Source organism: Ensifer sp. GW823-FHT05D09 (genome assembly GCF_058795755.1).
In genome coordinates, this window is sequence record NZ_JBXAIA010000002.1 from 783,799 (window position 1) to 891,901 (window position 108,103).

Genomic DNA, 108,103 nt, shown 5'->3' on the forward strand with positions numbered 1-108,103 from the left:
GCATGCTGGACAAGCGAAACGGTCAGGATATGCGCCTGGAAGCTGGACAAGTGATTTAACCGCCCCACCTGCACGACATGGTCTGAAGAAATCAGAGTTAGCGTCAGCCGCCGGCAAGCAGCCCCATTGCAATGACAAGTCCATAACACCCGGCCGCCGCCGCAAGACCACAGATCATGGAGAGGCAGGCAAATCCGCCGACGCCCGCAAGCAGATAGGATTTCGGATCGCGGTTCAGCACATCCTGCGACAGCGAGACGAGTTGCCGCTTTTCCCGCAGGGTCGTCGCAAGCTTGACCGCATGGCGCTTTGCTTCCTTCTGCACCTCGCCGAAATTGTTGCCAATTGCCCAGATGGTGAGGAACAGGCCGAGGGCGCTGACGGCGAGAGCGAATTTCCTGAGAATGTCGATCGCGTTGGGAAGCATGTCGCCGCCGAACACCGAGCGATCCACCAGCGCATCGAAACCCGCAATGCAGGCGACGATCACAGCCGCGTGGCCGGCACCAATTGCCAGCAGGCGCTTAAAGGCGTCCTCCAAGATCTGGCTGTTGGCGGCGTGAATGCTGTTAAGTCGTGAGATCTGCGCTTCCACTTCCTCGCGCGACAGCTGCGGGGGATAGTTGCTCACGGATACGACTGGGCTGCCTCTCATACGATGAACTCCAACGCCACGCCGTCCAGATCGGTATAAATTCGATAATATTATCTTTCCACGACAACTCCAATTTTAGTCATTTTGGAGATTTGCACCATCTTTGCGCGTTTGGAGCAAGATGCGGAAAACTGTCTGCGGTTTTTGACCGCATCACGCAAGGCGGCGCAATCCGGTCAATCAGAGGCTGAGTGCGGCCATGTGAAAATGTAGCTGATCGGGCAGATAGCGATAGTCCCGCCCAACGGGACAAGCATCACGCGAAAGACATCCGTGCACAAGACAGCCCTCCCTGCCCGCCTCGGTTCGCAGGTGGCCGCGACATCGACCGACATCGAACTGCACGCCTTCGAGCGCGCCGGCGGGACAGGCGGAAACGCACGGCTTTTCCACGCAGCTGTCGCAAGGATGCCCCGCGGACCAATCGCCGCCGGCGGGTAGAGACCTGTCGAAGGCCAATGCTCCGCGATAGCCGTGCCAGAGCCCGTAACGCGGGTGAATGAGAATGCCGAGCGGAGACGCCCTGAGGCCTTCCGCGCGCATCGCCCATTGCTGGAACGGTTGCCAGGGCGGATCCGACGGGAAATAGGCGGTCGCCCCGTAGAGCCCGGCGATCTCGCCGATCACCGTCTTCGACCAAGTGTCGAGCGGATCGGTCCCGCCACGATCAGGCGCCTCCGCGCGCCAGCGCACGAACGGCTGCCAGAGCGAACCGCCGATATTGCCGATCAGCGCCACGCTTGTGGCGGGCCGTCCATCCTTCAACAGCGGCGCTGTCTCGCCGGACGTAAAGTTCAGCGTGCCGCGCAAAAAAAGTCCGTGCGGCCGGAGAGCCGCACGGACGGTTTCAAGATGAGTGTCCGCGAATGCGGAAGGCGCCGTCATTTCGGTTTCGGCCCCTGTAGATCGTAATGCGGGCGCCAGACCTCCTTCTGGATCATGTCAGCCACCTGCGCCGCGCCGCCTTGCTCCCTGGCTCGCTCGGGACCCTTTCAGGTGAAAGCGTCGGGCATCGAATCCTTGCGCTGATCGATAAAGGCCTTGAGCGCATCGTCGATCGCGGGATCGAGGTACGGCGCCTCATAGTGTTCGAGCCAGCTGCGAGCCAGCGCATTGGCGCGCTGCTCGATGCGCTTTTCGCCTTCCACTTCCCACTGTTCGTAGGAGTTGTTGTCGGCAAGCGGCGACCGGTAGAAGGCCGTCTGGAAGTTGGCCTGGGTGTGGGCGCAGCCGAGATAGTGGCTGCCGGGGCCGACTTCGCGAATGGCGTCGAGCGCCTGGGCGTTTTCCGAGAGATCCACGCCTTCGGCCATCTTCTGCATCATGCCAAGCTGGTCCTGGTCGATCATGAACTTCTCGTAGGACGAGACCAGACCGCCTTCCAGCCAACCGGCCGCATGCAGCACGAAGTTGGTGCCGGCAAGCAGTGTCATGTTCAGCGTGTTGGCCGATTCGTGCGCTGCCTGAGCGTCCGGCACCTTGGAGCCGCAGAGCGAACCGCCGGTGCGGAAAGGCAGCTTCAGGCGACGGGCGAGCTGTGCCGCGCCATAGGAGACCAGCGACGGCTCCGGCGTGCCGAAGGTCGGCGCGCCCGACTGCATCGAGATCGAAGCGGCAAAGGTGCCAAACAGCACGGGCGCGCCCTTGCGGATCAGCTGGGTGAACGAGGCGCCGGCCAGAACTTCGGCCAGGATCTGCGTCAGCGTGCCGGCAACCGTGACCGGGCTCATGGCGCCCGACAGGATGAACGGCGAAAGCACGCAGGCCTGGTTGTGACGGGCGTAGACCTTGAGCGCCCCCACCATGGTCTCGTCAAAGACCATCGGCGAGTTGGCATTGATCAGGTTCAGGGTGACGCAATTGTTTTCGACGAACTCGTCGCCGAAGACGATTTTCGCCATGGCGATCGTGTCCTCGGCCCGCTCGGGCGCCGTCACCGAGCCCATGAACGGCTTGTCGGAATATTTGATGTGGCTGTAAACCATGTCGAGGTGACGCTTGTTCACCGGAATGTCGACCGGTTCGCAAACCGTGCCGCCAGACAAATGTATCGACGGCGCCATGTAGGCGAGCTTCACGAAATTGCGGAAGTCCTCGATGGTCGCGTAACGCCTGACGCCTTCGAGGTCGCGCACGAAGGGCGGGCCATAGACCGGCGCGAAGATCGTCGCCTTGCCGCCAACCTGGGCGCTGCGGGCCGGGTTGCGGGCGTGCCAGGTAAATTCCGACGGTGCCGTTTTCAGAAGCTCGCGGCAAAGTCCCTTCGGAAAGTGAACGCGCTGGCCGCGCACGTCGGCGCCCGCCTGCTTCCAAAGCTCGAGCGCCTCGGCGTCGTCACGGAACTCGATGCCGATTTCCTCGAGAATCGTATCGGCATTGCGCTCGATAAGCTGGAGGCCTTCCTCGTCCAGGACCTCGTATTCGCGAATCTTGCGCTGGATATATGGCAGCGACGGCCCTGCGCCGCCGCCGGTGCGCGAGGCACGCCGTGCCGCCGCTCCCCGCCCCTCGCCTCGCGAGCGGCGACCGCCACCCTCAACCGCGTCCTGATCTGTCACGTCGCTCATTTACTCATTCCTCTCCCGCGCATTTCGATATCTTGCGCCTTCAAGCACCGATTGGCCCTAATGCTACCAAGCCGCAGGGACTGTACGGGTCTCAATGCGCCAACGAGTGGCGCAACTCGAACACTGCGATCTGCGTCATGGCCGGCCAAAAACCGCATGGCGCGAATATATTGTTTTTGTTAAGAATATACAGGCCTCGAAAGAAGCTGCCCTGCCGTCGCTTTTTGTCATATGCGACGTCGCTTTCGAAAACAGATTTTTACACGTCGACCGCTATTGATTGATGAACGTGTCCGGATTTTAGCCCGGCCGTGCCAGGAACCGAGGAACCCTACTATGGCAGACGATGAAATCATTCTCGAGGACCTTTCCGACGAGGAACTTGTGCAGCAGATGCATGACGACCTCTATGACGGCCTCAAGGAGGAGATCGAGGACGCAACCAACATCCTGCTCAAGCGTGGTTGGACGCCCTACGACGTCCTGACGCAGGCACTGGTTGAAGGCATGCGCATCGTCGGCGTCGACTTCCGCGATGGCATTCTGTTCGTGCCGGAAGTTCTGCTGTCGGCCAATGCGATGAAAGCCGGCATGTTCATCCTGCGGCCACTTCTCGCCGAAACCGGCGCGCCGAAGCTCGGCAAGATGGTGATCGGCACCGTCAAGGGCGACATTCACGACATCGGCAAGAACCTCGTCGGCATGATGATGGAAGGCGCCGGCTTCGACGTCGTCGACCTGGGCATCAACAACCCGGTCGAAAACTACCTGGAAGCGATCGAGCGCGAGCAGCCCGACATCCTCGGCATGTCCGCGCTCCTGACCACGACCATGCCCTACATGAAGGTCGTGATCGATACGCTGAAGGAAAAGGGACTGCGTGACGACTACGTCGTTCTCGTCGGCGGCGCGCCGCTCAACGAAGAATTCGGCAAGGCTGTCGGCGCCGACGCCTATTGCCGCGACGCAGCCGTGGCGGTCGAGACCGCCAAGGACTTCATGAAGCGCAAGCACAACCTGCTCGCTGCCGGCTGAGGCCTCTTCACGAACACGAAAGCCGGCCGCAGCAGTGACGCTTGCGGCCGGCTTTTTCATTGACGGTCATGAAAACGGTAGGCCTTTGCGACGGGGGCATCCGCCGCGGGGCGACCGGCGCGATCTGAACATCGGCGGCCGTTCCACGTCAAAGAGGACGCGGAGCACCGGGAATCAATGCGCCGGCAAGATCGCCGCGCGGCAGGCTACGCACATCAGTTGGCGGCGTTGGCCACCTTCTTGCCGGCCGACTGTGTCGCGTTGACGGTGTTTGCGGTATCCTGACCGATGCCACGGATTGTGTTGCCGCAGGCGCTGAGCGTCGCCAGAGCAATCAGGATGACACTGACGGTCGCAACAGTTTGTTTTTTCATGACAAGCTTCCTTCATAACGGTGGGCAAGTGGAATCGAGATGGAAAAAGTATCGCGCACAATAGAACGCACACAACCGGAAAAAGTTCACGTCATCGGTTGCGGCGCAATCGCGCGCGAAATTCTCGCCATCTGTCAGGCAAACCAGCTCGACCATGTCGACCTCGCCTGTCTTCCCGCCATCTGGCACAACACACCCGACAAGATCACCCCGGGCGTCAGGGAGGCGATCGTCAAGGCGCGGCAGGAGGGCTTTCAGCGCATCTTCGTCGCCTATGCCGATTGCGGCACCGGCGGCCACCTCGACCGGCTCTGCGAGGAGGAAGGCGTCGAACGCATCCCCGGCCCGCACTGCTATTCCTTCTTTGCCGGCAACGATGACTTTGCCAGCCGCTGGGACGATGATCTGACGGCGTTCTTCCTCACCGACTTCCTCGCCCGCCAGTTCGAGGCCTTCGTCGTCGAGCCGCTCGGGCTCAAACGGCACCCGGAACTCAGGGACATGTATTTCGGCCACTACCGCAAGCTCGTCTACCTCTCGCAGCAGGAGGACGAAGCGCTGCAGGCAAAGGCGAAGGAGGCAGCCGACTATCTTGGTCTCGAATACGAATACCGCTTTACCGGCTATGGCGATCTGACGGCATCGCTCCGGAGCGCGTGATCCGGCAACCGACCAACGCCGCGATGTGGCCGAGACACAAACAGCTGGCGTCAGCTCGCGAGCAGGATCGAAGCCTGCACCGTGTCGTCCGCAGAGCCTGATCCGGTCGGCCCGCGCCACGTGCCATCGAAGATCGAGACGGTGTTGCGCCCATCCCGCTTGGCTTCATAGAGCGCGGCGTCCGCCGCGCGAAGCAGGTCTTCCAGAGAGGCTTCAATTGGTCTTCCCAAGGCGACCCCGAGGCTTGCGGTGACGACCTGCCCATCGGCAAGACCACGATTGCGGATCCCAAGCGCCTCGATCGCGGCCCTGATCCTCTCGGCCACGTCGCTTGCCTGCTCCCGTTCGACATCGGTCATCAGCACCAGGATCTCTTCGCCGCCAAAGCGGAAGGTTTCGCCCGCGCCAGCAACCTCGCGCAGGATGCAGCGGCAGACGGCACGCAGGCAATCGTCGCCTTCGATGTGGCCGTGAACATCGTTGAACAGCTTGAAGCGATCGATATCGAGCATGATGACCGCGACCGTGGCCGCAGCGTCTTCCCCGCTCCAGATCGTGTGGCGCAGGCGCGCCAGCGAATGGCGGTTGAAGAGACCGGTCAGCTCGTCGCGCTCGGATTTGCGCTCCAGCTCGGCGTGCAGCAGGCTGCCGCGCAGCTGGTGGAGGAAATTCAGCCTGTCCTTGTGCTCCATGAAGTAGGCGCTCATCGCCAGAAAGATCGTCAACGTCACATAGAAGGTGATGATGCCGGTATAGGTGACGTCGTCGAAGGAACCGTTCAACTTGGTGGTCGTAAATTGTACGGCGCACATGAGCACCAGACCGAGCACGATGGTGGCAAACCTCGGGCGCAGAGCAATGACGAAGAACAGGAATGCGGCGACATTGCCGTTCTGGTAGACGAACAGGTAGGGACTGCTGCTGAAGACCGCGACGGACATCGGCAGGGAAACCCCGAGCACGGCGACAGAGATGGACAGCAGATCGTAATTGCGCGCACTCGGCCAGCGCCTGAGCGCCAGTACGCTGATCAGGGCGAAGGGCGTGAAGATGCCAAACCGAACAAGCACGAGCTGCCAGAACACGTCCGGCATCATCGTCGCGTCGCCGAAATACACGCTGTCGTAGATCAATGTCCCGATAACCGCCCAGACAACGGCGAGCCTGACCCGGCTTGCGGCGTAGTCACGAAGGAAGGCCGCCTCGATAGCGGGCGCAAAACGCAGGAGTTTAAATCCGCGGCCGATCTGGCGGTCAACGTCTCCTAGCGTCACGACGCTCATCATCGGTTCTCCGGCCTTTTGAAACGGGCAACCGACTGGTGACACAAATAACTGAAGATGCCCTAAAGAGACGCCGCCCTGGTTGATACCTGCTCAAGCTCAAGCACGTTTCCCTCGGGGTCCCGTGCATAAGCGATCAGAAATGGCTTTTCCGGCGTCCCGAAGTCGGTGATTTCACCGATCTGCACTCCGCCGGCTTGGATGATGTCCGAGAGCACGGCGCTGATATCATCCATCTGAAATGACAGGTGCCCAAAACCAGGTTCGTTCACCCTTGGCTGATCCCGGTCATGCGTGACCTTGTGCTCGTGTATCTCCAGGAAAGGGCGTTCGAGTTCGGGGAATTTGAGCCATATCGCGTATATCTCGCAGTTCGAAAGGCCATTGCCTCGAGAGACTTTTTCACCTGACAGCATCCTGGGTTCACGCAGGGGTTCGCACTTCAGGACATCGATGTAGAATCCCGCGAGCGCGCCCGCATCTCGGGCGACCAGGTTGATGTGAGCAAGTCTCATGACGGTTGATATCCTCGGCTATGAGGCAACCATATCCATTGGTGAAGGATGGCGAAAGACGTCGGTTCGGCGAGGACTGCGGTCAACGGCGCCATTTCATCCCGCCGAAGAGAGGGCTCGAAAAGAGCTTGATCGCGACACGCCGATCGGAGATGCGCCAGTGGCGGGCCAACAGCATCGTGGCGACGTCGACCGCGAGGGAACTCGCCATCGCGGTCGAAGAATTGCGGACAGCATTGTGTTTACGGGCGGCTACCCCGCCTTCTTGACCGCCGGAATGACCCAGGAACCATCCAGGATGGATGGCGGACTGTCGTCGGGCCAGTAGAGCCGCATCATCAGGATGAATTTGTCCTTCGGCGCAGGCAGCCAGTTGGCTTCCTTGTCCGCACCGGGGGTTTCGTGCTGGATGTAGATATCCGTCGATCCATCCGGATTTGCCTTGGGGTTCTGCCGCGCGCTGATCGAGTAGCGGTTGATCGGGTTTTCCACGAAGAAATACTGATCGTTGTACATGGTAATCGACCAGAACCCTCGCACAGGCGGCAACTGCCCCTTGGGAAAGGTGACGACGTAGTTGTTCGACCCGTGATAGCTGCGAGCGATGAGGCCATCCTTCGACTTCAGCGAGGTCGGATAGACCGCGTCTTGCGGACGATTGGCGCCAAGGCCGATGGCGGTTATCAGCGCGCGCTGGAGATAGTTGGTCCCGTAAATGCCGGTCGCGGTCGTGTAGCCCCAACCGTTGATGTCCTTGATATCGCCATCGCTGAACTTGAAGTGCAGCATGATGCGGTGGAAAGCGAACTCGGGAATGCGCTTGACGAATGCCGCATCCAGCTTGTCCTTGTCGAAGGCTTGGCCCGGAACGATGCCGATCTGCGCGAACTTCGCGACCGTCCCGGCGTCCGCGGCTGTCGGCGGATTGGCCTTCATCAGTTCGCTCAGAAGGGTGAAATACTCGACCGCATCCATACCGTTGACCTGCTCGCGCACGGCGGTCTTCATGTCGATACCGGGGTCGACCTTGCCGGGCGGCGGCGTCCAGTCCTTGCCGTAAGCGCTGAGCGGCACGAGCTTGCACTGGTCCTGCAATGCGTGAACGGCCTTGTAGTCTTCCGGCGTACCGTCGCAATAGATGCGGCCGAGAATCCAGATCAGGTTCGTTGCCGACCTGTACTCGGTGACGCCGTCGGGCAGTTGACCCTGCCAGCCGGGGCCGGTGATGGCGTAGGATTGCGCGTCGCCGCCTGTCGTTCGTTTTCCCGGCACCTGGAACACCGTCGTCCATCCGTCGAGCATCGGAAACAGAAAGTAACGATCCTTCATGTCCGGGATCGAGAGAACCCACGGCTCCTCTTCGACATTGACGAACGCGGTCGTATAGAGCGTGTCGGCATTCGGCGCGGTGACGTCCTTGAAGGACGCGTTCGGATATTCGCGAAGCTTGATGATGTGGCCCATCGGGCCTTTGCTACCCTCGGGCTTTTCGACATTGGTGACGACGCGGCGTGTTATTTCCATCGTCACCAGGGGGTATCCATAGATGTAGGCTTCGACCGCGAGCCAGAATTCGTCGGCAGCTTCGATCGGATCGATAAGCGGTGATTCAAAGGCATTCGCTGGTGAAAATGAAGCGCTGGCAAGTAAACCCATTGCTCCCATCGCGACGGCGCGTCGTGTCAGATCCATGTTCGCCTCCTATTTGCCCTCATGGCGCCAGGACGTTAGCACATGCTAATCAATACCACTAGGCATTGTGCACCGCGAAATCACATCCTGAAAACGCAAGGGCCGAATTCGGCTTTGCACTGGCGGACATCATAGCAAGCGTGCCGGTGCATCCGATCACTGAAAGCCAAATGGTTCAACGCGCATACGACGCCGACGGTCTGGAGCCCACGACAGCAGACCACGACCGGAAACGGCGCAAAACACCGATGCCGAAAGAAAAGAGCGTCATGATAACGCGATGAATGAACATATTTTTATGTAATTTCGAACACCATCCCCCGAATGAACAATACGGCTAAAGATCATTCCCGATATTATGCAACGCTGAATATCAACTTCAGAACAAGATTTACGACAACATTCCCAAGACAATAAGAATTTTTGGAGAATTGAACTTCGCGTCCATGAGTTTCACCATTCGATATTTTTTGGGAACCAAGTTCTGCCCAGTCCGTTTAGAAAGGACATATACCTTTCTGACGCTTCCTCTGCCGCCTGACAAATGGCCGTCTTTGCGCCGAGATTCGACACGCGGGAGCGTTCAATGACCAGACATATCAAGTATGAAAAAGAGGCACTGCTGCGCGGCTGGGATGCCGTCTACGATCTGGAAGAGTTCATTCTGGCCTACAGCCTGGCGCCGCTCGCGGCGCGTGAAATCTTCGCGAAAGCCGGCCCCCGCAGGCTCGATCTCGCTAACGCTATGGACGCCCGAAAGCTGGTAACGGCACGACACTCGATGATAACGCGCTTATGATCCGCGCTTGACTTATGTCGGTTGCCTCCGTGCGATATTGCGCGCAGGGTATTTGGTCGACAGCGATTGAAGCGGGCGCTGTCGCGAACGGGTCTATGTGCCTGTGCCCCAACAAAAGGAGGACGTCATGTCTTCCAGCCATCCCAAATATTATCTTGATGCAGACGACCTCAACCTGTTGGTCGAGGTGCTCACGGCCGCCGGCTTCTATGGAACCACGGCCAAGGCAGATCCAAGCGGAAGGAACGCCGCGACGCGCTTCCTGATGGCAGCGCTCGAAAACGGCATCAATAGCCGCGAAATGCTCGCTGCAGCGCTTGTCGAGCGTGGCAGTGCGTCGAAAGGAGAGCATCAGACGCCGGCGCAGACGAAAGCCGAAGCGATCGATCGATGGGATGATGAAGGCGGCGCAGTCTCAATCGTCCCCGAGATCTCCCGCCGGACCGCCCCTTGAACGTCAACGGGGCGGCCATCAGCTTCTTTGTTCCAAACGGGAGAATGCGATGCACACACTACCCAGCCTGACGGGCCACCATCTCAGCCCCAGCGAACTTTCAGTGGTGCGGCGGGTTTTCGAAGCGACCTGTTTGAAGACACGACTCCAGGAACGCGGCATACAGGCCGATCGCTTGGCGAGGTTCATCATGGATGAACTCCGGTTCGGCAACACAGATGAATCGTCTCTTCTCGAATGTGCCCTTTGGCACGAGACGCGGCGCATTCCATCCGCAGCCAAGAGCCATTCGATCGTCGACATCCGTACAGCAAGAACCCGCGAGGGCCGCGATCCCGGCCAAACGGTAAAAACGGGTGCTCCTTATCATCGAGACACTCGCTAGCCGTCTAGCCCCACGCAGCTAGCGCCGTCCTCCAACCATCTGACCTCAAACTACCTGGCCGCCCCTCACGGGCAGCCAGCACGACCAGGCACGTCGCCTGGAGCATGGCAGAGAACCCTCTAACCACAGGAGCCATCATGGCCAAGGAAATCAAAACACTGGACGTGCTTTTTCACAACACATTGAAGGACGTCTACTTCGCCGAGAGCAAGATCATCGACACGCTGCCGAAGATGCGGGATGCCGCCAAGAGCAAGCCGCTCAAGGATGCATTCATCAAACATCTCACAGAGACCAAGGTTCACGTCGAGCGGCTGGAAGAGGTCTTCAAGATCATCGGCAAGAAGCCAGAAAAGAAGACATGTGACGCCATCATGGGCATCACCAAGGAAGGCGCCTCGGTCATGGACGAGTACGAAGGCTCGCCCGCGCTCGACGCCGGATTGCTTGCTGCCGCACAGGCTGTCGAGCATTACGAAATGTCACGCTATGGCACATTGCGCACCTGGGCGCTGGAACTGGGCATGAAAGATGCCGCCAAGCTTCTTCAGACGACGCTCGACGAAGAACAGGCAACGGACATTGCTCTGACCGCGATCGCCACCAAGGTCGTCAACCAGAATGCAGAAAAAGCGGCTTAGCCCAAAAAGCCGGCTTGACCCTATAGAGCCGGCCAAAGCCTGAATCTCAAGCAGGCATCAAGCAACGAAGGGCGGCCCTGTGGCCGCCCTTCGTCAATCGGGCTTTGAGTGTCGGCAATTTACTTGGCGCGGCGCCAGACACCGTTGACGCCGTCACCCTTGACGTCTCCGGCCTTCTTGTCTTCGGCATACGTATAAAGCGGCTTGCCGTCGTAGGCCCACATCTCCTTGCCGGCCGCGTCCTTGACCAGCGACCACTCGCCTTCAGCCTTCGATTTCGCGGCGGCATGGAACGCCGGCCACATCTTCAGGCAATCGGTGTCGCAGTTCGACTTGCCCTTGGTGTCCTTGTCGAACGTGTAGAGGGTCATGCCGTTTCCCGTGGTCATGACCTTGCCCACCTTCGTGTCGACCATCTTGGCCGGTTCGGCGGCATAAGCCGACCATGACGTAGCAGCGGCTACGCCCAATGCGATTAGAAGCGTTTTCATGATTTTTTCCCATCGGGGATGCCAGCGGAATGCCGGTAGTGCCCGAAGTCTAACGCACAGGAACGCGTAGCTTCAGTGGCGGTTCCATGACGGCACCAACTTGACGGGCTGAAAGCAAGCCCGCACCTATGCAGAGACGGGCAGAACCAGACGAGCCCGCAGGTCGGCAACGTTCTATGATGTTCACTGGGTCAGGCTGTCAGACTGCGTTGTCGGCGCGGCCCCTGTGAACATGATAGTCGCAGGCCTGAATGCCCAGACCAATAGGATAGTCATGGTGACGATGAGCAGAGAGAAAACGAGACGAGTTGACATGGCGCCTTCCTCCATATTCGGAGCGCTGTGAATGCAGGTTGCAGCATTCGTCGCCGTTGTCAGGTCGAACTTTTCTGGCAAGGAGACGCGCGGGCGCCTTCCTTATGGCCTCGCGGTCCGTGCGGTTCAGGAGCATTTTCAGGTATCCGGTCGCCGCATAGCAATGGAAGAAAGTGTACCACATTTCTTGCTTGCGAGGGGCGGCGGAATTACCGGGTCAAACGATCAATTGCACGATGTGGGAGAACGGCGTCATCGCCCACCGGCCGTTATCGTCCTTGGCTGTTCTGTAAATGATGAAATCACGGCCGATGGTGAATTTCCCATGCATGGTGATCTCGTTACCTGTTGAGAGCACGGCTCGAAGCTCGGTTGCTTGACGTTTCTCAATTTGGTCACTGATCAAATCGGCGAGGACCTGATCCACGATACCAGGCTTTGAATCAATCAATGGACCACCCCCGATTTTTTTGAGACACCGTGCGGATGCGACGACGTCGGCACGGCAAACGTGACCACCCGGAATTTGCCGCAACTCATGTTTGAGCTTAGAGCATCCTGCTTTCAAGTGGAATCACCGGCCGCGGCCAAGATGCTCCGGAATCAACTTGGCGGAATGTCCCCGGTTCTGAACCACCCTCGCCCTGGCCAGGTGGCCCCCACCGTTCGCTCGGGAGCTTCTGGTGGTTCATCATCGCCACGTCGATCCGCTTCGTCGCATTCCAGGCCACAGAGAACAGCTGATCCCTCGGCGGAGAAAGCTGCAACTCCAGAGGGATATCGATCAAGCCGGACGAATAGCAGAGCGCACTTCGGCCAGCATGCACGACCGCCTCAATTGAAACTCAATCGACGCGCTATGGTAGAACTAAGTTGATTTGGCCGAATGTGGCTTTCGCGGTATCAGAACGTCGAACCGCCCCAATCCCCTAAATTCTCGACAGACAGCAAGCTCGGTTTCAGTGCTTGCGGCAAGCGCTTCGTGACGAGGCAGATCTCTTTCGATCCGTTTGTTCGTCCGCTCCATTGCAACGAGCATCATTCATCCGTCGGCAGCCAGCGCGAAAGTGCGCGACGGCTGTTCCTGCCGGTTGCTCTTACGAACGCTTGAGGAGGATCGAGACTACTATGAATACGCTCTCTTTCACGAAACGCATCATCCGCGGCCCGGCCGACGCGCCGCCGATCCACCGTTTTCACGTTGGGCAGCTCGTGCGCTCCAAGGGGGCGTTGACGCGGGAATCGATGACCGGCGAAACCTACCGCATTACCGCGACCTTGCCGATCCGCGACAATGCGCTCCAGTATCGCGTGCAGAGCAGCCGCGAAATCCATGAGCGGGTGACGGATGAGGGCAATCTCGAAATGATCGTCGGCACCGGCAAGGATGGGCCAGCGCTCGCCGAACGGACGTTCAGGCGAACGCATATCCTGTAAGGACCAACGTGCAGGCCATGCGACGGGTTCAGCTACAGGAGGCGATCATGAAGTACCACATACCGGCTCAGATCTACCTCTTCGACTATCGTGGCCTGTTTGCCTGGATCGCCGTTGCGGTCGCCATCGCTGTCGTCATTGCGACGATCCTTTTTGGCCGGATCCTGTGACGGCACATCACGAAGCCGAAGACCTATCCGCACTCACCACCCGACCGACCGCTTGCCGCGGCGGTCTACAGCCTGAAAGGACCATCCCATGACGCTGAGCTTCCCAAACCAAAGCCGAAGTTTCGACGATACAAGAAAAGCCGTTCGCTTCCTCGGCCACGATGGCATGTTGGAAGTGCCCTTCTACGTCGAGGCGGAAGCACTCGCGCACGGCGCACCGACCCGAACGACCGAGGCGGCCTGCCTGAACGCGTTCGACGCCGCACGCACCAAGATCTACGACGTCGCAAAAGCAGCCTACGCCCACGGGCGCCGGACGATTTACGTCCTGACGGCCGCGGACTTCCGCTAGGATCAACACCACAGCACATCGCCGGCCTGCAGGCCAAAACCTGTATCGCCTCCGATGGGCCCGTCCTTAAGCCGCCGGTAACGGGGCAGCCGCCATACCTGTTGCGAGCAACGCATCAGGGACCGGCATGGCGGACGCACAACACGAAACGAACACAACCGGCAAGCAGTCGGGCCGCGTCGTTATCATGACGGCAGGCGGTGAAAATCCGTGGGTCATGATCAATGCGCTCGCCGCGCGTTTTGACGATATCGTCGTTCTCCAGGAACAGCCGGAATCCAAGGGACTATTCCTGCGCCGGCGGGCACGAAAGCTCGGCTGGCCGATGGCCCTCGGACAACTGGCGACCATGGTTGCCTCGCGTTTCGGCAAGCGCTTTACCCGGAAGCGGGCGCACGAAATCCTGCGGCTCTACGGCGCATCGGCAACACCCGACCCGCGTGTGCCAGTGCGGCAGATCCTTTCGATCAATGACAACGAGGCGGTCGCCCATATCCGGCAGCTCGCACCAAAGGTCGTCTTTCTCATCAGTTGCCGCATGCTGAAGCCGGCGGCCCTGGCGCAGATCCCCTGCCCTGTGATCAATTTCCATGCCGGCATCAATCCGCGCTATCGCGGCCTGATGGGCGGCTATTGGGCCCGCGTCAGTCACGACGTCGGCAATTTCGGCGCGACCGTGCATCTGGTGGACGAAGGCGTCGACACCGGCAGCATCCTCTACCAGTCGCGCCAGACGCCTGATCCCCGCGATACCATGCACACCTATCCGCTGCTGCAGACGGCCGCTTCGACCGACATCGCCATCGCCGCCCTCGACGACGCCCTCAAGGGCCGGTTGCGGCCACTCGATGTCGCAGGCCCGTCGCAACAATGGTATCATCCACCGATCTGGACCTGGCTATGGACCGGAATTCGGCGCGACATCTGGTAGGAAAAACACCCGCAATCGACCGCTGGTCGCTTGCCGCATCTGGCCGCCCGCTGGCCCTAAGACCCTGAAATTTCTGGTACTCCCCAGGCGATGGATATCCCGAAGCGCGGGCTTGTCCGCATCGCCGCAACGCGTAGAGTGCCAGGGGCTTGCGACGTTCTGCGCCGGCGTCGTTTTTGGACATATCCAACGTCGTGGCGAGATGAGCCACGACGCCCGGACATAAGCATTGTCGCAGGAAGAGGAGAACGACACCCGATGGCAGATCGCATAATCGTCTACTGGCGCGACATCCCGGCCCAGGTGATCATCAAGAAGGGCCGCACGACCGCCAAGCGCGAGCTTTCGCTGCGCTTCACCGAGGCGATCGACATGTGCGCCATGCGCACGGGTGCCGCCGAAACCGACGACTACCTTGCGGAATGGCGCAAGGCCGAGCCCGAGCCTGTCTCCGACGACCTGGAGGCGGAAGCCGATCGCGCCGCCGCCGAACTCGAAGCGGCCTTTGATCGCGAACGCCTGGTCGCTCTCGTCAAATCCGGGGGCCGCGACAATGGCTGAGCCGAAGATCGCAGGAGCGGCAGAGGCGAAGATCGTCAAGGGCAATGCAGCGGCCGCCGCCAAGGCTGCGACCGGCGCCTTTACGCCATCAGGCGTCTCGCCGAGCCGTCGCTCGCGCCACAAATACACGGTTCGCCTCTGGGCCGTGCGCAACTCGCGCTTCCTCGAATGGTTCTACAACCGCTTCGCCGACCTGTTCCTGCTTCTGCATCCGCTCTGGAACGCGATCGGCTACGGACGCGTCGAGCGGCCGGTGACCTTCGTCGAACGCCACGTCAAAGGTTTTCTGTTCGACTGTCGCATGTGCGGCCAGTGCGCATTGTCGTCGACCGGCATGTCCTGCCCGATGAACTGTCCGAAGCAGTTGCGCAACGGCCCCTGCGGCGGTGTGCGCGCCAACGGCAACTGCGAGGTCGAGCCGGACATGCCCTGCGTATGGGTGCAGGCGTGGAAAGGCTCGCAGAACATGACGAAGGGTGATGCGATCCTGAACGTGCAGAAGCCGGTCAACCAGTCGCTGCGCGAAACCTCCTCCTGGCTGCGGGTGACGGCCGAAGCGGCTGCCCGGCGTGAAGCACAGGCGAAAGAGAAGCAGGCATGAGCCCCGATTACAATCCACACGATCCAGGCGCCCCGCTCGACCCGCTGCCCGGCCATTCCTCTCGCGGGCGGCTCGAGCGCGTGCTGCGCCGCGGCGAGTTCGCCGTGACCGCCGAACTCAACCCGCCCGACAGCGCCAACCCGCAGGATGTCTACGAGCGCGCGGCGATCTTCGACGGCTGGGTCGACGGCATCAATGCGGTCGATGCCTCCGGCGCCAACTGCCACATGTCGTCCGTTGGCATCTGCGCACTGCTGACACGCATGGGCTACGCCCCGATCATGCAGATCGCCTGCCGCGACAAGAACCGCATTGCCATCCAGGGCGACGTGCTCGGTGCGTCCGCCATGGGCGTGCAGAATGTCATGTGCCTGACCGGAGACGGCGTGCAGGCCGGCGACCAGCCCGGCGCCAAGCCGGTCTTCGACCTCGATTGCATGTCGCTGCTCGAAACCGTGCGCATCATGCGCGACAATTCCAAGTTCCTGTCGGGCCGCAAGTTGACGACGCCGCCACAGGTGTTTCTCGGCGCCGCCATCAACCCCTTTGCCCCGCCCTACGACTTCCGCCCCTACCGTCTCGCCAAGAAGATCGAGGCCGGCGCGCAGTTCGTGCAGAGCCAGTACTGCTTCGACGTGCCGATGTTTCGCGAATACATGAAGAAGGTGCGCGACCTCGGCCTCGACGAAAAATGCTTCATCCTCGTCGGTGTCGGACCGATGGCGTCGGCCAAGACCGCTCGCTGGATCCGCTCCAACGTGCCGGGAATCCACATTCCCGACAGCATCATCGCGCGGCTCGAAGGCGCACAGGACCAGAAGAAGGAAGGCAAGCAGCTCTGCATCGACATCATCAACGAGGTCAAGGAGATCGAAGGCGTCTCCGGCGTCCACGTCATGGCCTATCGCCAGGAAGAATATGTCGCAGAGATCGTGCATGAATCAGGCGTATTGAAGGGTCGCCAGCCCTGGAAACGCGAAACGCTGCCGGCCGATGCGCTGGTGGCCGAACGGCTGGAGCACATTCGCGAAGGCAAGGAAGAAAACCAGCAGGAGATGGCAGGCGCTGCAGCCCACCACCCCCACTGAAACAATTGTAGACACACCGGCGCCGGCAGACCCGGCCGCTTTCATCGATCACGGGTGAGACAACGAAACCCGACGCCACAGGATCAAAGGATCTTACATGACCCGTACCATCGTCGCTTCCGCCACCCGCGAAATCATCATCGGCTTCGACCAGCCCTTCTGCGTCATCGGCGAGCGCATCAACCCGACCGGCCGCAAGAAGCTGGCCGCGGAGATGATCGAGGGCAATTTCGACACCGTCATCAAGGACGCGCTGGAACAGGTCGCCGCCGGCGCAACGATGCTCGACGTCAATGCCGGCGTCACCGCGGTCAACCCGAACGAGACCGAACCGCCGCTGCTGGTCAAGACGCTGGAGATCGTCCAGGGCCTCGTCGACGTGCCACTGTCGATCGACAGCTCCGTGTCGGCCGCGATCGAGGCGGCGTTGAAGGTGGCCAAGGGTCGGCCACTGGTCAATTCCGTCACCGGCGAAGAGGAAAAGCTCGAAGCGATCCTGCCGCTCTGCAAGAAATACGATGTGCCTGTCGTCGCGATCTCCAACGACGAGACCGGCATTTCGATGGATCCGGACGTGCGCTTCGCCGTTGCCAAGAAAATCGTCGAGCGCGCCATGGATTACGGCATCAAGCCGCACGACATCGTCGTCGATCCGCTGGTGATGCCGATCGGTGCGCTGGGCGACGCTGGCCGGCAGGTGTTTGCGCTTCTGCGCCGTCTGCGCGAGGAGCTGAAGGTCAACACCACCTGCGGCCTCTCCAACATCTCCTTCGGCCTGCCCCATCGCCACGGCATCAACGCCGGCTTCATCCCCATGGTCATCGGCGCCGGCATGACGTCCGCGATCATGAACCCCTGCCGCCCGCAGGAAATGGAAGCCGTTCGCGCCGCAAACGTTCTGAACGGCACCGACGCCAACTGCACCAACTGGATCAGGACCTATCGCGACCACAAGCCGGCAGAAGGCGGCCATGCCGTGGCGGCGACAGCGGCTCCGGCAGCCTCCGGCGGCCGTCGCGGCGGGCGCGCCGCGCGCACCGGTGGCGCTGCGGCAAGCGAATAGGTTTTCGCCCTGCGTCGAACTGCGAGCCAAGGAACAATCCGGTCACGAGAAGCGACCTGCGCCTCTTCGCCCTGATTGTTCCCTTGGTCCTCATCGCAAGATATGCGTTAGTTGAGGATGCGGCCGGGTTCGAAAGGTTCTACGCTGACCTCAGGATCCATGTTCTGGCGGTCCTGATTGTAAACCTCGCCGTGCTCGCCGTCATATTGATGGCAGCATTCACGAAGAGGATCGACTTCGGTTCCCAGGGGTGGGTCATAAAGATCTTTTCCTGGGCAAGCTCTATCTCACTGGCAGCCGCGCTTGCCTGGGCAATCGCGGCGGCAAATCTGACCACGGCATCATAGTCAGGCATCCGACCGCCGCTGTCGCGGCACAAGAGTAGGGATCAACGATGACAACGCGCCGACTTCACCTGGACACCTTTACGCTCTGGTTCGAAGCCCCCTTCGTGATCGCGCTTCGACTGCACGAAATGCAGATGGCGGCAATGACCGGCAAGAGCCAGGATTCGACCGAGATTACCCGCATGGTGTCGGAGAAGATCGCCGCCACCGCCGAGAGCGCGATTGCCGTGAACATGGCGCTCTGGCGCGCCGCCTTCGACAATACGATGCGGCTGATGACCGGCGGCAATGCATCCTTTGGCCTGGGTGGAACGGCGATTGCCTCTGCCGCGCTCAAGCCCTATGGCAAGCGGGTGCGCGGCAATGCAAGGCGGCTGTCGCGCAAGTCGTCGTGAACGGATACGGCCGCGACAGCGCGCCCCTGACGAAATGATGCTCGCAGATCTTTCCATGTCGGGATCTGACAACTATCAGGCTGCATTCCGGTGCAGTCTGAAGCCGTTTACCCGTGCTTCGCCTCACCAGTCGAAGCGGGCTTCAGGAAAGACAGAACAGAATGCGCATCGAAGGCACTTCCGAGATCGAGACCAACATGACCGAAGCCGCGCATAAGGATCCCCTCGTTCTCTTCATGCCCTCGGGCAAGCGTGGCCGCTTCCCGGTCGGCACGCCGGTGCTCGATGCCGCCCGCTCGCTCGGGGTCTATGTCGAAAGCGTGTGCGGTGGCCGCGCCACCTGCGGGCGCTGTCAGATCGAGGTGCAGGAAGGCAATTTCGCCAAGCACAAGATCGTCTCTTCCAACGACCATATTTCGCCTCTCGGCCCGAAGGAGCAGCGCTACGCCTCGGTGCGCGAACTGCCTGACGGGCGCCGCCTCTCCTGCTCCGCCCAGATCCTCGGCGATCTCGTCATCGACGTGCCGCAGGATACCGTCATCAACGCGCAGGTGGTGCGCAAGGCGGCGAGCGACCGCGTGATCGAGCGCAACGCCGCCGTCCAGCTCTGCTATGTCGAGGTCGACGAACCCGACATGCACAAGCCGCTCGGCGATCTCGACCGCCTCAAGGTGATGCTGGAAAAGGACTGGGGCTGGAAGGACCTGCTGATCGCGCCGCACCTGATCCCGCAGGTGCAGGGCATCCTGCGTAAGGGCAACTGGGCAGTCACCGCCGCCATCCACCGCGACATGGATTCCTCGCGGCCCTTCATCGTCGGCCTGTGGCCGGGACTGAAGAACGAGGCCTATGGCATCGCCTGCGACATCGGCTCGACGACCATCGCCATGCATCTCGTCTCGCTGCTGTCGGGCCGCATCGTCGGCTCGTCCGGCACTTCGAACCCGCAGATCCGCTTCGGCGAGGATCTGATGAGCCGCGTGTCCTACGTGATGATGAACCCGGATGGCCGCGAGGCCATGACCAAGGCGGTGCGCGAGGCGGTCAACGGTCTGATCGGCAAGGTCTGCGCCGAGGGCGAGGTCGACCGCCACGACATTCTCGACATGGTCTTCGTCGGCAACCCGATCATGCACCACCTGTTCCTCGGCATCGACCCGACCGAACTCGGCCAGGCGCCGTTTGCGCTCGCCGTCTCTGGCGCGCTGCAATATTGGGCCCACGAGATCGACATCGACGTCAATCGCGGCGCGCGCCTCTACATGCTGCCCTGCATCGCCGGCCATGTCGGCGCCGATGCGGCCGGCGCCACGCTGTCGGAAGGCCCGTACCGCCAGGACAAGATGATGCTGCTCGTCGATGTCGGCACCAATGCCGAGATCGTGCTTGGCAACAGGGACCGCGTCGTCGCGGCCTCCTCGCCCACGGGCCCAGCCTTCGAAGGTGCCGAAATCTCCTCCGGCCAGCGTGCAGCACCCGGCGCGATCGAGCGCGTGCGCATCGATCCCGAAACGCTTGAGCCGCGCTTCCGCGTCATCGGCGTCGAGAAATGGTCTGACGAGGACGGTTTTGCCGAGGCGGCGGCTGCAGTCGGCGTCACCGGCATCTGCGGATCGGCGATCATCGAGATCGTCGCCGAGATGTATCTCTCCGGCATCATCTCGCAGGACGGTGTCGTTGACGGCGCAATGGCGGCAAAAAGCCCGCGCATCATCCCGAACGGCCGCACCTTCTCCTACCTGCTGCATGAAGGCCAACAGCGCATCACCGTGACGCAGAACGACATCCGCGCCATCCAGCTCGCGAAGGCTGCCCTTTATGCCGGTATCAAGCTCTTGATGGAGAAGCTCGAGATCGACCATGTCGACACCATCCGATTTGCCGGCGCCTTCGGCTCCTTCATCGATCCGAAATACGCCATGGTGCTGGGCCTGATCCCGGACTGCGACCTCGAGGAAGTGAAGGCCGTCGGCAACGCCGCCGGCACCGGCGCGCTGATGGCGCTCCTGAACCGGGGCCACCGCCGCGAGATCGAGCAAACCGTCAGCAAAATCGAGAAGATAGAGACGGCTCTTGAATCAAAGTTTCAGGAGCATTTCATCAACGCCATGGCGATGCCCAACAAGGTCGATGCCTTCCCGAAACTGTCTCAGGTCGTCACCTGGCCGGAGCCCAAGGTGGCGGCGGACGACGGCGAAGGCGGTGGCCGCAGACGGAGACGCAGCCGGGAGTAGGACGCCCCGCGCCGCAGCTCCGTAACGACACTGCCAGAAACCGACGCCCCCTTTAGCCTCCCAACCTCTCCCCGCCTGCGAGGAGAGGTCGCGGCAGCGGGATACTGGCTGCTTCCACAAAGGCCATGGAACCGCGGCGCCTCACGCAGCCTGCGCCGCAAACGCTCCCAGCAACCCTGCCCAGCCACCTTCGGAATCGAGCGACGTGCGCGCCTCGTTCGCCTTGGCGCCATAGTTCGCCAGGTCGCGATGTTCGAGCCGCACCACCGTGCCGCCGTCGGTCGCGGGTTCGAAGATCACTTCCACCTCGGTCTGGAAATCCGGATCGAAGACCCATTCGGCATTGAGTTGCCAGGCGAAGACAATGCGCTTCGGCGGCTCGCAGGCCAGCACCCGCCCCCATTCCTTCTCTTCGCCGGAATTGCCGATCTCGTACCAGCGACCTCCCGAAAACGGCTCGACCACGACGGTCGTCTGTCCGCTTGCCGTCAGGCTGTGGCTCTTCAGCCACCACTCGCCCATATATGAAACGAAGATCTCGAAGGCGCGCTGCGGCAGCACGCCGACGGTCACGGATTTGCGCACCGGCGCAGGTTCGATGCGGTGCATGTCACGGCCTCCCGTTTGTCTCACCGGCTGCGTCTCGCGCCATGCCGACGCTCAGATGGCTCCATCCAGGTCGGCCAGCGCCTTGAACGCCGCGAGCTGATCGCCCCAGAAACGATCGAGCCATTGGCGCAGCGGACGCAAGCCATCCCGGTCGATCGAATAGATGCGGCGCGCGCCTGACGGTGTGTCGCGAACGAGGCCTGCCTGCTTCAGCACCTTCAGGTGCTGAGATATCGCCGGCTGGGACACTGGCAAGGACCGGGCGATCTCTGCAACCGAGCAGCCGCCGGTCGCGAGTTTTTCGATGATCGCCCGCCGGGTGGGATCGGCGAGCGCGACAAGCACCCTGCCTTCATAAGCCATGGCTTATTATAAGCTTCTACTTATGGAAAACAACCAAGGGACTGCTATCGGCAACGCGGAAGTTTCGGCGAACTGCGCCATCCGACAAATGACATGATTTCAATAATATAGAACTTAGAAATGACTCAAGATATCAACAATCACATGCCAGTCTAGCCACCCAGCGCGATCGTCACGGCGACAAGCACGCCGCCGATCGCCGTCATCGTAAACGCCATTGGCCAGGGGCTGCGGCCCATGTACTGCCCCAGCCGGGCACCGATGACAAAGAGCATGACGAGCGCGATGGCGTTCGACACCCGCATGGCCACGTCGATCTGATCGATGAACAGGAAGGGAATGCTCGGCGGCAGCGTCGAGATGGCGACAAGCGCAAAGATGGCGAACGCTGCCTTGAGGTCACCACCCGTGACGACCCTCTGGCGGGCTGCGGCCGGCAAGGCACGGACCCGAAGCAACAGCGCATCCATCTCGGCTTGCGACGCGACCGAGCGAACGTCATCGGGCAGGTTGTCGTAAAACACGTCGCGTGCCCGCGGCAAAGGTTCGCGCTGCAGCGTCTCGATGAAGCCCTGACGCTTCACCCGCTCCACCGCCGTCGTCAGCACATGCATGACGCCATCGACGATGCCCCAGGCGAGATTGCAGCCGAAGGCGGCGATCAGCACGGCATTGACCTTTTCGCCGCCGCCCACAGCCGCACTCATGGTGCCGGTGAAGGACAGCACCATCAGCAGCCCGAAGATGATCTCCGAGAGCCGATCGATCGGATCGAGAATGGGTCGCGGCTGGTCATCGCGGGCCATCAGACATCCCCCTTGCGCGTCGATCAACGCATGACGACGTGACGGAAGCCCCCTCTGGCTCAGGCCACGGCTGACGCAAGCCGCACCTCGCCCGCCTGCATCCTCAGTTCGGCGAAAGCGTCGCGAACGTGATCGGCCACCGCGAGCACCGGCGCCGAGGCGCTATCGATCACCTGCAAACCGATATCGTAGTGGCCGAGGTCCGGCAGACCGTCGCGCTCGCCAAGCTGCACCATCTCGCCGTGGACGAGATAACGCGGCAGCGGCGCGATCGCGAGGCCGGCGAGCACGGCGGCACGCTGGCCGGTCGTGTAGGCACTCAGGAACGCAATGCGAAACTTGCGGCCGGCACGCGACAGCTTTTCCACCGCATCGGCGCGCCACACACAGCCATCTTCCCACATCGACACTGGCAGCGGGTCCTTCAGGTGGGCATTTCCACACTTGACGCCGGCCCAGACCAGCTTCTCCTGCATCAGGATCTCGGCATTCTTCGGCGCGACATCGGTCAGGCTGTTGAAGATGGCAATGTCGAGGCGATGCTCGTCGACACGCTTGCGCATGGCGGTGCTCATGCCGATCGACACGTCGACGGTTACGTTCGGATAGGATTCGGCAAAGCGCTTCAGCACCTCGGGCAGGATGCGCTCGCCGACATCCTCAGGCGCCCCGACGCGCACAACGCCGTTCATATCCGGCAACAGGAAGCGCGACACGGTTTCATTGTTGAGTGCCAGCAGGCGGCGGGCGAAGCCCAGGAGCATCTCGCCTTTCGGCGTCAAAGACACCGAGCGCGCGTCGCGCAGGAACAGCGTACAGCCAAGCAGCTCCTCGAGCTTCTTGATCTGCATCGAGACCGCCGACGGCGTGCGGTAGACCGTTTCGGCCGCAGTGGTGAAGTTGCCCGTTTCGGCGATGGCGACGAAAGTCTTCAGCACATCCATTTCAAGGAGCGGAAGCGCGTGGCGCATCATCATGTTCATGGCGGCATCCTCATTCAATAAAACTGAAAGAAAGGTTCACATCATTTCGTTTGATTGAACATCAGCAAAGACCGATAGTCAAGTTGCAAGGACGCCAAAGGAAGGAGAAGCCCATGTCCGCAGCACTTATTATCGCCGCCTCGAAGAGTTCCCGCAGTAACAGCGCCACGTCGCAGGCAGTGGTACAAAAACAGTACAGCAGGAGCAAAGACATGGTCCTCAACGCCCTTACCCAGGTCATAGCCGTCCTAGACGGTGTTGTCAGGCATCGACAGCAAAGGCAGATCGCTCGATATCGGGTGGAAGCCCAGCGCGAACTGGCCAAACTGCCGAGGCGAGTTCGCGACGACGTGATGTTTACGGACTCGCTCATAGATCACCACGTTTGATGAAAAGCATCAAACATATTCGCTGGAATGATAAGTCAGGTTGCGGCACAAGTACCGTCATGGTCGCGACCTGCTGAGACACTCAGAAGGAGCCATGAAATGTCCAATTCTCAGTTTTCATCGGCCTCGGAACGGGCATCCTCCCACTCGTCCCTTCCGGGTCTCTTCAATCTGCAGGTTCGTGCCTGGGCAGCGTGGAAGCGTCATCGCCAGGAACGCGCACTGGAAAACCTGTCCTATGACACGCTGAAGGACATCGGCTTCCCGTCGATGGACGATGCGGTGCATAAGTCCGAGCAATGACGTGACGGCTTGCCCTCTGGGCGGTCAAAGCAGTCGAATACAATGAAGGGTGTCGCTCTGATGGCGGCGCCCTTTTTCGTTGCACGGATGGCTCCCCAGCGTGCAGGGCCGGAATCTGCGGCGCCGATTTGTAGTCCCGGGCAACGGGGCACTGCGCCGTGCCGGCAAAGCCAGGCCAGCGTCGCCATTCGGCAAGACATGCACCCTACAAAGCCCGGGCTGAATACGCGGAAGATGAGATTTCGGAAAGCGCACCTGATGATGTAGGTTCGATGCATGATCGATGCTTGTCAATTCAATGTCCGCGATCAGGTCGGACGCCTTCTTTGTCCCGCATGCGGCTATCCGGATTACGCCCGCGTTGCGGCCTACGACGAGTGCGGTGGATTGGTAGGAATCACGATTTGCCCATGCTGCCTGTGGGAGCCAGGTTTCGACGACGTCCCTGGAGCCTCCCCAAAGGCTGCCAAGGATGGCATCGGCGCTTCGTTGCGAGCCTATCGCGCTGCGTGGGGCCCGGCTTTGCGTTGGCGAGGACGATTTGCAGACAAGCCATCAGCCTGGGACGGCGAGCAGCAACTGGCCCGTCTTTTCGAGCTTGCGCCGGGCATCCGCTAGCGGACCTTGAATGCAGCAGGCAACGCCCGCTCGGCTTGAGGCGTCGCCCCTCCGTCAGAGTACTTGATACGTTTCCCGCGCCTCCTGTCGACAGACGGGTCGACTTGTCTCATACCGACACCCGCCCCATCCGCCGTAAAAGTCGCAATCGGCAAACACAACCGTGACGAGAGCTTTATGATTATTGCGTATCTCTGGCAGTTCTTGTCAGATAGCGTCAATCGCGCTGCGAAATCTGTCGCTTTCCTTACAAAAGCCTGAAAGCCCTGCGCGGCCGCCTTTTCCCGCCCCATGTCGCAATGCGAAATGTCTTTGCGGTCGCTGCTTTCCATGTCAATGTCGCAAACAGACAAGCCGAAGAGTATCTTCCAAGCGACGAATATACGGCATCGCCAAGCATGGGAAGCCTCATGAACAAGCCCTTGACCAAAAAGCGTTCCATCGTCTTCTTCCTGGTTCCGAACTTTTCCATGCTGCCGTTTTCGGCTGCCATCGAAACGCTCCGCATCGCCAATCGCATGCTCGGTTACGAGGCCTATACGTGGCGCCTCACCTCGACCGACGGCGAAAAGGTTCTCTCCTCGAGTGGTATCGCCCTTGAGGTCAACTCGTCTCTCGCCGACGAACGCAAGTTCCTGGGCGGTGAGAACCGTCCGTCGATGGTGCTGGTCTGTTCCGGCATCTACGTCGAGGATTTCAACAACAAGTCGGTCAATGCCTGGCTGCGCGAAGTCTACAACCGCGGCGTCGCCGTCGGCAGCCTCTGTACGGGCGCCCATGTGCTGGCGTCTGCTGGCCTTTTGACGGGCAAGCGCTGCGCCATCCACTGGGAAAACCTGCCGGGATTCTCAGAGAATTTTCCGCAGGTCGATGTCTATGCCGACCTCTACGAGATCGACAGCAACATCTATACCTGCGCCGGCGGCACCGCCTCGCTCGATATGATGCTGAACCTGATCGACCAGGATTTCGGCGAGAACCTCGTCAACCGCGTCTGCGAACAGGCGCTGACCGACCGCGTGCGCGGACCCCACGATCGCCAGCGGCTGCCGCTGCGCGCCCGTCTCGGTGTCCAGAATGCCAAGGTGCTGTCGATCATCGAACTGATGGAAGGCAACCTTGCCGAACCGCTGTCGCTTTTGGAGATCGCCGAAGGCGCCGACCTGTCGCGCCGGCAGATCGAACGGCTGTTCCGCCAGGAAATGGGCCGGTCCCCTGCCCGCTACTATCTGGAGATCCGCCTCGACCGCGCCCGCCACCTGCTTATCCAGTCGTCGATGCCGGTCGTCGAGGTCGCCGTCGCTTGCGGTTTCGTCTCCGCGTCGCACTTCTCCAAGTGTTATCGCGAACTCTACAACCGCTCGCCGCAGCAGGAGCGCGCCGACCGCAAGCTGACGCTGCAAATGGCGCGGTAGGAACAAACGACGGAGAAAAGACAAAGGGCGGATTTATCCGCCCTTTTTGCTGTCAAAAGCTACGGTCAACGGCCGCGACAGACACCTTTCCGCGCCGTGGTTCGGGCCGGAGGATGACGGGAAGAAAGCCCAAGCTTCAGCCTTGGCAACCATCTCCGCGCTGAGTTCCGTCGCCTGTTCCGTGTTTGCACCTTGCAGAATAGTTCGCCGCGGTTCGCTTGCCCGCGCGCGATTTAGCCTTGATGTTACAACCCTGGGGAATCATCAGCGCAGCAGCGTCCCGTTGGTCCCAGACACGCCACGACCAGGAGCAAGCCGCCCTATGGCACCCGTGATCATCGACCCTGAAAAAGTCCGCGAATTCGAGGACAAGGAGCGCTTCTATGCCTGGCTTGGCGCCAACCACGCGAGCGAAACCGAGGTCTGGATCAAGATCCACAAGGTCAGCTCCGGGCTGAAATCGATCACGCCGAAGGAAGCGATCGACGTGATCCTGTGCTGGGGCTGGATTGACGGCGTGCGCAAGGGCCTCGACGACAAAAGCTTCCTGCAGCGCTACACCCCACGCGGCAGGAAGAGCATCTGGAGCCAGATCAACGTCGACAACGTCGCCCGGCTGATTGCCGAGGGACGCATGACCCCGCACGGCCTGAAAGAGGTTGAGGCGGCCAAGGCCGATGGCCGCTGGGACCGCGCCTATGGCAGCGGCAAGGATATGAAGATCCCCGACGACCTGCAGGCGGCGATCGATGCCGAGCCGGAGGCGAAGGAAATGCTTGCAAAGCTCAGCGCTCAGAACCGCTTCGCGATCGCCTTCCGCACCCACAACATGAAGACCGAGGCCGGCCGCCGAAAGAAGATCGAAACCTTCGTCGAGATGCTGAAGCGCGGCGAGACGATCTATCCGCAGGCGCGGAAATAGCATCGGCCAGCGCCCCCCGCTGCCGCAAGCCGCCGGCACTGGCGCGCGACGACCCTGCTCAGACCCGGGCGTGGAAGGCGCGCTCCAACCCGGCGATATCGAGCTTGATCATGCCGAGCATCGCCTCGGTCGCCCGTTTGGCGCGGTCGCGATCGGAATGAGCGACCATATCGCCGAGCACCCTCGGTACGATCTGCCAGCACAGCCCCCAGCGATCCCGGATCCAGCCGCATTGCTCGACCTCTCCGCCGTTTTCGAGCAAAGCGCTCCAGAGACGATCGATCTCCTCCTGGGTGTCGCACTGGATCATGATCGAGAACGAATGGTTAAACGGGTCGAGCGGCCCGGCCTCGAGCGCCAGGAACTCCTGCTTGCCCAGTGTGAACTCGATCACCTTGACGCTGCCGGCCGGACCCGCCGGCGACTCCGCCGGCATCACGGTCGTGCGGGTGATCGCCGAGCCGGGAACGAGCGAGATATAGAACTCGACGGCCTTGAGCGCGTCCTTCTCGAACCAGAGATTTGAGACAACATTGGTCATCTGCGGGCTCCTCCTTGTCAGTCTGGATCCTATCCAGATAACCGAAGGACGTTTCGCCGCATCCGCAGCCGACAATGCATCGGGATTTATCGCCGCCGCATCGGCAGGCAACGCTTCGCGGTGCGAAACGGTTCTATCCCGCTGGGCCAGCCGAGAATGGCAGGTCTCGGCCCGTTACGACGCCAGCGCGTCGAGCAGGGCCAGTTCGGAGATCACGCGGTTTCGGCCCGCGTGCTTGGCCATGTAGAGAAACTGGTCGGCGGCATGCAGATAGTTCTCGAAGGATTCGGGCGCCTCGATGGTCGCCAGCCCGATCGATACGGTGATCGACAGTTCCTCGTCATCAGCAACGATGCGTGACTTTGCCAGTTCGATGCGCAGCTTCTCGCAGAAGGCGAAGGCGCGCTGGACGTCGAAGCCGTTGAACAGGATACCGAATTCCTCGCCGCCGAGGCGGGCGAGCAGATGTTCGTCGCCGACCAGCGTCGTCAGCCGCTTGGCCACATGCTTGAGGACGACATCGCCGATCTCGTGACCGTAAGTGTCGTTCAGCCGCTTGAAATGATCGATGTCGAGGATGGCGATCGCAGTTGTCTCGCCACGCCGCAGGCACTGCTCGACCAGGCGCGGGCCGGTCAGGAAGAAATGGCGGCGGTTGTAGATATCGGTCAGGTAGTCGCTCGCCGCCTGGCGCTGCAGGGTCTGTAGCCGCTTCTGGATGCCGGCGGCGTAGGCGATCCGGCCGTTGAATTCGGCCTCCAGGAACGGTTTCTGGATGAAGTCCGTACCGCCAGCCTCAAGGAACTTTGCGCCGATACGCCGGTCGCCACTGTCGGAAAGCGCGATCACCGGCAGCGCCTCATCGCCCTGGCGCTGACGCACTTCGGCAAGCAGCGCCGCGCCGGTCATGTCGCAAAGATCGAGATCTGTGACGACCACATCGATCGCCTCGCCCGAGTCGAGCACCTGCAGCGCGTCGGCTGCCGAGCCGACCTCACAGACCGAAATCCGTTGCCGGCGCAGAATGCCGGCCAGCTCTTCACGCGAAACCGCGTCGGAATCGGCAAGCAGCACAGTTGTCTTGCCATTGGTCAGGGCACGGTCGACAGCGCCAATCAAGAGATTGATCGATTCCGGCTGGTTCTTGATGACGCAGTCGAGAGCACCGCGTCCGAGGATCTGGTCGCGCGTGCTGTCGTTGAACGCCGCAGTGAAGACCACCGCCGGCACATTGTTTTCGAGGATGAAATCGAGCGCCTCGCAATTGGGCGCATCGGGAAGGTTGAGGTCGAGCACAGCGAGCGAAAAGCAGCCCGGATCCGCAGCCATTTCCTGGCGTAGCGCCTCCAGCGAGGCGCAGTGCGTCACGCGGATTCCATGCACCGTTTCGAGGCCATACTTCAGTGCGGTGGCAAACATGCGGGAATCTTCGATGAGTAGCATGCGCTTGTCGCTGTGCTTCTGCACAGAATTCATCCGACCTGGCGTGCGGCGCAATCTCACGTCCCTGCAAATCCCGATTTCGAGCCGCAGGCGTGCTTGCCCCAAAAGGGCGACGCTGGCTCCCAATATACCGTTATACCCGATACGGATCGCGCCCAACGTTTCGTCTTGGCACGACCAGGCGGTACCGGGTCCCCACTTTTTTATTGCGGCCGATTGAAGACGGTCCTGATTGCAATTTCGTTAATGGAGCAACCGTAAGGAGTCTTTTCTCGCAACCCGGGCAATTTTAGGGGTCGCAAGCGCAGGAAATCTGCGAAGGCGCCGGCTTGTCTTGCCGACGGAAGAACACCACCGCCGTCAACAGAAGGCGATGGTCAAGCGAGAAACGAAGAAAGGCGGGCCGTCCGGCGGCATCCGCCCTGCGGCTTACGCCGGGACTTTTACCTTTTCGCTCAAGGTCTTGATCTTCGTCAGCGTATCGAGGTTCTGGTTGACGCGGCAGTAGAACTCCTCGTTGACGAACGGGCGCACGACAAAGTCGTTGCCGCCGGCTTTCAGGAAACGCGCCGACAGGAGCCGGTTGGTCGAGGACGAAACACCGATGATGCGCAGCTGGTGCGGGCCGTAGGCGCTGCGAATGCGCCGTGTCAGTTCGAAGCCATCGATATCGGGCATATTGTAGTCGGTGATGACAAGGCCGATGTCGGGATTGTTTTTCAGGATCTCGAGCGCCACCGCGCCGTTTTCCGCCGAGCTGGTGCGGAAGTTGTAGCGCTTCAGCTGCGTCGTCAGCAGCGCGCGTGCCGTCGGACTGTCGTCGACGATCAGCACATGGTGCTTGTGGTTGGTGAGAAACCGGCAGACCGATTCCGCCAGCATGTCGACGGCAAAGACGCTGTCCTTGATGACGTAGTCGACGATTTCCATCGCCAGGATCTTCTCGCGCGTCGACTCCTGGAAGGAGCCGGTGAAGATGACCGTCGGCACGCTCATCTCGATGAGGTAGTTGAGCGCCTCGCCATTCTCGGCACCGGGCAGGTTGATGTTGGAAATGGCGAGCGAGGCCGGGAATGTCGCATTTTCGACAGCAAACTGCAGGTCGTCATAATCGCGGCAGACGATCACGTCGATGTCGAACAGCTCTTTCAGCCGCTTCGAGACCATCGACGAAAACAGGTTGGAGTCCTCGGCAAGCACGATGCGGTGCTCAGCAAGGGATTCGCCGGAATAGTACATTCCGGAAACGCCGAAAAATGACATTGATCGCCTTTAAGTAAAGAGTGTCCCCGAAACCATGCTAGAGGAGAAAGACTTTCCCGGCTGTTAATAAGACAGCCGTGAAATGACGACTGCCGGGAGGGAACGAAGCCCGCGTGAGACGACATCGGCTCTGAAGGTCTGCGGATCGGCAAGGCCGCTTACGGCAAGCCGCCGATGACGGCCGAAAGGGCATCCCGCGACAAGGGCTTCTTCAGGAATGCGGCAGCGCCTGCGTTCAGACAGCGTTCGCGTGCACTCTCGTCTTGCGAACCGGTTATGATCACCGCCGCGAGCGGTGCCCGCCGCGCGCGCAACTCGACCAGCACCTCCAGGCCGTTCATCTCAGGCATATGGAGATCGACCAGCGCGCAGAACGGCGTGTCGCTATCGAGCGCCTTCAGGAATGCCTCTCCCGACGCGAAGGCGATAGCCCTGTAGGACAGGGAGACGACAAGGCGACAAAGTGCGCGACGAACCAGGTCGTCGTCGTCCACGATCGCAATGGCGGACCTTTCCTCACTCATCCAGCATTCTTACAGCATCACCCCGCGTTGTCGTAGTTGGACCTGGGTCCAATGCCCCGAGCGCTGCGTCTGCAAGTGCGACGAGCCGGACGAGATCGGCGACGGTCCGCACGCCCATCTTCGTCATCATCCGGCCCCGGTGGACCTTGACCGTCTTTTCCACCGTACCGAGATCGGCGGCGATCTGCTTGTTGAGCCTGCCGGCGACGACGAGATCCAGAACCTGGGCTTCCCGCGGCGTCAGGCTTTCAAGGCGCCGGCGAACCGACGCGCGCCTACACTCCTGTTCCTGCTCCGCCCGTGTGCGCGACAGCGCGACCTCCACGGCAGCAAGCAAGGCCTGCGCATCGACCGGCTTCGTCAGGAAGTCCACTGCGCCGGCCTTCATCGCCTTCACGCTTGCGGGGATATCGCCTCGCCCGGTGAGAAAGATGATGGAGCGGCGGCCTCCCCCCGAGGTCAGAGCTTGCTGTGCGGCGAGCCCGTCGATGCCGGGCAGGCCAAGATCAAGGATGAAGCAGTCCGCAGTATCGAGGTCGCTCGAGGCCAGCATCGCTTCGGCACTCAGAAACGCTTGGACGCCATAGCCCGACGCGCCCAGCAGCCTTTTCAGCGCCCGCAGCACAAGTTCGTCGTCATCCAGCAGAAAAATGCTTCCGGCGCTCTGGCCCATTCTCCACCTCTATGCCGCAGGCAAGGCGATCACGGCGCGCGCGCCGCGCTCAACGCTGTCGTCGAAGAACAGTTTCCCACCTTGCGCCTCGATGATCGACCGGCAGATCGCAAGCCCAAGACCGAGCCCGGTCTTCTTGGTACTGACGAACGGCTTGAACACCTCGTTGCGCATCTCCGGCGGAACGCCCGGTCCCCTGTCGGAGACAGCCAGTTCACGGGTGCCATCTTCGCGCCGGCGCACGCTGATTTCAACCTTTCGCTGCTTGGACGGCATCGTCTCCATGGCGTCGGCTGCGTTCAGGAGCAGGTTGAGGATCACCTGCTGCAGCTGCACCAGATTTGCCTTCACACGTTCTTCGCCAGGGCTTTCGATCACGGTCACCTCGGTGCGTCGGGCCATGAGCTCGGCGCTCGCCAGCGTCACCGTCGTGCGCACGGCCTCGTTGAGGTCGAGAACCTCCAGCGAAGCATCGCCCTTCAGCATCATGCTTCGCAATTGCGCGATGACCGAAGCGGCACGCTTGTCGTCGGCAATGATGTCATCAAAGATTTCCTTGACCTCGGTGCGATCGAAGGCGTCTGCCATGGCGAGCCGCTGGCCGGCCTCGGCATTGGCGAGAATGGAGGTGAGCGGCTGTGCCAGCTCATGGGCGAGAGCGCCGGAGAGTTCGCCGAGCTGCGATCGGCGCGACAGATGCGCGAGTTCGAGCCGCTCGGTGGACAGGGCCTCCTCCAGCCTGCGTCGGCGCCTGTCCTGAACGAGCAATGCACCGATGGTCATGGTCTGCGCGGCGATCACCGTTAGCGCGATCAGGATCTGCAGCCGGTAACGCTCCCAGGCGGTTGGCTCGTAGTTGAGGATCTGCGTTCCCTCAGGGATCATGGCGCGATCGATGCCCCAACGCTGGATTTCTCGCCAATCCACCAGGTTCGCCTCCCGCGCAAAGGTGGTCTGGGCCGATGCGGCGTCTCCGTCCAGCACCTGGAGTGCCAGGTCCGCCATCTGTCTTCCGATCATATCGAAGGTTCCGACATGGCCTGCCAGAACGTTTGAGCCGAAATAGGAACTGTAGACCGTGTAGACAGGCACGCCAGACACTTTGGCAATCGCAGCAACAGCTTCACGCGGGACGAACTTTTCTCCCTCCGAATCCTCGAAGATGGACAGTATCAGCATCACCGCATCGGCCGGCAGCGCGGCTGCGGTCTGCTTGAAGCCGTCGAGCGACAGGCCGGACACATACGAGACGTCGAAACCCGCATGGTGATCGCCAAGCGCTGCCCGGGCTGTGGCCTCCCAATTCCGATCGAAGCCGGAGGAACCGGATACGATAACCGCCTTCTTCGCCTGCGGTTGAAGCTGCCTTGCCAGTTGCAGCGTCTTGCCGACATCGAACCGACTGAGGACGCCCTTCACATTGGCCGGCAACGGCTCGCTCACCGACGTATCCCTGACGGCACCAAAGACGATGGGCACACCGTTTGCCAACCGGTCGCGCCGATCCATGAGGAAGCGCAGCGCCCCCGGCCCAACCGCGATGACGACATCGAGAGGCACGTCGCGATATTTCGCCTCCAGATCTTCGGAAAGGTGCTTGAGGCGATCGGCCGAAGGAAAGCGAACAATGTCCAGATATTCGCTGTAGATCTCGATATGCCCGGGTTCGCCCGATGCGAGTTGCGCACGCAGTCCGGCCGCAACCTCCACCGCCGCGAACAAGGTGCTGTCATTCTCGTAGACGATCAAGATGCGTTGGGTCGACACCGCTGCCGCCGACGTCGACGCAAAGACGAGAAACACAAGCGTCGCGACCACCAGTCGGCATCGAAATCGAAGTCCCATGCTGTTCAGGCACCTTCTTCAATGCAGAGGAACGGTTTCAGCGTCGGGCGAACTCTCAATGAATGCGGTCATATCTGCAGGCGCGAGAGGCAAACTCTTCGTTGCTGCCTTATCCATAGAGGACACTATGGAGTTGTATGTCAAATATCTCAATTAGAATAGAGACTTCCTACCACAATTGGGCCTGGTCGTCAGCATCGGCGACACACGCAGCGCTGCCGCACTGGCCTCTTCAAGGCGACCGACCGGCATTTGCCTAGTTGGCCCTTGGTCCAACTATTCTTCCTCAACAAATGCACGAGAATGTCCGGCGATATCAGATGGCATCACAATGCCGTCCTCGCGCGGCTTTCCGCGTCTGGGGTCCGGCACACATTTTCCGCAACTCGCATGATCAGGCGAGCAGAACGGCCGCAAGTGCCGAGCGCCTCACCGACGTCATTCCAAGAGGAGAAGCCCAGTGAACGATGATATTGCATCCACACCGCAGGAAGACATCGAGAGCAGTCCCGAGCTTCAGAAAAACGGTCTCAGCCGACGCAGCGTGCTTTTGGGCGGCACTGCCCTTGCGGCAGCCGCCACCGCAATGGTTTCGACCACCGGTGTCAAACCGGCACACGCCCAGGCGAGCACCTCGGGGTCCGCAGCCAAGCCCAACATTCTCGTGATCTGGGGCGACGACATCGGCACCTGGAACATCAGCCACAACAACCGCGGCATGATGGGCTATGAAACGCCGAATATCGACCGCATCGCCAAGGAAGGCCTGGCCTTCACCGATTATTACGCCCAGCAGAGCTGCACGGCGGGACGCGCGGCCTTCATCGGCGGCAACGTTCCGGTGCGCACCGGCATGACCAAGGTCGGCCTGCCCGGCGCGCCGCAGGGCTGGCAGAAGACGGACGTCACCATGGCCACGGTTCTCAAGAGCCAGGGCTACGCCACCGGTCAGTTCGGCAAGAACCACCAGGGCGACCGCGACGAGCACCTGCCGACCATGCACGGCTTCGACGAATTCCTCGGCAACCTCTACCACCTCAACGCCGAGGAAGAGCCGGAAAACCGCGACTATCCGAAGGACCGGGTGCTTGCCAACGGCAAGACGTTCGGTGAGCAGTTCGGACCACGCGGCGTCCTGCATACCTGGGCCAATGCTGATGGCACCCAGAAGATCGAGAATACCGGCCCGCTGACCAAGAAACGCATGGAAACGATCGACGACGAGAGCCTTGCCGCCGCCAAGGACTTCATCACCCGGCAGAACCAGGCCGGAAAGCCCTTTTTCGTCTGGTGGAACGGCACGCGCATGCACTTCCGCACCCATGTCAAGGCTGAGCATACCGGCATTTCCGGCCCGAGCGGCGACGAGTATCACGACGGCATGGTCGAGCACGACATGCATGTCGGCGAACTCCTGAAGCTGCTCGATGACCTGGGGATCGCCGACGATACGGTGGTGATGTATTCCACCGACAACGGCCCGCACTACAACACCTGGCCGGATGCCGGCACGACGCCGTTCCGCAGCGAGAAGAACTCCAACTGGGAAGGCGCCTATCGCGTGCCGACCTTCGCTCGCTGGCCCGGGCATTTCCCCGCCGGCAAGACGCTAAACGGCATCGTCTCGCATGAAGACTGGCTGCCCACCTTCGCCGCAATCGCCGGCGAACCGGAGATCAAGGAAAAGCTGAAGAACACCGTCGAACTCAACGGACGCCAGTACAAGAACTACATCGACGGCTACAACCAGCTCGATTATCTCTCGGGCAAAGCAGGCGAGTCGCCGCGCCACGAGTTCTGGTACGTCAACGATGACGGACAGGTGGTGGCCGCACGCTACGACGACTGGAAGGTCGTATTCCTGGAAAACCGCGGCGAGGCCTTCGGTGTCTGGCGCGAACCGTTCATCGAACTGCGCACACCACTGTTGTTCAACCTGCGCCGTGACCCGTTCGAGCGGGCGCAGCACAACGCCAATGTCTACAACGACTGGTTCCTCGATCGCGCCTTCGTGGTCGTGCCGATCCAGGCGCTGGCGTCGAACTTCCTCCTGACGATGAAGGAATTCCCGCCCAGCCAGACCCCCGGCTCGTTCAACCTCTCCAAGATCGAGGAGAGCCTGAAGGCCGGCATGGGCAACTGATCGGCTGACGAGCTGAACAGCAAGCACAACAAGGCCCGGCGTGAGAGACGTCGGGCCTTGTTGCATCGGGTGGCCGCCGATGGGATCGCGTGGATCGCCGATCGCAGCGCTGCGGCCAACATTCGGGCAACAGGACAATTCCATGACCCGAGCGCCCGTTTCGGTATATGATGCCGGCATGAGCGAAACCCAGGCCCTTTTCGATGTGCTTCGCCAGTCGGCGATACCCAGCTTCGTCGATGCCCTCGAGTTGCACGTGCGCGAGGCGCCCGACCGCAAGCTCGGACGTATCAATGCGCTCGCCTTTGCCGCCGAGCACCGGCTCGACGAGGAAAAGACCATCGCCGGTTTCCTGCATGCCTCCCGTCTCGGCCTGTTCGAACTGTCCTGGAATGTGCTGTGTCCGGGCTGCGGTGGCGTGCTCGACGCCAACACGTCGCTGAAAACCGTGCAGAGCGAGGCCTATACCTGTGCGCTCTGCGCCGCCGGCTACGAGCCGACGCTGGACGAGATGATCGAGGTGACGTTCACGGTCAGCCCGCGCGTCCGCCACATCGAGGCTCACAATCCGCACGAGTTGTCCGCCGCCGAATATTTCCGCCAGATCTACTGGGGCTCCGGCGTCGACCTGCCCGACGATCACTACGATGAAATGGTCGAGGACTTCGTGCTCGAGACGCTGGAACTGCCGCCTGGCGAAAAGGCCGTTATCGCGCTGCAGCTTCCGGCCGAGTTCGTCATCATCTTCGAGCCGGTAACCCACGCCGCGCAGTTCCTCGACGTCTCCGGAGAGCCGACGAAGGAAAGACGCAATTTGTCGCTGGTGTTCGACCGCACGCACCGGCACAGCGAGACCATCAGCCTGCAGCCGGGGCCACTGCGCATCCAGGTGGAAAACCATTCGGAGGTCCGCACCCTGCCAAGCGTCTGCATCGCCGGCGAAGCGCTGCACGCGCTGCTCGGGCGCCGACGCCCCTTCCTGACCGCCAAGCGGCTGCTCTCCAACCAGACGTTCCGCGACATCTACCGCACCGATACGATCGACGTCGACCAGCGCCTGAAAATCACCAGCCTGACGTTTCTCTTCACCGATCTGCGCGGCTCGACAGAGCTTTACGAGCGCGTCGGCGACCTCGCCGCCTTCGACCTGGTCAAGACCCATTTCAGCGTTCTGAACGAGATCGTGGCCGCGGAAGCCGGCGCCGTCGTCAAGACTATCGGCGACGCCGTGATGGCGACCTTCCCGACACCCGACCGAGCCATCGCGGCGGCCGTGCGGATGCGCGACGCCATGCGCCAGCTCAACAACGAGCGCAGCAGCGAAGACCTGTTGCTGAAGATCGGCATCCACGAGGGGCCCTGCATCGCCGTCAGCCTTAACGAGCGGCAGGACTATTTCGGCCAGACGGTCAACATCGCCTCGCGGGTGCAGCACCTGGCCACCGCCCACGAAATCTTCGCCACCAGCGCGGTGCTCAAGCATCCGGCCGCCGCCGGCCTGCTGAGCGACCGCGGCCTCAACCCGATGACCCACAACGTCACGCTGCGCGGCATCACCAACGAGATCAGCATTTTCGCGATCCCGTGACCTTTTCTTGAGGCGCGGGCCTTGCGCCTCAGTCCGCCAGGATGAACAGAAGGTCGAAAAACACGGACGGCGCCTGTGAGAGCAGCGCGCCGCTGCCATAGCCGACGATGCCCCCTGTGGCTGCGCCCATCCAACCGTTAGCCTCCCAGCCCGAAAAGATCCCGATGGCGGTCGCCATCCCGACGAGGCAGACGATCCACAGACTGTACATGACCGATCGCAACGCCCTGTCCATTCCACCTCCGCCCATGCCCCAACCTGGTGTGGCGCGTCAGCCGCTCGCCGTCGCCCTCAAGGGGAAGCTCATCCTCAGATTTCACCCCTGCATTGCAGATGGATAGAACGACAAGCCATTACAAGTGGCGTCTGCAAGGCTGGCAGCGCGGATCGGCGGAGGCGTTTGGCCATCGCACCGCCCGGCTGCCGGCGCTGCAAGGCTCAGGCATTCCGTCGTGGCCGGCGAACCACTCTGACCTTGCCGCTGCCGCCACCGCCGCAGAAGAAGCGGTCGCCGCCATCGGCCTCGAGCCCGGACACGCCCATCCCTACCGGCATGTCGAGCCTCTCCAGCACCTCGCCTGTTTGCGGATCGATGCGCCTGACATCACTTTCGTCACCTTCCCAGGTGCCATGCCACAGGTCGCCGTCGACCCAGGTGACGCCGGTGACGACGCGGTTGGATTCGATCGTGCGCAGGATGGCGCCGGTCTCGGGGTCTATCTGATGGATTTTCCGGCCACGATGCTGCCCCACCCAGAGCGTGCCCTCGGCCCAGGCAAGGCCGGAATCTCCGCCCTTTCCCGGCGCCGGGATCGTCGCAACGATTTGGCCGGTCTTCGGATCGATCTTGCGGATGCGATCCTCGGCGATCTGGTAGAGGTACTCGCCGTCGAAGGCCGTGCCCGCATGGGCGGCAACGTCGATGGAGCGCACCGTCTCGCCGCTTTCCGGGTCGAGCGCATTCAACCTGTCGCCGGTGGCAAACCAGACGTGGCGGCCATCAAAGGTGACGCCATGCACCTGGTCGGCACCGGGAAACGGGCCGTATTCACGGATAATTTCGGCCGCAGTTCGTTTCATCGCTTCATCCTCATGCATCTTGCTGACGATCGGGACGGCTCAGCGGCATCGACGGGAACGACAGTAGTGGTCTGAAGCGCGTCGATGCTGCCCCACCACAAGCCATGCACTTTAATCACTCGGCAGGGGACCTGGGAGTAACAACACTGTCGGGAAACCCGGCATTGGCGGCGTCATCCACCGGCGCGCCCGCCCTCGCCCGACAGGCTGCACCTTGCCGTCTGCGGCAAGCGCATCCAGCGCCCTGAGCACCGTGCGCGGGCTGACGCCAAGCGCGATCGCCAGTGCCGAGCTCGCCCAGGCTTCGCCATCGGCAAGCAGGGCCAGCACGGCGCCGTGCTGCCCCTCGACCGGCGGCGTCATCACCGCGATCCGGGCAGCGCCGACCGGCGCCAGGACAAAGCCACTGTCCGTCGCGTAAACCTCGGCCAGGCCGTTCAGCGCCCCCCGTAGCCGCCCGAGCTCGACCCGCAACCGCGCGCGGTGCGTCTCGTCGGCATGTCGCGCCCCGAAGGCGCGCGCGAGAAGCCGGCCTCTCGACACATCATCCGGCCAGGCCTCGCCGAGCGTCCTCGCCAGCGCAAACAGCACCGGCCGGGTCGCCAGCGAAGCCACCCTTTCACCTGCCCTGACGCTGTGGCGGCACGCATCGATGACCAGGGCGCCTGACGCCAGCAATTCCTCGACGTCCGAAAGTAACAACACGCGTTCCTCGCCTCGGGAAACCAGGCGCGCCGCCGGCGTTTCCAGAAAGGCCGATGCCGCATCGACTTCCGCATCGAGCGCGGGAATTTGGGCATCGCGCGCCGCCTGGCGGGCGCCGGCCAGCGCCTCGCGCGCAAGACCCGTGCGCAGGCGGCGCATGGCGATACCGGCCACGATCAGCGCATGTGCGGCACGGTGCGCGGGCAAAAACGACGCTGGATCGACACCGGAAAGTGCCCGCTCGGCCTCGTCGAGGCGGCCGATCAGCACGAGGCGCCGGGCCTGAAGATGGTGCGCATGCGCCGCATTGATCGGATCTCCATGCGCTTCGAGCGTGGCGCGGGCGGCTTCCAGCGCCTTTTCCGGAAAGCCGAGATCGCGCGACACCAGGGCAATCTCGGCTTCGGCGACGACACAGCGCGCCCGCGCGACCGCCTCGCGTGGGCCGAAGGCGCGCGCGGCCCCCTTCAGCAGGCTTTTCGCGCGAGCGTAATCGCCGAGTTGCGCCATCGCGATTCCGCGCAACGCCAGCGCCGGCGGGTCGTCCCGCAGCGCCACGCGCTTCAGCGCGCCGAGCGTATCGCCCTTTGCCAGCGCCCTTGCCGCTGCCGTGATCAGCGAATCCATCGCAATCCCGCCAAACTTGTAACTCCCGCCCTGCGCGCACCCGGCGCTAACTGTCCGTGCAAACCCGTCAACGAATGGATAACCGAAAATGACGACGCGCAGAACCGGATCGATCGATCGACGCAGAGGCACGATCCTGCCTGCCCTGGCGGATCGGCTTTCATTGTTCGCCAGCCCCACCTTCGCCGCCATGGCGCTCGTCACCGGCTTTCTGTCAGACGGCGAGCCCGGCATGCTCTGCACCACTGCGGCTGCCTCGCCGCTCACGGGCATGGCCGCCATGTACGCCCTCATGAGCGCCTTCCATCTTGCGCCCTGGCTGAGGCTGATCGCCGAATGGCGAGGCCCTCTCCGGCAATAACGACGGGTGACCGTTGCGACCCCGCACACATCTCAACACCAAGGAGACACCCCATGCAGAATGAAATCGTTTCACCCGAAGCGTGGCTGAAGGCGCGCCTCGAGCTGCTAACCGCCGAAAAGGAATTCGGCCGGCAACGGGAGGCGCTGACGCGCCGTCGCATGGAAATGCCATGGGAGCGCGTGGAAAAATCCTACCTGTTCGAGGGGCTGGCCGGTACCCTGTCGCTTGCCGATCTGTTCGACGGGCGCTCGCAGCTGATCGTCTACCACTTCATGCTCGCTCCGGACTGGCAGGAAGGGTGCAAGCACTGCTCGTTCTGGGCCGACAATTTCAACGGCATCCCGGTGCATCTCAATCACCGCGACGTGACCTTCACGGCCGTTTCGCGCGCCCCGCTCGCAAGGATCGAGGCCTACAGGAAGCGGCTGGGCTGGAGTTTCCCCTGGGTGTCGTCCTTTGGCAGCGACTTCAACTTCGACTATCAGGTATCCCGCACGCCCGAGCAGCTCGCCAAGGGCGAGGCCTACTACAACTACAAGCTCCAGCCGAGCACCGTCCCGGAACAGGTGGGCGTCAGCGTATTCTACAGGAGCGACGAGGACGAGGTGTTCCACACCTATTCCTGCTATTCGCGTGGCATCGAGATGCTGAACGCCGCCTACCATTTCCTCGACCTCGTGCCCAAGGGCCGCGACGAGGACGGCTTGAACTACCCGATGGAATGGGTGCGCCGCCGCGACCAGTACTAGAGCATCCAGCCTTCAAGCTCGCGCAAAACCGCTTCGCACTCTTCCTGGAAATGCTGTGCGACGACGCGACCGGCCGCAGTGCAGCCGGTCCTCGTCCGTCGCAATGCGGAGCTTTTGGCGGCGGGTGGCACGATGACAATGGGTCACTCTCTGCTGCGCATCGCCTGTCGAACGGTGGTGCGACCGTTCAGCCCGGCAGTCCGGCGATCCTGGGGGCCTGCTCTAGCTGATCCTCCCAGGCAGCCCGGCTGTCGAAGCAGATATGTGCGTCGGGCCGGACCGCGATAGCGCTGTCCATGCTTCCTGCGGGCACCACGAGCAAGGTTCCTTCCATCTGGATGCTCGGAACGGCCGAGCCGCATGCGCTGCAAAAACTCTTTTGATGGCGGGTGGCCGGAAGCCGGTATGTCTTGATGAGGTCTTCTCCCGACAGCCATCGCAGCTCGGCCGTTGTCGAAAACAGGTTGGCCGCAAAGGCAGACCCTGTATCCTTGCGGCAACGCGAGCAGTGGCAAAGGAAGAAGCTCTCGAGCGTGCCGGAAACCTCGAAAGTGACGCTGCCGCACAGGCAGGAACCGGTGGTATTGTCTGTCATCTTTTCGCTCCCTGACCTCCATTACGCCCGTCACAGAAATTCGTGCCGCTGGTCACATCGTCCGCGACCGCCCGCTATGGATCAAACCGATCGGTTGCGGCCCACGTTTTCGGTGAGCCGGATCAGCGCCCGGTCCTGTCCAGCACCAGCACCTCGCCATCTCTAGGGATCCGCAGCTTTGTCGCGGAAATGCCGCGCGCCTCGGCGGCCTCGCGCAAGTCCTGCCTGCTGATCGTCGCGTGGTCGAGCGCTTCCATGTGGGTGGCAACGACCACCGCATCTGCGGATGCTGCGCAAACGGAAACGGTTTCATCGGCGTCCATGACAATCAGGTCGCCGTCCCAACGTGCGCCGCAGGAATGAGTGATGATGATGTCGGGCCGCGTCCCGGCGATCACATCCGAGACCGGCGGATAGAGCACGGTGTCGCCGGCCCAGTAGATCGATGGCTCGCCCTCGGCCTCGAGCGTGAAGCCCATCACCGAGCCCATCAGCTCCACAACGGGACCAAGGCCGTGGCTGCCTTCGCGCCGCGTCAGCGTCAGTCCTTGCCAGGTTGCTCGATCGGCAAGCGGCGTCACGGCGGCAAAGCCAGCTGCGCGGATCTCCCCTTCGTCATCAGGCTGACAGAAGATCGGCAGGTCTTTCGCCAGGCACGCCTTGGCGACATCGTCGAAATGGTCCGAATGCAGGTGCGAAACGATCACCAGCTCGACACCGTCGAGGATCTCGTCGATCGACACCGGCAGCTCGACCACGGGATTTTCGGACCGGTTGGCAAAGGAAGGCAGGCTGTGTTTCGGCGCGAAATAGGGATCGATCAGCACGGTGCGACCGGCATAGTCGAGCTTCAGCGTTGCATTGCGGATCAGCTGCAGTTTCATGGGGTGCATCCTCTGGCGGCGACCGGCCGTTTGACATCGCGGTGATCGTTGCGATTGCCGCAGTAAAATCAAGCCCCGAAATGCTGCTTCGTCTCCGTCGTCGCAGCCGCTATTTGGCGGCAGAAATCGCGACCTCTCTTGCGGCAGCGATGATCCGCTCGGCCGTCGGAAAGGTCCCGAGGCCATCAGGGCCGTCGCGCGCCTCAACCTCGACCCAGGCGATGCAGCCCGATCGATCGACAAGGAAATGGCCGACGAGCTGGGTGCCGAAGCTCTCGGAGATGGATCGGTCGATGTCATGCAGTTCGAAGCCATCCTTGGCATTGAGGAGCTCATTGGCCTTCATCGGCTGCGCCGGCTCCGCCAACTCGCCGCCCGGATTGATGCGGGCCGCGGCAAACTGCTCGAAACTGGTGTGTAAGGGCCATTGCGGCTCTTGAGTGCTATCGGCCGGGGCAAAGCCGGCGAGCGGCAGGCCGAAGTCGCGGTGTGTGCGGCACTCGGGATCGCACAGCACCGTCACCGGCGTCGGTTGAAACTGGAGATAGAGACGCGCCCGCTCTATTGGCGTGTTGATCACGGCAAGCGTTTCTACGCCCGCTTCGCGCAAAACCGGCTGGAGCGCCGAGAACTGCCTGAGTTGACGCCGGCAGAACGGACAATGCAGGCCGCGAAACAGACCGATCAGGAACGGCCGACCTTGCAGGTCCGCAAGCGAAACAGTGCCATCGCTGTTGGCAGCGGCCAACGAGAAGGCCGGAGCAGCCTCCCCCGGGCGCAGTCCTGGAAAGTCATTCGCCATCGATAACCGTCCTCCGTAAAGAGCAATTCCTGCAAAAATGCGCAGCGGCTTTGTGTCCTGAATTGCGTACAAGCCAAGAGATAGGGCGTTGTGCGATTCCGTCTGTAGCGGAACCGCCCCAAAGCATGTCGCGCAAAAGTGTGCCGCGGTTTTGCGATAACGACATGCGCAAAAACAAGAACTCAAAGCGCGCCAAGCGAATCTCAAAGATCGCGACGCGCTTTAATGTCACCCGCCGATCACGTCGTCTCGTGACCATGACGGCTTGAGCGGTGCGGTCACCGCCAGCTGCAGTCCCAGGGTTGCCCGCGTGCGGCACGGGCGCAAGCAAACGTGCGGCCACAGGCATGTGTGGCGCTCATCGACGTGCGGCCGCGGCCGGAACCTCGGCCGAGCGTCTGGCGGGCTGCAAGCTGGGCGCTGGCGGGACAGCTGGCAAAGCTCTTTTTCTTGGCGTCATCGGGTGCCGTGATGGTGTTCGAAGGCGCCTTCCTTGCAGGCGTTTCGCCGGTGCTGCGCGTCTTCGACGGATCCGGCAGCTTCGCCTCGCGCCTGATGTCAATGCAGCGGCCGCCCTTCAGCTGCTGGTTCTGGGCGCAGACGAGCGGGCATATCCGCGCCTTCTGCGTCCGCAACCGTTCCAGCACGCCATCGGAGGGTTCGAGTGCCGCAAGCTCAACCTTGCTGAGCCTGGCGAACTGCTCCAGCGCCCGGCGGCTGCCGAGCCCCCATAGACCATCCTCGCTACCCGCGCGGCATCCGACCCGATTGAGTTCCTTCTGGATCGAGCGCACCAGCTCGCGGTTCGGCTCGACGGTTTCCAGCACCGAGGTTTCGCTGGCCGACGGCTGCGTCAGCGCGGCCAGCTGCTCCGGTTCGGCGGGAAGCCCGCCCGCGGCCGGCGCTTGCTGTTTTGCCGCCTCCTCGGCTGCCGCACGCTCGATGATCCTGATCTTTGCCTTCGCCAGCGAAACGAAGGCGCCGGCGGGATATTGCTGCAGATAGGCGTCGAACAGATCGCGATCGCTCGAGCCCTTGATCGTATCCCAATAGGCAAGCTCGGCGGCATTGCCCTCCTTGGTGGTGCCGGGCGATACAGCGGTCCCCTGTGCCGTCGACGGGTTCAACACCACCTCTCCTGTCAGCGAAGAATTGTCCCAGGGCACCTGCTTGCCGTCCGTCGCCTCCAGCACGTCGCGGCGAACGTCGATCAGTTCGCGGGTGATGTCGCGCCCCGGCTTGCCCAGGTGGCGAAGCAAGGCGGCCGTGAACGGCGAGTTGCGCCCGGCGCCGTCCAGCGCGACATTGCCGGGCTGGGTGGCAAAGGCGATCAGCGAGCCGATGCCGGTGCCGACCTTTGCCAGCCCCCTGCCGATCGAACTGGAGCGCGTGCCCATCGAGCGGGCGAGATTGACGGCGAGCGGATTGTCGCGGCAGGCATCGAGGAACACCAGGTTGACCCGGGTCTCGCGCTCCATCGCCGAAAGGATCAGGTTCATCGGCACCGCCTCGAATTCGAGGTCGATATAGGAGAGCAACTTGGCGTCGACGGGGGCGATGTAGTTCTCGCCGTTCACCTGCAAGCCGTGGCCGGCATAATAGAACAGCGCGAGGTCGGCGCCATCGAGCTTGCCGACAAAATCGCGAATGGTCCTGCGCACTCCGGCAAGGTCGAGGTCGCGGCCGACGACGACCTCGAAGCCGAGATCCGTCAGCTTGCCCGCCATGTCGCCGGCATCATTGTCGGGGTTCGGCAACTGCGCCACATGCTGATAGGCCGAATTGCCGATGACCAGCGCCACGCGCTTTTCGGCAAGCGCCTGCGAAGAGATCAGCACCAGGAAGATCGTCATGACCATGCGAAGGCATTGCATGTCATCCCCTCCGGACATGCCTGTGCATGTCCCGCCAGCGCCGCGCATCACAGGATGCGCCAAGGGCACCGTACCACCTCAAGCTTGCCGCATAGGCTTCTCCTCAAATCGCTTGCGCCTTGAGGAGTCATGCCGTCGAACGTCGCGTGCCCCCGCCGCACACCGGCCTGTTTTCAGCAGGGTGCGGCCCCTAGGCGGCGCTGTCAATGCGGTCTGCCCGTACCTGCGACACCCGCTCGGCATGAAACCGTGTCTCGGGGCCGTCTGCGAATTAACGGGCCATGGCCGCATTTCATTCAATTGCCAAATGGGATTAGCGCGCCCTAACCCGTTCTGCTTACGGCGCGTCGAAGGGTTGTTCGCGGCCCGGGTCGCCCCATCCGCACATCGGGCAACGACGGGCCAAAACGAAAAAACGGCGCCGGGAGATCCCGACGCCGTTTCGAATTCCGTTTTGAAGAGCTGCGCTTACTTGACGATCGCCGAGCCGTTGACGATCTCGACATTCTCATCGCCCTGCAGGCCGATGCGGTCTCCGCTCGGCGTGGTGACGAAGCAGCCGCTGGGGCAGATCATCTCGGTCGCGCCGGCGCTGATCGCCACTTCCATGCGGCTTTCGCCCTCGACGACAACCAGAACAGCAGTCTCGCCATCCTTGTTCGTGACAGTCGCGGCAGATACCGCCCCTGCCGCCAGCACGCCGGAAAGCAAAGCAATCACAAATGTCTTCATCGCCCATCGACGCCCGCGGCGCCGCCCTTTTGCACAGCCGGCCGCCCCGTCGGATCGCGACGGTGGCTCCGGCCACCTCTTCAGCCCGTGACAGCCTAGACCGTCAAAAGAAGAATTGCATGCTTTTTATCGCGGGCAGGCTGAATAGCGGCTGAACGCTCCGTTTATCAGCGGTTGGGGTTTGAGCGGCGGCTGGAGGCACGGCGCTTGCCGCCTTCCTGCTCGTTTTCTTCGTCCAACGGGGCTGCTGAAGCGGCCTCTTTCTTCGAGGCGACGGCCCTCTCATCGGCCGAGGTCGCACCCTTGGGCTCGCCGACCGTCTCCGGCTCGTGGCTCTCGATCCCGGTCTGGTTCTCGACAGGCACGTCTTCGATCTTGACCGGGAACGGCGCGCCGATGCCTTCGTCACGGAAGCGCTCGTAGATGGTGACACGCAGGTCGTTGCGCACGCCACCGCCCGTCAGAACGTCAGCCACGTAGATCCGGAGTTCGAACGTCATCCGGTCCTCGCCAAAGGCGGTAAAGCCGACGGTTGGCGACGGGTTCTTCAACACCATCGGGTGGGCACCGGCGATTTCGGCGAGCAGGTCCATGATCCGGCGCGGCTCGCTCGCATAGGTGACGGTGACGGCGATTTCCGAACGGCCGAGCTTGTTGCGGTGCGTCCAGTTGCCGACCGACGCGTTGATCAGCAGCGAGTTCGGCATCATGATCGACTGGTGCTGGAAGGTCTCGATCTCGGTGGCGCGCACCGAGATGCGCTTGACGAAGCCTTCGGTCGTGCCGCTGACGATCCAGTCGCCGACCTTGAACGGGCGTTCGACCAGGAGGATCAGGCCCGAGACGAAGTTCGACACGATGTTCTGCAGGCCGAAACCGACACCGAGCGAGAGAGCACCGGCGACAAGCGCAAGATTGGAAAGATCGATGCCGGCCGCCGAAAGACCGATCAGGCACGCAAGCCCGACCCCGACATAGCCGATGCCGGTGCGGATCGAGTTTCTGACGCCCGCATCCACCCGGCTGCGCGCCATGATGTTGCCGTCGATCCAGCGTTGTACCCAGCGGGTGACGACGTAGCCGAGCGCGAAGAACAGGATGCCCGCCATGATGCCCATGAGCGAGATGGTGATGGTGCCGATCTTGATCTCGGTGATGGCGCGATAGGTCCAGGACTCGATGTCGGCGACCTGGAAGCCCCATTGCAAGAGGATCAGCGGGATGAAGAACAGCGCCACCAGCGCGTAAATGCTGAGGCCCGCCGCCAGCCCGACCTGGTCGAGACCGACCTGCTCCAGCTTGTGGCGGCGCTCGAGATAACGTCCGGCTGCCGTTTCGGCGAAGGCCCCCTGGCGCGACACCGCCTTGCCGGTGAGGAACCCGATGTACATCATCACCAGAATGGCGCCAGTGATGATGATCTGTGTGGCGATGAAGCGGGAGAGACCGACATAGCCGGTCGCGGCTGCGATGATCAGCGCCGCACCGGTCAGCATCAGACCGATGGAGACGATGCGCGGCCATGGGCGACCGGGCGCGTCAAACGGCTCGTCGCGCTTCAGCGTCGGCTTGATCCAGGCCGATGCGATGATGATCAGCCCGATGACGACCGAGGCAATGAAGCTCTTGACGACCGTCAGGACAACAGGCGAGCCGAGCGCCTCGCTGATGCCGCCGAAGAGGTAGTCGAGACCGTTGACCAGCACCATGGCGAAGATGGTGATCAAGAGGACGTTGGCGCCGCGATCGGACACACGCACCAGCCGCCAGCGGGAATCCTTCGGCGACAGCACCGCATTGGCAAGCGTCGTGACGAAGAACCCGACCACGGTTACCGCAAGCGCGATCGCAATGATCGGCGTGATATCGGAGCGCAGCACGTTGAAACTACGCAGGAAGAGGAAGCTCGAAACGGCGAAGGCAGCCGTCGAGAGCGTCGGAATGAGCGTCGACCAGAAGGCGACGGACAGGCGCCGGAAATAGCTCGGCTCCTCATCGGACTTGTCGTGATGGATGTAGGGCGAGAACAGCCGGTTGCTGCCAACAAGGAAGATGAGTGCGGCGCAAATCGACAAGAAAAGTGCGGTCAGAAGCGGAATGCGCTTGTAGTTCCAGACGAAGGTCAGCCAGCTCGTCGTGCTGCGTGACAGCACCTTGGTTTCGTTGATCGTCGCCGACAGCGCCTCGTCGAACATTTCGAAGGACACATCGGTGTTCTTCAACAGCGTGTTGGAAAACAGCGCGCGCCGCGTCGCCGTGATGCCGTTCGACAATTTCGTTGCCTGGACCGAAAGGCTTTCAGCCTCCCCCGTCAGTGCATTGATCTCACCGCGCTCGGCCAACAGCCGCTTTCGCTCTGAGGTGACGATGTCGGCCTCGGGCGGCTGCCCCTCGCCCGGCGGATCGCCGAGTTCGGTCAGCCGGGCCTTGATCTCGTCCAGCCGCGGACGGGTGGCGATCGAGGTCGAGATGATCTGCTTGGCGACGGCATCGACCTGAACCTTGAGTTCGGCAAGCGCGATGTCGTCGTCGCTGGCCTTGCCGACGAGGTCCTTCAGCCGCTGGAGTTCCTTGCCGGCCGTCGCCAGTTGCTCGGCGGTCTGGCTCTGCCCGGCATCGGCCGCGATGGTCGCGTCATTCGCCTGTGCTGCGTTCTGCGTAGGTGCCGCCGCGTTTTGGGCGGGTTGCGTCGCGCCCCCTGTGGGTTGCTGCGCATTCGGCGCAGGCTGCGCTTTGCCGTCGGAGGCCGGCTGCGTGTTCTGGGCGGGCTGGCTGCCTCCCTGCGCCGGCTGATTGCCGGTCTGGGCCGGGGCTTGCGCGGGCGTCTGGGCCGGTTGCGTCGTCGTCTGTGCCGGCTTTGCGGTTTGCGCCACGACAGCGCCGGCACCGGCCAGCGACAGCAGGCAGACGGAAACAGCGAGCAACTTTCCCACGAAACGCAATTTCAAAACCCTCAAAAGCCCAACCTCATCCCGATACGGAATCGCCCGGGCAGTCGTCACAATGCGGTTTGAATACGAAAGACGGCGGAAAGATGCAAAGGCATGGTAAAACATGCCTTCACACCCCGTAAAACCGTCAGAAACCCGAGCCCGGCTGCGCCAGATAGGCGAGTTCCGCCGCCGTCGACGTTCGCCCGACGAAGGCGTTTCGGTGCGGGAAACGTCCATAAGTCTCGATCACCTCGCGGTGCCGGATTGCATAGTCGATATACATGGGATCGCCAAGTTCGGTGAAAAGCTTCACCGCCATGGTCTGGTCCGTCAGGTTCTCGGAATGCTCGAAGGGCATGTAGAAGAATGCCCGCCATTCCGGCTTCACCGCCATGTCGGCGCCGGCGCCGACGGCGAGCTTGGCTTCCCTGAGCGCCAGCCCGTCGGTAGCAAAGGCGAGCGGCGTCCCCCGGTACATGTTGCGCGGCAGCTGATCGAGAAGCACGATTGCCGCCAGCCGGTTTTCCGGCGTCGCCCGCCAGACGTCACCGATCTCCCTGGCAAGGGCGAGATGCGAGGACTGGAAGCGCTGGTAGCAATGCTCGTCCAGCTCGCGGGAAGGCTTGAACCAATGGTCGAGCGACAGTTCCTCGAACCAGAATTTAAGGACTTCATCCGGGGTGCAGGCCTCAGCGTGATACGTCATTCGCTCCTCGTGTTGCGCAGTGGTCGATTGCCTGGAACCAGGCGGCAATCGGTCCGTGTCCATGCCGCGAGCTTTACACCACCTTGCGCTGTTTCAGAATGGCAATAAAGGCCAAGCCGCCGACAAGTCCGGTGACGACGCCGATCGGCATGTCCTCGGGCGCCATGACGACGCGGGAAAAGAGGTCGGCCCATATCAGCACCAGCGCCCCGACAAAGGCGGAAAGCGGGATAACCCGGACATTGTCGCTGCCCGCAAACAGCCGAACGAAATGCGGCACCATCAGGCCGACGAAGCCGATCGCACCGGAGAACGCGACCATGACACCGGTCAGGAGCGCCGTGACGACAAAGAGGACAAGGCGGAACCGGCGAACGGGAATGCCGAGCGTCGTTGCCGTCTCGTCACCCATGGCAAGCGCGTTGATCTCGCGCGCACGAAGCACGAGATAGCCGAGGCAGACCGTCAGCACCACGGCGGGATAGACGAGATGCGGCCATTGCGCCAGACCAAGGCCGCCGAGCATCCAGAAGATCACGGTGTGCACCGCCCGGGGGTCGCCGAGGAAAATCATCAGGTTGCCGATCGACGTCAAGGTGAAGGCGACGGCAACGCCTGACAGCACCAGCCTGTCGGCGTTGGTGCCGAGCACCCGCGTCACCAGCGCCACAAGTGCTGTCGCGACCAGAGCGCCGGCAAAGGCAAACAGCGGCACCGTGGCGAGGCCCAGGATGAGGCCTGTGTGGAGAAGCGCGATGATCGCGCCGAGCGCGCCGCCGGAGGACACGCCGAGCAGGTGCGGATCGGCGAGCGGATTGCGGGTGACGGGCTGAAGCACGGCGCCCGTCAGCGCCAGCCCCGCCCCCACCAGCCCGGCAAGCACGACACGCGGCAGGCGCACGTCCCAGACGATGCTCTCGCGGCCGGCCGACCAGGCGACCTCGACGCTGCCAGGCGAAAGCTTCGAGGCGATGATCGACCAGACGGTCGAAACCGGGATCGGTGCAGAGCCCAAGGAGACGGCAGCGGTGATCGTCAGGCACAAGAGCAGCAGTGCCACGAGAAAGGCGGTCGTGATCTTCACTGTCCGTCCCAGGTTCAAGATTGCAAAGGAGAGGACGAAAGCGGGCGACAAGGCGTGCTTTCGCCAGAGGGCGGCGCATCGGGAGTGACGCGCCGGCAATGCCATAACACGCTAAACGTGCTGCATGATTTGCCCTGTACCGACGCCGGTTTCAGGGATCACGCAGCCGACGGCGCACTACATCGCCTGCCCGTGAAATGCCTTTGCCAGGCGGGCGATGGCATCGATGTTGCGTGGGCCCGGCGTCGCCTCGACATAGTCGAGCACCACGAAGCGGTCGTTCTTGACGGCATCGATGTTCTTGAAGGCGGGATTGCTCTTCATGAAGGCGATCTTCTGCTCGGCGGTGACCTCGCCATAGTTGACGATCACAACCACCTCCGGGTTCTTGTCGATCACCGGCTCCCAGGAAATCTCCGTCCAGCTCTTCTCGACGTCGTCCATGACGTTGACGCCGCCGGCCGCTTCTATCATCGCCGTCGGAATGCCGAACCGGCCTGATGTGAACGGCTTTTCCTCGCCGGAATCATAGACGAAGACGCGCGTCGGGCGCTCGATCGCACCGACGTCGGCGGTGATCCTGGCGAGATCGCGGCGATAGCCGTCGACCAGCGCCTTGGCCTGGTCCTCGACGCCGAAGATCAGGCCGAGATTGAGCAGATCGACGAACATGTCGTCCATCGTCGGCTTATCCTTGGCCATGATGTGGATGCAGGATTCGGTCAGTTCGTAGACGTTGACCTTGAAGGGCGCCAGCGTTTCCGGCGTCACCTCGCCGCCCACCTTCATGCCGTAGTTCCAGCCGGCAAAGTAGAAATCAGCGTCGGCATTGAGCAGCACTTCCTTGGTCGGATATTTTTCCGAAAGCTCCGGCAGCGCCTGGACACCTTCGCGCAGCTTTTCATCCAGCGTCTTCCAGCCGGAGACGCCGGTATAGCCGACCATGCGGTCCTGCAGCTTCAAGGCCAGCATCATCTCGGTGAGGTTGACGTCGTTGGAGACGGCGCGCTTTGGCGCCGCATCGAAGGTCACGTCGCGATTGCAGCTCTTGACGGTGACGGGATAGGCGAGCGCCGGCGTGGCGGCGAGCGCAAGGAGCAGAAGGGCCGAACCGGCGAACAATGTCTTCATGAAATCAATTCCTGTCGAGCGAGTGAAAAGGAAAATCGGGCGCCGTTGGAGACGGCATTACTGTGGGCGGTGGCGGTAACGCCAAAGGCGTCGGAAAGCGCCTTCGGATTGAGCACCTCTTCGGGCGGCCCGAAGGCCGTCATGCGGCCCTCCGTCAGGATCGCCACGTCGGTGGCAAATTCGGCGGCCAGGTTGATGTCGTGCAGCGTGGTAACGATGGTCAGTTGGAGCGTCTGCAGGAGGTCGAGGATTTCGAGCTGATGGCGGATATCGAGATGGTTGGTCGGCTCATCGAGGATGATGATGCGCGGCTGCTGGGCCAGCGCCCGGGCAATCAGCACCCGTTGTTTCTCGCCACCCGAAAGTGTCGAGAATTGCCGTCCGGCCAGATGGGCAAGGTCGAGATGCTCGAGCGCATGCGCCACCGTCTCGCGATCCCTGGCCGTCCAGCCGCTCATGCCTTCGCGCCTGGGGATGCGGCCCATCATCACCACGTCGCGCACGCTGAAAGGGAAATCGCTCGGCATTTCCTGCAAGACGACGGCAATGATCCGCGCAGCCTCCCGTGCCGTCATCGACCATATGTTAGTGCCATCGACTTCGATCGTGCCCGCCGTCGGCTGGGCGGAACGAAAGAGGCAGCGAAGCAGCGAAGTCTTGCCGGCACCGTTCGGGCCGAGAATGGCAAGCCGGCTGCCGGGCGCAATGGCAAAGTCGACCTCGCGAACAAGCCGCAGGTCCGGGCGTGGGCCCCAATCGAGCGCGCGGACACGAAGGCCGGCCCCTGTCGCGGTGCAGCTCATCGTCTCGTCCCTCCCCATGTACGCATTCGACAGGCGTTCATTGGAAGTGCCCGCCGATATCTTCGGAGATGAGCAGCGCTGCCGGTATGCGCGCCAGCGTCTTGGCGCTCAGCCCGCGCGGCCGTTCGGCCGCCCGCGTCATGCCATCGTTGCGCCCGGCATAGGTGGTGGCGAAGGTAACCAGATCGTCGATATCCTCATCGGGCGAGATATCGCCGAAGAGATAGGTCGCCTTGCCCGTCGCCTGGAAGGCGATGGTGCAAGGCCGGGTGCAGGCGGCCATGCAGACCGTTCCGGCGATCGAGAAATCCCGGTCGAGCGGCGCGCCGAGGGCGGCAATGCTACGGTTCAGCCGCTGGATCAGATCCGCGCCCGGGCGGCAGGGGCCGCCGGTGAACCGGCAATCGGTGCAGACCGTTATCTTGTGCTGTCGGGATGCCGGATTGGCCATATCTCTTCTCCGCCGGATCGGGCCGGAGAGAATATGGCAAAGCGATGTGATGGCGGGTGACCGCCGCGCAAAAACCAGTTCTTGTCCATCGGAACACCCCGTCCGTTGTGGTTGATCGGTTCGATGGCAGGTCTCCTGGCTCGCGGGTCTTCGCGCATCCACGTCTTCCCGGCTTAACGCCAGTGACAGGGTGTGAATGCGCTTTCCGCTCACAGTTGCGGGGGCAGCCACGGTTTCGGCCCCATTTGGGTCGTCCGCTCCGTGTTCCCTTTTCAGCCGCTTACGCATTGTCGCGCTCGCAGCACCATCACCCCCTTCGTCGCACACTTCGACGGAGGTGACAACCGGCGGGACGGATCGGCCTAGGCCTATCAACATGCGGCATATTCTCATGCGTTTTAGTTATGTAATATCATTACAGTAAGCAAGCCGAAATATCCGTCCTCCGGCATTATGCATCAGGGTCGACGACGCCACGACTGACCGTGCACGAACGCTCGACCGCGATGATCAGCAACGTCGTTGGCAACGACCCGTGCCCGATATCCCTTAAAATGCTGAGATGCGCGCCTTTGGCGGACACTCTGCACAAGCGCAATGAGGGAAACGATGCGTCGGCTGTTTCCGGCCGTGTTGAAACGTGTCTGGGTTGTTTCAACCATCCTTGGAGGAACCGCCTTCGGCGCATTCCATGGCTGGCAACGGCACGGAGTGGTGGGCGCGATTGCGCTCGGCTTCGTCGCCGGAGCCTTCCTCGCCAGTTCACCGAGGTTGCTTGTCGAACTGCTGACCTGGACGATCGCCGACGGCATCGGCACCCCATCCCCTGCCATGCCTCGTCGCACGAGCCATCGCGCCGCCCCTGGGCGCAGTCGTCACCGAAGCAACGGCCAACCGGTAACGTCGTCCGTTACTGTTACGTACTTGCAGACTGGCACAATCGGTGATGTGCTTTCAAAGAATTGATCGCGCCATCCAGCGGCGTGCAACGACTTGCGCCGGGTTCGCCCGCGTTCCGGGCGGCGGCGCTCCGAACTTCATATCTCGAAGTCTTATGCGACGTAACATCCAGCCTGTCCGCGTAACTCCCGTATACGACGAGTTTTTTTGAAGGGGATGATGGTGAATCCAATAGACTTTTTCGTAGACACGCTGCGTACCTATCCGCCGGTCGCCGTCTTTCTTGCCCTCGGCATCGGCTTCGTGATCGGCCCGATCAAGATCGCAGGCTTCAACCTTGGAAACGTTACCGCCACGCTACTGGCCGGTGTCGTCATCGGACAGCTGGGCATCCAGGTTTCCGGCGACCTGAAATCGACCTTGTTCCTTATTTTCCTGTTTGCCGTCGGCTACGGCGTCGGCCCGCAATTCGTTCGCGGCCTGAGCACGGATGGGCCGAAACAGATCCTCTTTGCCCTCTCGGTCCTCGTGCTGTGCCTGATCGTGCCCTATCTGTGCGCGCTGATTGCCGGCCTGCCGCTTGGCTATGGCGCCGGCATGTATGCCGGTTCGCAGACAATCTCCGCGGCCATCGGCGTTGCCAGCGACCAGATCAATGCAATGGGCATGAGCCCGGAACAGGCCAAGACCTACACCGACCAGATCCCGATCGCCTACGCGGTGACCTATATCTGGGGCACCATCGGCTCGGCGATCATCCTGGCGCAACTCGGGCCCAAGCTTCTCGGCATCGATCTTCCCGCCGCCTGCAGGGAGTATGAGGCCAAACTCGGCGGTGGCACCGTCAGCAGCGAACCCGGCATCACCCGCGCCTATCACGATTTCGGCCTCCGGGCCTACCGCGTCGACGAGGCGAGCGGCCTTACCGGAACGCCGGTCAGGAACCTGCTTCCCGGCATCCGCGTCTTCGTGGAGCGGCTGCGGCGCGGCGGCCAGATCATCGAAGCCGATGGCAACACCGTGCTGCAGCCTGGCGATGTCGTCGCCTTTTCCGGCAGACGCGCCGCCCTTGTGGAACACCTCGACGCCAAGCTGCTGGAGGTTGAGGACAAGGAACTGCTGAACGCCGAAGCCGAGGTCCTCGACGTCTACGTCACCAACAAGGCGCTTGCCGGCCGGACACTCGCCGACGTCAGCACCGAGGATTGGGCCCGCGGCGTCTATGCACGCAAGATCGTGCGCTCGCTGGTCGAAATCCCGGTCCTGCCCGGCACGACGGTCGAACGCGGCGATATCGTCACCATCGGCGGCGCCAAGAGACATGTCGAGGCGGCGATCAAGGCGCTCGGCTTTGCCGACCGTCCGGTCGAAACGACCGATATTGCCTTTCTCGGCTGGGGGCTGTTCTTCGGAGCCATGGTCGGCGCGCTGACGCTCACGATAGGCGGCATACCGATCGGCCTGTCCACCTCAGGCGGCGCGCTTCTCGCCGGCCTCGTCCTCGGCTGGCTTCGCTCCACCTATCCTGCCTTCGGCACCATCCCGGCTCCGGCACTCTGGCTGATGAACACGCTGGGCCTGAACATCTTCATTGCCGTCGTCGGCATCGGCGCCGGTCCCGGCTTCGTCGCCGGACTGCAGGAAGTCGGCATTTCGCTGCTGCTCTGGGGCATCGTGTCGACATCGGTCCCGATGATCGCCTCGGTGCTGATCGGACACTACGTGTTCCGCTTTCACCCCGCGATCCTGTTTGGCGCCTGCGCCGGCGTGCGCACCACCACGGCGGCGCTCGGCATGATCCAGGAAGCGGCCAAGAGCAAGGTTCCGGCCCTTGGCTACGGCATGCCCTATGCCATCGGCAACACACTGCTGACCATATTCGGCCTCGTCATCGTCATCATGCTGGCGCCATCAGGCGGGCCGTGAGTTTGAGAGCATCGTTCGAAGAAGCAGAAAACATCGTTTAAGGGAGTGTGATTCATGTTGGACAGAAAATTCTACGACAGTCTATCCGATCTCAGCCCGTTCGAAATCAAGGACGAGCTGATCAAGCTTGCCAGGACGAGCTCGCAGAAATCCGCCACGGCATTCCTCAATGCCGGCCGCGGCAATCCGAACTGGACGGCGACAAGGGCGCGTGAAGCGTTTTTCCTGCTTGGCCAATTCGCCATCACAGAGGCCAAGCGCACCTCCTTTGATCCCAAAGCGGGCGTAGCAGGCATGCCGGCGCGCGATGGGGCGCATCAGCGGTTCCAGAAGTGGATCAAGAAACAGCTCCACGCGGCCGCCCAATGGGACGAGGAGGAGGAAGGCGAACTGCCGGCAAAGACGCTTTCCGACGCCGTCGAATACGCCATTCGCTCCTTCAACTTCGAGCCGGACGCCTTCGTGCACGAGCTCACCGATTCCATCATCGGCGACAACTATCCGGTGCCCGACCGGGCGCTCCATCACAACGAGATCATCACCCATGAATATCTGATGTGGGCGATGTGCGCCGGCCACCGGCCCAAGGCGACGTTCGACCTCTACCCGGTCGAAGGTGGCACCGCCGCCATGTGCTACATCTTCAAGGCGCTGAAGAACGCCCGCCTGCTCAACGCCGGCGACACGATCGCACTCGGCACGCCGATCTTCACGCCCTATCTGGAAATGCCGGAACTGGAGGACTACGACCTCAAGACCATCAATGTCAGCGCCGAGCAGGAGGATCGCTTCCAGTTTACCGACGAGGATATCAAGGCGCTCGAAAACCCCAAGGTGAAGGCGCTGTTCCTGGTGAACCCCGGAAACCCGTCCGCCGTTGCCATGGATCCGGATTCGATCAAGCGCCTCGTCGACCTCGTCACCAAGAAGCGCCCCGACCTGATCGTGCTCACGGACGACGTCTACGGCACCTTCGTTCCAGGCTTCCAGTCGCTGCTCGGTCATCTGCCGCGCAACACGATCGGCGTCTACTCGTACTCGAAGTATTTCGGCTGCACCGGCTGGCGCCTCGGCGTCATTGCGGTGGCGCAGGACAACATCTTCGACGAGAAGATCAAGGCCCATGGCGAGCCGATCCAGAAGCTCCTGGAAAAGCGCTACAAGGCGATGACGCCGAAGCCGCGCGACGTGAAGTTCATCGATCGCATCGTCGCCGACAGCCGCGACGTGGCGCTGAACCACACCGCCGGCCTGTCGCTTCCGCAACAGGTGATGATGTCGCTCTTCGGCCTCGTCGAGCTGATGGATGTGGAGAAGGCCTACCAGAAGGCCTGCATCGCCATCTGCACGAAGCGGTTCTGGAACCTGATCGAAGGCATGGGCGTCGAGTCGAATCCCGGCATCTATTTCGACCACTATTACGGCATCATCGACTTCGAGTTCTGGCTGCGCAAGTATGTCGGAGAAGATGTCGTCGCCTGGGTGAAGGAGAACATTCACCCGCTCGACATCCCCTTCCGGCTCGCCGAAGACTACGGCATCGTTCTCTTGAACGGTTCTGGTTTCGATGCGCCGAACTGGTCGGCACGCGTCTCCTTCGCCAATCTCAACGACGATGCCTATACCCAGATCGGCACTGCCGTCCGCTCCGTCGCGCGCGGTTACGTCCAGGCCTATCGCGCTTCCAAGGGCATTCCGATCAGCTGATGCACCGAAGGCGCCGGCCGCCCCAGGGCGGCCGGCGATTTCAACCCGCTCGCTTCGCCTGACCGCCTCGTTTCCTGAGCCGCATTCCCGCGCGTCCGAAAATCGACCGAAGGCTTCAGGCGCCGCATATCGTTGAAAACCCATCTGCATTCGGCACGCAGCCCACCGGCGTCCGGCGCTCAATCTCGAAGGATCGTCACGTGGTCGAACAGGCGTTCAGCATTCTGCGGGCTCATCCGGAACTGGCGTTGTTCCTGGCGCTCGGCATCGGTTATGCCGTCGGCAAGATCACCATCGCCGGCGTGACGGTCGGCGCCGTCACCGGCTGCCTGCTGGCCGGCGTGCTGATCGGCCAGACCGGCGCCGTGCTTTCGAACGATGTGAAGCAGGCGTTCTTCCTGCTCTTTCTCTTCGCCATCGGCTACCGCACCGGCCCGCAATTCTTCCAGAGCCTCAATGCCGACGCCCTGCCGCAGATCGCCGTCACCGTGACGCTTTGCGTCGTGGCACTTGGCGTGGCGATCGTTCTTTCCATCTTCTTCGGCTTCGATCTGGGAACGGCGGCGGGCGTGCTTGCCGGCGGGACAACGGAATCGGCAACCGTTGGTGTCGCCATCGACACGTTCCGAAAGACAGCACCGACGCCAGAGGCTGCCAGCCAGTTCGAGTCCGCTGTCGCGACCGGCTTTGCCGTCGCCTATCTCGTCGGTGTCGTCAGCGCCATCCTCGTGCAGTCGCAACTGGCGCCAAGACTGTTCGGCCGCAGCCTGAAGGACGCCTGCGCCGAACTCGAGGCAGAACTCAACATCACTCCGAACGACACCGGCAACAGCGCACGCCGCGAGATCGAGGCACGCGCGTTCGTTGTTGGCGACAATCTTGTCGGCCTCACCGTCCAGGAGGCGGAGGCACGCGTTCCCGAGCGGCAGAAGGCCTATATCGAACAGATCCGCCGGGGCAGCGAGATCATCACCCCCGCTGCCAAGGAGCGCCTGCAGGTGGGCGACGTCATTGCCGTTGCCGGGCTTCGCGGGTTTCTGGTGGAGTATGCCAGCCGGATCGGCACCGAGATCGACGATCGCGAGTTGCTCGATATCCCGGTCGAGGTTCTCGACGTCGTCGTGACCAACAAGGAGGTTGCAGGACAACGCCTGTGGCAGCTCAACCAGCGACCGGAAGCGCGTTCCGTCTTCCTGCGCGGGATCCTCCGCGCCGGCCAGACGATCCCGATCTTCCCGGGGCTGACCGTGCGTCGCGGCGACGTGATGTCGATTGCCGGCGCGAGGCGCCACGTGGAGGATGCGGCAGCTCTCCTTGGTTATGCCGACCGCGAGACGACGGCGACCGACATGGTCTTTGTCGGCGTGTTCATCTTCCTCGGGGGCCTCATCGGCATTCCCGCCCTCAAGCTCGGCGCGCTGGAGATCGGCCTCGGCGTCGCGGTCGGCGTGCTGGTCGCCGGCCTCGTCGCCGGCTGGCTACGCTCGATCAGGCGCACCTTCGGCTTCGTGCCGGAAGCCACGCTCTGGTTCTTCGACAGTGTCGGGCTTTGCGCCTTCATCGCCTGCGTCGGCATTTCGGCTGGCCCAAGCTTCGTCGCCGGTCTCGTTCAGTCCGGCCCGGCGCTCGTCATCGCAAGTGCGCTGATCTGCGTGATTTCGCACCTGGCCGCACTCGCGCTCGGCCGCTGGGTCTTCCGCATGAACGAAGGCCTGCTCGCCGGCACCTGCTGCGGCGCCGGCACCTCGGCACCGGCGCTGGCCGCCGTGCAGGAGGCAGCGGGAAGCAAGGTCCCGACATTGGGTTACGGCCTTGGCTATGCAATCGGCAATGTGCTGCTGGCGCTCTGGGGTGCGGTGCTGGTTACGGTTCTTGGGTAGCAACGCCCTTTGGCCCGGCGGCGCACATTCGCCGGTTGAAGCCCCTCATCTTCCATCTATCGCAGCGGCCACACCAGCATCAGCGTCGGGATGCTGACGACAACAATGACGAGCGAGAGCGGCAGGCCGAGGCGCGGGTAATCGCTGAACCTGTAGCCACCTGGCCCCATCACCAGGGTGTTGCACTGATGGCCGATCGGGGTAAGGAAGTCGCAGCCGGCGCCGATAGCAACGGCCATCAGGAAGGCTTCGGGCCGGTAGCCGAGCGCGGTCGCGAAGCTGGCGGCGATCGGCGCCATGACAAGCACGGTCGCGGCATTGTTGAGGAACGGCGTCACGGCCATGGCCGCAAGCAGGATCAGCGTCAGGGCGCCGGCGGGCGGCAGGCCGGTTGCGACCGTGCCGAGCCAGCTGGCAATGACATCGGTTCCTCCTGTCGTGCGCAGGGAATCGCTGACCGGGATCAGCGCCGCCAGCATCACCAGGATCGGCCCGTCGACCGAGCGATAGACGTCGCGCAGCGGAATGATGCGGAAGATGACCATGGCAAGGGCGGCGGCAAAGAAGGCGATCGGGATCGGGACCAGGCCGAGCGCGGTCGAGCCCATGGCAGCGGCCAGAACAAGAAGGGGCAAGGTCGCCTTGCGGATGGTGCCGAGCAGGATCTCGCGCTGCGCCAGCGGCAGGCAGCCGAAATCCTGCAGAAACGATGGCAGCTCGCGGCGCGCGCCCTGCAGCACGACGATATCGCCTGCCCTGAGGCGGATGCTACCGAGCCGTTGCTTCAGCCGCTCGCCCTGGCGGCTGACGGCAAGCAGGTTGATGTTGTGGTTATTGAACAGCGCCAGGCGCTGCGCCGACATGCCGACAAGCGGCGAGCCGCTGCCGATCACCGCCTCGACCGCCTCGATCTCGGCACCGGTCTTTTCGCTCGATGACGGCGAACGATCGCCGGAGATTTTCAGTTTGGCCTGGGAGACGATGCGGTCGAGCGCATCCGGCCCGCCCTCGAGCAGCAGCACGTCTTCGGCCTCGAGCTTGATGTCGGGCAGCGGCGCCACATGAAGCCCGCGTCGGAACACGGCAATGACGACGGCCCCGCCATCGCCGATCTTGACGAGGTGGCTTAGCGACTTGCCGATGACGGGTGAGCCGGCCGCGACCACCGCTTCCGAGGTGTAATCGGTGATCTCGATTGCCGCCTGCACCGAGACATGCTGGCTCGTGCGCTGCGGCACCAGCCTGTAGGCAAACAGCAGGAAGACGACGCCGACGGCCGCAAGCGTGGCGCCAACGGGCGTGAAGTCGAACATGGTAAAACTCTCGCCCGTCAGTTCCTGCCGCACCCGCGACACGACGATGTTGGGCGAGGTGCCGACCTGGGTCATCAGCCCGCCGATCAGCGAACCGAAGGCCATCGGCATCAGGAATACCGAGGGTGTGACGCCCGAGCGGCGGGCGAACTGGAACGCGACCGGGATCATGATCGCAAGCGCCCCGATGTTCTTGATGAAGGCGGAAAGGATGGTGACGGTGATCACCAGCAGCGCCAGTTGCGCCCTGACCGACGAGATATTGGGCAGAAACCGCTGGATCGCCGCATCGACGATCCCCGAGCGCGCCACCCCGGCGCTGACGATGAGGGCGCTGCCGACGATGATGACGATATCGTCGCTGAAGCCGTCGAAGGCGTGATCGTAGGGCACGATGCCGACCGCGACTGCGAGCATCAGCGCCGAACAGGCGATTACGTCGTACCGAAACCGCCCCCAGATGAAGAATGCCATCATGGCGCCGATGACGAGAAACGCGAGAGACTGTTCGGCGGTCATGCAATACCTGGATTGGGCAGAGGGACTGGGCGGCGGGATGGATCGCGCGAGAGGCGCAAGTGCCTAACGCGCAAACCGAGTGGAAGTTCGCCAAGGACTACCGCATGTTTCGCCGGATCGGAAATCGCAGCGGCGACAAATCTGGGTATGAGCGGGAAATGCGAGGCGCTTCATCGCCAAGACCTGCCTCATTCCCGTGCCTGTCCCGGGAAACTGCAGCAAGACCAAGTCCTTGGGCTGAAGGTACTTTGACCCGACCGACGTCAGGCCGCTGGATTCCGGCACAGGGCCGGAATGAGGGGAACTGGATAGCCTCCCGTCAAACCGGCCCTTTCAAGGTTTGCCAGCAATCTCAGCCCGGGAAATCCCCTCTCCCGGCCCTGCCCTGGGCCGTCACGCCTAGGTAGCGATGCGCCGGCGATCAGTTGGCCGGTTGCGCGGCCTTCTCGATGAGATCGGCAACGGCCTTGGGGTTGGAGACATAGATCGCATGGCTGCCGGGCACCTCGACGACAGTGGCGCCTGCGCGTTTTGCCATCATCTGCTGCGCAGCCGGCGGGATCATGAGATCCTGGGCCGCAACCAGATAGTAGCTCGGCTTCGTCTTCCACGCCGGCTCGGTCACGGCACCGGAGAGCGCCTCGACACCCCACGGAACCTGGGAATCGGCCATGAAGGCAGCCGTCTCGGCATCGACGTCGGCGGCGAAGGACGCGGCGAACTTCGCCTTGTCGAGGAACAGGAAGCCATCGACCGGCGGCAGGATCGGCGGCACCGGCGCGCCGGCCGGCGGATTGGCGATCAGCGTTGAGACGGACTCGCCCTTATCCGGCGCGAAGGCGGCGATGTAGACGAGGGACTGGACCTTCTCATGCGTGCCGGCTTCGCTGATGACGACGCCGCCATAGGAATGGCCGACCAGCACGACCGGTCCCTCACTCTTGTCGATCGCCTGCTTGGTGGCAGCAACGTCGGCAGCAAGCGACGTCGTCGTGTTTTGGACGATGCTCACCTTGTAGCCGTCCTTCTTCAGGATGTCGTAGACCCCCCTCCATCCGGTGCCGTCGGCAAAGGCACCATGAACCAGAACGACAGACTTTGCCCCCTTCTCGGCGGCGAATGCGGTGGTACCGGCGGCGGCCAGTGCGAGCGAGGCGGCAGCGGCAAGCAGAGACTTCTTCAACATTTGCGCAACTCCTTAATTTATTAGCGCGACAATCATTATCGCGATAATCATTAATTACGCTTCATCGAACCGACTGTCCAGCATTTTATTATCGCGATAATGATTTCCGTGGTAAGGTCATGAAAAGCCACGGACAAAACTGGAGATGACCGATGACCACCCCGGCGCCACTTCCACTCGACAGCCAGTTGTGCTTCTCGATCTACGCGGCGGCGATCGCCATCAACCGCACCTACAAGCCGATGCTCGACGCGCTCGGCGTGACCTATACGCAATATCTCGCCGTCAGTGCGCTGTGGGAACAGGACGGCCTGAGCATATCGGCCATTGCCGACCGGCTCGGCCTGGAGCCGAGCACCATCACGCCGGCCGTAAAGCGGCTCGAGGCGGCAGGTTTCCTTTCAAGACGCAGAAGCACGGCTGACGAGCGACTGGTCGAGGTCTTCCTGACGGACAAGGGCAAGGAACTGCACCCCAAGACCGCGTGCCTTACCGACACGCTGCTCCGCCGCTCGGGCTTTAGCGTGCCGGAGATGATCGATCTCAACAAGAAGGTCCAGATGCTGCGCGATGGCCTCACGCGAGAAGAAGAGCCGGAAGCCCGCGGCTAGGTATATCTCCGCGCAATCAAATGGCTGCAACCACTGGCAATCGCATGCCCGCAACTTGGAAATTCCCGTTGGAGCGCTACACTTTAGAGAAAGGTGTTGGAGAATTGCCTGCGAAAGCCGGAATAGATCGCGCCTGCTGGGAGTCGCGTATGGCAGCGGGCAGAAATCCATTCCGCCTCCTGCACGACAGAGGATCGTCGACATGAAACACGCTCTTGCCGCCCTGACCGTTGCCTTGCTTCTCGGTGGCTGCACCGCAAGCGGCCAAACCTATGGCTACTCGCCGAACCTCGAGCCCATCCCCGGCAGCATCACCTATGGCGGCCAGCCGCGCACCAAGCTGCAGAAAGCCCCGGTCGGCAGCATCGTCCCGCACCAGTTCTTCGATCAATTCGGCCGTCAGGTGTTCGAGACCTATGTGATCGAACCGGATCGCTCGCTGCGCCTCGTCAGCCGCCGCTGGAGGAACATCGACGCCTTCGGTGGCTTCGACGACTGAGCTTCACCATTCGCGCGACGACCAGCCGCACGACCCATCCTCCGAGACTGAGCGCTGTCGCAGCCACGCGCTCTCTTTGACCGCGTCCGAGGCGGGCTTCAACGGTTCCCGCCCTCGAACTGCTCCAGCACCCAATCCCTAAGCACCTGCGTTGCCGGCCGCTCGGCCATGCGCGGGCTGTAGACGAGGTCGTAGCGGTCGCCCTCCAGCGTCAGGTCGAAAGGCTGGACGAGAATGCCGGAGGCAAGCTCTTGTGCCACGAGCGTCAGGCTCAGGAGGGCGATGCCCTGCCCCGCGACCGCCGCTTGGACAGCGTGGATCTCGTCGGTAAAGGAAAGTCGTGCGCTAGCATCGACATCGGAGGCGCCCGCACACTCCAGCCATTGCCGCCAGACGGGGGCGCGGTGATCGTTGCGGCGCGCTGGGCCCCAATCGAAGTGAATGAGCGTTGCCCGTTTGAGATCGGCCAAGCTTGCCGGCGCAAGGCTCGGCGTGCAGACCGGCGCGAAGCGATCGGCAAACAACGCCTCAGTAACGAGGCCGGGATAGTGCCCGCCGCCAAGCCGGATAGCAGCATCTGCATCCGCCTCGAGGTCGAGCGTGCGGTTGGAGGCATCGAGCCGCAGTGTCCAGTCGGGATAGGCTTCGCGGAAGGAACCGGCAAGCGGCGCGAGCCTCTTGGCGACGAAGGCAACGGTGGAGGTAAGACGCGCGACCTTGCCCGCCTGCTGCCGGCGCACATCGGCAATCGTCTGCTCGAAACGATCAAGACCATCGCGCAACACCGGAAACAGCGCCTTGCCTGCGGCGGTGAGATGCACCTGCCGCGTCTCGCGCTCGAAGAGCTTAACCTCAAGCATCTCCTCCAGCTGCCGGATCTGGTGGCTGACGGCGGTCGCTGAAACATTCAGCTCCTCCGCCGCATGCTTGAAGCTCAGCCGACGGGCAGCCGCCTCGAAAACCCTCAGTGCACCGAGCGGCGGCAACTTCCTCATCCCATCCTCATAGGTGAACTAGATTCATCCATCGGCTGAGAAATCACTCTTTGTCAGCCCGTGATCGCCCCAGCATATTGGGATCCACAGCCAAGGCAACAGCGCCGAGCTGAGAAAATCTCACGCGTGAAAGGACACTGCCATGTTTCTCGAACAGGTCATCACCAAGCCGGATCCCTACGCCCCCTTCCTCTTGTCGCAGGCGATCAAGGCCAACGGCTTCGTCTTCGTCTCCGGCCAGGCGGCCATCGGCGACGATGGCGAAATCGTCGGCGAGGATGATTTCGACCGTCAGGCCGAGCAGGCCTTCCGCAACCTCGACCGGGTGCTGACCGCCGCCGGCTCCAGCCTTTCCAGGGTGGTGAAGGTGACGATCTTCCTGCGCTCGATGGAAAATTTCGGCAAGATCGTCGAACTGCGCCGCAAGTGGTTCTCTGCACCCTATCCCGCCGACAGCATCATCGAGGTCTCTTCGCTCTATTCACCGAAGGCGATGATCGAGATCGAGGCGATCGCGCTCACTGAGGAACGCTGAGATGAACGTGCACAGCACCGTCGCCTCGCCGACTCTGGCCGAAACGGCGCTCAAAGGGCTCTCGTTCGCCAACCGGCTTTCCGTCGCGCCAATGACCCGCATCAGCGCTACGGCAACGGGCGTGCCGACCGAACGGATGGTTCGCTACTACGAGCGCTTCGCCAGGGGTGGGTTCAGTCTGCTGACCACGGAAGGCATTTACACCGACAAGGCCTATGCGCAGACCTATAAGGGCCAGCCGGGGCTTACAGACCCGGAGCAGGCGGAAGGCTGGAAGGCGGTCGTGGACGCCGTGCATGCCGCCGGCGGCCGCATCTTCGCCCAGCTCATGCACGGCGGCGCGCTTGCCCAGGGCAACCGCTTTCGCAGCGACACGATAGGACCGTCTGCCCTGCAACCGAGGGGCCAGCAAATGGTCTCCTACCACGGCGAGGGTCTCTACGCCGTACCGCGGGAGATGGAAGAGACGGATATCGCCGAAGCGATAGCAGGCTTTGCGCAAGCCGCCACGCTCGCCATCGATGTCGCCGGCTTCGACGGTATCGAGATCCATGGCGCCAACGGCTATCTGCTCGACCAGTTCTTCACCGACTACACCAACCGGCGGCACGACCGCTGGGGCGGCGGCATCGGCAAGCGGCTGGGTCTGAGCCTCGCAGTGCTCGACGCCGTTCGCGGCGCTGTCGGCAACGCAGTGCCTGTCGGCATCCGGCTCTCCCAGGCCAAGGTCAACGACAACAAGCACAAATGGACCGAGGGCGTAGAAGGTGCTGCCGTGGTCTTCAAGGCGCTCGCCGCCAGCCCCGCCGACTTCGTGCACCTGACCGAGTTCGAAGCGTGGCAACCGGCATTTTCGGACGGCGGCAAGTCGCTGGTGTCTCTTGCCCGCCAGCATGCGCCGGATCTGTTCGTTATCGCCAATGGCAGCCTGCACGAACTCGCCAGGGCCGAACAGGTTCTGGAGACCGGCGCCGACATGATCGCACTCGGCCGTGGCGCGCTCGCAAACCCCGACTGGCCGCGCATCGCCGCCGACGATCGCGAGGCTCGCCCGCTGAAGCTGGAAATGCTGTCGCCCATCAGCGACATCAAGGACAGCGAGCTTCAGCTTTGACGACAAAGGGCGGCGCCACTAAGTGATGCCGCCCTCGCCCTCCTTACGACCCCGAGACAAAACGATACGCCGCACCGTTCCGCTCGGCCCGACCGATGCCGGGATAGCTCCAGTGGTACCCGAGCAGCGTCAGCTTCTCTGTGGCTGCCCGGTCGATCAGCATCTTGCGGGTCTTCAGCGCCAGATCCGGGTCCGTATCGAAGCCGAAATGCCAGTCCGGGTGTTCGAAGAAGACGATGTTGCTGGTCGCCGCATCGCCCGAGATGACCAGCCCGTCGCCGCCTTCAAGCTCCAGCGAGATGTGGCCGGGCGTGTGGCCGCGCGTGTCAAGCACCTGCATGCCGCTGACGATCTCGTCGCCGGGCTTTACCAGTGTCAACCGCTCCTTGACCGCGAAGAGATCGCGCTGCGCGCCGCGCGCAAAGCCGTGCAGCGCCTTCGGCATGGCCTTTTCGTAATCCGGGTTCGTCCAGAACGCCCATTCGCGCTCGGAGACGAAATATTGGGCGTTCGGAAAGGTGAGTTTGCCATCCGTTCCGACCGTGCCGCCGGAATGATCGGGATGGACGTGGGTGAAGACCACCTTGGTCACGGCGGCTGCATCGATGCCCGCCGTTGCCAGATTGGCCGAAAGCTTGCCGGCGCTCGCCTGGAAATTGCCACCCGATCCATTGTCGACGACGATCAGGTCGCTGCCGGTGCGGATCACCGGAATGTTGGTGTGGAAGGGTGCACCCTCCGGCGTTCCGCCGAGCCGGCGCATGATGCCGTCTCGCTCCTCGGGCGCTGCGTCCGGCAACACGATGCTGACCGGCAGGGTCAGGAAGCCGTCGCTGACGACGGCGATCTCGAAAGCTCCGTGGCTGAAGCGGTGGGTGTCGGCGGCGTAGACGCCCTTCGGCAGCAGCGGCAAGGCAGCGCCAGCGGCCGAACCGGCGAGAAAGGAGCGGCGGTTGAGGCTTGAGGTCTTCTCGTCAATGCGGGTCATGGATCGGTTCCTTCTGGTTTCGAGGAAGAGCTACCGGCCAGTGGTGCGTTTCGGCGGCACCGGCCGGCGTCAGGAGTCAGGACCGGGCGAAGTCAAGCAGGTCGGCGTTGAGCTGATCCTTGTGGGTGTCTGTGATGCCGTGCGGCGCGCCGGGGTAGACCTTCAGCGTGGCGCTCGGAACCAGTGTCTTCGAAGCGCGGGCGGCCGCATCGATCGGCACGATCTGGTCGTCGTCACCATGGATGATCAGCGTCGGCACGTCGAACTTCTTCAGGTCTTCGGTAAAGTCGGTCTGCGAGAAGGCGACGATCGAGTCATAGGTGTTCTTGTGACCGCCCATCATGCCCTGCAGCCAGAAGCTGTCGATCATGCCCTGCGAGGCAACGGCACCCGGCCGATTGAACCCGAAGAACGGACCGGAGGCAATATCGCGATAAAGCTTGGAGCGATCCTTCAGGCTCGCCGCCTGCAGCCCGTCGAACACCTCTTTCGGCAGGCCGCCGGGGTTCTTGTCGGTCTTGACCATCAGTGGCGGCACCGCCGAGATCAGCCCGGCCTTGGCGACGCGGCTCGTGCCATGCCGGCCGATATAGCGGGTGATCTCGCCGCCGCCGGTGGAAAAGCCGACGAGGAAGATGTCCTTGAGATCAAGCGCATTGATCAGGTCGGCGAGATCGTCAGCATAATGATCCATGTCGTTGCCGTCCCAGGGTTGGGAGGAGCGGCCATGGCCGCGACGGTCATGGGTGATGACACGGAAGCCGTTGTTGGCGAGGTGGAATGCCTGCGCCTCCCAGCTGTCAGACGAAAGCGGCCAGCCGTGGCTGAGCACGACCACCGGGCCATCCTTCGAACCCCAGTCCTTGTAGTAGATCTCGACGCCATCGCGGGTGATGATGCGGCTGCCCATGGTGGTTGCTCCCAGTGTCGTGCTTGTGCTGACGGGTGTTGTCTCGGCTTTCGCCGGACGAATGGCCGGGACGGCCGCGGCGGTCGCTGCGGCGCCAAAGGCGGCCGAAAGAACTGTGCGGCGCGAAAGGCCGGTGGAGACTGCGGTGGAAACTGCTTTTGCTTCAATCATTGTCCTGCCCTCTTCCATCTCGGTTGACCTGCTCTCTCCGTTCCGGAGCGCTGGTTGAATTGATAGAACGAGCGGCCTAACCTCTCGACCGGCAAAGCTGACAACGATGGGGGCAGAAGTGACAAAACCACCCGGAAGCGAACCGGCGGAGATCGGCATCGTCGTTTATCCCCGCGCGCTGAAGTCCGCCGTCCATGGGCTCACCGACATGTTCCAGGTGGCCGGCATGCAGGCGACCGAACAGGGTGGTGCAAGCGCGCCGCTGATCCGCGTCACCCATTGGCAGCTTCAGGACGACGGCTCGGTCGAAAAGACCCTCGACACCCACCCCGGGCCCTCCTCCGGTCTCGTCGCGCTGATCCTGCCCCCGACGCTGGCGGAGCTGCCCGTCGGCGGGCGCATGGGCCAGCTGCCCGCCTTCGTGCGAGAAAAGCACGCAGCCGGCACCACCATCTGCTCGGTCTGCGGCGGCGCCTATCTGCTGGCAGAATCGGGCCTTGCCGCCGGTCGCACGATCACCACTCATTGGTCGCACCAGGACCTGATCGCCGACCGCTACCTCGACGTGCGCATCGACACCGACAAGCTGTTGATCGACGAAGGCGATATCATCACCGCCGGCGGCATGATGGCGTGGATCGACCTGGGGCTGAAACTCGTGGACCGGTTCCTCGGAACCAACGTGATGCTGGCAACGGCCCGCTTCATGATCATCGATCCCGGCGCCCGCGAGCAGAGTTACTACAGCGTCTTTGCCCCGAAGCTCGACCACGGCGACAGCATCATCCTGAAAATCCAGCACTGGCTGCACGGCGCCAACACCAAGGGCGTGACCCTGCAGATGATGGCCGAGCGCGCCGGCCTCGGCGACCGCACCTTCCTCAGGCGCTTCCAGAAGGCAACCGGCTTCAACCCGACGGAATATTGCCAGCGGCTGAGGATTGCCAAATCGCGCGACCTCCTGGAGCGATCGCACTTGTCGATCGAGCAGGTGGCCTGGCAGAGTGGCTATGACGACACCAACGCCTACCGCAAGATCTTCCGCAAGATCCTCGGCCTGTCGCCCAGGGAGTATCGGTTGCGCTTCTCGGTGCCGGACGGCGGACGTCGTCCGGCCACGGCAGATCTTGCCGGCGCCCTACCCGCCTGAACGGCACCGCGGCGATACCGATCGGCTTGCGGGTGCTCCTAGTCAGCCCCCGGCTTTCGCCCCAGGATCTGTCGCGCACCGCTCTTGGAAAAAGGCTGTACCAGTTGGCCGACGAAGCTACGCGATACCTTGCCGGTAATGCCGATATCGGTGGAGGACGGCCGATCAGGATTGAAGTAGGTGCCGAACAGCTGGTCCCAAAGCACGATGTTTTCGCCGTAGTTGCTGTTGCCCTCGGCCAAATCCTTGGAATGGTGCCAGCGATGAAGCCTCGGCGTCGAGAAGATCCAGTCGAGCGGGCCGGTGCGCATCTCGACATTGCAATGGGTCAGAAGGCCGGTGAAGGCGGTGACGGCACCGATCCACAGAAACACCGGCAGCGGCGCCCCGAGCAGGTAGAGCGGCAACTGGCCAAGGCTCACTTTGATCAGGGAATCGATGACGTGGAACCGCCCGGTGTTGAGCACCCAAAGCCGCGTCACGCTGTGATGCAACGCGTGGAAACGCCAGAGGCCAAGCCGCTCATGCGCCAGTCGGTGGGCGGCATAGAGCCCGAACTCGGCAATCACCAGCCCGAGCACCACCTGGGAGATCGTCGACCAGTGCGCCGGCCAGATATGCGGCTGCGAGCCGAAGAACGGCTGCGCGAAGATGGCGACCAGCAACGGGAACGAAGCACCGAAGGCCGCGGCAATCTGCACGATCCCCTTCGTCAGCAATGTATGGCCGAGATTGTTGAGCGTCTCGCCGTCGGGCGCGAGCCAGGCCGGCTCGTAAGGCATGAGACGTTCAAAAAGCGCAATGATCGCCACCACCGAGAGGTAGACGACATTGAACCAGAGCACCGGTGACGATGTGGCAAAAGCCAACCCGGTCGCGGCCAGGCCACCGACGTAGAGCGCAGGCCACAGCAGGATGGAGGCTGTGTATCGCAGCGGCGATGAAAAGCTGTCGTGATGAAAAATCATATCGTTTGACCACTTGTGCTGGAAATCGAAGGGCGCGGCATCGCGCGCTGTTCACGCCACGCCTAATCCTCGTCTCGGCGAGAGTACGGTTTCGCCAGTTCATCGCAGCTATGGTCATGACGATCGCCGTTGCGCCCGTCACGGCAGGGCAGCGAGCGGTACTGGACGAGCTGCCGCTCGAGCGCAAAGCGATCACTGGCGCTCTCTTCCAAGCGGCTGTGATCGCTTTGCGATGACACCCCGAGCAGGTGACACGCCAGTAGACCGATCTTGAGAAGACACATGGGATAACGCCAATCCTCATCGTTGGAGCATTGACGGCAAACTCGACTGATTTCATTACACCAGCATTGCAGTTGCGCGCAGCCGCGGAGCATCGCCGGCGCATGCCTCTCCGCCCCCCCGACCGGCTCCTCGAAGCTTCGGGGTTTCCGTCAGGTCCGCGCGATCACCTGTCGCGACACAGCGAAACGATCAGGTGTGCCATGCGCCGCATCTAAAGCGCGTCGCGATCTTTCAGATTCGCTTGGCGCGCTTTAAGTTCTTGTTTTTGCGCATGTCGTTATCGCAAAACCGCGACACACTTTTGCGCGACATGCTTCAAATCCAGCGATCGTTCTCGGCGGTGCGGTCGCCACCGGCATGACCGGTATTGAGCACGTCCCGCGGCTCGATCAGCAGCAGCCGCACCTCGTTTTCGGCAAACGGCTTGTGCTCGACCCCTTTGGGAACCACGAACATCTCGCCTGGGCCGATCCGCACGGCGCCATCGCGAAAATCGATCCGCAGGACGCCCTCAAGCACGATGAACGTTTCGTCCGTCTCCGGGTGGTCGTGCCAGACGAAGTCGCCCTCGATACGAACAAGCTTGAACTGATAATCGTTCATCTCGGCAATCACCCGTGGCTGCCACAGATCGGTTATCCTTTCGAGCTTTTCGGTAAAATTGATCGCCTTGCGGTCGGCCGTGTCGATCCCATCCATCGTCATGTTCCTCGTTCGATTGATGCGCCAACATGCACCGGACCCCCTGCACCGATCTTGAACGATCGTGCGGACATCCGGTCGGCACCGCGGCAAACGCTGCCGGTCACCTCACTTCAGCCCCTCAGTGCGGCAGCCGCAGGCGAATATTCCCATATTGCCTGCAATTCCAGCTGATGTATCTTGTCTCCCTTCGGAATTGGCTATGGACGTCCATGAAGGAGGTTCGAATGCATGATCTCCCGCAAGCTTCGGGCAGACAGTTAAGTCCGGATGATATCGAAATGCTGCAGCGGGTTTTTGACGCCACCTGCTTTGCGGCGCGCGTGCCACGCCGCGGCGAGCGGGCCGAGCGGCTGGCCAAGTTCATCATGGATGAGTTTCGCATCGGCAACATCGACGAACGGACGCTGCTGGAATGCGCGTTGTGGCGCGAACGGCGCCGGATAGCGGTAAATACGGAAGAGTTGGAAACGGTCGAGATCTGGGTTGCCAGACCGGGCCGACGGAATCCGAGTTACCACTGAAGCACGTCGCGCCAAGCGATTATCGGTTTTTGTGCAATGACCTGAGTGGAAACAAGGGCTCAATGCGGGTCACTTGAAACCACTCGTGCGTGCCCACCTGTAGACCCACAAAAAAAATGCGGCCTCTCCGTGGATAAACGAGACCGCATTCAAGATGTGTAATGAGCCATTCTATGCCACTCTTGCCGAGAGGACCACAACTGCAACGGGCCGAGTGTGGTTATTTCTGGCCTACCATCGAAATTTCTCCGAATGCGCCAGCCGAGAAGCTATCCGGGACAATGGGACACTCAACCACCGGACGGGAACGAACGCCGCGAGCAGCCCTCCTGGCGCGCAAAAACGGCCGGGGCTGCAAAGCAACCCCGGCCGATCCAACGTGCTGTCAAGCCGTGACCGTTTTCCAGCAGATCACGGGACCATCCTGTGCATCCACACGTTCCCCGATACGCTGGAACCCGTTGCGTTCGAGTACCCGTTGGGAGGCGATGTTGTCGATCGAGGTCTCGGCTGAGACCGCCGAAATACGGGTATCCCGCTGCGCTTCCGCCACCAACAAGCCCACAGCACGCGTGGCCGCCCCCATCCCCTGCCTGGTCGGCGCGACGCCGTAGCCGATGTGCAGTTCGCCCCCTTCCGGGATCCGAACGACCGAGCAAAGGCCGACGATCTCGCCGCCCTCTACGATCATCCAGGCGGAAGGGGAGAAATGCGCACGGACGCCGTTGGCAAAATCAGCCAGCATCTGCAGCACGTCGGCAGGCGCAATCGGGCTATCCGGCACCAGTCGCAGGCGTCGCGGCGCAATGCCGCTCAGCAGTGCGTCAAAGTCACTTTCAGTCGCTTCGATTATCATGTTCAATCCCACACTACAGCGCAGCCCGCCGCACATGATGCGAAGGCTTGCCGTAACGTTCTAATTTTTCTGCATATTTCCCTTGTGGATCGATCCCGATCCATGGGGTTGTGCAGCAGGCACGCCACGAAGGTGGCGCTCCAAAGCCGGACGGAGAAAGTGCGCCTAGACCGTCATTCCAGTCACAAAGGCTGTCCTCTCCACCGCCGCAGCCGGTGAGATCTCGAGGATGGCAACGGAAATCAAAGGCATTCTCCCGGAATTGAACCGATCGATAAGCGCCATCGATCCGGCGGCACAAGCCGCTCGCCTATTAAACACAACTGGCGGGCGATTTGAAGCCGCAGCTGAAGGCGGAATTTTCGACGTATTGGAACCACCGTTCGCGTCGCGAATTCTAACCTGCAGTACAGGAGGTTCATCATGTTTGCATCGGACACGAAAGGACAGTTCAGCCGGGTCGTCAAAAACTGGAACACGCGATACGATCTGGAGGAGTTTATCACCGCATCCGGCCTACCGCCGTTGGAAGCCCGCGAGCTTTTCGCGAAATACGGACCCTATAAGGCGGACCTCGACCGATTGATACGTGCGTGCGCGCCGACAGATGCCGGGAAGGCAAAGTAGGTGCTGCCGCCGCCGCATATGGGAGGTTCAAATGCATCGTCATCATTCCGGGCATCTTGCCAAGAACCTGGATTGTGCGTTCAGCCCAGCGGAAATTGCCATGCTCCAACGGGTCCTGGACACAGCCTGTCTTGCCGCGGGGATGCCGCGCAGCGACGACCGCGCCGATCGCCTGGCAAAGTTCATTATCGGCGAGTTTCGCTCCGGCACCCGTAGCGAGGCAGCCTTGTGCGAGCGCGCAATGTGGTTCGAGCGCAGAAGCGCACCATGGTCACCGAAGCCCACGCAGTGACGCCGCAGAGGCGAAAGGGTTGTCGGCGCCCGATGTCCGAGGCGATCAGCCGTCCGCCTCGCTGTTGCCACCTGACGACGCACAAAAGCGGCCGGGGTTGCTAAGCAACCCCGGCCGCACCTATCCTATTGTATGGTAACCGCCTTTCGGCCTATCAAGATGTCAAACGATCCCGCCCGCCCGGCTGCGCAGATGCAGCCTCAGCAGAGAGGCAAGGCCCGGGAGCCGTCACAAGATTGGTTCGCGCACTCAGGACATGTTATAAACGCTCATGACCCAAACAGAAGAAGACCTCGAGCTTTCGGAATTGTCCGGCGAGTTTGCCGACGACGATGTCGTCGTCCATATCCGCATCTCGCGCCCGACGGGCTCCAATCTCGACTGGACCCTCGAGGTGATCGACGAGGAAGGTTACTCCACCGTCTGGGAAGATTCGTTCCCCACCGACCGCGAAGCCTATGAAGAGTTCATCGCCACGATCGAGCGTGATGGGATCCAGACGTTTACAGAACATCCCGTGCAGACGCTCCACTAAGGCGCATCGGGCGGGCCGAAGCCACGAGTGAAATGCCAGTTCCACAACGTTAACGCTGAAGCAAGCGGATGCGCTCATAGGCTACGGTGTCTTCTTGCGCCGTGCCCTCGTCATATATTCTGGCAACGGTCGCGGCAAGGTCTGGGGAATAGAGCGCGGTCCAAACGTCCAATTTCTCCGCGCCCCTCATCGTAGTCTGTTTCACCCTGAGCACCTTGTACTTGCAGTCGCCCAACTCGAAGGTTTCCTGGCCAACGACCTCAAGCCGGTAGGTGTATTCAGTCCCGGCGTTCTCATCCTTGTTCAGGGACACAAACGAGAGGTCATGCCGTGAACCCTTTTTTAGCGGAAATACGCCACTCAAGTCGGAGAGCGGATGATTGGCCCGCTGCACATCCCCATCAATCAGTGAAAGGTCGATCAATCCTCGATACGAAAATACCGTCTGAGGTTGCGAAGTACCAAATCTGTTCACGATTTTGACTATCGGTCCGTGATAGGGGCGAAATTCGCTTTGAACTTCCTCCTGTAGTAGTGAAAAGCCGTTTTTTGCCGACGCGGCCGTTGGGCACTGCGCGGCGCTAGAGGCGCTTGGGAGAGTGAGTGTCGCAAAGGCGAAGATGAAGAAAGCTTTACTCATGGGTATCTCTGCTGTTCGGAAGCATCTTTGACTGGAAGGATCGCACGGAGTGCCTAGTTGACGACCTTCGGCTCAAACTCGGAAGGGGGCGCGGCACTTGCTGGATCGAAGTTGAAAACCTCCAGGACATTTGGAAACGCAAACCGCCAGCGTCCGTTCCGATAACGGCGGACGACCTTGGCAAGCCTCTTGTCGCCTCCAGAAATCCAGATCTCTGCATCGGCCTCGTATGGATACCCGTGCCACCTGGCGGTGTAGTGTCCACCCGATTCAGAGTTGCCATCGACACCACCCACAATCTTGCACTCAGAGAATCTCGGCCCCTTCGAATCCCAGATGGCCCAGCCTGGCGGGCTGTGTTGGATCCATTTGCCTGTGCTGGATGAAACGTCCCTCTCAAAGTAGGCTCGTTCGGTAAACCTGCCTTCCAGATGAGGCTTAATGTCACCGCTAGGACTAACCTGATAGAGCACCACGCTGTACCGATCGGTGCTGCGAGTAGCCGCATAGGCACGGTTTACTGGCTCGCAGTTTGGATCCCATACAACTTTTTCTTCAGCTGTCGCCGTTGTTGCTAATGCCAACAGCGTCAACAACGACGTGATCTTGATCCTCATCGCTATGATGCTCCGCCCCGTTCCCGTTTCACGAGATTTTCTTGCAGGAGGAGTACTCCACAAGAGCGTCAAACCACAACAGCGCAAGCAATGATTGTGAAACAATTCACAGCGTGCTTCGATCTCTCACTCTCTGCCGATGAGGGCAAACATGCACCGCCGGATCGCCTCGGCAAAGCCGACGCCGAGCGATTGCCCTTAGCTCTAGCAGACGCTTTGTCCCTAGCGACCAAAGCGGACCCGTGACATGACCGAAAACCAGCGCCGCTAGATGAGGGCGGCGAGATCCACTGAAATTGGAGATTGCCGCCCACGTCCGGTCGATCAGCCGATACGTCGAAGTTTCCTCCAAAGGAACACGGCACCAGCGGCCGTCGCCGAAGCTGTCCGCCCTCGACCTGCTGCGGGATCTCGCACATCACCTTCGGGCGTCCGGAGTACCAACTTACCAGTCAATGCGGAAATGCGGTTTTAGACTGGTCGACTTGGTCGTCGGTCGGCGTGCCTGGCTGCACAGCATCGTAGTTGAAGGTCTCCATTGCGACTTGGAACTTAAACTGCCCCTCACCGCGAAACCGTCGCTGAAGCTTCTGAAACCTCAGGCCGTCTCCTGTCAGCCAGATTTCCGCATCAGCCTTGAACCATCCGCCGATCCACACGGCGGTGTAGTAGCTGCCCCAAGTTACATCCTTCGTAGGTCGAGTTACAAGTTTGCACGCGCTGAACTTCGGACCGTTGGAATCTGCTAGGCGCCAATCCACAGTAGTTGGTTTAGACCATTTTTCGCCCTTCCCGGCGTAGCGCTCATATAAAACAGAGCCGGAAAAACGAGCCTCCAGAAAAGCAAGTTGTTGGCCGTCGGGCCTTACTTCGTACAGGACCTGACTATATTGCGGGGTAGATCTGGTGTTCCTGTAGGCTTCGTTGATCACCGAACAAGTAGGATCAAGCGAAGGCTCTGCAAAAGCAGAACTCGCTGACGTGAATGAGAACCACGCAACAGAGATGGCGATTAGTAACGGCGTCCTTATTGCATCTATCACGCAGGCTCTCCGCGACTACGGTTTCGGAAACTCGGTATTGTCGGGGTCGTAACTGAACAGCTCTAACTGGCTGACATAAGGCGCCGGGCGAAAATGTTCGTCATAGGTGACCAAAACCCTTTCGAGCTTCAACTCATCGGGCATCAGCCAGACTTCAACTTTTCCAGTGTACGGCGCGCCGTACCATTTGGCCGCATAGCGGCCCGACTTGCTTTGCGGAGTTGGGCTGTCGATTTGGCGGCAGTCGCTAAACCGCGGCCCTGAACTATATGACAGCGGTGGATTCACTCGACGTTCCTCCCTCCACTCACCGGGCACCCATCGACGGAACACCGCATTTTTCCTGAACCGATACTCTCTTATCGGCACATAAGACCCGTCCGCTTTGGCCTCAAACATTAGCCCGCCGTAGAGCTCCGTCGCACGCGTGTTGGCGTATGCCCGGTTGACGATTGCGCAGGATGGGTCGAGGGGGGCATCTCTCTCGGCTGAGTTCGCCGATGGGATCGCAAGAAAGACAATGGAACCGACTGTCAGAACGGCCTTCTTCATTGGTGCATTCAACTGCGAGTCTCCCCTAAGGCTTTAAAGACACTTCAACCTCAGGCTGCATATTGTCAATATGAGATCGCCGACTATCCTCTCCCGACAATGACAAACACGAGCCGCCGGATCCCTTCGGCAAAACTCACCCCCAACGCCATCGCCGCAATGCCGGTGACCCCGAGCGCGCCAATACCCATCAGCTTCCAGCGCTTGACGTCGTCGGTCACCGGTTTCATCTCCGCGACGTCACCACCGAGCGTCGAGACCGAAGCCTCGAGATCGCCGACGCGGTCGACGAGTTGGTCCATCCGCTGATGAACACCAGCCCGGCTGCTCGTCGCCTTGTCCTCGGCGCGTTGCGCGCCCTCTTCGATCCGGCGGATCGATTCCTGCAGACCGCGCATGCCGGCGACCAGTTCGCCAAGCTGGCGATGAACGCTCACATCGGTTTCAGCCGGATACATTGTGCTGTCCCCCATGCCTTACGCAATCGGCCTTTGACCAGACAGCCGCGGCGCACAGGCCGACGACGGTGCGGTCGATCTTGCGCTGATCTGCCGACGTGGCGCCACGTGCACCGATCAGGTCGGTGCCGACGACGCTCCTAAGGCCCGCGACATTTTTCGGCCCCGAAGTCCCACAGCCCGCCAGCAACAATACAGGTATCGTAATCAAGGCGCTTTTCCTGAGCGCGGTTCGCAGCGTCATCGTTCTGCCTTTCTATCGCTTGAATGACGGACCGGGCGCCATCCGCCCGTATTTCGTGCACGGCCCAGACGACGGCAGCGAGCACGAGCCCCCCGCACAGCATCCTCAACCAGGCGATCATGCCGGATCGAGCCGCTTGCGCAGGAAGAGGAAGGCGCCAATCGCGAAGGCAACTGCGATAATGCCGGCAAATGCCCATTGCAGTGGTCCACTGCCGGTGAACGCAAAACCCAACGAGGAAAGAATGCCCGCGAGCCAGGAGATGTTCTCCTTGCTTATCACTTCGGGCGGCTTCGGGGCGGCGGCGACGGTGTTGGAGGCGACGAACTCGCCCTTTGCCCAAAGCCCGACTTCCGCAGACCGGCGGTTGACCAATCCCTTCACGCGGCTGCCGCCGGCATTGACCCACTTCATCAACTCCAGCGGCACGGCGTCGTGGTCGCCGGCGTTCAGCTTTTTCAGCAATGTCGACTTGCCGAGCCTGCCGGTGTTGAAATCGAAAGAGACAAGCACGGCGAACTGGTTGTCGGTGACCGGCACCGTGACAAGGCGCGAGACACGCTCCTCGAACTTCGCGAGATCCGCCATCAGGATCTGTTCAGCCTCGGCCTCGGTGATCACCATGTTCGGCTTCACGACGGGCTCGCCGGCGGCGCTGGTATGGCCATAGCCGATAGTCCAGACACCGGCAACGTCGCGATACGCCTTCGTCTTCAGACCTTCCCACTGTTTGACGAGCGCAAGGCCCGCCGCATTGATGCGTCGGTTCATATTCATGTCGTTTGTCCTCGTGTAAATTGGGAACCAGAAGCAACGATGAGGCGTTGCTACGGCATTCCGCCCTGATCGCAGCCGACTTGGGGCGGCATGCAGCAAATCAAAGTCCTGCAGCGAGCACGGTGCTGCAGGCACTCAAAGGGGGATTTCGCCATGATGGACGCCGCATTCGTGAAGCTGACCACGCTAGCCATCGTGCTTGTCAGTTGTGTCGTTATGGTGCAGCCCTACTGACGAATTTGGACGCGGACACATCTTTTACCAGGTCTCCATGAGAGAAACCTGTGGGATGGTCCATGGCTGGTCTCGGGATAGGCGCGATGCCGACGCATCGAGCGAACATCGCAACGACGCCATAGATCGGTTCTCGGGCTTTCCGGCGGCGTCGCGATCCTTGGCCGATGCGTGAGCATCGCTCCGCGGATCTCTCCCGGCAAGAAGACCCGATCGAGCCTGTGCTATGGGTTCCGATCATCGAGACCTGCTATTGGGAATAGGCCGCACCCCGCAAGCGGCATGAGGCCAAGTCGTTGATGCCGACCTGTCTTGTGCATCCATCCGGCAACATGCATGCCGCAAGGCGATAGTTCGGCACCACTCGATGTAGCGCCGCTGCCGGTGGCTGACACACGGATCACCCGCGCCGGAACAGGTACGGCCCACTGATGCAGTCGACAATCCTCGTCGAACCGCCGAAGTCCGGCTGCAGCTCTCCGTGCCGGAAACCGCGATCGATACAGTCCACGTCGGCTTGAGGCGTGCCAAGCAAAAGTGTGTCGCGGCTTTTTGATTGCCACACGTACGTTGATTGCCGCACGCACGATAAGCCAATCCTGGAGATCGCGACACGCTCTAGGAGACAGATGGCGGCTTTGGCGGCGACAGGGATTGCAACAAGCTCTTGAGGCTCTCGCTGTCGGCAAGGTGTGCCTTGTCGCCGCGATCGTCACTGCATCTCTCGCGCAGGCTGCGCAGAAAGACAGCGACATCAGAGAGTTCGCCAACCTCGACCCGCACCTGCGCCTGGATCGTCCTGTAGATCTCTTCCAGTTCCAGGGCTTCATCAGCGCTGGCGGAGCCGGAAAGCGCAGAAACCCTTGCCTTGAGATCATCCAGCAGACCATCGAACTCACGCGCGTCGCGCGCGGCCTTGGCCTCCAGGCTTGCAATCAGCATGTCGAGAATATCAAGATGTCGACGCTCCACTGATTGCAGATCGAAGGCCGCCCGCAGCTCTTTGCGGGTGCGTTCGCCTTTGCGCAAGTGCGCCTTGAGACGCACGCCGTTCTCGGCACAGCGCCTCATGATGCCATCGATCGAGAATTGCCCCTCCACCAACTGGTCAAGCAACGGCCGAATAAGCGCCGGCGGCGCCGTGATATTCAGCGCGGCCGAATACAGCGCCAGGTCGATCGAAGCATCCGGCATAAGCTACCTCCGCCTCATATGGCCTCGTGACGCGAGACTAGCAGTATCCCGCATGCGGGAGGGTAGTTTTGGTGACAATGCTTTCCTGTTCGTTAAGCGGGTTATCGATTCCTCACGTGGCGACATGCCCGCTGGCTGGAAAGCACCGTAAGTTCCAACACCAACGACGAACGCCACCGCCGCTCGACCACTTGATAGGGGCCGCCACGCGCGACAATCCTCATATCGAGCGGGCCGGCAACAGAGTGGAGCCACAATGAGCAAGACGACGAACAAGCTTTCACCCAATTGTTTGATTGGGATTACAGATTAACCGCAGCGAGCCACATGGCGTCGATCTGGGTATCATTCAGGCCGAGTGCAGTGCCAACGGTCGCGACCAGCGGGTGAATACGATTGAAGGTCGTCGAATATTCCCATTCGATTTTGGCGGTCTCTTTCGCGGTATCATCGGGCATTGTGTCGATGGCCTGCGTCACTTGCGCGGGCGCGTATCCGCCGGCGATCAGACCGAGGCGAAATTGCCTTGCCGTTAGCGCCGGCATGCGTTTACGAGTTTCTTGCGGCGTTGGTGCGGCAGGTGGAACGTACGGATCGATCGGAAAATTTGGATTATCGACCAACCACTGACCGTCGAGTTTGCCGACCTTCTTGACGTCCTTCTTCAGTCGGCGGTCGGAAGGTATCGGCAAGGCCCCGACGATGTTCTTAAGGACACTGCTGATGCCTTCACGCTTCTGGTTGTAGGCCGCCACGCGGTTCTGATAATCTTGTTGCACCAGCCCGGCATAGTCCGCCGGTTCGATCCGCTGCCCCTGCGTCGGCACGAAGTTGGGGCTGCTCACCTGCGCGCCGGAAAGCAGGCTGGAGATTTCGTTGATCGGCTGGTTGCGTTGGGCATACATCTCGTTGAGATACTGCGCCCTCGCCGCATTCTGGGCTGCGAGCTGCGCTTGCTGGGCGTTGTAGGTCTGGTCCTTCAGCGCGTTGTTGGCAGCCGTTGCCGATTGGCCGTTCTGGTGCATTTGCTGCTGCGCGTCGTTTTGCTGAAGCCGGCAGCCGCCAGCGCCTGGTTGAAGGTCTGCTGCTGGGCGGCGTTCATTGCTTGCTGCTGCGCCTGGTTCTGGGCAAAGAGCTGCTGTTGCGCGGCATTCGCCTGCTGCATGTTGTTGGCGTTCTGGTTGTATTGCTGGTTCTGCGACTGGTTGGCGAACTGCCCGCTCGTCAATGCCTGGTTATAGGCCTGCTGCTGGGCGTTGTTCTGGAAGCCCGCCGCATCCCGCGCCAAGCCCACGAGCCGCGATTGCTCCTGGCCCGCATTGAGAATGGCGCCGAAGCGCGCGTCGTTCGCCTGCCGGTTGGCCTGATCGATCGCTCGGTTATAGGTTTCCGATCCCGGCTGCAGCCCCTGGTTGGCAAGTTGCGTTTCCAGTGCCGCACGATCCCGTTCGAGCTGTGGGTTCATGCGCGACATCAGCGCGTCCTCGTAGCGCTTGGTGTCGAAGTTCGTCTCATAGGAGCGGGTGATGTCGCCGGCATTGCCGAGTGACGTTTGAATGCTGCCGGCACTGCCGACGCATGTTGCCCCCCGGTCGGCGTTGATCTCCTGGATCAGGTCGGCCTCGAATTCGGCAAGGCTGTCGTCATAGGGCAGCCCCTTCTGGCGCTTCCATCGCCAGAGAATGCCCTTGGCCAGCAGTCGCTCGGCAAACAGCGGCCGGTCGTCGTCGGCCTTCAGCGTGTCGCGCTCCTCGAAGGGATCGCCAAGCACCCAGTTTCTGGAGACGTAGTCGACGATGGCGCCAGGACCGGCAGAAGCCGGAGACAGCAGGAGCTGGTTATCCTTGATGAAGAAATAGGGTTGCGCGGGAGCGGCCGCGGCAATCACAGCCCATTGCGAGCTGTTGGTGATCGGCCGAAAGAAGCTGCCGGTGGCGGTGCGGACAGCGCCGCCGGGCGTCAGGCGCTGGTAGTCCATCGGCAGGCCCTGCGGCAGGGTCAACACGAAATGCTGCTTCAGCATGCGCTGCCAGTCGCTTCGGCGCGAGATCTCGTCTCCGGCCTCCTGCGCCAGCGCCACCATTGTCTGCGCATTCGGGTCGTTCGATCCATAGACGCTGTCGAAACGGTCGAGCGAAACGACGTCGCAAACCTCGTTGATTGCAGAAATCAGGGTCATGGCGTCACTCCTCCCACCGTCATCTGCGCATCGCCCCAGCGGGCGCGTTCATCGCCGATCCTGACGCCGGAAAGCGCCATAAGCTTCAGCTCCAGTGCAGCCCCCGCCTTGCCGGCGTCACGCTCCCACACCGCAATCTCCTCGACCAATGCGTAGAGGTAGATATCGGCTGCCTTCTCGAGCAGCCAGTTCGTCGGGTTGGTGGAGGAAAGCGGCGGGATCTTGCGGTAATAGGTCATGGTCAGCCCATGGTCGCCGCCGGGCATGACCTTGATCCGGTTGCCGACGATGGCGTAGCCAAGCGGCGGCCCCGCCCCGGCTTGCGCGTTGATTGCAAGCTGCTGCAAAGCCAACGCCCGGATCGGCAAACCGCTTGCCGAAAGCACCTGTCGCGCCTCGAGAAAATCAGCAGGGAGCGGCCCCTCGCCATCAACAACAGCGATCGCCGCCGTATGCTCCATGTCACTGACGCGTAGCGCGCGGTTGAGCTTCAGCTCGGCAAGACCAAGGAAGCGCGCAAAGAGATGGGCGATGTCGTTTCGCCCGCTATATTCGCCCGCATCGACAAGCAGCGAGGCATAGTCGGAAATGGTCATAATTGCCCGTCCTTCGTGCGCCAGGCACGGTTGTCGCCGTCGTTGAGAAAACGTTTGACGAACCGGTCGTCACCCTGCGAATGCGCCTCGACCAGACCGGAGGAATGCGCGACATTGAGCGGAATGGAGGCGACGCGATGCCAATCGCCGTGCCAGGCCTTTTCGGCGCTGTTGCGCACATCCAGGTTTTCGCTGATCAGGTTGTCGACGGGGTAGTCGACGCGATAGACGTCCTTCTCCCCGTCGAAGTGGTGCCAGACGCACCGGCCGCTCGCCATGTCGTGGTCATGGAGCGTCCACGCCCCGTCACGGATCAGCATGGTCACTCCCCCGGTAGCGGATCGGCGCGTTCGGCCTTGCCAGCCGCAAGCAGCGCCTTCGCCTCATCGAGACCGACGGAAACGATCGTGCCCGCCACCGAACGCTCGCCCTCTTGGAACCAGACGTCGTAGACGAGGCGGACTGGCACGGATTTCTTTGTTTCGGACATCAAAATTCTCCATGAAAAAAGGCGGCTCCGAAGAACCGCCTTGCCAAGATTTATTCGTTTGAAGGTGACGCACAGCCCGCACCATCGCTATGGTGCTGCGCCGTCATGGTGGTGCTGCCGCGTCAGCCGGCACATACCCTGGACGCAATGCTATCTCGGCGCTCAGCAGACCTTGCCGGCAGGCGTTCCCTACCGAAATCCCACCCATCCGGACCATGCCGGCGGCGTCCGACGCTGCGCCGACGCTTCGTCCGGGGCGGCGCAAACGATTGTCGATCGCGGAGCGACCGCAATGACATTGTGTGGCAGCAGGCCCGGAAAAGCACAACGGCCGCCGTCCTCGTCCTCTCTAAAGGGGCAACAGGAAATACCTGACAAACAACACCGCGAGCAAAGACGCGACAAATCTGCCGACGGCAGTCGGAACCGCTCGCATTATCGTCTTTGGAATGCAGTCGAACAGCGAGACGAACAACGACATGAATGCCACAAATATCAACGCTTCTTTCAGATGGTACATATCTCTGTCCCAGGAGAGAAAATCTGCCCAAAGCACGCATTGGGGAGAACCGAATGACTTTTAACGCAGACCGCTCAGGTCACCTTTGAAACCGTTTCGGCCAACGGCTCTGCCGGTTTCCCTCAGAAGACCAGGCCCGTAGCCACCCAGGTAATATCCTCCCGCACCACCGGCAACGGCCCCTACGTGGCCAAACCCGCTGCCCACGGTGTTCCCGGTCAAAGAGCCAACCAGCGAGCCAGCGTCGCTCCAGCCAATATTGTGGGATCCGTCCCGGTTGGATTTATCTAGGGTGTTGATACGGTCGCCTTCGCTTACACTATCTCTGCTTCGCGGCTTCGAGGCAATGTTGCCACCGCCAACATTGTTCGCCATCAACGGTTGAAAGCGATCGGTTGGCAGCGGGGCATTTTTCTGGCTGAAGCGGCCAGGGTCGAGGGCTGCCTCGGTAGGCATCAGGTTGGCACGAAGAGTGTCGTCGAAGACCTCGCCCGCGGATGGGTGCCTGAAACGCGCTTCGGCTCCCTGCGGCGGTTCGACCCGAGCGATGCGTTTGTCGCCCAACATGGGGTTTTCGTCGAAATAATTGATCGCCTCGCGCAGCGATTGAATTCTGTCTGGCAGGCTCTTCCGATTGTACGTTTTGTCTGCTTGGGTCACATCAAACCTCTGTCGTGTCGTTGGTGTTGGTCGGTGAAAGCCCGAACGCTCGGAGCCGAAGGAGGCGAGCGGAGACGGGTAACATTGTAAAGCTGAGCAGTTGACCGGTGCTTGCCTTTTGCAGCCGGCACGTAGTCGCATTACCGGGATTATCGAACCTGGGTCTGGACCCGCCCGAATGTGCGGCACCCAGCCGCCAGTCGCTCAAAAAAATCAAACTTGCATGCATCTGTCGAATACAGGTTTGTCACCGGCAGATGATGTCAACCATGACAATGCGCATGTTTGCGGTCCGCGCGCGTGCATCCTGATGAATGCCATCCACGCGACTTCAACGCATGACCTACTCGCTCAGACTTCGGAACCTATAAGAACAAACATAAGGCAAACCCGCGACCCGTCGGAGCGCGGCGATGGCTGCCCGCCGCATTCGCACTGGAACGTTCCTCTCAAGTCGTCCCAACCGGCCGGCCCTGGGTCCCGTGCCGTCATGGATCTAGAAGCCACTCCCGTCCGCAGCATTGGGATGTGTCGCTGATGTCTCCGGAATTGTGCAAGGCATGCTCCGACCTCTTCGACGCCGCCCTGTTGGTTCACGTCGCTGGAAATTTCATTGGCCACCTGTTTTTCTTGGTGAACAGATATTCGGATCCGGTCCAGTGGGTGGCACTTCCGGGCCACGGCGCCGGAACGGCAAAAGGCCAACGTCCAAGCAAAGCTGCTTGAGACCAACAGATGCCCTCCGACGAAACACCACTTCCCACTCGACGCCATCCAACCATCGGGGATGTGCCTTAGAATGCGCAGCCTGATCGATCGGCCGGATGCGCTTGCAGCTCATACCCATCCTGGATTGAATGGGACACTCCATGAACAAACACTAGATAGGGCGGAATGGCTGCGCGCGAAACGTTGGCGGCAGGGCGCTGGCCTAAAAACCCGCCGTAGTTCTACTTTAGGCTACCCGTGTCTTTGCTCCAGAAGAGGTCCACAGGTTTCGGCGGCTCCTTGCCGGCAAGAAGCGGTGTCGTGCAACCGACGAACCCCTCGTCAAACCCGAGATCTGGAGAAGGCGTGTACCCAGTCGCCTCCGCATCATCGTCGACACGCCAACTTTGTGGTTCTCCCGAGCTACCGGTGCGCAGTCCCACCACGTGTATCAGGTTGCGCGCGTTTTCCTTTGCCTGAAAGCCCCAGCGTAAACGCGGCGCACCGTTTGCCATCTGAAGTTGCTGGATGTAACCCGTCAGTTGGAGCCCCCACGCGCGGACGGGCGTTTGAAACTCCACGCGTGACAAAGGCGATGTATGGTCGCGTCCCTTCGGATACGGCCCGTTTTCCTGCTTGAAGTTGACCTTGCCGAAGGCACTTCTGTCAAAAACCAACCGTTCAAAAAAATCCGGCCGGCATTGCGCCAAGGCATTCATCAGCAGATTGGGGTTTATCAGCGGCGGCGGCCCAAGTTGCGGCCAGCCGAAACTCTCTGCTGCGACCGGCAACTTGAAGCCGCCCGCTTCCGCCTTGTAGAGAAGACAGGAAATTCTGGCTCCAGCCTCACTGGGTTCAATGCGGAGGCTGCCAGATACGCCGCTCTTTTCGCGCGTCTTCTCGGGATCCACCACCCAATCGCGATAACCCGCCTTCAATGGGGCACCGTACTGTGTGATCAATAGCTCGGCCACGTCCGATGGTGACGCGGCGACTTCGAACTGCCAGCGGAAATCGATGGGACTGGCGTCCTGAACGGTCGTTTTCTGGCTAAACTCCAACACCGATAAGCCGCCGACGTCTATCGGCCGCGCGAACGTCACCTCCTCCACGAACACGTCCTGGAGCTCGCGAACATGCGGCGTGTTGGATGGCCATTCGTAGGGCACGATCCGCACCGGTGCGAAGGAGCCGCGTCGCGCCTGCAACACCCTAAAGAACTCTGGCTTGCAGGTGATCATGGCGCCGAGCAGCCTATCCGCTGCAAAAGCCGAAGGGGCAAAGATGCTTGCGGCAAGAAGGGCCAAGGTCACCAAAACTGATCTGAACAAGGCTCAGTTCTCCGTCTGCAAGAGCGATGCGACCACCGCATGCACGCGCCGCAAGCATTAGAACGTTACAGGAACAAATTCAAGTGGAGATACAACTTCGACGCGCGATTTCACGGAGCTTTGGCCAGCGCCGCGCGTTCGACATAGCTTACCGGCTCCAGGGAGGTCCTGCATTTGGATTGCGCATTGGAACGGGAATTTCGACAGTATAATCGGGAAGCCCCATAGCTCGGCGCGCCAGCCTTTGACGTTCGGCAAGTCTCGGGTTTCCAGACCGCAGATATGTTTTCTCGATGATGCGGGCGGCATCATCGGCAGTGTCTGCCGTGCCCAGCCCCTTCAGGACTTCTCCCTCCGACGTGTTGGTTAGCTCATGCTCCAGAAAGCCGTAGCTCGGCTCATACAACTCTTCGATCGACTGGTCGTCGTAACCGTTTTCATTGGCCCATTTTCTGAGATCCTCGCGCCGCACCTTGTCCCATTGGAAAGTGCCGAGAGCATTGCCTTCGTCCCGTTTCGTGTCGTAACCGTGTTGCCACAGGTTGCCGCGCAGCGCTCCAAACCCGCCGCTTTCATGGTCGCCATTTCCGACGAATCCCGCCGCTTCGTGTTCACGCGACAGAAGGCGCTGCTGCAGGTCCCGCTTCATCCGCAAGGCGATGTTATCCGAGAGCTTGTCATACTTAGTGATCGGTTTGAGCCGGTCCCTTGGTAACGCTTGAGGTTCCTTGCTGAACCGAGTGGTATCCGTCAGCGTACCGCGAAAGTGCATCGGCGCCTTGCGAAAGTCACCGCTCATAAGGTCGCTCGGCTGGGGGTGCCGGAATTGCGCCCCCTCCCCATGCGGTGCCTTCGCATCCGCGATGGGAGCGCTGCTCGTCAACTTCGGGTTCTCGTCAAAATACTTGATCGCCTCTCGAACGGATTGAATTCTGACGGGCAGTCCCATCGAATTCAGCGGTTTGTTTTGCTTGGTCAAATCACACCTCTCCTGGGTCGGCTTCGTTTCGCGCTTGCCGTTTGTTGCAAGCGTTGTCTGGCGCAGCGCCAGCAAACGAGAGCGGCTCCTTGAAGCCGCTCAAGCAGCGCTGTAGTCAGGTTTTAGCCTGGCTCAGCTCGCCGCACTCAGCCCGAACAGATCGGCCGCAATACCGAGGCCCTTTTCGTTGTGCACCTTCAGCGTGCCCTCGCCGATGATCACGCCCTTGTCGGCGTCGCCGGTCTTGGCCACCGCCTTGTCTTCCTGGATCTGACGCAACCACAGGAAGGACAGCATGTCGGTATCGAGGAAGAAGGCGTTGCGTGCGAGCTTGGCCGTTCCCGCCTGCACCCGGTTCGGGTGGATCATCACGGTGCCGAACGGGCCTTCATAATAGTCGGCGGTCGCCACGATCGTGTTGCGCTCGCCGCCCTGCGAAACGGCGTAGCGGAACGGCGCGACGTTGGCGTCTGACATGAAGGTGACGAACACCGATTTGACGTAAGGCGAGACCGATACGTGGCGGAAGTTGGCGCCGTTCTGGTAGCCGGTCTGTGTCATCTGGTCGAGGATCACCTTGGTGAAGGGGCGCTCAAGTGCGATCGGCCGGCGCCACGGTCAAGCCCGGCGAAAGGTTGTCGCGTCGACAGGATCTTTCTATCGCCCAATATCCGAAACGGTCTTTATCGCCGACGCAACGAAGAGATCGAACTTATCGGAGTGTCGCGTAGTGATGTCTCGAGACAGGAACAGATCAAAAATCGAAGGCAAGTCCTCGACGCCGGAAGCCCCGGCAACACGGCAACCGAGCCGTGTACCAGGAAAATCAGCGGCGTCGGACGCCGAAATCGTGAACGCGCCTGCACGTGGGTTTGCCGCAAGCGCGTCGTTGCGGGCCGTTTCCAGCGCGCGCTCGACCTCGTCGGGCTGTTCAGACGCATAAAACCCCCAGGCGTAGTCGCTCTTTCCCGGCAAGGCCTGTTGCGCGTAACCGATGAGATGAAGTCCATAAGCCTCGACAGGCTTGGAGAACGGGACAACGGAAATCCGCGGATCGCTCGTGTCGAGAAGGTTGTATGGGTGAGCCACGATATGCGCCCTCTCGAAAACAGGCTTCTCCTCGTCGAGGGTCTTGAAGAATTGCGCGTCGCAGGCGAACAATGCAACCAACACCTTCTCGGCGCTCTCCGGCGGCATCGCGCATTGCGGAGCTACATCGCCGCTCCTTTCGCAAATTCCACCGCGGCTCATGTCTTCAAACGAATACGGGTCGAAGATAAAGAAGACCAGCCCTACCAGAACGACGAACAACCCGAAGAGGGCGCCAACGGTGTAGGCCAATACCTTCAGCAGCTTCCTCATGCCGTCTCCTCGCTCGCAAAGCGTAAACACATATCAGCCCACTAGAACATTTCATGAACGAACACAAGGTTGAAATATGGCAAGCCATACAGCTTATGCGAAGCGTTATTCACGCCATGATTTCATCATCTGCTTGAGCGTGCCGCCACCGGGAAACAGCCCGCTCCAGAAACCTTCTTCCTGTATAGGAGGTTTCGACTGCCAATTGTCAGCATTTGCCTGCATCCGCTGCAGATCGCGCTTTTCGTGCAGTGCCTCCAGAGGTGGCAAGCTGCGCGGCGGTGGGCCCGACCAGGACGGGCGCTCGGAAGCCTCCGAGTAGGTTTTGAGGCGCGGGTCCGGCACACTATCGCTGATCGAGCGGATCAGGTCACCGTTCCGCCGGGCATAATCCACCAGTCCCATGACATCCGCTTCGCCAAGATCGCGCTCCTTGGCGTAGCGCCCTATCTGCCGTCCGACATCATTGTTCCACTCGTCGCGCAGGTGGTCCTTGGTGTTGTCATTCCCACTCCACTTGTCGGAGAGCCAGGATTGCCACTCTCGGGCGCTGCCGAGAGACTTGGAGAGCCCCGGAAAATTTTCGCGCTCTATCATGGCGCTCACATAGGCATGCGCATTCGCGTTTCTAATACCGCTCAGTTCTCGCAGCCTTTCAGGCGATAGGTGATTGAGCTCCGGATACTTTTGGCCGTTGAAAGCCTCGACAGCCCTGTTGTGCCTGTCATAGTTCACGTATCTGGCAATTGGATTGGCCAAGCGTTTTCTCCTTGATGAAAGTGTGTTCGCAGACGGTCCGGTAGCCTGCCCCCTGAGGCACGGCACCGAAACGGCAATGGGCGGGCAAAAGCGCCCGCCCCTGCATCGCCCGCCGCTAATCAGCTCGCCGCGCTCAGCCCGAAGAGGTCGGCCGCGACGCCCAGGCCCTTTTCGTTGTGCACCTTCAGCGTGCCCTCGCCGATGATCACGCCCTTGTCGGCGTCGCCGGTCTTGGCCACGGCCTTGTCCTCCTGGATCTTGCGCAGCCAGAGGAAGGACAGCATGTCCGTGTCGAGGAAGTAGGCGTTGCGCGCGAGCTTGGCCGTTCCTGCCTGCACCCGGTTCGGGTGGATCATCACCGTGCCGAACGGGCCTTCGTAGTAGTCGGCGGTCGCCACGATCGTGTTGCGCTCGCCGCCTTGCGAAACGGAATAGCGGAACGGCGCGACGTTGGCGTCGGACATGAAGGTGACGAACACCGATTTGACGTAAGGCGAAACCGAAACGTGACGGAAGTTCGCGCCGTTCTGGTAGCCGGTCTGCATCACCTGGTCGAGGATCGCCTTGGTGAAGGGGCGCTGCGTGCCGTCGGTCGGCGCCACCGTCAGGCCGGTCGTCGGGTTGTAGCCGCCGTTGGCGCCGCCTGCCCCGCGCGACACGTTGGTCGTCAACCAGGTCGGCAGCGAACCGAGTTCGCGCGTGGCGCCGGAGACGGACGCGTTGGTATCGACGATGGCGTATTCGAGGTCCTTGCGGATCTCCACGCCCTTCTTCAGCTTCTGGTACTTGCGCTTCTGCACGTTGCCGGCTTCGGCCACCACTTCCTGCGTCGCCGAAATGATCCAGTCCTTGCGCAGGATCTGGGTGTAGTTGCCAAGCCGCGTCGGCGCGATGATCGTGCCGAAGGTGTATTCGTCACCCTCCTGGCGGATGTTTTCGCCAGGCGAGGCCAGCTCGTCGGTTTCCCATTCCGGGTGGTGCGTCTTGCACGTGCCCTTTTCGATCAGCGAGTAGATCGGCGTGTCCTCGGGCGTAATGCGGGAGACGACGTCGGACAGGTCCTCGCGGTTGCCCACGGCCTGAGAGGTGGTGAAGGTGTTTGCTACAATAGCCATGATGGTATCCTTGAATGGTGGGATGGGCCGCACGCGCCGGCATGAGACATGCGCGGGCGATGCGGATCAGTTCTTGTTGAATGCAGGATTGGGGCGCTTCACCAACAAATGCGCCCGCCCCGTCAAAATTGACGCAAAGACAATGCGATAGAGGCGTTTGCGGACTCTGTTTGTACGCTTGCCGCAGGCGTCGATCAGTCGAAGTCGACGGCCATCGCGTCCCGGATCGAACCGGTTTTCGACAGCCGCTTCATCGCTTCCAGGCTTTCGCGCGGCGAGCGCTCCGCCTTTGCCGCCGGCCTTGGGCGGGCCACCGGCGATGGCGCCCTTTTCAGCTTGGCCATCGCCCGCGTCTTTGCCTGTTCGGCCGCAAGGCCGAGCCGGGCATAATGCGCGAGCTTGAACATCCGGTGGTCAGCCACCTCGCGCACCTCCTCTTCGGAAAAGCCCAGCACCCGCGCCACGTCGAAGGCACCGGCGAAAAAGGCAAGACGACCTTCTTCGTCCGCAGTCTCGGGAAAAGCGTCGATCAGCTTGGCATTTTCGACCTCGAGCGCCTCGTCGCTTGTCGCCGATGCCAAGGCATCGACGACATCAGCCGGCCCTTCTGCAATCGCGAGGATCTCGTCGATCCGTTCGAGCCCCGCCTGATGCAACCCCCATTGGCGGCGATAGCCGTCTGGGTCGAGTGCCGCCATGTGTTCCGGCGGCTCCGGCGGTATCTGGCTTGCGAGCAGGTTGGCAAAGGCGTTGGCGGATTGAGCGACACGGTTGGCCATGCCTTCCAGCGCCCGCCCACGGTTGGCGATATCCTGCGTCTTGTGGCGGTAGTCGCGATCCCGCATGTATCCGAGCTTCAGCTCCGAGAACGGCACGTCTTCGCCGCCCTTGAGCCGCACCAGGAAGTCCTCGGCTTCGTTGGCCGCCTCGTCCTCGTCAGGCTCGGCCGGCTCGTCGTCAAGATCTGCGGGGTCTCCGGATGTCAGGCCATCGTCGATGGTCGCATTCGTCTCGCCGTCATCGTCCGCTCCGTAGAACTCTGGGTTGGCCCAGTCATCGACATCAGGCTCCCGGAAGTTCAGGTTTTCGGGGTCGTCCAGATCGGTCGAGTGGTCAACGGTTTTGCTCCCGCCGGAAGGCAGGTTGGCACTATCGTTCATCATGAGGTGACCTTTTTGAAAGGTGGTTCACTGTATCGGGTCATTCCGGCGAAAGCCTGGAACGACCATGGAAAGCGCTTGCCCGTCAGGCGGGTGCGCCCTTGCCGTCGGCCTTGGCTTGTTCTGTCAGGAACTTGAGCTTGGCTCGGAAATTTCGGATGGCGCGGGTCTCGGCGGCGTAGGCCGCGCGCCCTGCGTCGTCGGTCGGGCCGGCATGGATGCAGCCATTGATCGCCGCCCACTCCAGCTCACTCATCAAGTCTTCGAAAAATGGCACGTCGAGAATGGCACGCGCAGCGGCTGCCCGTTCCTCTGGTTTCATGCTTCTGACCTCGGTTGGAGAATGGCGCTTTCGATCGATATTTTGCGTCGAACGCCGCCTTGATTCTGCTTTTGTTCCGCGCTACCGATGTGCGAAACAGGGAAATTTTCTACCCTGGGTCGCTTTCGCGAATGCCAAACGAGATTTTGCCTGCCCGACCATTTCAGCGTCAGATGCCTCGCTCCGGATTGCCCGTCGCAGCGCAAGGACCGAACGCAGGAGATGGCCGGCGAAGCCACCGATACGCGCGCGTCTATCGAATGAGGAACCCGTGAGAAGATTATCGAGCTTGATACTGTCCGCCCTGCTTCTCGCTGCCACAGCTTCGCCGGTCAACGCGATCGGCCAGTCGGGCGAGCCGCGCTTCCTCGTCAAGGCCTTCCTGCTGAAGACCGACAAGACCTTCGATCATGCGACGGGCTGGTGCGGCCATGACAGCGTCTGCAGCCTCACGGTCGGCGATTACAAGGTCGGCTTACGCTTCTTCTTGAGCGGCAGTAGCTACCGCCTGCGTGTTGCGCCTTCCTGGGATGGCGCCGATCCCTGCTGCGTCTTCAAGGATGGAAGCGACGAGACCTCCGTACCGAACGGCCAACCGCACGACGTAGAACTCTATTCCAGGACAGCCTCTGGCCGTCAGGAGCTTGGCACACTGTACATCGCGCTCGAAAGCCTCGAATAGGCAGGCCGTTCAGCCCCTCCATAGGTCGAGCGCGTCCTTGAGGGAAAGGGGCGGTTCCCGAGTTGGATTGTTCCAGGGCATTTCCTGCCAGGTCTTCGGCAACTGCGGGTGGTTCCTGAAGGGATCCTCATAGAAGCTCTGGTATTCCTTCAAGCTCAGCCCTTCTTGCAACGATTGAATGGACGAGACGATGTCCTTCAAAGCTGCCAAACCATCGTCGTTTGAACCCTTGGACTGCATCAGGTCGAGCTCGGTCTTTACGTCTTCAAGATTTTTCTGCATTCCGCTCAGGCCCTTGCGCCGTCCGGCACTGTAGGCATCGTCGCCACGTGGATCCTTCGACAAAGCGCCCAAAGGCTTCCGCGATCCCTCTGCCGTGTAGGCTTCGGGCCCCTCGCGAGCGCTACGCAAAAGCTCGTAGGCATAGGCTTTCGCCATCTTCGGGACTTAGATAGCCCGCGCGAAGGCTCGGCAGATCGCGTCTCTCAACGGCTCCGGAACCGGGCTTGGCTCGACCCGGAAAAATGAAATCACCCATGCCTTTGTCCTTTCCAAATGGCCGTTACAGGCCAGGATTTCCTTGCACTCGCGTGCGCAACACGGGCCAGCCTGTATTGGCCGGCGGAGAATACCGATCGTGTACGGGATTGATTCTGCTTTTGTTCCGCGCTACCAATGTGCGAAACGAGATAATGCGCCACCCTAGGTAGCTTTCGCGAGTACCAGACGAAGTGCTGGCTGCCCGGCCGTTCAGCGTGAGCGCGCTTGGCACAAATGGCGCGAGCGGTTGTGCACCAGTCACCGATACGCGCGCGTCTATCGAATGAGGAACCCGTGAGAAGATCATCGAGCTTGATACTGTCCGCCCTGCTTCTCGCGGCCCCCGCTTCGCCAGTCGCGGCGATCGGCCAGTCGGGAAAGCCGCGCGTCCTCGTCAAGGCCTTCCTGCTCAAGACCGACAAGACCTTCGATCACGCGACCAGTTGGTGCGATTATGACACGATCTGCACCCTCACCGTCGGCGATTATGATGTCGGCCTACGCTTCTTCCCGACAGGTTTCACGATCGACAGCAGCTACCGCCTGCGTGTCGCGGCGTCCCGGGATGACGCCGAACCCTGCTGCTTCTTCGAAGATGGACACTACGAAACCTCCGTCGCAACCGGCCTGCCGCACGCCGAAGCGCTCTATTACCGAACAGCCTCTGGCCTCAAGGAGCTCGGCACATTCTATATCGCGCTCGAAGGCCTCGAGTAGCCGCAGCAGTTGTTCACTCCCTCCATTTGTCGAGCGCGGTCCTGAAGGAAATGGGTCGCCCGCGCCAGGGGTTATCCCTGGGCGCAGGGTCTTCGCAAGGCCAGGACTTTGGTTCTTGCTTGTGCTCAGGTGCTGTCCCGAGGGAAACATGCAACGGCTGCGGCGGGTTGTTCCAGGGCGCGTCTTCGCAGCCCTTCGGTAACTGCGGCTCGTTCCTGTAGGGATCCTCGTAAACGCGCTGACGCTCCCTCTTGTCCAGGTGCTCCTGCATCGATTGGATGGACGAGACGATGTCCTTAAAGGTTGCCATCCCGTCGTCGTTTGAAACCTTGGACTGAAGTAAGTCGAGCTCGGTCTTCACGCCTTCAAGGTCTCCCTGCACTCCACTCAGGCCCTTGCGTCGTCCGGCGCTGTAGGCATCGTCGCCACGCGGATCCTTGGATAAAGCGCCTAAAGGCTGCCGCAGCCTTCCGCCGTGTAGGCCTTCGGCCCCTCGAGAGCGCTGCGCAACAGGTCGTCCGCATAGGCTCTCGCGTCGTCGGGACTTAGATAGCCCGCGCCACGGCTCTGCAAATTGCGTCTCTCGACCGCGCCGGAACCTTGCTTCGCTCGACGCGGCGAGATGAAATCGTCCATGACTTTTGCTTTCAAGATTGATGGTCGGTGGCTCTGCGCACGGAGCTTCGTTACGCCCCGATACAAAAGCGTCGGCACCTGATGCGTTTGGTCATTTTGGGTCACCTTGGCCGGACACGCGCCGCCTGAACGTTTCACACGCATTAGGCGCGCTGATGTCAGCCAAACGAGGCTTGATTCTGGTTTTGTTCCGCGCTACCGATATGCGAGCCCAGACCTGAAACACCACTTTTCCGGGCACCAGGGCGCAACCTCATTACGATCCCATCAGGACCTTCAAAATGGAAGAGCAGAGCAGGAAGCGGTGGTTCAGCAACATCGCGCTTGATGGCGCCTTCTGGCTGGCAATGGGCAATACTGGTTGGCTCCTTGCGGAGTTCCTTCTCTACGGCACCGCACGCCTGCTTGTCCGCCTCTTAAGCTTCAGCAGGCTGGCGGTCGAGAATTTCTACGACAATCAATCCGGGTTTAACTGGTTCGGCTTGAAACGTGGGGCGGACGGGCGCCTGTGGATGAGCGCAGGCATGGCGAAGATTATCGCCGTTTGCTTCTGGGTCCTGTGCCTCGCGGTCGTTGGCGCCACCGTTAGAGGGTTTGGAGCATAAAGAAGGACGGAGGCACCTTGCATGCCTCCTCCAGGGATCGCCGCTCGACATTGTCCGACCGGTTGTCGTTGATTTTTTCCTGCACCTTTTAGGACCCACCAGCAGAGGGTTTTGAACAAATCCCACGGCGCCGTCTGACGACCAAACAAAAACAGCGCGGGCGCCCCTCATGCGATCATGCACACAGCAAGACAAGGCTGGATTGATTCTTACTTTGTTCTCGATTATCTATTGCCAATCGACTGTGAACGATGGCTCCGAGCCAAAGGCAGCGGCGCAAAGCCCCACACATTCTGTGACTGGGCGAGCCAGGGTGGAAACATGAAGAAGATCGGCCTTGCCTTCGATGTCGTCGTCGGGACGATTTTCAATCTCATCGATGTTCTGATCTTCGAGTTTCTCCTGCATCGCACCGCCCGCGTCATCGTACCGCTAATCAGCTTCGGCAGGATCGAAATCGAGGATATTTATGCGGCCAGCACCGGCTTCAACTGGCTAGGCCTGAAACGCCGGGACGACGGTCGATATCTCCTGAACTCGACAATGAGCATGGTGGCAGCCGCGATTTTCTGGCTCGTTTGCCTGGTCGTTGTTTTCGCCCTCACCCGCGGGTTCTAGAGCCTCGCGGAACGCACGCGGCTCCCATCATTCCCGCCATTCCCTTGCGCCTCCCGCAGCGAGGCTCGTCCAGGAAACAACCCGTCCGCAAAGCCCCCAGCAAGCGCCACAGGCAGCCGCTACGTGCGCGGATCCGGATTGTCTTGGGGCAAACCTTTCACACGCTACAGCAACTCTCCTTTAGCGAGCATTCACCAAACCTGATAGCGCAGCCCAAAAGCGCATCATCCGCCTACATTCCGTAATACGGCGCCTGGTTGCGGCGTTCACGGCCGATCTTTCCCGGCGCGTTGTTCCGCTCATATTCCTGCCGGAAGAGCCCATAGGCGTGCTTGAGTTCGTCTTCCTTCGACAGGAGCTGCTCGTTCGCCGGCAGCACCGCCGGGTCGTCCGCCGCTTCACGAAGCGTCATTCGCCCCGGATAGTCGGTGGTCGAGTTCATGCCGTGCGAGGAAGCCGGACCGAGGTCATCGGCCGCCGGCGCCCCGCCCCAACCGGTGCGACCTGGCGATTGTTTGGTGATGCCCTTATGCATCTTTCCCAGGGGGAGCATACCGACCAGTCCTTCGGCAGCACCCAGATAATTGCCGTGTAGCGCATCCGAAAGTGCTTCTTCGGCGCCGAGATACGTTCCCGCACCGGGTATGAAGTCCACGATACCGGTGCCGCGGCCAAGTCCGGTCGTTCCCATGATGCCCTCGACCAACCGCCCTCTGAACGATGTCGCCTTCTCATCGCCCATCAATGTCTGAGCGATACGTTCCCGCGTTTCCGGATGGTATTGCCGCAGCACGGCCTGGGGTCGGGACCCTCCAAGATTGTTGCGATCGTTCCAATCGATGACTTCGCGCGGCGGCTCGATAAGCTCTCTCACATCCAGCGGCGTCGCAGCACGGCGCACCGGGGAGATGTATTCGCCCGAACTGAAGTTGTTCGGCAACCCACGTCTTTTTAAGTCCATTGTTGAGCGTCCTGTTGCTTGATTGAGGTTCGGCCGTAGATCCCGGCTCATTGGTTTCCGCGCGGAGGCGGCGCCCTGGAAAAGTCTTCAGCTCGGATGTCAGGTGGCATTCAAACAGCAGAGGCCAAGGCTGCCGGCTTGCTGTCGTCGGTTACGCCCAGGCTCTGCCTTGGCCGCGTATCGATCTGCTGGCGTCAGCGCGCCACTGCGGTAATCGGCGACCAACCGGCAAGGATCGGCCTCGGGCTCCATACCCTCTGCCCCCTGGCGCATCGACAACTCGCCTCATACGTGCAAATATCAGCCGTCGATGCGTAGCTTCCGGTTGCCAATGTCCGAAAAGTCTAGAAAATTCGAATTCTTCCGCGTGGCAATCGGCCTTGCCCTGGTCATACTGGTTTCAAAGGTCGTCGACCATTTTCTTCCGGAATCATCGTTCTGGATTCGAATGGCTGCGAGCCTTGCCGTGATCCTGCCGGTCGGCTTTGCACTCGATGCGGTCCTCACCCGTGGCTACAAGACGTGGCGACGGCGGTAGCGGCCCTGGCCGCTACGAACCTGACCCGATAGACAATACGCCTTTTACAGGTAAGACTCAGGACGCAAGCATCAGATGTGCTGAGCGCCTTTTCGCCGGATATTTCCACCAGCTCTTGTTGCCAGGTTAGGCTGGGTTGCGCGTCGATCTGCTAGCGTCTTGTCTCGCAGAGCCGTCGGCTGGATCTCGGCAAGCTTCAGCTCGCGCACCATCTCCAGCTTGCGCCGCGCCGTCTCGCTGTCCACGCGCGCCTTCTCGGTGGCAAGCGACGCCTCCATCCGAAGCCGCTGCATGCCGAGATTCGGCTGTTGTTGCTCAGCTGTCGCCTTCATCCGCTTCTGGATGTCTTTCGGCGTCGGCTTGGTGAAAGTGAGGTCGGGCGACTTCAGCCCCGCCGCCTCCACCGTATTGGCGATACCGTCGTAGAGGTTGTCGGGCGAGACGTAAGTTTTGTCGGGCCCGAGCGTCACTACAGCGCCGCGCGTCCTGACGCGCAAAGGTCGCTGTAGCGCTATTCAATTGCAGGAGCTTTTCCTGCAATTGCTGGATCATTTGGATCATCAGCATGTCGCGCTCGCGCGTACCAGCGCCAAGGCCGGTGTTGACGGTCGCGTCCATGCCGGCGTTCCAGTGGCGTGGATCGAAAGTCACCCATTTCCCCCGCAGCCTTACCGCCCGCGGCCGGTCCCGGTGCTTGATGGTGAGGCCAAGCAGGCCCTTGCGCGAGGGTGCGCACCATCAGCTCCGTCTGGCCGATGCCCGCCTGTTCGACGAGCGCCGTCGCCTTCGCCGTCATGTTCTGCAGCGCGTCGGGCGTGCGTTGCCGGCCTAATCCCTGATCCGCGCGTCTTCCTCGCCCGGCTTCTCGATTGCCACAGCCTTCGCCCAGATCGTCGTTTTGACGTTCACGTAATCGCCGAGCTCATAGCCCGAGCCAATGTCGATAACGACCGTGAAACGATCGCCCTCGTAACCAATGAACTCGATGTCACCGAACTCGTCGTTCGGAATGCGGCCGGGCGGGTCGAAGGAAACGTGATCGACTTCTTCGAACACCAGGAAGCCGTCCTCCACATCCTCAGCCGAGTAGAAGTTCCATGTCTCGGAACGCTTTCGGGAGATCAAATCGATCTGGATCTTGACTTCGTTTTTCCATCCGTCGAGCACGACAGCCTTGCAGCCGCGATCACCAAGATAAATCGTCTTCAAGAACTCGTCTGGCTTCATTTCACTTCCTCATCGGCCAGTGCGCATCAGGGCTATTCCAGAGCACTAAGTTCCCGTCGATATCTATTGAAGGGCCTTGCCTGTTTCTTCCGGTGCCCGTGCCCATCAAATGTCCATGTCCATGCGGCGTCGGATCATCCGGGTGTCCTTGCGGGTTCATTCTGTGATAGTTCGATCCATTCGGGTAGAGCGTGTGTGTCAACAGGATTTCGACCAGGAGCTGTACTTCCTCCAAGCGGCTCGAAAGCAATATTGCCGCGTGTATCGCCGACGTATCGCTGGATGGACATCCCCGCTCGCGGATCCGTGATCAGGCCTCTTTGAAGCTCGCCCAGCCGCTGCTGCAGACTGTCCCTGGCCTGCACCGAGTGGGATCCGCCCGGCGGTTCTGCCGTCCGAGATTGTCGAGCGGCTGGCAGTTACGCTGCTAGTTCGTGGAGACCGCTACAGGTGCAGCTAGGGGGCCGGAGTATTCTGGCTCGAAGCCTCACGATCACGACGTTCGCATTCGGCCCGCCAGCACTGATCGACGATAATTCTGTAGCGTTCGCAAAGGCCAAGCCACCTCTTCGCTTCGGCCGGGTTGGAAACGGCCGGATCAGCCGCTTCAGCGCGCGCGCGCACCACTTCCGCCTTGGCCTCACGCAGACATTGTAGATCGCGCAATTGCCCGGTGAGATCATGCAGGTCGTTTAAGTAGGCAAGCGCTCGATCGCGAGCAAAATCGACAAAAGAGTGCGGGCCATGCTCGGCGGCAAACAAACGCCTCCGTTCTGCGATGTCATCGAGATGATTTTGACGTTCGACCTCGAGCTGATCCCGCTTCGCCCGCAAGGCCCGCACCGGATCATATTCATCGCATTCGACATACCAGCGTTCTTCGCCATCCGGGTCGGCTTGAATACGCTCGAAGCGTTGACGCCTGAACAGGCGGATATCGGCTTCTTTCTCCGGCTCTACGCCCACAAGAAGCCAAGGTAGAGGGTCATTCTCATCTATATAATCCATCGTCCCTCCATACAGCCTGACGAGAATAACAACTCCACGGAAATCCAACTCAAGGTAGAGCGCAACGCATTCGAACTCACCAGCCTACCCCTGGTCGGCTTACCTTCTGTCCTGTCCGCCTCGGGTGCCAAGCGCCATCAGATCAACGCCCCACCTCATGAAGTCTGCCATACGTTCTGCCGGCAGGCACAGGCTTTTCATCGTCCGGTTTGACGAATTGCTGATACCCCACGCCGACAGGCGCAGCGCAGGGAAGCATCTTGCCATTGAACTGGACGATGTCTCGAAGTTCGGGATGCTCATTGACAGAATGACCGAATGCGCGCGGCCGTCTCCGGCGCCATCGCCTTCACCGTGTTCGGGTTGGTCATGCGTGCGCCATGTCTCTCCCACAGCCTTCCGCCGGCTTGGTTCCTAATCGGCTAGCCCCGACAAATAGTTTCTTGCGCGTAGCAGCTTGGCGCGCATTGCCTCAGCATCGTAAAGAAATTCGCCGCCTTCCGGGCGGTACATGGCAAGCATGCCTACCAAGTCTTGAACATAGTTGTTATCCGGGTAGGCTTCATCCAGCGCGACCTCGATCTCGTTTGCCAAGAGAATGCTGGGGTTCTCTGCGGAGATGAACTCGTCCAGCATAGCCTCAATAGTCTTCTTCATCGGACTATCGCCTTTTCGGATTTATGACCGTAACTGCACGACTACCCGTTTTTTCGTCAACGACAACCTGTGGCCTTCCAAGCATGTTGCGGTTTTCAAGTTTTAGGGTCGAAACTAGCGGGTAGTCGGCTCGACCTACGATACGGGTTGCCCCGTCCAAAACACGATCAACCTCGTCCGGTGACATGATCGCCCGTCCTGGGGGCGGGTTGGCCATTCGATCAGCTGCGTGAATCGTAATTTGTCGGCCATTGGGGGTTATTGGCGTTCCGAGAAGGCGACGAACCACATCGTCACTTTGACGCTGGGCAAAATCCTCGTCAAAGAGAACAAGACTCTTGGCTTCTGTAGCTGACTGGACTGTCGGCCTGACGCCCGGGTGCATGGAAAAATCTTCCTGGGGCGCCCACTCGGAAAGTCCGCGCCTTGCCGTTTGAGAGGTGTTGCCTGACTGCTGAACAGGCATGCGGCCGGAAGCGGTTCCTTTTGGCACAGCAGCACCCACCCGCGATGCAGAAGACGCCGGAAGCGTCCAGCCGGAAAGTTCAAGCTCTCCGCAATAGCATCTTGCGAAACGTTTCCGGTCGCATCCGTCAATTGCACTTCGTCACGCATGGCTCGGCCGGGCAGCGTGACCGCCTGGACACCGCTATCGAATATTCCCTTGAGGAGTCCGGGGACCGCCCACTTGGTTTCCCCTGTTACCGTGTTCGTCTCATAAGGAAGAATGTTCGCCCGCCGCCAGCTCTCAGGGTTCGCATTTTCGGTGAACCGTTGAAAGCGCCTTCGGGAAACAGCCGGCTCGTCAAGAAAATCCCTCAGTTCAAGAGGTGTCGCGGCAGCGCGGGCCGGCGAGCGCTCGGATAAAAGCCCGCCGGGATCGTGAGCCAACCTGTTCGTTCTGTTCGTTCTGTTCGTCATCCCGGCATTCCTCCGATATGCGCTGTCGTCAGCGCCGCTCCGCCGGCCATTTCGGCCAGGTTCTGCTCGCGCTTGAGATTGAGTTCGGCGTCGATCTGGTAGCGTTTGAGCGCGCCGTTCTGCTGGATTTCGGCAAGCTTCAACTCGCGCTCCAACTCTCGCTTCCGCTTGGCGTTTTCGCTGTCCATGCGCACCTTCTCGGTAGCAAGCCGCTCCTCCATCTGCAGCCGTTGCATGCCGGGATCCGGCTGCTGCTGCTCGGTCGCCTGCATCCGCCTTTGGATGTCCTCGGGCGTCGGCTTGGTGAAATAGAGGTCGGGCGATTTCAGCCCCGCAGCGTTGTCTCAAGAGACGCGAAAGGGTCGCCGCAGCGGCGTATCAACAGCCGTGAAGATCGGCCTATGCCGTCGCGGGAGCAGGCTTCGCTTTCTTCATCAGCGAATACTCCAGGCCCAGATAGCTCAAGACAAAAACCCAATAGTGCGGGCCCCAAGCAAGGCCCACTAGAGTAACCGTTGCATAGAGGAGCTCGGTGACAACATCGCCGTTCATAATTGGCAGTGGGGCATTTTCCACCACAGCCCTATAGGCCTGATGATAGGCCATGTATAAAAATGCAGCAGCAAGCGCACCGGCGGAAATGAAGCCAATTCGCTTGAACACGGTTGCATTTGGCCGCGCAACGAAGGAGGAGCCGTAGAGAAAAAAGAGGTAAAAAAGTATCGTGAAAGACGGCACCAGCCTCGGATAAAGGTATAGCCGGCAGACGGCAAAGGTCACCGCAAATGAAATGATCACGCGCAGCGCGTTCAACAACCCATACTGCATAGACGCCCTCCGAAAAGAACAGGAGTTTCTGTCTTTCATCGAGCGAGACCACGCATCGCATCGCCCCGCCTCATTTGACCTTTAACCCTCATTGTCCTTCTGCCGTCGAACGACCACAGCGCTTGAAATTGGCAAAGCAGGGCGTTGAGCAAGATCCAATCGAATGTCCCGATTTTTGGACACAGGATTGCGGCATTTGCAAGCCATGATTGCACCCCGATCAGAAGCACCGTTCACGGCCTTCCTGTTACTTTCCCCTTGAAACGCATGTCCCGCTCAAACTGCTCACGCAGTTTGCTCGGCCACATGGTTTCATCAACCTTGCCAAACGGTCCGATGCCGTCGATGGCGCGCGACACGCCGGAGGTGCATCCCCATGGCAGCCCCAAATCCGTCGCCGGTTCACCACCGAGCTGCTCGATCCGCTCACGTATCGCTTCTTCTTGCTCAGTGGTCGTATCGAATTGAAACGTGACCACATCGTCCCCATCCGTCAGTTGATAATCCATGAGCTTTTGTATCGAAGCATCGGGCCCGACCAATGTGCGCTCGGCCCCCATCTCCGGATCGGGACAATACCCATTGGGGTCCCAAACGACATTCTTCTCCGGATCGCCATCGTCAGAGACTATGCCGAGCGCGGCATGTCCATCCTTGAAGGGCCCAAGCCCGTGAACTGGGTTCGTATTCAGGATGACATAGGTGTCTGCCACCTCTACACCCTTATCACGACCATGCTCCCTCCTCCGGTTCGGCAGTCGGCTATTGGCGTCCACGCCAAAATCGCGTAGCTCCAGCGCCGTCATCGACCGCGCGCCGGTATCGTATTGGTCGTCCGGCTCACCCCAAAATGGCGGCGTGGCCCGCTTGTTCATTCTGATCATCCCGGCATCCCTCCGATATGGGCTGTGCTCAGCGCCGTTCCGCCGGCCATTCGGCCAGGTTCTGCTCGCGTTTGAGGTTGAGTTCGGCGTCGATCTGGCAGCGTTTGAGCGCACCGTTCTGCTGGATCTCCGCAAGCTTCAGCTCGCGCTCCATCTCCAGCTTGCGCCTGGCGTTTTCGCTGTCCATGCGCGCTCAGCCGCCTGCATCCGCTTCTGGATGTCCTCCGACGTCGGCTTGGTGAAGTAGAGGTCGGGTGACTTCAGCCCCGCCGCCTCCACCGTCTTGGCGATACCGTTGTAGAGGTTGTCGGGCCCGAGCGTCACTACAGCGCCGCGCGTCCTGACGCGCAAAGGTCGCTGTAGCGCTTACGAACTGCAGGAGCTTTTCCTGCAATTGCTGGATCATCTGGATCATCAGCATGTCGCGCTCGCGGGTGCCGGCGCCAAGGCCGGTGTTGACGGTCGCGTCCATGCCGGCGTTCCAGTGGCATGGGTCGAAGGTCACCCATTTGCCGCGCAGGCGTACCGCCTGCGGCCGGTCCTGGTGCTTGATGACGAGGCCGAGCAGGCCCTTGAACACACGGCTGAGCCCTTGCGCGAAGGTGCGCACCATCAGCTCCGTCTGGCCGATGCCCGCCTGCTCGACGAGGGCGGGCATACCCGTGGAAACAGTCGAACGGCCTGTCCGCGGAACTCTGCCGACCTAGTCCCTGATCCGCGCGTTTTCCTCGCCCGGTTTCTCGATCGCCACGGCTTTGGCCCGAATGGTCGTGCGAACGGTGGTGTACTTTCCGGCGTCGTCACCGTGGCTGATTTCGATCATCGTTGCGAAACGGTCGTTGTCATACCCAAGAAATTCAATGTTGCCGATTGCGTCGTTCGGAATTAAGCCAGGCGGGTCGAAGGAAATGTGATCGACGCCTTCGAATACAAGGAAGCCATCATCCACGTCCTCGGCCGTATGAAAATTCCAAGCGTCGCCACGGACGCGGGATATAGCATCGATATGGATTTTGACTTCTTCGTTCCAACCGTCGAGCACAAGCCCTTTGCAGGCGCGGTCGCCGAGGTAAATGGTTTTGAGAAATTCGTGCGGTTTCATTTCATTTCCTTATGGGCCAGTGAGCGTCCGGGCTTCTCCGAGGGACAACGTTCCCGTGGATATCAAGCGAGGGGCCTTGGCCTTTCATCTTCGGACCGGTCCCCATCAGATGTCCATGTCCGTGCGGGGTTGGGTTAGTCGGGTGCCCCTCCGGATTCAGTCTCTGATAGTTTGATCGATTAGGATAGAGTGTGTGGGTCTCGCCTGGGTTTGGGCCTGGAACTGTGCTGCCTCCCAACGGCTCGATCATGTTGTTGCCTAGTCCGTCGCCGATGAAACGCTGGACGGGCCAACCGGTGTTGCGATCATATACGGAAGCTCTTTGAAGCTCGTCCAGCCGACGCTGCAAAGCTTGCAGCGTCGGCTGGCGAATGAGAGCCCCCTGGAGGGTTCAGAAACGCCTCATTGTGATTGAAGCGACGGATCGCCTGCTCCAACCGCACGATCTGATCCGCGATCACCTCTTGGGCGGGGCTTCTCGCCGGGAGCCCGCGCCGCGTCGGTGGCCGAGCCTGGGCATATTCTGGCCCGCCCCGGCCCTCCGTTCCGGCGCGCTGGCCCCGATTTGACGCCCAACCACTCGACTCCTCGCCAAAGTCGCGCAGCTCCAGCGCGCCACCAAGCCCGATCGGCGCTTCATAAAAATCGCCAAAATCGCTGATCCGCCTCATCCCGGCATCCCTCCGATATGCGCTGTCGTCAGCGCCGTGCCGCCGGCCATTTCGGCCAGGTTCTGCTCGCGTTTGAGGTTGAGTTCGGCGTCGATCTGGTAGCGTTTGAGCGCACCGTTCTGCTGGATCTCCGCAAGCTTCAGCTCGCGCTCCATCTCCAGCTTGCGCCTGGCGTTTTCACCGTCCATGCGCGCCTTCTCGTTCGCCAGCTGCATCTGCATCTGCAGTTGCTGCATGGCGGCGTCAGGCTGTTGCTGCGGCTCAGCCGCCTGCATCCGCTTCTGGATGTCCTCCGGCGTCGGCTTGGTGAAATAGAGGTCGGGCGATTTCAGCCCCGCCGCCTCCACCGTCTTCGCAATGCCGTTGTAGAGATTGTCGGGCGAGACGTAAGGATTGTCGGGCCCGAGCGTCATCAAGAGTTTTTCCTGCAATTGCTGGATCATCTGGATCATCAGCATGTCGCGCTCGCGCGTTCCCGCACCGAGCCCGGTGTTGACGCTCGCATCCATGCCGGCATTCCAGTGGCGCGGGTCGAAGGTCACCCATTTGCCGCGAAGACGCACCGCACGCGGCCGGTCCCGAGCGGGCCCTTGAACACGCGGCGAAGCCCAACTCCGTCTGGCCGATGCCCGCCTGTTCGACCAGCGCCGTCGCCTTCGCCGTCATGTTCTGCAGCGCATCCGCCATGCCGCTCGACGCATCGGAAATCCCTGTGCGGTCGGTCGCCTCCTGCCGCAATTTCAGGAAAAGGGTGAAGCGCTTGTCCGTTCGAAATTGCGCCTCTCAAGAAACGGATAGCCGAGCATGGAGAAGGATTCGCGCGCCACGAACGGCACCGCCGTATAGCCGACGGCGCCACGCACATCGACGCCCTGGCCGACGCGGATCGGCTGGCCGAATTTTGGGTTCAGCACCGATTCCGGGTTCTGGATTACCCCCTCCTGCACGATCGGCTGCTGGTTGTTCTGCCAGTAGAGATTGTCGAGCGTCTGGCTGCTACGCAGCTGACGGTGCTCTATTCTTGCTTTATAGGCGGATAGGGCCCGTGCAGCTCTGCAAATCTCTCGAGCCACCGAAGATCTCTCCACCGATGGAGATCAGAGCTATCCGGCTGTCTGCGGCCGTCCCGTTGGTCAAGCTCGCTCCGTTTGCATTCTGCGCTCCAGCATTCGGCGAGGAATTTTTCGAACCATTGACATTGCACAAGCCAGTCGCGCGCCGCCTCCAGGTCGCCCGCGTCAAGGTCCGTGGCACGCAATTCTGCCCGCGCCAATTCCGCCTTTATACGGCAGAGCCAGTACTGGCCAATCATTGCCTCGTCGAGCTTCTTCCCGACACGTAGCCACTTGTCCCATCTGGGAGCGCACCACTTCCCGGCAGCGGGCCTTCGCGCGTACATCTTGTCCTCAAGTCGCCGGTCGGCGCTCCACCATCGTTCTTGGCGTTCAAATGCGTGACGCCACGGTGCAAAATGCTCGGATTCGGCGTGCCAACGTCTATCACCGTCAGGATCGATCCTGCGAAGCGCAGCACATTGGCGCATGAAGGAAACGATCTCTTCCTCTTTCTCCGGTTTCCAAGCCCACTGTGGCCAGGGATTGCGAGGGCCGTCGTATCTAACGTTCACATAGTCCCTGCGCAGAATGGGCACAACGGCCGAACTCTCACCATTTTCCGACGGCGCCGGCTTAGCCTGCTTCATTCTACACGCCCTCTGACCAACCCAACTCGAACTACGAGGAAAATACTCCTAGGGCGGAATGTCAAGCACCCTCAGCGTCCCACCTCATAAAGCCTGCCAAAAGTTCTGCCAGTAGGCGCAGGCTCTTCATCATCCGGTTTCGAAAATTGCTGATATGCCACACCGACCGGGGCAGCGTAGGGAAGGATCTTTCCATTGAACTGGATAATGTTCCGGAGGTAGGGATTGTCATTCACATGAGACCGAATGCGTGCAGCCGTCTCCGTCTCCGGCGCCATCGTCTTCATCGTATTCGGATTGGTCTCATACGTCTTGAGGGCTTCGGCCATGTATTCAAACGGCGCCTGCTCATCTGAATAACGAAAATCCTGCGGGCGCCAGCGTTCGCCCGTGGACTTCTTGTTCTTTATCAGGCTGTCGTAAAGTGGACCAAGCTCGTGCTCCAATCCACGTGTCGGGATAGTGTTAGCGAGATAGTCAATGAGGTGGCCGGTCTCGTGAGCCAGAACGCGCGTCACATCTCTGGGATGAAGATCATCCGCCACTCTAATCCTGAACTTCCATCCCCGTCTGCCATGTCTTCCGAGTCGAACATACCGAGGCTGCCGCCCATTTGGTTCCGCGGCACCAGCTGGTGCTTTCGCTTCATCAGCCCTTCGGCTACCTGCGCAATATCGCCGTGGTTGAGCGCGACGTCAGGCTGTCCCTCAAACCGGCGTCCCGCGACAAATTTAGCAGTGAGCTTGCGGCCTTCCATGTCCTCTAGAAGTTTTCCCGCTCGATCAGCTACAGCCCCGTTCGGGTAGTCGTCACTAAAGGGCCGCTGCGGCAGAACGGGAGGATCAATCTCGACCTCCTTCATAGCCGCCTGCGTACCATTGGGCCTCCATTCGGAAAGCCCGCGTGTCTGTGAGGACCTTGCCGTTACTTTCGCACCCATCCGTGATGCAGCGGACACTGGCAGCGCCCAATCAGTAAAGTTCAAGCTCTCCGCAATAGCATCTTGCGAAACGTTTCCGGTCGCATCCGTCATTTGCACTTCGCCACGCATGGCTCGGCCGGGAAGCGTGACCGCCTGGACACCGCTGTCGAATATTCCCTTGAGGAGTCCGGGGACCGCCCACTTGCTTTCCCCTGTTACTGTGTTCGTCTCATAAGGAAGAATGTTCGCCCGCCGCCAGTTCTCAGGGTTCGCATCTTCGGCGAACCGTTGAAAGCGCCTTCGGGAAGCAGCCGGCTCGTCAAGAAAATCCCTCAGTTCAAGAGGTGTCGCGGCAGCGCGGGCCGACGAGCGCTCGGATAGAAGCCCGCCGGGATCGTAAGCCAACCTGTTCGTTCTGTTCGTCATCCCGGCATCCCTCCGATATGGGCCGTGCTCAGCGCCGTGCCACCGGCCATTTCGGCCAGGTTCTGCTCACGTTTCAGGTTGAGTTCGGCGTCGATCTGGTAGCGTTTGAGCGCGCCGTTCTGCTGGATCTCCGCAAGCTTCAGTTCGCGCTCCATCTCCAGCTTGCGCCTGGCGATCTCGCTCTCCATGCGCGCCTTCTCGTTCGCCAGTTGCATCTGCATCTGCAGCTGCTGCATGGCGGCGTCAGGCTGTTGCTGCGGCTCAGCCGCCTGCATCCGCTTCTGGATGTCTTCCGGCGTCGGCTCGGTGAAGTAGAGATCGGGCGATTTCAG

122 protein-coding genes, 5 pseudogenes and 1 riboswitch (2 of these 128 running past the window's edge) are annotated in these 108,103 nt (G+C 61.3%); of the genes and pseudogenes, 43 read left to right on the top strand and 84 right to left on the bottom strand.

What is annotated here, in order from left to right:
• Window positions 1-54: the end of a hypothetical protein gene (locus AC1Q80_RS09515; RefSeq protein WP_492360251.1), read on the top strand. 333 nt of this gene lie to the left of the window's left edge; the window shows 54 of its 387 coding nt (coding positions 334-387); its start codon lies beyond the left edge, outside the window; its stop codon occupies window positions 52-54.
• A 49-nt stretch (window positions 55-103) separates the two neighbouring features.
• Here AC1Q80_RS09515 and AC1Q80_RS09520 read toward each other — a convergent pair whose 3' ends face one another.
• The 3 genes from AC1Q80_RS09520 to AC1Q80_RS09530 form a co-directional block, all read right to left on the bottom strand.
• Window positions 104-655, bottom strand: a complete 552-nt coding sequence (locus AC1Q80_RS09520) for a hypothetical protein (protein WP_492360252.1) — start codon at window positions 653-655, stop codon at window positions 104-106.
• Window positions 656-835: 180 nt separating this feature from the next.
• Window positions 836-1,540, bottom strand: a complete 705-nt coding sequence (locus AC1Q80_RS09525) for a ferredoxin (protein ID WP_492360253.1) — start codon at window positions 1,538-1,540, stop codon at window positions 836-838.
• A 107-nt stretch (window positions 1,541-1,647) separates the two neighbouring features.
• Window positions 1,648-3,222, bottom strand: coding sequence for a trimethylamine methyltransferase family protein (locus AC1Q80_RS09530; RefSeq protein WP_492360254.1), 1,575 nt, complete (start codon window positions 3,220-3,222; stop codon window positions 1,648-1,650).
• A gap of 336 nt (window positions 3,223-3,558) precedes the next feature.
• On the opposite strand from AC1Q80_RS09530, the gene AC1Q80_RS09535 reads away from it, so the two are divergent.
• Complete coding sequence (locus AC1Q80_RS09535) at window positions 3,559-4,257, top strand: corrinoid protein (protein ID WP_077503856.1); 699 nt, start codon at window positions 3,559-3,561, stop codon at window positions 4,255-4,257.
• A 215-nt stretch (window positions 4,258-4,472) separates the two neighbouring features.
• Here the strand turns inward: AC1Q80_RS09535 and AC1Q80_RS09540 are convergent, their stop codons facing one another.
• A complete protein-coding gene (locus tag AC1Q80_RS09540) occupies window positions 4,473-4,631 on the bottom strand; it encodes an entericidin domain-containing protein (RefSeq protein WP_173420298.1) in 159 nt (52 codons plus the stop codon).
• A gap of 39 nt (window positions 4,632-4,670) precedes the next feature.
• Here AC1Q80_RS09540 and AC1Q80_RS09545 point away from each other — a divergent pair, with 39 nt between their 5' ends.
• Window positions 4,671-5,291 carry a DUF1638 domain-containing protein gene (locus AC1Q80_RS09545; RefSeq protein ID WP_492360255.1) on the top strand — a complete coding sequence of 207 codons (621 nt, stop codon included), beginning with the start codon at window positions 4,671-4,673 and terminating at the stop codon, window positions 5,289-5,291.
• A 50-nt stretch (window positions 5,292-5,341) separates the two neighbouring features.
• Here AC1Q80_RS09545 and AC1Q80_RS09550 read toward each other — a convergent pair whose 3' ends face one another.
• From AC1Q80_RS09550 to AC1Q80_RS09560, 3 genes are all read right to left on the bottom strand, one after another.
• A complete protein-coding gene (locus AC1Q80_RS09550) occupies window positions 5,342-6,577 on the bottom strand; it encodes a GGDEF domain-containing protein (RefSeq protein WP_492360256.1) in 1,236 nt (411 codons plus the stop codon).
• A 59-nt stretch (window positions 6,578-6,636) separates the two neighbouring features.
• The gene (locus AC1Q80_RS09555; protein WP_492360257.1) at window positions 6,637-7,089 is read right to left on the bottom strand and encodes a VOC family protein; all 453 of its coding nucleotides are present in this window, start codon (window positions 7,087-7,089) and stop codon (window positions 6,637-6,639) included.
• Window positions 7,090-7,341: 252 nt separating this feature from the next.
• Entirely contained in the window at window positions 7,342-8,781 is a 1,440-nt protein-coding gene (locus tag AC1Q80_RS09560) for a DUF1254 domain-containing protein (protein WP_492360258.1), read from the bottom strand.
• A 586-nt stretch (window positions 8,782-9,367) separates the two neighbouring features.
• Here AC1Q80_RS09560 and AC1Q80_RS09565 point away from each other — a divergent pair.
• The 4 genes from AC1Q80_RS09565 to AC1Q80_RS09580 all read left to right on the top strand — a co-directional run bounded on the left by AC1Q80_RS09565 (window position 9,368) and on the right by AC1Q80_RS09580 (window position 11,060).
• Entirely contained in the window at window positions 9,368-9,580 is a 213-nt protein-coding gene (locus AC1Q80_RS09565; RefSeq protein WP_173420303.1) for a hypothetical protein, read from the top strand.
• Between the two features lie 127 nt (window positions 9,581-9,707).
• On the top strand, window positions 9,708-10,034 hold the full coding sequence (locus tag AC1Q80_RS09570) for a hypothetical protein (RefSeq protein WP_492360259.1): 327 nt from the start codon (window positions 9,708-9,710) through the stop codon (window positions 10,032-10,034).
• A 49-nt stretch (window positions 10,035-10,083) separates the two neighbouring features.
• Window positions 10,084-10,419, top strand: coding sequence for a hypothetical protein (locus tag AC1Q80_RS09575; protein ID WP_492360260.1), 336 nt, complete (start codon window positions 10,084-10,086; stop codon window positions 10,417-10,419).
• Between the two features lie 137 nt (window positions 10,420-10,556).
• On the top strand, window positions 10,557-11,060 hold the full coding sequence (locus tag AC1Q80_RS09580; protein WP_173420306.1) for a YciE/YciF ferroxidase family protein: 504 nt from the start codon (window positions 10,557-10,559) through the stop codon (window positions 11,058-11,060).
• A 119-nt stretch (window positions 11,061-11,179) separates the two neighbouring features.
• Here AC1Q80_RS09580 and AC1Q80_RS09585 read toward each other — a convergent pair whose 3' ends face one another.
• Window positions 11,180-11,551, bottom strand: a complete 372-nt coding sequence (locus tag AC1Q80_RS09585; RefSeq protein ID WP_209791407.1) for a COG4315 family predicted lipoprotein — start codon at window positions 11,549-11,551, stop codon at window positions 11,180-11,182.
• A 532-nt stretch (window positions 11,552-12,083) separates the two neighbouring features.
• Complete coding sequence (locus AC1Q80_RS09590) at window positions 12,084-12,314, bottom strand: hypothetical protein (protein WP_171986890.1); 231 nt, start codon at window positions 12,312-12,314, stop codon at window positions 12,084-12,086.
• Window positions 12,315-12,994: 680 nt separating this feature from the next.
• Here AC1Q80_RS09590 and AC1Q80_RS09595 point away from each other — a divergent pair.
• The 11 genes from AC1Q80_RS09595 to AC1Q80_RS09645 all read left to right on the top strand — a co-directional run bounded on the left by AC1Q80_RS09595 (window position 12,995) and on the right by AC1Q80_RS09645 (window position 21,045).
• Window positions 12,995-13,303, top strand: coding sequence for a hypothetical protein (locus tag AC1Q80_RS09595; protein ID WP_173420308.1), 309 nt, complete (start codon window positions 12,995-12,997; stop codon window positions 13,301-13,303).
• A gap of 47 nt (window positions 13,304-13,350) precedes the next feature.
• A complete protein-coding gene (locus AC1Q80_RS09600) occupies window positions 13,351-13,473 on the top strand; it encodes a hypothetical protein (RefSeq protein WP_268833748.1) in 123 nt (40 codons plus the stop codon).
• Between the two features lie 88 nt (window positions 13,474-13,561).
• Window positions 13,562-13,825, top strand: a complete 264-nt coding sequence (locus tag AC1Q80_RS09605; protein WP_173420309.1) for a DUF1488 family protein — start codon at window positions 13,562-13,564, stop codon at window positions 13,823-13,825.
• A 127-nt stretch (window positions 13,826-13,952) separates the two neighbouring features.
• Window positions 13,953-14,756 carry a formyl transferase gene (locus AC1Q80_RS09610; RefSeq protein WP_492360261.1) on the top strand — a complete coding sequence of 268 codons (804 nt, stop codon included), beginning with the start codon at window positions 13,953-13,955 and terminating at the stop codon, window positions 14,754-14,756.
• A 258-nt stretch (window positions 14,757-15,014) separates the two neighbouring features.
• Complete coding sequence (locus tag AC1Q80_RS09615; protein WP_077503872.1) at window positions 15,015-15,317, top strand: virulence factor; 303 nt, start codon at window positions 15,015-15,017, stop codon at window positions 15,315-15,317.
• Window positions 15,310-15,918 (top strand): methylenetetrahydrofolate reductase C-terminal domain-containing protein, encoded by a 609-nt coding sequence (locus tag AC1Q80_RS09620; protein WP_492360262.1) that lies wholly within the window; start codon window positions 15,310-15,312, stop codon window positions 15,916-15,918. The genes AC1Q80_RS09615 and AC1Q80_RS09620 overlap by 8 nt, the downstream gene beginning before the upstream one ends.
• The gene (locus AC1Q80_RS09625) at window positions 15,915-17,006 is read left to right on the top strand and encodes a methylenetetrahydrofolate reductase (protein ID WP_173420312.1); all 1,092 of its coding nucleotides are present in this window, start codon (window positions 15,915-15,917) and stop codon (window positions 17,004-17,006) included. Before AC1Q80_RS09620 ends, AC1Q80_RS09625 begins: the two co-directional genes overlap by 4 nt.
• Before the next feature lie 97 nt (window positions 17,007-17,103).
• Entirely contained in the window at window positions 17,104-18,069 is a 966-nt protein-coding gene (locus AC1Q80_RS09630; protein WP_492360263.1) for a methyltetrahydrofolate cobalamin methyltransferase, read from the top strand.
• 83 nt (window positions 18,070-18,152) lie between these two features.
• On the top strand, window positions 18,153-18,416 hold the full coding sequence (locus tag AC1Q80_RS09635; protein ID WP_209791410.1) for a hypothetical protein: 264 nt from the start codon (window positions 18,153-18,155) through the stop codon (window positions 18,414-18,416).
• 47 nt (window positions 18,417-18,463) lie between these two features.
• Complete coding sequence (locus AC1Q80_RS09640; protein ID WP_209791411.1) at window positions 18,464-18,811, top strand: hypothetical protein; 348 nt, start codon at window positions 18,464-18,466, stop codon at window positions 18,809-18,811.
• A gap of 161 nt (window positions 18,812-18,972) precedes the next feature.
• Window positions 18,973-21,045 carry an ASKHA domain-containing protein gene (locus tag AC1Q80_RS09645; RefSeq protein WP_492360264.1) on the top strand — a complete coding sequence of 691 codons (2,073 nt, stop codon included), beginning with the start codon at window positions 18,973-18,975 and terminating at the stop codon, window positions 21,043-21,045.
• 141 nt (window positions 21,046-21,186) lie between these two features.
• Here the strand turns inward: AC1Q80_RS09645 and AC1Q80_RS09650 are convergent, their stop codons facing one another.
• From AC1Q80_RS09650 to AC1Q80_RS09665, 4 genes are all read right to left on the bottom strand, one after another.
• Window positions 21,187-21,654 carry an SRPBCC family protein gene (locus AC1Q80_RS09650; RefSeq protein WP_492360265.1) on the bottom strand — a complete coding sequence of 156 codons (468 nt, stop codon included), beginning with the start codon at window positions 21,652-21,654 and terminating at the stop codon, window positions 21,187-21,189.
• Window positions 21,655-21,705: 51 nt separating this feature from the next.
• Window positions 21,706-22,017, bottom strand: a complete 312-nt coding sequence (locus AC1Q80_RS09655; protein ID WP_492360266.1) for an ArsR/SmtB family transcription factor — start codon at window positions 22,015-22,017, stop codon at window positions 21,706-21,708.
• A 152-nt stretch (window positions 22,018-22,169) separates the two neighbouring features.
• Window positions 22,170-22,823, bottom strand: coding sequence for a VIT1/CCC1 transporter family protein (locus AC1Q80_RS09660; RefSeq protein ID WP_492360267.1), 654 nt, complete (start codon window positions 22,821-22,823; stop codon window positions 22,170-22,172).
• Between the two features lie 59 nt (window positions 22,824-22,882).
• Window positions 22,883-23,806, bottom strand: coding sequence for a LysR substrate-binding domain-containing protein (locus AC1Q80_RS09665; RefSeq protein ID WP_173420319.1), 924 nt, complete (start codon window positions 23,804-23,806; stop codon window positions 22,883-22,885).
• A gap of 113 nt (window positions 23,807-23,919) precedes the next feature.
• On the opposite strand from AC1Q80_RS09665, the gene AC1Q80_RS09670 reads away from it, so the two are divergent.
• The 4 genes from AC1Q80_RS09670 to AC1Q80_RS09685 all read left to right on the top strand — a co-directional run bounded on the left by AC1Q80_RS09670 (window position 23,920) and on the right by AC1Q80_RS09685 (window position 27,453).
• On the top strand, window positions 23,920-24,195 hold the full coding sequence (locus AC1Q80_RS09670; RefSeq protein ID WP_492360268.1) for a hypothetical protein: 276 nt from the start codon (window positions 23,920-23,922) through the stop codon (window positions 24,193-24,195).
• Window positions 24,196-24,294: 99 nt separating this feature from the next.
• On the top strand, window positions 24,295-24,498 hold the full coding sequence (locus tag AC1Q80_RS09675) for a hypothetical protein (protein WP_173420321.1): 204 nt from the start codon (window positions 24,295-24,297) through the stop codon (window positions 24,496-24,498).
• A 1,028-nt stretch (window positions 24,499-25,526) separates the two neighbouring features.
• Window positions 25,527-26,531, top strand: coding sequence for a GlxA family transcriptional regulator (locus tag AC1Q80_RS09680; RefSeq protein ID WP_173420322.1), 1,005 nt, complete (start codon window positions 25,527-25,529; stop codon window positions 26,529-26,531).
• A 322-nt stretch (window positions 26,532-26,853) separates the two neighbouring features.
• Window positions 26,854-27,453, top strand: a complete 600-nt coding sequence (locus AC1Q80_RS09685) for a YdeI/OmpD-associated family protein (protein ID WP_492360269.1) — start codon at window positions 26,854-26,856, stop codon at window positions 27,451-27,453.
• A 58-nt stretch (window positions 27,454-27,511) separates the two neighbouring features.
• Here AC1Q80_RS09685 and AC1Q80_RS09690 read toward each other — a convergent pair whose 3' ends face one another.
• From AC1Q80_RS09690 to AC1Q80_RS09715, 6 genes are all read right to left on the bottom strand, one after another.
• Entirely contained in the window at window positions 27,512-27,994 is a 483-nt protein-coding gene (locus tag AC1Q80_RS09690) for a VOC family protein (protein ID WP_209791416.1), read from the bottom strand.
• 174 nt (window positions 27,995-28,168) lie between these two features.
• Entirely contained in the window at window positions 28,169-29,470 is a 1,302-nt protein-coding gene (locus tag AC1Q80_RS09695; RefSeq protein WP_492360270.1) for a GGDEF domain-containing protein, read from the bottom strand.
• Window positions 29,471-29,866: 396 nt separating this feature from the next.
• The gene (locus AC1Q80_RS09700) at window positions 29,867-30,700 is read right to left on the bottom strand and encodes a response regulator (RefSeq protein WP_173420325.1); all 834 of its coding nucleotides are present in this window, start codon (window positions 30,698-30,700) and stop codon (window positions 29,867-29,869) included.
• 158 nt (window positions 30,701-30,858) lie between these two features.
• Complete coding sequence (locus tag AC1Q80_RS09705; protein ID WP_173420326.1) at window positions 30,859-31,224, bottom strand: response regulator transcription factor; 366 nt, start codon at window positions 31,222-31,224, stop codon at window positions 30,859-30,861.
• Window positions 31,217-31,897, bottom strand: a complete 681-nt coding sequence (locus AC1Q80_RS09710) for a response regulator transcription factor (protein WP_492360271.1) — start codon at window positions 31,895-31,897, stop codon at window positions 31,217-31,219. The genes AC1Q80_RS09705 and AC1Q80_RS09710 overlap by 8 nt, the downstream gene beginning before the upstream one ends.
• A gap of 9 nt (window positions 31,898-31,906) precedes the next feature.
• Complete coding sequence (locus AC1Q80_RS09715; protein ID WP_492360272.1) at window positions 31,907-33,742, bottom strand: sensor histidine kinase; 1,836 nt, start codon at window positions 33,740-33,742, stop codon at window positions 31,907-31,909.
• A gap of 586 nt (window positions 33,743-34,328) precedes the next feature.
• Here AC1Q80_RS09715 and AC1Q80_RS09720 point away from each other — a divergent pair.
• Both AC1Q80_RS09720 and AC1Q80_RS09725 read left to right on the top strand, forming a co-directional pair.
• On the top strand, window positions 34,329-35,885 hold the full coding sequence (locus tag AC1Q80_RS09720) for an arylsulfatase (RefSeq protein WP_209791486.1): 1,557 nt from the start codon (window positions 34,329-34,331) through the stop codon (window positions 35,883-35,885).
• A 178-nt stretch (window positions 35,886-36,063) separates the two neighbouring features.
• Entirely contained in the window at window positions 36,064-37,473 is a 1,410-nt protein-coding gene (locus AC1Q80_RS09725; RefSeq protein ID WP_173420328.1) for an adenylate/guanylate cyclase domain-containing protein, read from the top strand.
• A gap of 28 nt (window positions 37,474-37,501) precedes the next feature.
• Here the strand turns inward: AC1Q80_RS09725 and AC1Q80_RS09730 are convergent, their stop codons facing one another.
• The 3 genes from AC1Q80_RS09730 to AC1Q80_RS09740 form a co-directional block, all read right to left on the bottom strand.
• Window positions 37,502-37,708: a hypothetical protein gene (locus AC1Q80_RS09730; RefSeq protein WP_492360273.1), complete on the bottom strand. Its 207-nt coding sequence runs from the start codon at window positions 37,706-37,708 to the stop codon at window positions 37,502-37,504.
• A 203-nt stretch (window positions 37,709-37,911) separates the two neighbouring features.
• A complete protein-coding gene (locus AC1Q80_RS09735; protein WP_173420330.1) occupies window positions 37,912-38,553 on the bottom strand; it encodes a Vgb family protein in 642 nt (213 codons plus the stop codon).
• Between the two features lie 111 nt (window positions 38,554-38,664).
• Window positions 38,665-39,885 carry a helix-turn-helix domain-containing protein gene (locus AC1Q80_RS09740; protein ID WP_492360274.1) on the bottom strand — a complete coding sequence of 407 codons (1,221 nt, stop codon included), beginning with the start codon at window positions 39,883-39,885 and terminating at the stop codon, window positions 38,665-38,667.
• 88 nt (window positions 39,886-39,973) lie between these two features.
• Here AC1Q80_RS09740 and AC1Q80_RS09745 point away from each other — a divergent pair, with 88 nt between their 5' ends.
• Window positions 39,974-40,246: a hypothetical protein gene (locus AC1Q80_RS09745; protein ID WP_492360275.1), complete on the top strand. Its 273-nt coding sequence runs from the start codon at window positions 39,974-39,976 to the stop codon at window positions 40,244-40,246.
• Window positions 40,247-40,299: 53 nt separating this feature from the next.
• Complete coding sequence (locus AC1Q80_RS09750) at window positions 40,300-40,998, top strand: DUF899 domain-containing protein (protein ID WP_492360276.1); 699 nt, start codon at window positions 40,300-40,302, stop codon at window positions 40,996-40,998.
• Window positions 40,999-41,185: 187 nt separating this feature from the next.
• Here the strand turns inward: AC1Q80_RS09750 and AC1Q80_RS09755 are convergent, their stop codons facing one another.
• The 11 genes from AC1Q80_RS09755 to AC1Q80_RS09805 form a co-directional block, all read right to left on the bottom strand.
• Complete coding sequence (locus tag AC1Q80_RS09755; protein ID WP_492360277.1) at window positions 41,186-41,593, bottom strand: GFA family protein; 408 nt, start codon at window positions 41,591-41,593, stop codon at window positions 41,186-41,188.
• A 122-nt stretch (window positions 41,594-41,715) separates the two neighbouring features.
• A complete protein-coding gene (locus tag AC1Q80_RS09760; RefSeq protein WP_209791423.1) occupies window positions 41,716-42,477 on the bottom strand; it encodes an MBL fold metallo-hydrolase in 762 nt (253 codons plus the stop codon).
• A 109-nt stretch (window positions 42,478-42,586) separates the two neighbouring features.
• Window positions 42,587-43,279: a redoxin domain-containing protein gene (locus AC1Q80_RS09765; protein WP_209791424.1), complete on the bottom strand. Its 693-nt coding sequence runs from the start codon at window positions 43,277-43,279 to the stop codon at window positions 42,587-42,589.
• 278 nt (window positions 43,280-43,557) lie between these two features.
• Window positions 43,558-45,153: a caspase family protein gene (locus AC1Q80_RS09770; protein WP_234941949.1), complete on the bottom strand. Its 1,596-nt coding sequence runs from the start codon at window positions 45,151-45,153 to the stop codon at window positions 43,558-43,560.
• A 468-nt stretch (window positions 45,154-45,621) separates the two neighbouring features.
• A complete protein-coding gene (locus tag AC1Q80_RS09775) occupies window positions 45,622-45,885 on the bottom strand; it encodes a hypothetical protein (protein ID WP_025427439.1) in 264 nt (87 codons plus the stop codon).
• Window positions 45,886-46,052: 167 nt separating this feature from the next.
• Window positions 46,053-48,869: a mechanosensitive ion channel family protein gene (locus AC1Q80_RS09780; protein WP_492360373.1), complete on the bottom strand. Its 2,817-nt coding sequence runs from the start codon at window positions 48,867-48,869 to the stop codon at window positions 46,053-46,055.
• A 94-nt stretch (window positions 48,870-48,963) separates the two neighbouring features.
• Window positions 48,964-49,524 carry a DUF924 family protein gene (locus AC1Q80_RS09785; protein WP_173420337.1) on the bottom strand — a complete coding sequence of 187 codons (561 nt, stop codon included), beginning with the start codon at window positions 49,522-49,524 and terminating at the stop codon, window positions 48,964-48,966.
• A 73-nt stretch (window positions 49,525-49,597) separates the two neighbouring features.
• A complete protein-coding gene (locus AC1Q80_RS09790) occupies window positions 49,598-50,608 on the bottom strand; it encodes a FecCD family ABC transporter permease (protein WP_492360278.1) in 1,011 nt (336 codons plus the stop codon).
• A gap of 177 nt (window positions 50,609-50,785) precedes the next feature.
• Complete coding sequence (locus AC1Q80_RS09795) at window positions 50,786-51,739, bottom strand: ABC transporter substrate-binding protein (RefSeq protein ID WP_173420339.1); 954 nt, start codon at window positions 51,737-51,739, stop codon at window positions 50,786-50,788.
• The gene (locus AC1Q80_RS09800; RefSeq protein WP_492360279.1) at window positions 51,736-52,542 is read right to left on the bottom strand and encodes an ABC transporter ATP-binding protein; all 807 of its coding nucleotides are present in this window, start codon (window positions 52,540-52,542) and stop codon (window positions 51,736-51,738) included. The genes AC1Q80_RS09795 and AC1Q80_RS09800 overlap by 4 nt, the downstream gene beginning before the upstream one ends.
• A 37-nt stretch (window positions 52,543-52,579) precedes the next feature.
• Window positions 52,580-52,993, bottom strand: a complete 414-nt coding sequence (locus AC1Q80_RS09805) for a DUF1636 family protein (protein ID WP_492360280.1) — start codon at window positions 52,991-52,993, stop codon at window positions 52,580-52,582.
• A gap of 108 nt (window positions 52,994-53,101) precedes the next feature.
• Window positions 53,102-53,317: riboswitch (cobalamin riboswitch) on the bottom strand.
• 285 nt (window positions 53,318-53,602) lie between these two features.
• Here AC1Q80_RS09805 and AC1Q80_RS09810 point away from each other — a divergent pair.
• The 4 genes from AC1Q80_RS09810 (at window position 53,603) to AC1Q80_RS09825 (ending at window position 59,406) form a co-directional block, all read left to right on the top strand.
• A complete protein-coding gene (locus AC1Q80_RS09810; protein WP_492360281.1) occupies window positions 53,603-53,959 on the top strand; it encodes a hypothetical protein in 357 nt (118 codons plus the stop codon).
• Between the two features lie 153 nt (window positions 53,960-54,112).
• Complete coding sequence (aspT, locus tag AC1Q80_RS09815; protein WP_209791430.1) at window positions 54,113-55,819, top strand: aspartate-alanine antiporter; 1,707 nt, start codon at window positions 54,113-54,115, stop codon at window positions 55,817-55,819.
• A 54-nt stretch (window positions 55,820-55,873) separates the two neighbouring features.
• Entirely contained in the window at window positions 55,874-57,526 is a 1,653-nt protein-coding gene (locus tag AC1Q80_RS09820) for a bifunctional aspartate transaminase/aspartate 4-decarboxylase (protein WP_209791431.1), read from the top strand.
• 200 nt (window positions 57,527-57,726) lie between these two features.
• Entirely contained in the window at window positions 57,727-59,406 is a 1,680-nt protein-coding gene (locus tag AC1Q80_RS09825; RefSeq protein ID WP_492360282.1) for an aspartate:alanine exchanger family transporter, read from the top strand.
• A gap of 56 nt (window positions 59,407-59,462) precedes the next feature.
• Here AC1Q80_RS09825 and AC1Q80_RS09830 read toward each other — a convergent pair whose 3' ends face one another.
• A complete protein-coding gene (locus AC1Q80_RS09830) occupies window positions 59,463-61,238 on the bottom strand; it encodes an SLC13 family permease (RefSeq protein WP_492360283.1) in 1,776 nt (591 codons plus the stop codon).
• Between the two features lie 421 nt (window positions 61,239-61,659).
• The gene (locus tag AC1Q80_RS09835; protein WP_173420346.1) at window positions 61,660-62,424 is read right to left on the bottom strand and encodes an alpha/beta fold hydrolase; all 765 of its coding nucleotides are present in this window, start codon (window positions 62,422-62,424) and stop codon (window positions 61,660-61,662) included.
• Window positions 62,425-62,576: 152 nt separating this feature from the next.
• Here AC1Q80_RS09835 and AC1Q80_RS09840 point away from each other — a divergent pair, with 152 nt between their 5' ends.
• Both AC1Q80_RS09840 and AC1Q80_RS09845 read left to right on the top strand, forming a co-directional pair.
• Window positions 62,577-63,035 carry a MarR family winged helix-turn-helix transcriptional regulator gene (locus AC1Q80_RS09840; RefSeq protein WP_173420347.1) on the top strand — a complete coding sequence of 153 codons (459 nt, stop codon included), beginning with the start codon at window positions 62,577-62,579 and terminating at the stop codon, window positions 63,033-63,035.
• Between the two features lie 202 nt (window positions 63,036-63,237).
• Window positions 63,238-63,534 (top strand): hypothetical protein, encoded by a 297-nt coding sequence (locus AC1Q80_RS09845; protein WP_173420348.1) that lies wholly within the window; start codon window positions 63,238-63,240, stop codon window positions 63,532-63,534.
• A 98-nt stretch (window positions 63,535-63,632) separates the two neighbouring features.
• Here the strand turns inward: AC1Q80_RS09845 and AC1Q80_RS09850 are convergent, their stop codons facing one another.
• Window positions 63,633-64,529: a LysR substrate-binding domain-containing protein gene (locus AC1Q80_RS09850; RefSeq protein WP_173420349.1), complete on the bottom strand. Its 897-nt coding sequence runs from the start codon at window positions 64,527-64,529 to the stop codon at window positions 63,633-63,635.
• A 142-nt stretch (window positions 64,530-64,671) separates the two neighbouring features.
• Here AC1Q80_RS09850 and AC1Q80_RS09855 point away from each other — a divergent pair, with 142 nt between their 5' ends.
• Together AC1Q80_RS09855 and AC1Q80_RS09860 are read left to right on the top strand one after the other, a co-directional pair.
• Window positions 64,672-65,064, top strand: coding sequence for a RidA family protein (locus tag AC1Q80_RS09855; protein WP_209791437.1), 393 nt, complete (start codon window positions 64,672-64,674; stop codon window positions 65,062-65,064).
• A 1-nt stretch (window position 65,065) separates the two neighbouring features.
• On the top strand, window positions 65,066-66,178 hold the full coding sequence (locus AC1Q80_RS09860) for an NADH:flavin oxidoreductase (protein ID WP_492360284.1): 1,113 nt from the start codon (window positions 65,066-65,068) through the stop codon (window positions 66,176-66,178).
• Between the two features lie 43 nt (window positions 66,179-66,221).
• Here AC1Q80_RS09860 and AC1Q80_RS09865 read toward each other — a convergent pair whose 3' ends face one another.
• Both AC1Q80_RS09865 and AC1Q80_RS09870 read right to left on the bottom strand, forming a co-directional pair.
• A complete protein-coding gene (locus AC1Q80_RS09865) occupies window positions 66,222-67,166 on the bottom strand; it encodes an MBL fold metallo-hydrolase (RefSeq protein WP_492360285.1) in 945 nt (314 codons plus the stop codon).
• A gap of 76 nt (window positions 67,167-67,242) precedes the next feature.
• Window positions 67,243-68,247 carry an alpha/beta fold hydrolase gene (locus tag AC1Q80_RS09870; RefSeq protein ID WP_492360286.1) on the bottom strand — a complete coding sequence of 335 codons (1,005 nt, stop codon included), beginning with the start codon at window positions 68,245-68,247 and terminating at the stop codon, window positions 67,243-67,245.
• Between the two features lie 118 nt (window positions 68,248-68,365).
• Between AC1Q80_RS09870 and AC1Q80_RS09875 the strand changes: the two genes are divergently transcribed.
• Entirely contained in the window at window positions 68,366-69,397 is a 1,032-nt protein-coding gene (locus tag AC1Q80_RS09875; RefSeq protein WP_492360287.1) for a GlxA family transcriptional regulator, read from the top strand.
• A gap of 38 nt (window positions 69,398-69,435) precedes the next feature.
• Here AC1Q80_RS09875 and olsE read toward each other — a convergent pair whose 3' ends face one another.
• Window positions 69,436-70,365, bottom strand: coding sequence for an ornithine lipid hydroxylase OlsE (gene olsE, locus AC1Q80_RS09880; RefSeq protein ID WP_492360288.1), 930 nt, complete (start codon window positions 70,363-70,365; stop codon window positions 69,436-69,438).
• 600 nt (window positions 70,366-70,965) lie between these two features.
• On the bottom strand, window positions 70,966-71,349 hold the full coding sequence (locus tag AC1Q80_RS09885; RefSeq protein ID WP_492360289.1) for a cupin domain-containing protein: 384 nt from the start codon (window positions 71,347-71,349) through the stop codon (window positions 70,966-70,968).
• A gap of 230 nt (window positions 71,350-71,579) precedes the next feature.
• Here AC1Q80_RS09885 and AC1Q80_RS09890 point away from each other — a divergent pair, with 230 nt between their 5' ends.
• Window positions 71,580-71,876, top strand: a complete 297-nt coding sequence (locus AC1Q80_RS09890) for a hypothetical protein (protein WP_173420357.1) — start codon at window positions 71,580-71,582, stop codon at window positions 71,874-71,876.
• 385 nt (window positions 71,877-72,261) lie between these two features.
• Here the strand turns inward: AC1Q80_RS09890 and AC1Q80_RS09895 are convergent, their stop codons facing one another.
• The gene (locus AC1Q80_RS09895) at window positions 72,262-72,732 is read right to left on the bottom strand and encodes a GNAT family N-acetyltransferase (protein ID WP_492360290.1); all 471 of its coding nucleotides are present in this window, start codon (window positions 72,730-72,732) and stop codon (window positions 72,262-72,264) included.
• A gap of 658 nt (window positions 72,733-73,390) precedes the next feature.
• Here AC1Q80_RS09895 and AC1Q80_RS09900 point away from each other — a divergent pair.
• Together AC1Q80_RS09900 and AC1Q80_RS09905 are read left to right on the top strand one after the other, a co-directional pair.
• On the top strand, window positions 73,391-73,651 hold the full coding sequence (locus AC1Q80_RS09900; RefSeq protein WP_492360291.1) for a hypothetical protein: 261 nt from the start codon (window positions 73,391-73,393) through the stop codon (window positions 73,649-73,651).
• Between the two features lie 271 nt (window positions 73,652-73,922).
• The gene (locus AC1Q80_RS09905; RefSeq protein ID WP_173420361.1) at window positions 73,923-74,186 is read left to right on the top strand and encodes a hypothetical protein; all 264 of its coding nucleotides are present in this window, start codon (window positions 73,923-73,925) and stop codon (window positions 74,184-74,186) included.
• Window positions 74,187-74,235: 49 nt separating this feature from the next.
• Here AC1Q80_RS09905 and AC1Q80_RS09910 read toward each other — a convergent pair whose 3' ends face one another.
• From AC1Q80_RS09910 to AC1Q80_RS10015, 22 genes and pseudogenes are all read right to left on the bottom strand, one after another.
• Window positions 74,236-74,826, bottom strand: a complete 591-nt coding sequence (locus AC1Q80_RS09910; protein ID WP_209791444.1) for a hypothetical protein — start codon at window positions 74,824-74,826, stop codon at window positions 74,236-74,238.
• A gap of 53 nt (window positions 74,827-74,879) precedes the next feature.
• On the bottom strand, window positions 74,880-75,443 hold the full coding sequence (locus AC1Q80_RS09915; protein ID WP_209791445.1) for a hypothetical protein: 564 nt from the start codon (window positions 75,441-75,443) through the stop codon (window positions 74,880-74,882).
• A gap of 452 nt (window positions 75,444-75,895) precedes the next feature.
• Window positions 75,896-76,486 (bottom strand): hypothetical protein, encoded by a 591-nt coding sequence (locus AC1Q80_RS09920; protein ID WP_492360292.1) that lies wholly within the window; start codon window positions 76,484-76,486, stop codon window positions 75,896-75,898.
• A gap of 15 nt (window positions 76,487-76,501) precedes the next feature.
• Window positions 76,502-77,038: a hypothetical protein gene (locus tag AC1Q80_RS09925; protein ID WP_492360293.1), complete on the bottom strand. Its 537-nt coding sequence runs from the start codon at window positions 77,036-77,038 to the stop codon at window positions 76,502-76,504.
• A gap of 83 nt (window positions 77,039-77,121) precedes the next feature.
• The gene (locus AC1Q80_RS09930) at window positions 77,122-77,496 is read right to left on the bottom strand and encodes a DUF1515 family protein (protein WP_209791448.1); all 375 of its coding nucleotides are present in this window, start codon (window positions 77,494-77,496) and stop codon (window positions 77,122-77,124) included.
• Entirely contained in the window at window positions 77,483-77,740 is a 258-nt protein-coding gene (locus AC1Q80_RS09935; protein ID WP_173420363.1) for a hypothetical protein, read from the bottom strand. Before AC1Q80_RS09935 ends, AC1Q80_RS09930 begins: the two co-directional genes overlap by 14 nt.
• A 117-nt stretch (window positions 77,741-77,857) precedes the next feature.
• Window positions 77,858-78,511 carry a lysozyme gene (locus AC1Q80_RS09940; protein ID WP_173421035.1) on the bottom strand — a complete coding sequence of 218 codons (654 nt, stop codon included), beginning with the start codon at window positions 78,509-78,511 and terminating at the stop codon, window positions 77,858-77,860.
• An 858-nt stretch (window positions 78,512-79,369) separates the two neighbouring features.
• Window positions 79,370-79,945 carry a hypothetical protein gene (locus AC1Q80_RS09945; RefSeq protein WP_492360294.1) on the bottom strand — a complete coding sequence of 192 codons (576 nt, stop codon included), beginning with the start codon at window positions 79,943-79,945 and terminating at the stop codon, window positions 79,370-79,372.
• 635 nt (window positions 79,946-80,580) lie between these two features.
• Window positions 80,581-81,515: pseudogene (locus tag AC1Q80_RS09950) on the bottom strand (tail fiber domain-containing protein); the annotation flags it as partial.
• Window positions 81,516-81,527: 12 nt separating this feature from the next.
• Window positions 81,528-82,124, bottom strand: a pseudogene (locus tag AC1Q80_RS09955) (hypothetical protein); the annotation flags it as partial.
• Window positions 82,121-82,720: a phage adaptor protein gene (locus AC1Q80_RS09960; RefSeq protein WP_492360295.1), complete on the bottom strand. Its 600-nt coding sequence runs from the start codon at window positions 82,718-82,720 to the stop codon at window positions 82,121-82,123. The gene AC1Q80_RS09960 and the pseudogene AC1Q80_RS09955, both read right to left, overlap by 4 nt.
• Entirely contained in the window at window positions 82,717-83,040 is a 324-nt protein-coding gene (locus AC1Q80_RS09965) for a hypothetical protein (protein WP_492360296.1), read from the bottom strand. The genes AC1Q80_RS09960 and AC1Q80_RS09965 overlap by 4 nt, the downstream gene beginning before the upstream one ends.
• Window positions 83,041-83,042: 2 nt before the next feature.
• Complete coding sequence (locus AC1Q80_RS09970) at window positions 83,043-83,210, bottom strand: hypothetical protein (RefSeq protein ID WP_492360297.1); 168 nt, start codon at window positions 83,208-83,210, stop codon at window positions 83,043-83,045.
• A gap of 580 nt (window positions 83,211-83,790) precedes the next feature.
• Window positions 83,791-84,390, bottom strand: coding sequence for a hypothetical protein (locus AC1Q80_RS09975; protein WP_492360298.1), 600 nt, complete (start codon window positions 84,388-84,390; stop codon window positions 83,791-83,793).
• Between the two features lie 950 nt (window positions 84,391-85,340).
• On the bottom strand, window positions 85,341-86,429 hold the full coding sequence (locus tag AC1Q80_RS09980; RefSeq protein ID WP_492360299.1) for a hypothetical protein: 1,089 nt from the start codon (window positions 86,427-86,429) through the stop codon (window positions 85,341-85,343).
• Window positions 86,430-86,577: 148 nt separating this feature from the next.
• A complete protein-coding gene (locus AC1Q80_RS09985; protein ID WP_492360300.1) occupies window positions 86,578-87,483 on the bottom strand; it encodes a phage tail tip lysozyme in 906 nt (301 codons plus the stop codon).
• A 57-nt stretch (window positions 87,484-87,540) separates the two neighbouring features.
• Window positions 87,541-88,033: pseudogene (locus AC1Q80_RS09990) on the bottom strand (SU10 major capsid protein); the annotation flags it as partial.
• A 32-nt stretch (window positions 88,034-88,065) separates the two neighbouring features.
• The gene (locus AC1Q80_RS09995; protein ID WP_492360301.1) at window positions 88,066-88,770 is read right to left on the bottom strand and encodes a hypothetical protein; all 705 of its coding nucleotides are present in this window, start codon (window positions 88,768-88,770) and stop codon (window positions 88,066-88,068) included.
• Window positions 88,771-88,875: 105 nt separating this feature from the next.
• Entirely contained in the window at window positions 88,876-89,529 is a 654-nt protein-coding gene (locus AC1Q80_RS10000; RefSeq protein WP_492360302.1) for a hypothetical protein, read from the bottom strand.
• A gap of 119 nt (window positions 89,530-89,648) precedes the next feature.
• Window positions 89,649-90,644: a DUF5309 domain-containing protein gene (locus AC1Q80_RS10005; RefSeq protein ID WP_492360303.1), complete on the bottom strand. Its 996-nt coding sequence runs from the start codon at window positions 90,642-90,644 to the stop codon at window positions 89,649-89,651.
• Between the two features lie 194 nt (window positions 90,645-90,838).
• Window positions 90,839-91,807 carry a hypothetical protein gene (locus AC1Q80_RS10010; protein WP_492360304.1) on the bottom strand — a complete coding sequence of 323 codons (969 nt, stop codon included), beginning with the start codon at window positions 91,805-91,807 and terminating at the stop codon, window positions 90,839-90,841.
• An 82-nt stretch (window positions 91,808-91,889) separates the two neighbouring features.
• Window positions 91,890-92,126, bottom strand: coding sequence for a hypothetical protein (locus AC1Q80_RS10015; RefSeq protein ID WP_492360305.1), 237 nt, complete (start codon window positions 92,124-92,126; stop codon window positions 91,890-91,892).
• A gap of 289 nt (window positions 92,127-92,415) precedes the next feature.
• Between AC1Q80_RS10015 and AC1Q80_RS10020 the strand changes: the two genes are divergently transcribed.
• On the top strand, window positions 92,416-92,808 hold the full coding sequence (locus tag AC1Q80_RS10020; RefSeq protein WP_492360306.1) for a hypothetical protein: 393 nt from the start codon (window positions 92,416-92,418) through the stop codon (window positions 92,806-92,808).
• A gap of 9 nt (window positions 92,809-92,817) precedes the next feature.
• Here AC1Q80_RS10020 and AC1Q80_RS10025 read toward each other — a convergent pair whose 3' ends face one another.
• Window positions 92,818-93,246 (bottom strand): hypothetical protein, encoded by a 429-nt coding sequence (locus AC1Q80_RS10025; protein ID WP_492360307.1) that lies wholly within the window; start codon window positions 93,244-93,246, stop codon window positions 92,818-92,820.
• Between the two features lie 414 nt (window positions 93,247-93,660).
• Between AC1Q80_RS10025 and AC1Q80_RS10030 the strand changes: the two genes are divergently transcribed.
• A complete protein-coding gene (locus AC1Q80_RS10030) occupies window positions 93,661-94,065 on the top strand; it encodes a hypothetical protein (RefSeq protein ID WP_492360308.1) in 405 nt (134 codons plus the stop codon).
• Between the two features lie 13 nt (window positions 94,066-94,078).
• On the opposite strand, the gene AC1Q80_RS10035 is transcribed toward AC1Q80_RS10030, so the two are convergent.
• Together AC1Q80_RS10035 and AC1Q80_RS10040 are read right to left on the bottom strand one after the other, a co-directional pair.
• Window positions 94,079-94,426, bottom strand: a complete 348-nt coding sequence (locus AC1Q80_RS10035; protein ID WP_492360309.1) for a hypothetical protein — start codon at window positions 94,424-94,426, stop codon at window positions 94,079-94,081.
• 89 nt (window positions 94,427-94,515) lie between these two features.
• The gene (locus tag AC1Q80_RS10040) at window positions 94,516-94,701 is read right to left on the bottom strand and encodes a hypothetical protein (RefSeq protein ID WP_492360310.1); all 186 of its coding nucleotides are present in this window, start codon (window positions 94,699-94,701) and stop codon (window positions 94,516-94,518) included.
• A 281-nt stretch (window positions 94,702-94,982) separates the two neighbouring features.
• Here AC1Q80_RS10040 and AC1Q80_RS10045 point away from each other — a divergent pair, with 281 nt between their 5' ends.
• Together AC1Q80_RS10045 and AC1Q80_RS10050 are read left to right on the top strand one after the other, a co-directional pair.
• A complete protein-coding gene (locus AC1Q80_RS10045; protein WP_492360311.1) occupies window positions 94,983-95,306 on the top strand; it encodes a hypothetical protein in 324 nt (107 codons plus the stop codon).
• A gap of 321 nt (window positions 95,307-95,627) precedes the next feature.
• Complete coding sequence (locus tag AC1Q80_RS10050; RefSeq protein WP_492360312.1) at window positions 95,628-95,924, top strand: hypothetical protein; 297 nt, start codon at window positions 95,628-95,630, stop codon at window positions 95,922-95,924.
• A gap of 232 nt (window positions 95,925-96,156) precedes the next feature.
• Here the strand turns inward: AC1Q80_RS10050 and AC1Q80_RS10055 are convergent, their stop codons facing one another.
• Window positions 96,157-96,936: a hypothetical protein gene (locus AC1Q80_RS10055; protein ID WP_492360313.1), complete on the bottom strand. Its 780-nt coding sequence runs from the start codon at window positions 96,934-96,936 to the stop codon at window positions 96,157-96,159.
• 280 nt (window positions 96,937-97,216) lie between these two features.
• Between AC1Q80_RS10055 and AC1Q80_RS10060 the strand changes: the two genes are divergently transcribed.
• On the top strand, window positions 97,217-97,423 hold the full coding sequence (locus tag AC1Q80_RS10060; RefSeq protein WP_492360314.1) for a hypothetical protein: 207 nt from the start codon (window positions 97,217-97,219) through the stop codon (window positions 97,421-97,423).
• Between the two features lie 71 nt (window positions 97,424-97,494).
• Here the strand turns inward: AC1Q80_RS10060 and AC1Q80_RS10065 are convergent, their stop codons facing one another.
• From AC1Q80_RS10065 to AC1Q80_RS10145, 17 genes and pseudogenes are all read right to left on the bottom strand, one after another.
• A complete protein-coding gene (locus AC1Q80_RS10065; RefSeq protein ID WP_492360315.1) occupies window positions 97,495-97,893 on the bottom strand; it encodes a hypothetical protein in 399 nt (132 codons plus the stop codon).
• Between the two features lie 100 nt (window positions 97,894-97,993).
• Window positions 97,994-98,137 (bottom strand): annotated as a pseudogene (locus tag AC1Q80_RS10070) (portal protein); the annotation flags it as partial.
• A gap of 114 nt (window positions 98,138-98,251) precedes the next feature.
• On the bottom strand, window positions 98,252-98,650 hold the full coding sequence (locus AC1Q80_RS10075; RefSeq protein WP_492360316.1) for a DUF6258 family protein: 399 nt from the start codon (window positions 98,648-98,650) through the stop codon (window positions 98,252-98,254).
• Window positions 98,651-99,106: 456 nt separating this feature from the next.
• On the bottom strand, window positions 99,107-99,658 hold the full coding sequence (locus AC1Q80_RS10080; protein WP_492360317.1) for a hypothetical protein: 552 nt from the start codon (window positions 99,656-99,658) through the stop codon (window positions 99,107-99,109).
• 414 nt (window positions 99,659-100,072) lie between these two features.
• Window positions 100,073-100,315: a hypothetical protein gene (locus tag AC1Q80_RS10085; RefSeq protein ID WP_492360318.1), complete on the bottom strand. Its 243-nt coding sequence runs from the start codon at window positions 100,313-100,315 to the stop codon at window positions 100,073-100,075.
• 258 nt (window positions 100,316-100,573) lie between these two features.
• Entirely contained in the window at window positions 100,574-101,236 is a 663-nt protein-coding gene (locus AC1Q80_RS10090; RefSeq protein ID WP_492360319.1) for a hypothetical protein, read from the bottom strand.
• On the bottom strand, window positions 101,233-101,508 hold the full coding sequence (locus AC1Q80_RS10095) for a hypothetical protein (RefSeq protein WP_492360320.1): 276 nt from the start codon (window positions 101,506-101,508) through the stop codon (window positions 101,233-101,235). Before AC1Q80_RS10095 ends, AC1Q80_RS10090 begins: the two co-directional genes overlap by 4 nt.
• 127 nt (window positions 101,509-101,635) lie before the next feature.
• Window positions 101,636-102,064 (bottom strand): hypothetical protein, encoded by a 429-nt coding sequence (locus AC1Q80_RS10100; RefSeq protein ID WP_492360321.1) that lies wholly within the window; start codon window positions 102,062-102,064, stop codon window positions 101,636-101,638.
• A gap of 233 nt (window positions 102,065-102,297) precedes the next feature.
• Entirely contained in the window at window positions 102,298-102,948 is a 651-nt protein-coding gene (locus tag AC1Q80_RS10105; RefSeq protein ID WP_492360322.1) for a hypothetical protein, read from the bottom strand.
• A 28-nt stretch (window positions 102,949-102,976) separates the two neighbouring features.
• A complete protein-coding gene (locus AC1Q80_RS10110; protein ID WP_492360323.1) occupies window positions 102,977-103,135 on the bottom strand; it encodes a hypothetical protein in 159 nt (52 codons plus the stop codon).
• A gap of 6 nt (window positions 103,136-103,141) precedes the next feature.
• Window positions 103,142-103,606, bottom strand: a complete 465-nt coding sequence (locus AC1Q80_RS10115) for a portal protein (RefSeq protein WP_492360324.1) — start codon at window positions 103,604-103,606, stop codon at window positions 103,142-103,144.
• A 45-nt stretch (window positions 103,607-103,651) separates the two neighbouring features.
• Window positions 103,652-104,050, bottom strand: coding sequence for a DUF6258 family protein (locus tag AC1Q80_RS10120; protein ID WP_492360325.1), 399 nt, complete (start codon window positions 104,048-104,050; stop codon window positions 103,652-103,654).
• Window positions 104,051-104,717: 667 nt separating this feature from the next.
• Window positions 104,718-105,290, bottom strand: a pseudogene (locus AC1Q80_RS10125) (portal protein); the annotation flags it as partial.
• Between the two features lie 171 nt (window positions 105,291-105,461).
• Window positions 105,462-105,794, bottom strand: coding sequence for a portal protein (locus tag AC1Q80_RS10130; RefSeq protein ID WP_492360326.1), 333 nt, complete (start codon window positions 105,792-105,794; stop codon window positions 105,462-105,464).
• A 700-nt stretch (window positions 105,795-106,494) separates the two neighbouring features.
• Window positions 106,495-106,968, bottom strand: a complete 474-nt coding sequence (locus AC1Q80_RS10135; RefSeq protein ID WP_492360327.1) for a hypothetical protein — start codon at window positions 106,966-106,968, stop codon at window positions 106,495-106,497.
• Entirely contained in the window at window positions 106,938-107,771 is an 834-nt protein-coding gene (locus tag AC1Q80_RS10140; protein ID WP_492360328.1) for a hypothetical protein, read from the bottom strand. The genes AC1Q80_RS10135 and AC1Q80_RS10140 overlap by 31 nt, the downstream gene beginning before the upstream one ends.
• Window positions 107,768-108,103, bottom strand: the 3' end of a protein-coding gene (locus AC1Q80_RS10145; protein ID WP_492360374.1) for a portal protein. 492 nt of this gene lie beyond the right edge of the window; the window shows 336 of its 828 coding nt (coding positions 493-828); the start codon falls outside the window, past its right edge — the gene reads right to left on this strand; the stop codon is at window positions 107,768-107,770. The genes AC1Q80_RS10140 and AC1Q80_RS10145 overlap by 4 nt, the downstream gene beginning before the upstream one ends.

What these genes read in the sequence shown, in the direction of transcription:
- AC1Q80_RS09520 (WP_492360252.1), bottom strand. Translation starts at nt 655, where the DNA reads ATGAGAGGCAGCCCAGTCGTATCCGTGAGCAACTATCCCCCGCAGCTG.
- AC1Q80_RS09525 (WP_492360253.1), bottom strand. Translation starts at nt 1,540, where the DNA reads ATGACGGCGCCTTCCGCATTCGCGGACACTCATCTTGAAACCGTCCGT.
- AC1Q80_RS09530 (WP_492360254.1), bottom strand. Translation starts at nt 3,222, where the DNA reads ATGAGCGACGTGACAGATCAGGACGCGGTTGAGGGTGGCGGTCGCCGC.
- AC1Q80_RS09535 (WP_077503856.1), top strand. Translation starts at nt 3,559, where the DNA reads ATGGCAGACGATGAAATCATTCTCGAGGACCTTTCCGACGAGGAACTT.
- AC1Q80_RS09540 (WP_173420298.1), bottom strand. Translation starts at nt 4,631, where the DNA reads ATGAAAAAACAAACTGTTGCGACCGTCAGTGTCATCCTGATTGCTCTG.
- AC1Q80_RS09545 (WP_492360255.1), top strand. Translation starts at nt 4,671, where the DNA reads ATGGAAAAAGTATCGCGCACAATAGAACGCACACAACCGGAAAAAGTT.
- AC1Q80_RS09550 (WP_492360256.1), bottom strand. Translation starts at nt 6,577, where the DNA reads ATGATGAGCGTCGTGACGCTAGGAGACGTTGACCGCCAGATCGGCCGC.
- AC1Q80_RS09555 (WP_492360257.1), bottom strand. Translation starts at nt 7,089, where the DNA reads ATGAGACTTGCTCACATCAACCTGGTCGCCCGAGATGCGGGCGCGCTC.
- AC1Q80_RS09560 (WP_492360258.1), bottom strand. Translation starts at nt 8,781, where the DNA reads ATGGATCTGACACGACGCGCCGTCGCGATGGGAGCAATGGGTTTACTT.
- AC1Q80_RS09565 (WP_173420303.1), top strand. Translation starts at nt 9,368, where the DNA reads ATGACCAGACATATCAAGTATGAAAAAGAGGCACTGCTGCGCGGCTGG.
- AC1Q80_RS09570 (WP_492360259.1), top strand. Translation starts at nt 9,708, where the DNA reads ATGTCTTCCAGCCATCCCAAATATTATCTTGATGCAGACGACCTCAAC.
- AC1Q80_RS09575 (WP_492360260.1), top strand. Translation starts at nt 10,084, where the DNA reads ATGCACACACTACCCAGCCTGACGGGCCACCATCTCAGCCCCAGCGAA.
- AC1Q80_RS09580 (WP_173420306.1), top strand. Translation starts at nt 10,557, where the DNA reads ATGGCCAAGGAAATCAAAACACTGGACGTGCTTTTTCACAACACATTG.
- AC1Q80_RS09585 (WP_209791407.1), bottom strand. Translation starts at nt 11,551, where the DNA reads ATGAAAACGCTTCTAATCGCATTGGGCGTAGCCGCTGCTACGTCATGG.
- AC1Q80_RS09595 (WP_173420308.1), top strand. Translation starts at nt 12,995, where the DNA reads ATGAATACGCTCTCTTTCACGAAACGCATCATCCGCGGCCCGGCCGAC.
- AC1Q80_RS09600 (WP_268833748.1), top strand. Translation starts at nt 13,351, where the DNA reads ATGAAGTACCACATACCGGCTCAGATCTACCTCTTCGACTATCGTGGC.
- AC1Q80_RS09605 (WP_173420309.1), top strand. Translation starts at nt 13,562, where the DNA reads ATGACGCTGAGCTTCCCAAACCAAAGCCGAAGTTTCGACGATACAAGA.
- AC1Q80_RS09610 (WP_492360261.1), top strand. Translation starts at nt 13,953, where the DNA reads ATGGCGGACGCACAACACGAAACGAACACAACCGGCAAGCAGTCGGGC.
- AC1Q80_RS09615 (WP_077503872.1), top strand. Translation starts at nt 15,015, where the DNA reads ATGGCAGATCGCATAATCGTCTACTGGCGCGACATCCCGGCCCAGGTG.
- AC1Q80_RS09620 (WP_492360262.1), top strand. Translation starts at nt 15,310, where the DNA reads ATGGCTGAGCCGAAGATCGCAGGAGCGGCAGAGGCGAAGATCGTCAAG.
- AC1Q80_RS09625 (WP_173420312.1), top strand. Translation starts at nt 15,915, where the DNA reads ATGAGCCCCGATTACAATCCACACGATCCAGGCGCCCCGCTCGACCCG.
- AC1Q80_RS09630 (WP_492360263.1), top strand. Translation starts at nt 17,104, where the DNA reads ATGACCCGTACCATCGTCGCTTCCGCCACCCGCGAAATCATCATCGGC.
- AC1Q80_RS09640 (WP_209791411.1), top strand. Translation starts at nt 18,464, where the DNA reads ATGACAACGCGCCGACTTCACCTGGACACCTTTACGCTCTGGTTCGAA.
- AC1Q80_RS09645 (WP_492360264.1), top strand. Translation starts at nt 18,973, where the DNA reads ATGCGCATCGAAGGCACTTCCGAGATCGAGACCAACATGACCGAAGCC.
- AC1Q80_RS09650 (WP_492360265.1), bottom strand. Translation starts at nt 21,654, where the DNA reads ATGCACCGCATCGAACCTGCGCCGGTGCGCAAATCCGTGACCGTCGGC.
- AC1Q80_RS09655 (WP_492360266.1), bottom strand. Translation starts at nt 22,017, where the DNA reads ATGGCTTATGAAGGCAGGGTGCTTGTCGCGCTCGCCGATCCCACCCGG.
- AC1Q80_RS09660 (WP_492360267.1), bottom strand. Translation starts at nt 22,823, where the DNA reads ATGGCCCGCGATGACCAGCCGCGACCCATTCTCGATCCGATCGATCGG.
- AC1Q80_RS09665 (WP_173420319.1), bottom strand. Translation starts at nt 23,806, where the DNA reads ATGAACATGATGATGCGCCACGCGCTTCCGCTCCTTGAAATGGATGTG.
- AC1Q80_RS09670 (WP_492360268.1), top strand. Translation starts at nt 23,920, where the DNA reads ATGTCCGCAGCACTTATTATCGCCGCCTCGAAGAGTTCCCGCAGTAAC.
- AC1Q80_RS09675 (WP_173420321.1), top strand. Translation starts at nt 24,295, where the DNA reads ATGTCCAATTCTCAGTTTTCATCGGCCTCGGAACGGGCATCCTCCCAC.
- AC1Q80_RS09680 (WP_173420322.1), top strand. Translation starts at nt 25,527, where the DNA reads ATGAACAAGCCCTTGACCAAAAAGCGTTCCATCGTCTTCTTCCTGGTT.
- AC1Q80_RS09685 (WP_492360269.1), top strand. Translation starts at nt 26,854, where the DNA reads ATGGCACCCGTGATCATCGACCCTGAAAAAGTCCGCGAATTCGAGGAC.
- AC1Q80_RS09690 (WP_209791416.1), bottom strand. Translation starts at nt 27,994, where the DNA reads ATGACCAATGTTGTCTCAAATCTCTGGTTCGAGAAGGACGCGCTCAAG.
- AC1Q80_RS09695 (WP_492360270.1), bottom strand. Translation starts at nt 29,470, where the DNA reads ATGAATTCTGTGCAGAAGCACAGCGACAAGCGCATGCTACTCATCGAA.
- AC1Q80_RS09700 (WP_173420325.1), bottom strand. Translation starts at nt 30,700, where the DNA reads ATGTCATTTTTCGGCGTTTCCGGAATGTACTATTCCGGCGAATCCCTT.
- AC1Q80_RS09705 (WP_173420326.1), bottom strand. Translation starts at nt 31,224, where the DNA reads ATGAGTGAGGAAAGGTCCGCCATTGCGATCGTGGACGACGACGACCTG.
- AC1Q80_RS09710 (WP_492360271.1), bottom strand. Translation starts at nt 31,897, where the DNA reads ATGGGCCAGAGCGCCGGAAGCATTTTTCTGCTGGATGACGACGAACTT.
- AC1Q80_RS09715 (WP_492360272.1), bottom strand. Translation starts at nt 33,742, where the DNA reads ATGGGACTTCGATTTCGATGCCGACTGGTGGTCGCGACGCTTGTGTTT.
- AC1Q80_RS09720 (WP_209791486.1), top strand. Translation starts at nt 34,329, where the DNA reads ATGGTTTCGACCACCGGTGTCAAACCGGCACACGCCCAGGCGAGCACC.
- AC1Q80_RS09725 (WP_173420328.1), top strand. Translation starts at nt 36,064, where the DNA reads ATGAGCGAAACCCAGGCCCTTTTCGATGTGCTTCGCCAGTCGGCGATA.
- AC1Q80_RS09730 (WP_492360273.1), bottom strand. Translation starts at nt 37,708, where the DNA reads ATGGACAGGGCGTTGCGATCGGTCATGTACAGTCTGTGGATCGTCTGC.
- AC1Q80_RS09735 (WP_173420330.1), bottom strand. Translation starts at nt 38,553, where the DNA reads ATGAAACGAACTGCGGCCGAAATTATCCGTGAATACGGCCCGTTTCCC.
- AC1Q80_RS09740 (WP_492360274.1), bottom strand. Translation starts at nt 39,885, where the DNA reads ATGGATTCGCTGATCACGGCAGCGGCAAGGGCGCTGGCAAAGGGCGAT.
- AC1Q80_RS09745 (WP_492360275.1), top strand. Translation starts at nt 39,974, where the DNA reads ATGACGACGCGCAGAACCGGATCGATCGATCGACGCAGAGGCACGATC.
- AC1Q80_RS09750 (WP_492360276.1), top strand. Translation starts at nt 40,300, where the DNA reads ATGCAGAATGAAATCGTTTCACCCGAAGCGTGGCTGAAGGCGCGCCTC.
- AC1Q80_RS09755 (WP_492360277.1), bottom strand. Translation starts at nt 41,593, where the DNA reads ATGACAGACAATACCACCGGTTCCTGCCTGTGCGGCAGCGTCACTTTC.
- AC1Q80_RS09760 (WP_209791423.1), bottom strand. Translation starts at nt 42,477, where the DNA reads ATGAAACTGCAGCTGATCCGCAATGCAACGCTGAAGCTCGACTATGCC.
- AC1Q80_RS09765 (WP_209791424.1), bottom strand. Translation starts at nt 43,279, where the DNA reads ATGGCGAATGACTTTCCAGGACTGCGCCCGGGGGAGGCTGCTCCGGCC.
- AC1Q80_RS09770 (WP_234941949.1), bottom strand. Translation starts at nt 45,153, where the DNA reads ATGCAATGCCTTCGCATGGTCATGACGATCTTCCTGGTGCTGATCTCT.
- AC1Q80_RS09775 (WP_025427439.1), bottom strand. Translation starts at nt 45,885, where the DNA reads ATGAAGACATTTGTGATTGCTTTGCTTTCCGGCGTGCTGGCGGCAGGG.
- AC1Q80_RS09785 (WP_173420337.1), bottom strand. Translation starts at nt 49,524, where the DNA reads ATGACGTATCACGCTGAGGCCTGCACCCCGGATGAAGTCCTTAAATTC.
- AC1Q80_RS09795 (WP_173420339.1), bottom strand. Translation starts at nt 51,739, where the DNA reads ATGAAGACATTGTTCGCCGGTTCGGCCCTTCTGCTCCTTGCGCTCGCC.
- AC1Q80_RS09800 (WP_492360279.1), bottom strand. Translation starts at nt 52,542, where the DNA reads ATGAGCTGCACCGCGACAGGGGCCGGCCTTCGTGTCCGCGCGCTCGAT.
- AC1Q80_RS09805 (WP_492360280.1), bottom strand. Translation starts at nt 52,993, where the DNA reads ATGGCCAATCCGGCATCCCGACAGCACAAGATAACGGTCTGCACCGAT.
- AC1Q80_RS09810 (WP_492360281.1), top strand. Translation starts at nt 53,603, where the DNA reads ATGCGTCGGCTGTTTCCGGCCGTGTTGAAACGTGTCTGGGTTGTTTCA.
- aspT (WP_209791430.1), top strand. Translation starts at nt 54,113, where the DNA reads ATGGTGAATCCAATAGACTTTTTCGTAGACACGCTGCGTACCTATCCG.
- AC1Q80_RS09820 (WP_209791431.1), top strand. Translation starts at nt 55,874, where the DNA reads ATGTTGGACAGAAAATTCTACGACAGTCTATCCGATCTCAGCCCGTTC.
- AC1Q80_RS09830 (WP_492360283.1), bottom strand. Translation starts at nt 61,238, where the DNA reads ATGACCGCCGAACAGTCTCTCGCGTTTCTCGTCATCGGCGCCATGATG.
- AC1Q80_RS09835 (WP_173420346.1), bottom strand. Translation starts at nt 62,424, where the DNA reads ATGTTGAAGAAGTCTCTGCTTGCCGCTGCCGCCTCGCTCGCACTGGCC.
- AC1Q80_RS09840 (WP_173420347.1), top strand. Translation starts at nt 62,577, where the DNA reads ATGACCACCCCGGCGCCACTTCCACTCGACAGCCAGTTGTGCTTCTCG.
- AC1Q80_RS09845 (WP_173420348.1), top strand. Translation starts at nt 63,238, where the DNA reads ATGAAACACGCTCTTGCCGCCCTGACCGTTGCCTTGCTTCTCGGTGGC.
- AC1Q80_RS09850 (WP_173420349.1), bottom strand. Translation starts at nt 64,529, where the DNA reads ATGAGGAAGTTGCCGCCGCTCGGTGCACTGAGGGTTTTCGAGGCGGCT.
- AC1Q80_RS09855 (WP_209791437.1), top strand. Translation starts at nt 64,672, where the DNA reads ATGTTTCTCGAACAGGTCATCACCAAGCCGGATCCCTACGCCCCCTTC.
- AC1Q80_RS09860 (WP_492360284.1), top strand. Translation starts at nt 65,066, where the DNA reads ATGAACGTGCACAGCACCGTCGCCTCGCCGACTCTGGCCGAAACGGCG.
- AC1Q80_RS09865 (WP_492360285.1), bottom strand. Translation starts at nt 67,166, where the DNA reads ATGACCCGCATTGACGAGAAGACCTCAAGCCTCAACCGCCGCTCCTTT.
- AC1Q80_RS09870 (WP_492360286.1), bottom strand. Translation starts at nt 68,247, where the DNA reads ATGATTGAAGCAAAAGCAGTTTCCACCGCAGTCTCCACCGGCCTTTCG.
- olsE (WP_492360288.1), bottom strand. Translation starts at nt 70,365, where the DNA reads ATGATTTTTCATCACGACAGCTTTTCATCGCCGCTGCGATACACAGCC.
- AC1Q80_RS09885 (WP_492360289.1), bottom strand. Translation starts at nt 71,349, where the DNA reads ATGGATGGGATCGACACGGCCGACCGCAAGGCGATCAATTTTACCGAA.
- AC1Q80_RS09890 (WP_173420357.1), top strand. Translation starts at nt 71,580, where the DNA reads ATGCATGATCTCCCGCAAGCTTCGGGCAGACAGTTAAGTCCGGATGAT.
- AC1Q80_RS09895 (WP_492360290.1), bottom strand. Translation starts at nt 72,732, where the DNA reads ATGATAATCGAAGCGACTGAAAGTGACTTTGACGCACTGCTGAGCGGC.
- AC1Q80_RS09900 (WP_492360291.1), top strand. Translation starts at nt 73,391, where the DNA reads ATGCATCGTCATCATTCCGGGCATCTTGCCAAGAACCTGGATTGTGCG.
- AC1Q80_RS09905 (WP_173420361.1), top strand. Translation starts at nt 73,923, where the DNA reads ATGACCCAAACAGAAGAAGACCTCGAGCTTTCGGAATTGTCCGGCGAG.
- AC1Q80_RS09910 (WP_209791444.1), bottom strand. Translation starts at nt 74,826, where the DNA reads ATGAGTAAAGCTTTCTTCATCTTCGCCTTTGCGACACTCACTCTCCCA.
- AC1Q80_RS09915 (WP_209791445.1), bottom strand. Translation starts at nt 75,443, where the DNA reads ATGAGGATCAAGATCACGTCGTTGTTGACGCTGTTGGCATTAGCAACA.
- AC1Q80_RS09925 (WP_492360293.1), bottom strand. Translation starts at nt 77,038, where the DNA reads ATGAAGAAGGCCGTTCTGACAGTCGGTTCCATTGTCTTTCTTGCGATC.
- AC1Q80_RS09930 (WP_209791448.1), bottom strand. Translation starts at nt 77,496, where the DNA reads ATGTATCCGGCTGAAACCGATGTGAGCGTTCATCGCCAGCTTGGCGAA.
- AC1Q80_RS09935 (WP_173420363.1), bottom strand. Translation starts at nt 77,740, where the DNA reads ATGACGCTGCGAACCGCGCTCAGGAAAAGCGCCTTGATTACGATACCT.
- AC1Q80_RS09940 (WP_173421035.1), bottom strand. Translation starts at nt 78,511, where the DNA reads ATGAACCGACGCATCAATGCGGCGGGCCTTGCGCTCGTCAAACAGTGG.
- AC1Q80_RS09945 (WP_492360294.1), bottom strand. Translation starts at nt 79,945, where the DNA reads ATGCCGGATGCTTCGATCGACCTGGCGCTGTATTCGGCCGCGCTGAAT.
- AC1Q80_RS09960 (WP_492360295.1), bottom strand. Translation starts at nt 82,720, where the DNA reads ATGACCATTTCCGACTATGCCTCGCTGCTTGTCGATGCGGGCGAATAT.
- AC1Q80_RS09965 (WP_492360296.1), bottom strand. Translation starts at nt 83,040, where the DNA reads ATGCTGATCCGTGACGGGGCGTGGACGCTCCATGACCACGACATGGCG.
- AC1Q80_RS09970 (WP_492360297.1), bottom strand. Translation starts at nt 83,210, where the DNA reads ATGTCCGAAACAAAGAAATCCGTGCCAGTCCGCCTCGTCTACGACGTC.
- AC1Q80_RS09995 (WP_492360301.1), bottom strand. Translation starts at nt 88,770, where the DNA reads ATGAGGAAGCTGCTGAAGGTATTGGCCTACACCGTTGGCGCCCTCTTC.
- AC1Q80_RS10005 (WP_492360303.1), bottom strand. Translation starts at nt 90,644, where the DNA reads ATGGCTATTGTAGCAAACACCTTCACCACCTCTCAGGCCGTGGGCAAC.
- AC1Q80_RS10010 (WP_492360304.1), bottom strand. Translation starts at nt 91,807, where the DNA reads ATGATGAACGATAGTGCCAACCTGCCTTCCGGCGGGAGCAAAACCGTT.
- AC1Q80_RS10015 (WP_492360305.1), bottom strand. Translation starts at nt 92,126, where the DNA reads ATGAAACCAGAGGAACGGGCAGCCGCTGCGCGTGCCATTCTCGACGTG.
- AC1Q80_RS10025 (WP_492360307.1), bottom strand. Translation starts at nt 93,246, where the DNA reads ATGGCGAAAGCCTATGCCTACGAGCTTTTGCGTAGCGCTCGCGAGGGG.
- AC1Q80_RS10040 (WP_492360310.1), bottom strand. Translation starts at nt 94,701, where the DNA reads ATGGACGATTTCATCTCGCCGCGTCGAGCGAAGCAAGGTTCCGGCGCG.
- AC1Q80_RS10045 (WP_492360311.1), top strand. Translation starts at nt 94,983, where the DNA reads ATGGAAGAGCAGAGCAGGAAGCGGTGGTTCAGCAACATCGCGCTTGAT.
- AC1Q80_RS10050 (WP_492360312.1), top strand. Translation starts at nt 95,628, where the DNA reads ATGAAGAAGATCGGCCTTGCCTTCGATGTCGTCGTCGGGACGATTTTC.
- AC1Q80_RS10055 (WP_492360313.1), bottom strand. Translation starts at nt 96,936, where the DNA reads ATGAGCCGGGATCTACGGCCGAACCTCAATCAAGCAACAGGACGCTCA.
- AC1Q80_RS10060 (WP_492360314.1), top strand. Translation starts at nt 97,217, where the DNA reads ATGTCCGAAAAGTCTAGAAAATTCGAATTCTTCCGCGTGGCAATCGGC.
- AC1Q80_RS10075 (WP_492360316.1), bottom strand. Translation starts at nt 98,650, where the DNA reads ATGAAGCCAGACGAGTTCTTGAAGACGATTTATCTTGGTGATCGCGGC.
- AC1Q80_RS10080 (WP_492360317.1), bottom strand. Translation starts at nt 99,658, where the DNA reads ATGGATTATATAGATGAGAATGACCCTCTACCTTGGCTTCTTGTGGGC.
- AC1Q80_RS10085 (WP_492360318.1), bottom strand. Translation starts at nt 100,315, where the DNA reads ATGAAGAAGACTATTGAGGCTATGCTGGACGAGTTCATCTCCGCAGAG.
- AC1Q80_RS10090 (WP_492360319.1), bottom strand. Translation starts at nt 101,236, where the DNA reads ATGACGAACAGAACGAACAGAACGAACAGGTTGGCTCACGATCCCGGC.
- AC1Q80_RS10095 (WP_492360320.1), bottom strand. Translation starts at nt 101,508, where the DNA reads ATGCAGGCGACCGAGCAGCAGCAGCCGGATCCCGGCATGCAACGGCTG.
- AC1Q80_RS10100 (WP_492360321.1), bottom strand. Translation starts at nt 102,064, where the DNA reads ATGCAGTATGGGTTGTTGAACGCGCTGCGCGTGATCATTTCATTTGCG.
- AC1Q80_RS10105 (WP_492360322.1), bottom strand. Translation starts at nt 102,948, where the DNA reads ATGATCAGAATGAACAAGCGGGCCACGCCGCCATTTTGGGGTGAGCCG.
- AC1Q80_RS10110 (WP_492360323.1), bottom strand. Translation starts at nt 103,135, where the DNA reads ATGGACAGCGAAAACGCCAGGCGCAAGCTGGAGATGGAGCGCGAGCTG.
- AC1Q80_RS10115 (WP_492360324.1), bottom strand. Translation starts at nt 103,606, where the DNA reads ATGCCCGCCCTCGTCGAGCAGGCGGGCATCGGCCAGACGGAGCTGATG.
- AC1Q80_RS10120 (WP_492360325.1), bottom strand. Translation starts at nt 104,050, where the DNA reads ATGAAACCGCACGAATTTCTCAAAACCATTTACCTCGGCGACCGCGCC.
- AC1Q80_RS10140 (WP_492360328.1), bottom strand. Translation starts at nt 107,771, where the DNA reads ATGACGAACAGAACGAACAGGTTGGCTTACGATCCCGGCGGGCTTCTA.